Origin of the sequence: Niastella sp. OAS944, assembly GCA_024809215.1 — a bacterium.
In the GTDB taxonomy this organism is placed as follows: domain Bacteria; phylum Bacteroidota; class Bacteroidia; order Chitinophagales; family Chitinophagaceae; genus Niastella.
This window is the reverse complement of the sequence record JANUBW010000006.1, coordinates 936-116,278: the sequence shown is the minus strand read 5'-3', so window position 1 is coordinate 116,278 and position 115,343 is coordinate 936. Positions and strand designations below refer to the sequence as shown.

At 44.5% G+C, this 115,343-nt stretch carries 82 protein-coding genes (1 of these 82 only partly in view); 33 read left to right on the top strand and 49 right to left on the bottom strand.

Annotated elements, in window-relative coordinates:
- The 4 genes from GGD38_RS23170 to GGD38_RS23155 form a co-directional block, all read right to left on the bottom strand.
- Positions 1–922 carry the 5' portion of a DUF5017 domain-containing protein gene (locus GGD38_RS23170; protein ID WP_375301768.1) on the bottom strand. 32 nt of this gene lie to the left of the window's left edge, so the window shows 922 of its 954 coding nt (coding positions 1–922); it begins with the start codon at positions 920–922; its stop codon lies off the left edge, out of view.
- 22 nt (positions 923–944) lie between these two features.
- Complete coding sequence (locus GGD38_RS23165) at positions 945–2,957, bottom strand: RagB/SusD family nutrient uptake outer membrane protein (RefSeq protein ID WP_375301769.1); 2,013 nt, start codon at positions 2,955–2,957, stop codon at positions 945–947.
- A gap of 18 nt (positions 2,958–2,975) precedes the next feature.
- Positions 2,976–6,191, bottom strand: a complete 3,216-nt coding sequence (locus GGD38_RS23160; protein ID WP_375301770.1) for a SusC/RagA family TonB-linked outer membrane protein — start codon at positions 6,189–6,191, stop codon at positions 2,976–2,978.
- 135 nt (positions 6,192–6,326) lie between these two features.
- Positions 6,327–10,505, bottom strand: a complete 4,179-nt coding sequence (locus GGD38_RS23155) for a two-component regulator propeller domain-containing protein (protein WP_375301771.1) — start codon at positions 10,503–10,505, stop codon at positions 6,327–6,329.
- A 100-nt stretch (positions 10,506–10,605) separates the two neighbouring features.
- On the opposite strand from GGD38_RS23155, the gene GGD38_RS23150 reads away from it, so the two are divergent.
- The gene (locus tag GGD38_RS23150; protein ID WP_375301772.1) at positions 10,606–11,145 is read left to right on the top strand and encodes a hypothetical protein; all 540 of its coding nucleotides are present in this window, start codon (positions 10,606–10,608) and stop codon (positions 11,143–11,145) included.
- A gap of 1 nt (position 11,146) precedes the next feature.
- Here GGD38_RS23150 and GGD38_RS23145 read toward each other — a convergent pair whose 3' ends face one another.
- The gene (locus tag GGD38_RS23145; RefSeq protein ID WP_375301773.1) at positions 11,147–11,758 is read right to left on the bottom strand and encodes a hypothetical protein; all 612 of its coding nucleotides are present in this window, start codon (positions 11,756–11,758) and stop codon (positions 11,147–11,149) included.
- A 976-nt stretch (positions 11,759–12,734) separates the two neighbouring features.
- Here GGD38_RS23145 and GGD38_RS23140 point away from each other — a divergent pair.
- Positions 12,735–13,031 carry an ATP-dependent Clp protease adaptor ClpS gene (locus GGD38_RS23140; RefSeq protein ID WP_375301774.1) on the top strand — a complete coding sequence of 99 codons (297 nt, stop codon included), beginning with the start codon at positions 12,735–12,737 and terminating at the stop codon, positions 13,029–13,031.
- Positions 13,032–13,133: 102 nt separating this feature from the next.
- On the top strand, positions 13,134–13,781 hold the full coding sequence (gene aat / locus GGD38_RS23135; RefSeq protein WP_375301775.1) for a leucyl/phenylalanyl-tRNA--protein transferase: 648 nt from the start codon (positions 13,134–13,136) through the stop codon (positions 13,779–13,781).
- Positions 13,782–13,831: 50 nt separating this feature from the next.
- Here the strand turns inward: aat and GGD38_RS23130 are convergent, their stop codons facing one another.
- Both GGD38_RS23130 and GGD38_RS23125 read right to left on the bottom strand, forming a co-directional pair.
- A complete protein-coding gene (locus tag GGD38_RS23130) occupies positions 13,832–14,314 on the bottom strand; it encodes a hypothetical protein (protein ID WP_375301776.1) in 483 nt (160 codons plus the stop codon).
- Between the two features lie 249 nt (positions 14,315–14,563).
- Positions 14,564–15,931: an exonuclease domain-containing protein gene (locus GGD38_RS23125; RefSeq protein WP_375301777.1), complete on the bottom strand. Its 1,368-nt coding sequence runs from the start codon at positions 15,929–15,931 to the stop codon at positions 14,564–14,566.
- Between the two features lie 1,439 nt (positions 15,932–17,370).
- On the opposite strand from GGD38_RS23125, the gene GGD38_RS23120 reads away from it, so the two are divergent.
- Both GGD38_RS23120 and GGD38_RS23115 read left to right on the top strand, forming a co-directional pair.
- A complete protein-coding gene (locus GGD38_RS23120; RefSeq protein ID WP_375301778.1) occupies positions 17,371–20,031 on the top strand; it encodes a valine--tRNA ligase in 2,661 nt (886 codons plus the stop codon).
- 91 nt (positions 20,032–20,122) lie between these two features.
- Positions 20,123–20,674, top strand: coding sequence for a phosphatase PAP2 family protein (locus GGD38_RS23115; protein WP_375301779.1), 552 nt, complete (start codon positions 20,123–20,125; stop codon positions 20,672–20,674).
- 127 nt (positions 20,675–20,801) lie between these two features.
- On the opposite strand, the gene GGD38_RS23110 is transcribed toward GGD38_RS23115, so the two are convergent.
- Positions 20,802–23,630 carry a TolB family protein gene (locus GGD38_RS23110; protein ID WP_375301780.1) on the bottom strand — a complete coding sequence of 943 codons (2,829 nt, stop codon included), beginning with the start codon at positions 23,628–23,630 and terminating at the stop codon, positions 20,802–20,804.
- A 391-nt stretch (positions 23,631–24,021) separates the two neighbouring features.
- On the opposite strand from GGD38_RS23110, the gene GGD38_RS23105 reads away from it, so the two are divergent.
- Together GGD38_RS23105 and GGD38_RS23100 are read left to right on the top strand one after the other, a co-directional pair.
- On the top strand, positions 24,022–24,771 hold the full coding sequence (locus GGD38_RS23105; RefSeq protein ID WP_375301781.1) for a PrsW family intramembrane metalloprotease: 750 nt from the start codon (positions 24,022–24,024) through the stop codon (positions 24,769–24,771).
- 14 nt (positions 24,772–24,785) lie between these two features.
- Positions 24,786–25,286, top strand: a complete 501-nt coding sequence (locus tag GGD38_RS23100) for a GNAT family N-acetyltransferase (RefSeq protein WP_375301782.1) — start codon at positions 24,786–24,788, stop codon at positions 25,284–25,286.
- A gap of 138 nt (positions 25,287–25,424) precedes the next feature.
- Here GGD38_RS23100 and GGD38_RS23095 read toward each other — a convergent pair whose 3' ends face one another.
- The gene (locus tag GGD38_RS23095) at positions 25,425–26,201 is read right to left on the bottom strand and encodes a queuosine precursor transporter (RefSeq protein ID WP_375301783.1); all 777 of its coding nucleotides are present in this window, start codon (positions 26,199–26,201) and stop codon (positions 25,425–25,427) included.
- Positions 26,202–26,545: 344 nt separating this feature from the next.
- Between GGD38_RS23095 and GGD38_RS23090 the strand changes: the two genes are divergently transcribed.
- Both GGD38_RS23090 and GGD38_RS23085 read left to right on the top strand, forming a co-directional pair.
- Positions 26,546–29,176, top strand: coding sequence for a YfhO family protein (locus tag GGD38_RS23090; protein WP_375301784.1), 2,631 nt, complete (start codon positions 26,546–26,548; stop codon positions 29,174–29,176).
- Positions 29,177–29,248: 72 nt separating this feature from the next.
- Positions 29,249–30,187 (top strand): glycosyltransferase family 2 protein, encoded by a 939-nt coding sequence (locus GGD38_RS23085; protein WP_375301785.1) that lies wholly within the window; start codon positions 29,249–29,251, stop codon positions 30,185–30,187.
- A 195-nt stretch (positions 30,188–30,382) separates the two neighbouring features.
- On the opposite strand, the gene GGD38_RS23080 is transcribed toward GGD38_RS23085, so the two are convergent.
- Genes GGD38_RS23080 through GGD38_RS23040 form a run of 9 tightly spaced genes read right to left on the bottom strand, consistent with a single transcriptional unit; the run spans position 30,383 to position 44,108 of the window.
- Positions 30,383–31,132, bottom strand: a complete 750-nt coding sequence (locus GGD38_RS23080) for a LytR/AlgR family response regulator transcription factor (protein WP_375301786.1) — start codon at positions 31,130–31,132, stop codon at positions 30,383–30,385.
- Positions 31,133–31,154: 22 nt separating this feature from the next.
- On the bottom strand, positions 31,155–34,043 hold the full coding sequence (locus GGD38_RS23075; RefSeq protein WP_375301787.1) for a two-component regulator propeller domain-containing protein: 2,889 nt from the start codon (positions 34,041–34,043) through the stop codon (positions 31,155–31,157).
- A gap of 8 nt (positions 34,044–34,051) precedes the next feature.
- Positions 34,052–36,949: a two-component regulator propeller domain-containing protein gene (locus GGD38_RS23070; RefSeq protein WP_375301788.1), complete on the bottom strand. Its 2,898-nt coding sequence runs from the start codon at positions 36,947–36,949 to the stop codon at positions 34,052–34,054.
- 9 nt (positions 36,950–36,958) lie between these two features.
- Positions 36,959–39,847 (bottom strand): histidine kinase, encoded by a 2,889-nt coding sequence (locus GGD38_RS23065; RefSeq protein WP_375301789.1) that lies wholly within the window; start codon positions 39,845–39,847, stop codon positions 36,959–36,961.
- Positions 39,844–40,848, bottom strand: a complete 1,005-nt coding sequence (locus GGD38_RS23060; protein ID WP_375301790.1) for a glycosyltransferase family 2 protein — start codon at positions 40,846–40,848, stop codon at positions 39,844–39,846. Before GGD38_RS23060 ends, GGD38_RS23065 begins: the two co-directional genes overlap by 4 nt.
- Complete coding sequence (locus GGD38_RS23055) at positions 40,848–41,798, bottom strand: glycosyltransferase family 2 protein (RefSeq protein ID WP_375301791.1); 951 nt, start codon at positions 41,796–41,798, stop codon at positions 40,848–40,850. The genes GGD38_RS23060 and GGD38_RS23055 overlap by 1 nt, the downstream gene beginning before the upstream one ends.
- Positions 41,791–42,510 (bottom strand): class I SAM-dependent methyltransferase, encoded by a 720-nt coding sequence (locus tag GGD38_RS23050; protein ID WP_375301792.1) that lies wholly within the window; start codon positions 42,508–42,510, stop codon positions 41,791–41,793. The genes GGD38_RS23055 and GGD38_RS23050 overlap by 8 nt, the downstream gene beginning before the upstream one ends.
- A complete protein-coding gene (locus GGD38_RS23045; RefSeq protein WP_375303887.1) occupies positions 42,507–43,268 on the bottom strand; it encodes a methyltransferase domain-containing protein in 762 nt (253 codons plus the stop codon). Before GGD38_RS23045 ends, GGD38_RS23050 begins: the two co-directional genes overlap by 4 nt.
- Before the next feature lie 9 nt (positions 43,269–43,277).
- Entirely contained in the window at positions 43,278–44,108 is an 831-nt protein-coding gene (locus GGD38_RS23040) for a glycosyltransferase family 2 protein (protein ID WP_375301795.1), read from the bottom strand.
- Positions 44,109–44,347: 239 nt separating this feature from the next.
- Here GGD38_RS23040 and GGD38_RS23035 point away from each other — a divergent pair, with 239 nt between their 5' ends.
- The gene (locus GGD38_RS23035) at positions 44,348–45,403 is read left to right on the top strand and encodes a hypothetical protein (RefSeq protein ID WP_375301796.1); all 1,056 of its coding nucleotides are present in this window, start codon (positions 44,348–44,350) and stop codon (positions 45,401–45,403) included.
- Between the two features lie 15 nt (positions 45,404–45,418).
- On the opposite strand, the gene GGD38_RS23030 is transcribed toward GGD38_RS23035, so the two are convergent.
- Positions 45,419–46,198, bottom strand: a complete 780-nt coding sequence (locus GGD38_RS23030) for a menaquinone biosynthetic enzyme MqnA/MqnD family protein (protein WP_375301797.1) — start codon at positions 46,196–46,198, stop codon at positions 45,419–45,421.
- A 60-nt stretch (positions 46,199–46,258) separates the two neighbouring features.
- Here GGD38_RS23030 and purB point away from each other — a divergent pair, with 60 nt between their 5' ends.
- Positions 46,259–47,605: an adenylosuccinate lyase gene (gene purB, locus GGD38_RS23025; protein ID WP_375301798.1), complete on the top strand. Its 1,347-nt coding sequence runs from the start codon at positions 46,259–46,261 to the stop codon at positions 47,603–47,605.
- Positions 47,606–47,727: 122 nt separating this feature from the next.
- Here purB and GGD38_RS23020 read toward each other — a convergent pair whose 3' ends face one another.
- From GGD38_RS23020 to GGD38_RS23010, 3 genes are all read right to left on the bottom strand, one after another.
- Positions 47,728–48,750 (bottom strand): GNAT family N-acetyltransferase, encoded by a 1,023-nt coding sequence (locus GGD38_RS23020; RefSeq protein ID WP_375301799.1) that lies wholly within the window; start codon positions 48,748–48,750, stop codon positions 47,728–47,730.
- Between the two features lie 120 nt (positions 48,751–48,870).
- Positions 48,871–50,466 carry a peptide chain release factor 3 gene (locus GGD38_RS23015; RefSeq protein ID WP_375301800.1) on the bottom strand — a complete coding sequence of 532 codons (1,596 nt, stop codon included), beginning with the start codon at positions 50,464–50,466 and terminating at the stop codon, positions 48,871–48,873.
- 161 nt (positions 50,467–50,627) lie between these two features.
- Positions 50,628–51,497, bottom strand: coding sequence for an aldose 1-epimerase family protein (locus GGD38_RS23010; RefSeq protein WP_375301801.1), 870 nt, complete (start codon positions 51,495–51,497; stop codon positions 50,628–50,630).
- 25 nt (positions 51,498–51,522) lie between these two features.
- Between GGD38_RS23010 and GGD38_RS23005 the strand changes: the two genes are divergently transcribed.
- The gene (locus tag GGD38_RS23005; protein WP_375303886.1) at positions 51,523–52,155 is read left to right on the top strand and encodes an MgtC/SapB family protein; all 633 of its coding nucleotides are present in this window, start codon (positions 51,523–51,525) and stop codon (positions 52,153–52,155) included.
- Here GGD38_RS23005 and GGD38_RS23000 read toward each other — a convergent pair.
- Positions 52,130–53,491, bottom strand: coding sequence for a hypothetical protein (locus GGD38_RS23000; RefSeq protein ID WP_375301802.1), 1,362 nt, complete (start codon positions 53,489–53,491; stop codon positions 52,130–52,132). The genes GGD38_RS23005 and GGD38_RS23000 overlap by 26 nt on opposite strands.
- A gap of 132 nt (positions 53,492–53,623) precedes the next feature.
- Between GGD38_RS23000 and GGD38_RS22995 the strand changes: the two genes are divergently transcribed.
- The 5 genes from GGD38_RS22995 (at position 53,624) to GGD38_RS22975 (ending at position 61,194) form a co-directional block, all read left to right on the top strand.
- A complete protein-coding gene (locus GGD38_RS22995; protein ID WP_375301803.1) occupies positions 53,624–54,874 on the top strand; it encodes an ABC transporter permease in 1,251 nt (416 codons plus the stop codon).
- A gap of 170 nt (positions 54,875–55,044) precedes the next feature.
- Entirely contained in the window at positions 55,045–56,088 is a 1,044-nt protein-coding gene (tsaD, locus tag GGD38_RS22990) for a tRNA (adenosine(37)-N6)-threonylcarbamoyltransferase complex transferase subunit TsaD (protein ID WP_375301804.1), read from the top strand.
- A gap of 239 nt (positions 56,089–56,327) precedes the next feature.
- Entirely contained in the window at positions 56,328–57,041 is a 714-nt protein-coding gene (locus tag GGD38_RS22985; protein WP_375301805.1) for a tRNA1(Val) (adenine(37)-N6)-methyltransferase, read from the top strand.
- A 257-nt stretch (positions 57,042–57,298) separates the two neighbouring features.
- Complete coding sequence (locus GGD38_RS22980; RefSeq protein WP_375301806.1) at positions 57,299–58,210, top strand: hypothetical protein; 912 nt, start codon at positions 57,299–57,301, stop codon at positions 58,208–58,210.
- Between the two features lie 149 nt (positions 58,211–58,359).
- Entirely contained in the window at positions 58,360–61,194 is a 2,835-nt protein-coding gene (locus GGD38_RS22975; protein ID WP_375301807.1) for a CHAT domain-containing protein, read from the top strand.
- Positions 61,195–62,158: 964 nt separating this feature from the next.
- On the opposite strand, the gene GGD38_RS22970 is transcribed toward GGD38_RS22975, so the two are convergent.
- Both GGD38_RS22970 and GGD38_RS22965 read right to left on the bottom strand, forming a co-directional pair.
- On the bottom strand, positions 62,159–62,935 hold the full coding sequence (locus GGD38_RS22970; RefSeq protein ID WP_375301808.1) for a hypothetical protein: 777 nt from the start codon (positions 62,933–62,935) through the stop codon (positions 62,159–62,161).
- A 6-nt stretch (positions 62,936–62,941) separates the two neighbouring features.
- Positions 62,942–63,544, bottom strand: coding sequence for an RNA polymerase sigma factor (locus GGD38_RS22965; RefSeq protein WP_375301809.1), 603 nt, complete (start codon positions 63,542–63,544; stop codon positions 62,942–62,944).
- 741 nt (positions 63,545–64,285) lie between these two features.
- Here GGD38_RS22965 and GGD38_RS22960 point away from each other — a divergent pair.
- From GGD38_RS22960 to GGD38_RS22925, 8 genes are all read left to right on the top strand, one after another.
- Entirely contained in the window at positions 64,286–64,678 is a 393-nt protein-coding gene (locus tag GGD38_RS22960; RefSeq protein ID WP_375301810.1) for a helix-turn-helix domain-containing protein, read from the top strand.
- A 41-nt stretch (positions 64,679–64,719) separates the two neighbouring features.
- Complete coding sequence (locus GGD38_RS22955) at positions 64,720–65,175, top strand: hypothetical protein (protein ID WP_375301811.1); 456 nt, start codon at positions 64,720–64,722, stop codon at positions 65,173–65,175.
- A gap of 23 nt (positions 65,176–65,198) precedes the next feature.
- Positions 65,199–65,657, top strand: coding sequence for a hypothetical protein (locus tag GGD38_RS22950; RefSeq protein ID WP_375301812.1), 459 nt, complete (start codon positions 65,199–65,201; stop codon positions 65,655–65,657).
- Between the two features lie 38 nt (positions 65,658–65,695).
- On the top strand, positions 65,696–66,052 hold the full coding sequence (locus tag GGD38_RS22945; protein WP_375301813.1) for a helix-turn-helix domain-containing protein: 357 nt from the start codon (positions 65,696–65,698) through the stop codon (positions 66,050–66,052).
- Positions 66,053–67,242: 1,190 nt separating this feature from the next.
- Positions 67,243–67,857 (top strand): hypothetical protein, encoded by a 615-nt coding sequence (locus GGD38_RS22940; RefSeq protein ID WP_375301814.1) that lies wholly within the window; start codon positions 67,243–67,245, stop codon positions 67,855–67,857.
- Between the two features lie 149 nt (positions 67,858–68,006).
- Entirely contained in the window at positions 68,007–68,747 is a 741-nt protein-coding gene (locus GGD38_RS22935; RefSeq protein WP_375301815.1) for an N-acetylmuramoyl-L-alanine amidase, read from the top strand.
- A 149-nt stretch (positions 68,748–68,896) separates the two neighbouring features.
- Positions 68,897–69,838: a hypothetical protein gene (locus GGD38_RS22930; RefSeq protein WP_375301816.1), complete on the top strand. Its 942-nt coding sequence runs from the start codon at positions 68,897–68,899 to the stop codon at positions 69,836–69,838.
- A gap of 289 nt (positions 69,839–70,127) precedes the next feature.
- Positions 70,128–71,243 (top strand): type I restriction endonuclease, encoded by a 1,116-nt coding sequence (locus GGD38_RS22925; protein ID WP_375301817.1) that lies wholly within the window; start codon positions 70,128–70,130, stop codon positions 71,241–71,243.
- A gap of 40 nt (positions 71,244–71,283) precedes the next feature.
- On the opposite strand, the gene GGD38_RS22920 is transcribed toward GGD38_RS22925, so the two are convergent.
- From GGD38_RS22920 to GGD38_RS22850, 15 genes are all read right to left on the bottom strand, one after another.
- Positions 71,284–71,529: a hypothetical protein gene (locus GGD38_RS22920; protein ID WP_375301818.1), complete on the bottom strand. Its 246-nt coding sequence runs from the start codon at positions 71,527–71,529 to the stop codon at positions 71,284–71,286.
- 120 nt (positions 71,530–71,649) lie between these two features.
- Positions 71,650–72,624, bottom strand: coding sequence for a hypothetical protein (locus GGD38_RS22915; RefSeq protein ID WP_375301819.1), 975 nt, complete (start codon positions 72,622–72,624; stop codon positions 71,650–71,652).
- Between the two features lie 10 nt (positions 72,625–72,634).
- The gene (locus GGD38_RS22910) at positions 72,635–73,285 is read right to left on the bottom strand and encodes a hypothetical protein (RefSeq protein WP_375301820.1); all 651 of its coding nucleotides are present in this window, start codon (positions 73,283–73,285) and stop codon (positions 72,635–72,637) included.
- Between the two features lie 145 nt (positions 73,286–73,430).
- Positions 73,431–74,945, bottom strand: coding sequence for a RagB/SusD family nutrient uptake outer membrane protein (locus GGD38_RS22905; protein WP_375303885.1), 1,515 nt, complete (start codon positions 74,943–74,945; stop codon positions 73,431–73,433).
- 252 nt (positions 74,946–75,197) lie between these two features.
- The gene (locus GGD38_RS22900) at positions 75,198–78,398 is read right to left on the bottom strand and encodes a SusC/RagA family TonB-linked outer membrane protein (RefSeq protein ID WP_375301823.1); all 3,201 of its coding nucleotides are present in this window, start codon (positions 78,396–78,398) and stop codon (positions 75,198–75,200) included.
- A gap of 191 nt (positions 78,399–78,589) precedes the next feature.
- Positions 78,590–81,118, bottom strand: coding sequence for an alpha-L-arabinofuranosidase C-terminal domain-containing protein (locus GGD38_RS22895; protein ID WP_375301824.1), 2,529 nt, complete (start codon positions 81,116–81,118; stop codon positions 78,590–78,592).
- 139 nt (positions 81,119–81,257) lie between these two features.
- Positions 81,258–83,633 (bottom strand): glycoside hydrolase family 127 protein, encoded by a 2,376-nt coding sequence (locus GGD38_RS22890; protein WP_375301825.1) that lies wholly within the window; start codon positions 83,631–83,633, stop codon positions 81,258–81,260.
- 205 nt (positions 83,634–83,838) lie between these two features.
- On the bottom strand, positions 83,839–85,962 hold the full coding sequence (locus GGD38_RS22885; RefSeq protein ID WP_375301826.1) for a prolyl oligopeptidase family serine peptidase: 2,124 nt from the start codon (positions 85,960–85,962) through the stop codon (positions 83,839–83,841).
- Positions 85,963–86,064: 102 nt separating this feature from the next.
- Entirely contained in the window at positions 86,065–86,304 is a 240-nt protein-coding gene (locus GGD38_RS22880; RefSeq protein WP_375301827.1) for a hypothetical protein, read from the bottom strand.
- Between the two features lie 210 nt (positions 86,305–86,514).
- Positions 86,515–87,045: a hypothetical protein gene (locus GGD38_RS22875; protein ID WP_375301828.1), complete on the bottom strand. Its 531-nt coding sequence runs from the start codon at positions 87,043–87,045 to the stop codon at positions 86,515–86,517.
- A gap of 238 nt (positions 87,046–87,283) precedes the next feature.
- A complete protein-coding gene (locus GGD38_RS22870) occupies positions 87,284–87,352 on the bottom strand; it encodes a hypothetical protein (protein WP_375303736.1) in 69 nt (22 codons plus the stop codon).
- Between the two features lie 20 nt (positions 87,353–87,372).
- Positions 87,373–87,795 (bottom strand): tetratricopeptide repeat protein, encoded by a 423-nt coding sequence (locus tag GGD38_RS22865; RefSeq protein WP_375301829.1) that lies wholly within the window; start codon positions 87,793–87,795, stop codon positions 87,373–87,375.
- Between the two features lie 652 nt (positions 87,796–88,447).
- Positions 88,448–88,729: a hypothetical protein gene (locus tag GGD38_RS22860; RefSeq protein ID WP_375301830.1), complete on the bottom strand. Its 282-nt coding sequence runs from the start codon at positions 88,727–88,729 to the stop codon at positions 88,448–88,450.
- Between the two features lie 20 nt (positions 88,730–88,749).
- Positions 88,750–89,400, bottom strand: coding sequence for a response regulator transcription factor (locus GGD38_RS22855; RefSeq protein ID WP_375301831.1), 651 nt, complete (start codon positions 89,398–89,400; stop codon positions 88,750–88,752).
- Positions 89,390–91,402, bottom strand: a complete 2,013-nt coding sequence (locus GGD38_RS22850; RefSeq protein WP_375301832.1) for an ATP-binding protein — start codon at positions 91,400–91,402, stop codon at positions 89,390–89,392. Before GGD38_RS22850 ends, GGD38_RS22855 begins: the two co-directional genes overlap by 11 nt.
- A 175-nt stretch (positions 91,403–91,577) precedes the next feature.
- Between GGD38_RS22850 and GGD38_RS22845 the strand changes: the two genes are divergently transcribed.
- The 6 genes from GGD38_RS22845 to GGD38_RS22820 all read left to right on the top strand — a co-directional run bounded on the left by GGD38_RS22845 (position 91,578) and on the right by GGD38_RS22820 (position 97,874).
- On the top strand, positions 91,578–91,979 hold the full coding sequence (locus tag GGD38_RS22845; protein ID WP_375301833.1) for a hypothetical protein: 402 nt from the start codon (positions 91,578–91,580) through the stop codon (positions 91,977–91,979).
- A 48-nt stretch (positions 91,980–92,027) separates the two neighbouring features.
- A complete protein-coding gene (locus GGD38_RS22840; RefSeq protein ID WP_375301834.1) occupies positions 92,028–92,597 on the top strand; it encodes a hypothetical protein in 570 nt (189 codons plus the stop codon).
- Positions 92,598–92,713: 116 nt separating this feature from the next.
- Positions 92,714–94,426, top strand: a complete 1,713-nt coding sequence (locus tag GGD38_RS22835; protein ID WP_375303884.1) for an ATP-binding protein — start codon at positions 92,714–92,716, stop codon at positions 94,424–94,426.
- Positions 94,427–94,554: 128 nt separating this feature from the next.
- A complete protein-coding gene (locus GGD38_RS22830; protein WP_375301836.1) occupies positions 94,555–95,025 on the top strand; it encodes a (2Fe-2S)-binding protein in 471 nt (156 codons plus the stop codon).
- Positions 95,022–97,181 (top strand): molybdopterin cofactor-binding domain-containing protein, encoded by a 2,160-nt coding sequence (locus GGD38_RS22825; protein ID WP_375301837.1) that lies wholly within the window; start codon positions 95,022–95,024, stop codon positions 97,179–97,181. Before GGD38_RS22830 ends, GGD38_RS22825 begins: the two co-directional genes overlap by 4 nt.
- Positions 97,182–97,208: 27 nt before the next feature.
- Positions 97,209–97,874, top strand: coding sequence for a hypothetical protein (locus GGD38_RS22820; protein ID WP_375301838.1), 666 nt, complete (start codon positions 97,209–97,211; stop codon positions 97,872–97,874).
- 111 nt (positions 97,875–97,985) lie between these two features.
- Here GGD38_RS22820 and GGD38_RS22815 read toward each other — a convergent pair whose 3' ends face one another.
- From GGD38_RS22815 to GGD38_RS22785, 7 genes are all read right to left on the bottom strand, one after another.
- Positions 97,986–99,329: an IPT/TIG domain-containing protein gene (locus GGD38_RS22815; protein WP_375303883.1), complete on the bottom strand. Its 1,344-nt coding sequence runs from the start codon at positions 99,327–99,329 to the stop codon at positions 97,986–97,988.
- Between the two features lie 260 nt (positions 99,330–99,589).
- Entirely contained in the window at positions 99,590–101,026 is a 1,437-nt protein-coding gene (locus tag GGD38_RS22810; RefSeq protein WP_375301840.1) for a glycoside hydrolase family 28 protein, read from the bottom strand.
- A 153-nt stretch (positions 101,027–101,179) separates the two neighbouring features.
- Positions 101,180–103,510, bottom strand: coding sequence for a GH92 family glycosyl hydrolase (locus tag GGD38_RS22805; RefSeq protein ID WP_375301841.1), 2,331 nt, complete (start codon positions 103,508–103,510; stop codon positions 101,180–101,182).
- Positions 103,511–103,614: 104 nt separating this feature from the next.
- Positions 103,615–104,481 carry an ROK family protein gene (locus GGD38_RS22800; protein ID WP_375301842.1) on the bottom strand — a complete coding sequence of 289 codons (867 nt, stop codon included), beginning with the start codon at positions 104,479–104,481 and terminating at the stop codon, positions 103,615–103,617.
- Positions 104,482–104,492: 11 nt separating this feature from the next.
- Complete coding sequence (locus GGD38_RS22795) at positions 104,493–105,821, bottom strand: MFS transporter (RefSeq protein WP_375301843.1); 1,329 nt, start codon at positions 105,819–105,821, stop codon at positions 104,493–104,495.
- Positions 105,822–105,826: 5 nt separating this feature from the next.
- On the bottom strand, positions 105,827–108,148 hold the full coding sequence (locus tag GGD38_RS22790; protein ID WP_375301844.1) for a GH92 family glycosyl hydrolase: 2,322 nt from the start codon (positions 108,146–108,148) through the stop codon (positions 105,827–105,829).
- A 13-nt stretch (positions 108,149–108,161) separates the two neighbouring features.
- A complete protein-coding gene (locus tag GGD38_RS22785) occupies positions 108,162–109,997 on the bottom strand; it encodes a class I mannose-6-phosphate isomerase (RefSeq protein ID WP_375301845.1) in 1,836 nt (611 codons plus the stop codon).
- A gap of 92 nt (positions 109,998–110,089) precedes the next feature.
- Here GGD38_RS22785 and GGD38_RS22780 point away from each other — a divergent pair, with 92 nt between their 5' ends.
- Positions 110,090–110,821: a GntR family transcriptional regulator gene (locus tag GGD38_RS22780; protein ID WP_375301846.1), complete on the top strand. Its 732-nt coding sequence runs from the start codon at positions 110,090–110,092 to the stop codon at positions 110,819–110,821.
- Between the two features lie 99 nt (positions 110,822–110,920).
- On the opposite strand, the gene GGD38_RS22775 is transcribed toward GGD38_RS22780, so the two are convergent.
- Entirely contained in the window at positions 110,921–111,193 is a 273-nt protein-coding gene (locus tag GGD38_RS22775) for a hypothetical protein (protein ID WP_375301847.1), read from the bottom strand.
- A 117-nt stretch (positions 111,194–111,310) separates the two neighbouring features.
- Here GGD38_RS22775 and GGD38_RS22770 point away from each other — a divergent pair, with 117 nt between their 5' ends.
- On the top strand, positions 111,311–112,468 hold the full coding sequence (locus GGD38_RS22770) for a hypothetical protein (protein ID WP_375301848.1): 1,158 nt from the start codon (positions 111,311–111,313) through the stop codon (positions 112,466–112,468).
- A gap of 57 nt (positions 112,469–112,525) precedes the next feature.
- On the opposite strand, the gene GGD38_RS22765 is transcribed toward GGD38_RS22770, so the two are convergent.
- On the bottom strand, positions 112,526–115,343 hold a 2,818-nt coding region (locus GGD38_RS22765; protein WP_375303882.1), incomplete at its 5' end, for an MBG domain-containing protein.

Below are 115,343 nucleotides of genomic sequence, written 5' to 3'. Positions count from 1 at the left end.
CACTATTTTCAGCATCGGGCGTTGCATTGGCAGCAACAAACGTGGCCGTATACCTGCCTGCCTTACTGTATACATAGGTGTAGGATGGTAAACCTAATGTAATGCTTTTTATGGCTACGCCGGCATCGGGTGTTACCTTTTGAAGATCGAGCGGGCCCATGATGGTCCAGGCTTCTGCCGGGCTGGTAGCTGCGGCCGCAGTGGCGGCTCCGGTTATCACCAGCGAAGTGCCGGGCGTTACCACCCAGTTATAAGTATTGCTTATTGGGTAGGCTACCCAACCCGGACTGAACGTTGACACCCCGCCGTAATTGGTCGTAATTGGCGTATTATTCGCAGCCAGGCTGGCGATGGTATATGCGCTGCCATCTTTTAAAGTATTGGTAACCGTAAGCCCGGTAATGGTCCATTTGTTTTGAATGGCCTTATCTGCTGCCTCGTATTTAAATGCAATATATACCGGCGTACCATTCGACAGATCGCTTAAGTCTATAGCACCCGATGCCGTTGCGGTGGCATTGGTAGCCCAGGTAGCGCGAGATGTAATGTTGGTCCAGCTGGCGGCCTTAATATTCGCCTGTGTGGCAGCAGTATCGCCCACTACAACACCTTTAAAATCGGCTGATGCCATCAATGATAACGGTCCGTTTTGTGCGTTGGTGTTCAGCGCCGTTGAAAATTGCAGGGTTGGAATACCCGCGGCGGTTACCCGGTTGCGGTATTCGTACTGGCGGCCCTGTTCGCCTGAATAAAAAGTAATAGTGGTTGGGTCGCCTTCTACAGTAAATTTCACATTACTTCCGGCATGGTAAGCGGCGCTATCGGATGTTACGCTAAACGACAGCGCATCCACCTTCAGCTTCTTTTCACAGGCTACAAATACAGTGAGCCCGGGCAGTAGTAAAAAAAGTAATTTTCGCATGTGCGGTATTTTTACGGGCCGTTTACCAGCCCGGGTTATTTAATGTGATGGCTTTGTTTACACTCATTTCACCTGAGGGTATGGGAAACAACAGGTTTCTTTCCGAAACATTATTATAACCCAATGCAGCTTGTGTTTTTGTATTGGTTGTCACTATTGCCGCGTTGGCAATATCTGTTGCTATTGCTTTCATGGTTGGAACAAAAATACCCCAGCGTATAAGATCGGGCCGGCGTAACCCTTCAAAACACAACTCACGCGCCCGCTCATTTTGAATATCGGTAATGGTAAGTGAAGTAAGATCAACATCTGCCTTTGTAAGTAAGGTGGTAGTTGCGGTAGCGGCCACACCTGCATACGTAAATACTGCTCCGGTAACATTGGCATCGGAAGCGCCGCTTGCCTGTGTAGGGCCTGTTGTTGTTGAAATACCGGCCTTAGTTACCGTATATACATTACCATTATTGATCACCTGCACATTTAACGCATAGTTGTTTTTGGGTTGCCATGCATTGCCTATATATACAAGCGGCGCACTGGCAAAACCTGAACCACCGGCCGTTAAAGTAACACCGGTGATCTTTCCGCCGGAAACGGTGGCCGTATAAGCAAGCCCCGACCCTGTATTAGTTGAACCTACAACAGGCGCCGTTGTATAACCTGTACCTTGTGTTAGTAAGGTTATTGTTTTCACCGGGGCCGTGCCGCCGTTTACGCCATAACCGCGCTCCCGCACTTCATTGATAGCTTTTAAGGCGGTTGCTGTAGAACCATTTACATTCAACTCGGCTTCGGCCTGCATCAACAACACATCGGCATAACGCAGTATGGGAAAATTAACAGGTGTATAGTTCTTGTTCTTTGGATAAACCTTTTCGTACGATCTGCGCCATTTGGCCGGTGTACGGTTCCATGCAAAGGCGCCGGTAATAGGTGTTCTGGTTACCAATGGCGGCGATGTGCTTGTAGTAACCGTATAGTTAAAACACTGAATAGCCCAATCGCGGCGCGCATCAGTATACTCGTACAGGTTATACAACTTGCCGGTGGTCCATATAAAGCCATAGCAATAACCAGTATCGGTATAAATAAAATCCGATGCGCCTGAAGCATTACTATAGGTGGCGGTATTGGTAAACGGAATGCCATTGGCGCTGCCTACCCAGCCACCGGTTTGTTGGGTGGTAGTATTGTTACCGGAGAAATCGGCCTCCCACATTTGCTCGCGAATATCATAAATGTCCGATGCTTCATTAATGAACAACTGGCTATAGCTGCTGTTCAAACTGTGCAATCCCGTAGCCTGTACTTTGTTGGTCCAGGCCAGCGCATCGGCATATTTACTTTTATCCAGCAAAGGATAACCCGCCATATACAAACATACCCTGGCTAAAATACCCTGTACAGTTGTTTTTGAAATACGGCTGCCATGACCAATTTTATCGGCAGTATACACTTTGGCTTCTGCCTCCGTCATATCTTTTAATATTTGCGCGTACACCTGCGCGATGGGTGTACGGGGCACGCTCAAACTATCTAAACTATTGGTGGCGGTGGTCTTTAATGGAATATCGCCAAAATTGCTTACCAGCAGAAAATGATAGTAGGCACGCAGAAAAAGCGCTTCGCCATAAATAGCCTGTGTGGCAATAGAAGTGTCCGCAGGGTTTAAATGCACAATGAGCTCATTGGCTCTTTCTACCCCGGTATATAAACTGCTCCAAAAACTATTTACATCGGTATTGGTATAATCGAAACTATACACCTGCACGCCCGATGTTAACACCCGGCCTGCGCCGCCATAAAAACTTTCATCGGTACAGGCGCCCAGTTGGTAAAACATAGCACTTCCGTATACGGATGCCTGGAACAATGGGTTGTACACGCCAGCCAGCGCATTGGTTAAATTGGCGCCTGTATAATAGGCGGCAGGGGGTAAAAAGCTGGTTGGTTCTGTAGTAAGAAATTTCTTACAGCCCGCCAATGTACCCAACCCCGCCAATAACAAGATGTATATATAATTAAAACGTTTCATTGGTTGTAATTTTTTTAATTAGAAGGAAATGTTTGCACCAAATACAATAGTGCGGGCGCGTGGATAGGGTGAGTAATCGAAACCGGCCGTAAGCACTGAATTGTATGCATTCACCTCGGGGTCCTGACCGCTGTAGTTGCTTAACGTTAACAGGTTTTGTGCACTGGCATATAACCTGAAGCTGTTGATCTTTGCCTTCTTCATTAAAGTACGGGGAAAGGTATAACCCAGGGCCAGCGTTTTAAGGCGCAGGAATGATCCATCCTCCACCGTGCGTGATGAGTAACCACCGCCATAAAATCCATTGGTGCGAAACTGGTTTGTGTTAGTATTAGTGGGCGTCCAGCGATCGTTATAAGAAGCGAACTGGTTTAAATAAGTTTTGTTGAGTGCATTGCCACTGAACACCATGTTATTGGCATTTTGTATATCGTTGCCATAACTCCACTGTAAAAACACGTTCAGGTCAAATCCTTTATAGGTAACGTTGTTATTGAAGCCACCAATATGAACCGGCAGGCCGCGACCAATTACCGTATAGTCAAGCGCGTTCACCACTTTATCGCCGTTGATGTCTTTGTATTTGATATCTCCCGGCTGCACGCTGGCACGTGCATTACCATTTGTGGTTACATCATCTTTTAGCGTATAGCCACCTGCGGTGTTTTTATTAAAGTCTTCGTATTGATAAACGCCTTCCCATACATACCCATACATTTGTCCTAATGCCTTACCCACCTGTGCTATATATGCAGGCGCTGTTGCCCAGGCATTGTCCCACTTTATCATCGACTGCAATGTTTGCTGTCCCTGTGCAAGCCCTAACACTTTGCTTTGGTTGAATGAGATATTAAAGCTTGCATTCCAGGTAAGGTCTTTCTTCTTTACCGGACTAAAGTTCAGTACGAACTCCAGACCCTGGTTCTGTACACTACCCACGTTCATGAACACGGTTGAGTAGCCGGAAGAAGTGGGTACGGATGCATTCAGTAAAAGATTCTTTGTTTTCTTCCGGTAAACATCGGCGGTAAGGCTCACCCTGTCGCCCAGCAGGCTTACATCGATACCTGCATTCAACTGCGAAGTGGTTTCCCATTTCAGATCGGGATTGCCAATGGTTGCCGGCACCGCACCGGTAATGGGTACATTGTTAAAGGTGTACACCGATGTAAGTGCCGGGGTTTGGCTGTAAGTTGCCAAATACGCAAAATCCGACACGCGGTTATTACCCGTGTTCCCATACGATACACGCAATTTTCCGTCAGTGAGTATATGCTGGTCTTTCATGAAATTTTCGCTGGTGAACCGCCAGGCGATGGCGCCCGATGGAAAGTAGGCCCAATGATTTTCGGGTGAGAATTTCGAACTGCCATCGGCACGGAAACTGGCAGTAAACAAATACTTCGACTGATAACTGTAGTTCACCCTTCCAAGCATGGAAGAGGCTGTCCACAGCGAGCCGGTACTTGTTACCGCCAGCGGAGTGCCTTCTCTCAGGTCGTTTATGCCAAGCGATTCGTTTGGCACTTTTATGGCGCTTACGCCATAAGAGGATGTCTTATTGCCCTGTTCAGTAAAACCGGCCACTACGTTGATCGTGTGATCGGTGCCGATATTTTTATTATAGCTGAGCGTGTTCTCGTTCAGCCATGAATTGGTTTCATTATAAATAACCGAACCATTGGCGCCATTAGAGGTCATAAGCGCATTGCCATACGAAGTTTTTGAATTATTGAACACATCGTTGCGCAGCGTATTGCCTGTCAATCCACCGGTAACACGTAATATTAAATTAGGAATGATGGTATACTCGGCATAACCATTCACACTTAAGTTCTTTGTCCGGTTATCGCGTACCAGGTTCTGCAAATTCACAACCGGGTTAAAACGGTAATCTTGTGTTGATGGCACTGAGGCATCGGTAAAATCACTGGTGCTTAGGTCAACTACCCCAATAGCCAGCTGACTGGCCGCGCTGGGCGCAACCGGCCTGTAGCCCCATACACTATACATAAGATTTGAGGTGCCGCTGTTGTTTGTTTGGCTGGGCGCCAAACCATATTGTAACAGGTAGCTATAGTTGGCATTGATGCCCACCTTTAAACGTTTGCTTACCGTTTGATCGAGCACTACCCTGCCCTGGTATCGTTTGTAACCAGAGTTGATGATAACACCATCCTGGTTGAACAGCGAGGTTGACATCAGGTATTTTGTTTTATCATTTCCACCCGAAACCGATAAGGTATGGTTTTGAATGGGCGCGGTTTGCAGCACCATATCCTGCCAGTCGATAAACGCAGCTGTATCCTTATAATATTCAGGCGCGGTGCCGCCGCTATAATATAATTGGTAAGGCGTTGGCACAGTGCCGCTGCCGGGAACGTATGCAACAGTAGATGGATTGAACTCAAGCTGGTATTTTACAAATTCAGCCGGGCTCATCAACCTTACAATTTTATTGGCTTGCTGAAAACCATAACTGGTGCTGAAGTTGATGGTTGCCGTACTGCCTTTACCTTTTTTAGTGGTAATGAGAATTACGCCATTTGCGCCTCTTGCGCCATAAATGGCAGTGGAGGAAGCATCTTTCAATACTTCTATTGATTCAATATCCTGGGGGTTGATGGCATTGTTGTTGGGGTTTTCTATAGGGAAGCCATCAATTACATACAGGGGTGAATTATCCTGGGTAATGGAGTTTGCGCCACGGATAACGATATTGGTTTCGGCGCCCGGCTGGCCATCGGAAGAGGTAACCTGCACACCCGCCACGCGGCCGCCCAGGGCTTCTTCAAACGAACGTACCGGAGCTTTCATCAGGTCGCCCATTTGCACCTGGCTTACCGAGCCGGTGAGGTCTTTTCGTTTTACTTTTCCATAACCGATCACCACGGCGCTGTTCAACTCAGTTGAAACAGGCATAAGCCTTATATGTATGCCCTGCCGCACCTGGGTAACCATACTGCGGCCGGCAAAGCCAACATAATTAATGGTGATCCTTACTGAATCGGCCGTTTTCACCATAATAGAGAAAGTGCCGTCATCGGCCGAAAGACCGCGGCCTAATAATGCCCCCGCAGGAACACTATTAATACTTATGGAGGCGCCGCCAAGGGGTTCACCGGTTTGATCGTTGAAAAGTTGTCCGGCAATGCGGGAGGTAATATTCGACTGGCCATTAACTGTTGCCAGCCCTGCAATACACATGGCAAAAAGTAGAAGGGGTATACGCATAGCAATCTTTAAATGATAAAAGCACTCATTCATCATAGCAGTTCCGGGTTTTGGTAGAACTAATTTGCGTAAGAATTGAAATTATGGCGGGGCAAAAATTCGTTTTTAAGGGGGTAAAAATCAGTTTTTTCAATTCTACCCCTCATTATCAAGGTGTTCGTCCCCCTTGTTTATGAATTCGGTGGGCGATTGACCAAACTGTTTGCGGAATTCCTTACTAAAATATTTGCGGTCGCTAAAGCCAACCCGGTAAGCCACCTCGGCAATTGATATGTCGTTGCCGGGTTGCCGCAACAACTCAGCCGCTTTTTTCAGCCGTACCGATTTTATAAAGTCGGCGATAGACATATCGGTGAGCGCTTTTAGTTTACGGTAAAGAACGGTTTGGCTCATGCCGGCTTTCTTCAGCAACACCGGCACCCCAAATTCGGGGTCTTCCATATTTTCTTCTACCATAGCCACCAGCTTTTGTAAAAACAGGGTTTCGGCAGTTGGCGCTTCCGGCGGTTCTGTCGCAAATGCCAACTGTGCCGGGGGCTGTAAGGTTATTTGCCGGGTGAACTTTTCGCGGTTAATGTTCCGTAGCGAGAGGAGGTTGCGCACCTGCAGTTCCAACACCTGAATAAAGAAAGGTTTGGTAATGTAGGCATCGGCCCCGGTTTGCAAACCGGTAATTTGGGAAGAAGGCGCGGCCCGGGCAGTTAATAATATTACAGGTATGTGGTTAGTGCGTTCGTCGGTTTTTATGCGATCACATAAAGTAAAACCATCGTCCTCTCCTTCCATCATCACATCGCTGATCACCAGGTCGGGGATCAATTCGGTAACGGTTTGCCAGCCACTGGCCCCGTTCGAAGCTTCGGTAATATCGTATTGGGCAGAAAGAGCGTTGCGGATCATTTGCCTGATATCGTCATTATCTTCAACCAGCAACAACGATGGTTTGGCAGTAGTGGTGGCATTCTCTTCTTCAACCATAGGAGTTATTGCCACTTCAATGCCGGGCGCAGTTTGTTTTTCAACCATGGCATTTCGTATGCCAGTAGCGCCGGTCAATTGTTCTTTTGTAAAATGGGCTTTGCCCAGGGGTAAATAAATGGTAAAGCAGGTGGTTCCATTTTGATCATCATCGTTCACAGAAGCACTTTCTATCTCAATACGCCCGCCATGTGCTTCAATAATGCTTTTCGAAAGCGCCAGGCCAATACCCGTACCCAACCCTTTTGGCGTATTACCCATTTGATAGAACCGGTTGAACAATTTTTCCTGCTGTTCTTTGGGAACTACCGGTCCTGAATTACTGATAGCGATAAGCAGCTCTTTTTCATTATCTTCCCTTACCACTACAGTTATATCTCCTCCCTCACTTGTAAACTTAAATGCATTAGAAAGCAGGTTGAACAATACTTTTTCCAGTTGTACGGGATCAAACCAACAGGTTATATTATCAGCTATCTCTATAACATTCACTAAAGGCATGAACATATAAGTGATCGACCGGCTGTTGGCCAGGTCGCGGAACGATAAAAAGATGGTGCGGGTAAACGCCACAATATTTCCTTCACTTACGCTGAGCTGCATATTACCGCTTTCGGCTTTTCTAAAATCGAGCAATTCGCTAACAAGCCGTATGAGCCTGTCGGCATTCTTTTTTACCAATGCCAGCTGGCGGTTTACGGTTGAATCAACCGGTGTGTTCGCCAAAAGATTTTCAACCGGCCCCACTATCAGCGTTAATGGCGTTCGTATCTCGTGCGAAATATTGGTAAAGAAATCGATCTTCTGCTGATGCAGTTCTTCCTGCTGCATCTTTTGCTGATGCTCGTAATACAGATCTCTTTCCAGCCGGGCCTGGCGGCGAAAAAAGCGAATGGTAATATATAATAGCAGCACGGCAACAATGAAATAGATAAGGTAGGCCCACCAGGTTTTCCATAATGGCGGATGCACTACAATTTCCAAACGCGCCGGCTCATTGTTCCAAACACCATCGTTGTTACTGGCGCGAACCAAAAAAGTGTATCGTCCCGATGGCAGGTTGGTATAAGTTGCAGCAGGATTATCAACAATGTTCCAATCCTTTTCAAAACCATCTAACTTATACGCGTAGCGGTTCTTACCCGATTTTATATAATTAAGTGCGGCAAACTCAATAGTGAAGATGTTTTGTGCCGCTGCAAAATCAATGCGCCGGGTATACGACATAGCGCTTTGGAGCAAACCGCTTTCATCGCGTATACCTACGGGCTTATTGAACAACTTCAAACCAGTGAACACAACAGGCGGTATACTTTCGTTTACCCGCATTTGTTGCGGATAAAAACTTACCATACCGGTAAAGCCGCCAAAAAAGAATTGCCCGTTCGCATCGCGGTAATAACTGTTATAGTTAAACTCATTACCCGGCAGGCCATCGAAAATATTATAGTTCAATACCTGGCCCTTATTGCCATTGAAACGGCAAAGGCCATTCTCGGTGCTCAACCATAAGTATCCCTGCTCATCTTCGAGAATGCCGCGTACATTATTACCCGGCAATCCGTTTTGCATGGTGTAGGTAGAAAATGATTGTGTATTGGGATGGTATAAACTCAGTCCGCCATCATAGGTGCCGATCCATATTCTGCCCTTACTGTCTTCCAACATGCAGTTGATATAATCAGAGTTCAGACTATCCTTATTTCCCGGTTGTTTATAGAACCAGGTAAAACGTTGTTCGCCGGGCGGTAATACGTTTAGGCCATGGGCAGTACCTACCCAAAGATTTTTATGGCGGTCTTCATATACCAACCGCACCCAGTTGCTACTGATGCGAAAACGCGAAGCAGGATGGGTGGTAAAGTTTTCGCTGCGCCCTGTTTCGCGGTTAAATAAATTCAACCCTTTACCATAAGCGCCCACCCAAAAACGGCCCCGGCTATCTTCGCCCATGCAAATTATGTTATCGCCCGAAAGAGACGTGCTGTCATCGGCATTATGCCGGTAATGCGTAAAGGTTTTTGTGGCAGGGTTAAAACGGTTCAACCCGCCATCGTAGGTGCCAATCCACATTACATTTTGCTTATCCTTATAAATAGCTTTTATAAAATTGCGGCTAAGGCTGCGCGGGTCAGCAGGGTCGTTCTTATAATGAATGAAAGTATTTCGCTGGCAATCGAAGTAATTAAGCCCTTCTGCTTCGGTGCCTATCCATAAGTTTTGTTTTTCATCGGCGGTAATGGCGCTTACGACGTTACTGCTAATGCTGTTCACCAGCCTGCTTGTTTTGTATATGGTGAATGGGGTTGCAATAGCATGGGTTACATTTACACCGCCGAAAACTGTGCCTACCCATAATGAACCATATTTGTCGATATACAGGTCGCGAATAGAATTATTGCTCAAACTACCTGCGTCTTCAGGATCGTTACGATAAACCGTAAATGCTCTGTTGGCGGTTTCAAAATAGTTGAGTCCGTCGATGGTTGCAATCCACAAATTCTGCGACTCATCAACGATCATCTTTCGAATGATGTCGCTGCTGATGCTGCCGGGTGTATGATTGCTATGGGTAAAATGCTGAAAGTTGTTTGTATTACGATCGAGCAAATTGAGGCCGCCGCATTCGGTGCCAACCCAAAGCTCACCCCTGCATTCAACGATGGAAGAAACATTATTACAACTCAAACTGCCGGCTACATTCGGTTGATGCGTAAAGTAAGTATAATTTGCTTTTCCATTTTTATAGTTCATGCAAACCAGTCCGCCCGCCGTGCCCACCCATAATGCACCCTGCTTATCTTCACAAATGGCATGTATTTCATTCATACCAACACCGGGAAAAAAGTTTTGGAAGCGGCCGGGGTTTTCGCCGGTCAGCAGGTTAAGCCCATTATTAGTGCCTACCCAAATGCGACCTGAACGGTCTTCATAAATACAATTGATATAAATCTGACTGATGCTGCCGGGGCGGGTTGAATCGGCTAACATGCGTTCAAAGGCATCTTTTTGGGGCAGGTACAGGTTAAGACCGCGTTGTGTACCTACCCACAAACGATTGCGTCGATCGCGCAGCAAGGCAAAAACATAATCGTTTGAACTGATGGAGTTGGTATCGCCGGGAATATTCCGGTATACCTGAAACGAGCGGGTATTGTAGCGGTTAAGACAGTTGCGGGTACCGAACCACATAAAACCGGCGCTGTCCTGTACTATGGAGATCACGGAGCTTTGCGACAAACCATCCTCAACTGATAAATGAGTAAAGCGCCGCCCCTGGGCCAGGCCGTTCACTCCTGTACATAACCATGCGCAAAACAAGAGCACGGAAAACATGTACTGTTGCAGTAGTTTGGGATTATGTTGGTCGGTCATCAAAACTTACTCACGAAAATTATACGGGTTGTGGTTGCAAGGAACAGGTAAAAAGGGGAAAATGGTATTGGTAACAAATGTAACTAAAAAAGAGGCTTATATTAGCAGAAATAGCAAACCTGTTCGTATGAATACCGCTTTCTATATAAACAACCTCAATTTCGTTGAAACCTGGTCGTTTAACCGCGAGGATGACGGCACTTTGTCAATGTATGCTTTCGCAACAGAAGAAGGGCTGTTTCAACCTGGCAGTAAACGAACCGGCACGTTCAAAAAAGACCACCCGACTGCAGAGCGGATAAAACAAATACTGCAAACAGAGATTGAAATATCTATGAGCTATTTGTGTGCCCCGGTTTACCGCGACGCGTTGGTGTTTTACGACAAGAACGATAAAGTGATCTCTATCCTGAACATTTGCCTAACGTGTTTGCACATGACTGCGGAAAACATTCCTGATGTAAAGGGGGATTATAAAGCCTATGAATGGTTGAAAAGATTGTTTATTGAGCTTGGGCATGCGGTAGAGAACCCCGGGTATAGTATTATTGAGGATTTTGATAAGATGAAGGCGAAGGTGAGGAAAAAGAAGGAGCAGTAATTCAACTATCCGCTTCATGCAACGTTTCAAAAACCTTTTCTATAAGGTAAAATGCCGAAACTACGATCATTACATTGCTGGTATTGGTTTCAATAGTTCCACTGTGAAGATAATAATTCGTATTAAACCGTTGCCACCAGGTAAGCTGATCAACCTTTAGCGTGTACTCCGCATAGGTATCTCCATAAATACCGTACAGCATGAATTTAAAACACTCCCCGGATGGAATACCTGATGGAATTCGTCGAAAATTATAAACTGCTTTATCCAATGTAACGGTGCCATTAGGCTCTGTAGGTACATCCTGCCAGAAAAGACGCATTTCGCTGTCGATAAATGTATACTCCCCTAACTGGTTATTCGAAGGATCAATAAGCAGGTATTGCGGCTTTTTCCAGATCTTCTCGTTTACCGACACTGTAAGTTTTTTACCTTCAATTTCAATAAACTGTTCTTTAGCATAATAATAAAATTGCGCAGCCGTGATTCCATTATCATCAATTAGCTTATATAAACACAGTTGTTTTCGTGAGTTACCGGTTACAGGATCGTTGAGAATTTCCCTGGTGAAGGTGTATCGTTTTACGTCGGAAGAGTTGGGCTGAAGGGTCATGCATGCTAAAAATAATCATTTTACGGCCAATACAAAACTGGAAAGTATTCCAACGATCTTTAAACAAATTACTGACTTTACAACTATTTGTAAAATCTTTAGGGAATTCCCGTTTCCCTAAAGGAAATTGCAAAACCTTACAGGTATTTGCAAAACCATACAGGTAATCGCAAAACCTTCCAGGTATTTGCAAAATCATTCAGGAAAAGCGAAAAGCTTTCGGAAAATCGCAAAACCCGAAAGGAAAGCTCGTTTCCCTTCGGGAATCTGAAAAACCTTGCGGGAATTTGTAAAACCTTACGGGAAACCAGATAACCTTACAGGAATTTGCAAAACCTTACAGTAATTCGTAAAACCCGACGGGAATTTGAAATTCCCGTCGCGAAATTGTGATTTGATGGTTTTAATGGTTGATTTACAGTTAAAATATGGCCCGGTTTTAAAAATTGACCCTGTAAACAATCAATAAAGCCCCATTAATTGATCTGTTTAAAGGTTCAAAACATAAACAGGCATAACAACAACCCAACCCACCCGCTATTTAAAGTTGTTGGCCTTGCATTTCGTTCAACATGCTTTGAAAAATGATTGATGAGGCCTTTGAATTACTTAATCATTGCTAAAACAAACCTGTTTAGCAGCACAATTCAATAAACATCACCATCAACAACTTTACATGCATTCTTTTCAAACTTATTCCTACTGTTCAATTACTTACAAAACCAAACAAAAACTAGCCATTCCTGTTATATTCAACCAATTTTGCTGCAATGCCGCTTAACCGGCCCGGTGGTGAAACTACCCGATGGCAAACACCCGTGTAACAGGCCCATATTTACTCTTTTTTGTATTTACAACACTTTATTTACTCTTAATGAAGCATTTACGTGAAAAACACCCTTTCTTAAAAACCAATAAAAGAGCTTGCTATGCGCCAGGTATTTTTATAAATTTGTAACGGATTAAACCATAGTATATGGCTTTTGACGGATCAGTAAAACCACATTATGAAGAGGAAACCGATGTGCTCACTACAACGGAAGAGCCATACAGTTTGATTGTATGGAACGATGAGGTGAACACATTTGAATGGGTTATTGAAACCCTGGTTGAAGTGTGCGGCCATTCTACCGAACAGGCGGAACAATGCGCATACATCATCCATTTCCAGGGCAAATATGCCGTTAAACAAGGCTCTTATGATGAGCTAAAACCCCAATGCGATGCCATCACCGACCGTGGCATTGGCGCAACACTTGAAGTACTGGCCTAAGTTGCTGGTATATTCTTACTAACCTTTGCTTGCCTCCTTGCCTTAAGGCTTACACTTACATTTCTCTTTTTATTATTTTTACGGCAACCAACCACGCCCGGAATGCCTCTATTTGCTTTGGATAACGAGATAATTTTTCCTCCTGTTCACCTGGCCGAACCAGATGGATTGCTGGCTGTTGGCGGCGATCTTTCAACCGAACGTTTATTACTGGCCTATCGCCAGGGTATTTTTCCCTGGTACGAAGGTGAACATATACTTTGGTGGTGCCCCAATCCACGCTTCATTCTTACCCCTGCTACCCTGAAGGTGAGCAAAAGCATGAAACAATTACTTAAACGCGAAGTATTCACCTTTACCATCAATAAAGCATTTGCCGATGTAATTAATAATTGCAAAAGCATTGACCGGCCCGGACAAAACGGCACCTGGATCACCAATCAAATGAAGGACGCCTACATTCGTTTACACCGGCTGGGTTTTGCGCACAGCGCAGAAGTTTGGGAGAACGATGAACTGGTGGGCGGTTTGTATGGAATTCGTTTGGGAAAAGTTTTCTTTGGTGAAAGCATGTTCAGCAAAGTGAGTAACGCCAGCAAATATGCCTTCATTAGTTACGTGCAGCAATTACAACAGGAAGATGTTCAACTGATCGATTGCCAGGTTTATACCGAACATTTAGAAAGCCTGGGCGCTCAAATGATAGCGAGAGAAGATTTTGTTCAGCTATTGCAGAAGCTTATTGAATAGTTAATTTAGTTGACTGGTTAACGAGTTAACCAGTCAACTTTTGAGCAACTTTATTTTGAATAAGTAGCCACAGAATAATGTTTTAACGAAGTAACCTTTAACTGATCATTCTTTATATACACTTTCTTATACTCACGAAACTGATTGTTGTTGTCCATAAAACCAACAATACAGGAGTATTTTTCATCCCCTTTTTTAATTACGGGTTTTGGCTCCGTACCCATATCAGGCAGGTGCAATGTATCGTCGCCCTCCAACTCTTCATACTTACATTTCATTACGTAATCAAAAGTCTTTGGCGTTTCATACACTTTAACAGAGAAATACCAGTCGTTTAACGGGTTCTCGGTTTTTTCTTTGTGCTCCGCTACAGGCTCTTTGTTTACCGTTGTACGGTTGAGCGGAATTTTTACTGCAGGCGGCGCTTCAACAGCAGCAGGTTTTTCAGCCGCCGCTTTTGCTTCATTGTTGGGTGCTGTCTCACGACACCCTGCTGCAAGCAAACAGCATAATAACAGATTGCGTCTTTTCATAGTGTGGGTTATTTATTTACCGGCAAATATTTTACAAGTTTAGTACCAAAAAGCAAATTAGCAAATGTGATAATTCGATAATTTGATAATGTACGTTTCTTTTATAGTAATTACTGAATGGAAAGTTAAAAATGTTTACGAGTTGACGGGGAGTTGAAAAGTTGATAATGGTGATAGAGTTGACAAAGGAGTTGACAAGTTAACAGGTTAACAAGTTGACAAGGGTTTCTTTGCAGCAGCTGATTGCCGTCAGAAAGAAACTTTCTTACCAGGATGCCGCTCAGCATACTGATACACCAGCCCTCTGATATAATCATTTTCAGGATACTGTGTAAGATAGGTTTTCAATTCTTCCCTATTGGTAATTCCAACGCCTGCAGGAATATTTCCCATTCCATAAAACTTGCCTTTTTCCATTAAAATGCAACTATGTTCATCGCGCTCGTTACCTGTATCAACCACAGCAAAAGTGGGCAACCATTCTTCCAGCCATTGCAGCGACTGTTGTACTCTTTCGTTGTAAGTATCAACGGCCTCTTTATGTTCACATGCGCCTAAACAAACGGTTTCACCTGTACTGGTGCAAGGCCCCGGCGCCGTTTGCATAAAACACAATTTAGGACACAGGTTAAACCGTTCAATTAGTTTATTAACGAGCCGGTGACCCTCAACCAACAGGTTGAAGGTATACAACGGTACCATATGTTTCTTCTTTTTATCAATAGCCAGCCGCATATAACCACTGCTGTCTTCAAACATATACAATGCGAATGTATGCGCAAACCGTTTCTGGCTGTTATTGAATTGAGGCCATAACCGTTTAATCTCCACGCTTTCAAGAATAAAAGCCATCAATTCTGTACTGCAGGTTTGATAAGTTATACTGTAAATGTTCCGTAAAAAATCCTGCCGTTGTTTACCCGATCCGTTATGCGTAAAATGACTGCTTACACGGTACTTCAGGTTCTTGGCCTTGCCCACATAAATAACCTTACCGGTTTGATTATGGAAATAATAAACCCCGGGCGTATACGGTAATTTATCAACCTGCTCCTTAGGTAAATTCGGCGGCAGCGATTGTTCCTTTGCACCTCGTTTTATAAACTGCTGAATATGCGGTTCGGCATTGTTTTGCAGCAAATGCTCCAGCAACAGAACGGTAGCATCGGCATCGCCACCGGCCCGGTGCCGGTTTTGTATTGTGATACCGAAATAACGGCAAAGGTTACCCAAACTATAAGAAGGGATACCAGGAAAAACTTTTTTCGACAGGCGAACAGTACATAATTTATTGAGCGTAAGCTCAAATCCTGCCGCTGAAAAATGATGTTTCAGGAAGGAGTAGTCGAAATTTACATTGTGGGCCACAAAGATCTTTCCATTCAACAACTCAAATAATTGCGGCGCCAGCTCTTCAAACGAAGGCGCTTCGGCAACCATTTCATTCGAAATGCCCGTTAACACCTGAATATAATAAGGAATGGTACGCACAGGCCTTACCAGGCTTTCGAACCGGTTTACCACAGATTGTCCATCATGCAACACAATAGCGATCTCGGTTATGTCGTTATTGGCAGCGTACCCGCCGGTAGTTTCTATATCAACGATAGCGTACATAGATTAATCGTAAAGTTACAAAAGAACGAACGAACACCGGCCGAACAGTAAATGAGCCAATGTTAAGCCATAACTAACTGGTTATAAGCTGTTTTCTATAATCCTACCCCATGAGTGTTTAATCCGAACCCGCATTGTTAAACCTCAAAAAATCCGTTGCTATGCAAAAATTCAACTTGCATCAATCAGGAGAAAAACGCACCGTTGTAGCTGTAGTAGTATTGTTCTTCACTGCACTGGTACTGTTTTCTTACTGGTTCACACAGGCGTAATTTCTTTGTATTTCTGTAAGAGCGTTTCTTAAGTATGAAGTACAAATACCTGGATGCAACCTGCGATTGATAACCGCCACATGCAAACCAAACGACTGGCTTAGCCATCTGCCTCCTGATCCGCGGGCACAAGGTAAAGCCATAATCGTAAGTATATTTGTGCTTCATACTTTTTCACCTAACTCATTACTCACGTGAACAACTCCGGAACCGTTATAACATCTTTTTTCCTACCTTGTTTACCTGCCCTAACGTTAAAGTTATAACGTCATAGTTTTCAACCCTTAAATGTGTATTTTCCACCCCTTCTTACCCCCGTTTTTTTCACATTTTTAACGCCGGAATTTGCAGTATTAACAACTGTACACTATTTTTGTATTGGCTATCAACGAATGCCTGGCACTAAACTCTAATTGGTTTATATCCTTCCTGAATCACCACGGCTTTAGTTACTTTAGACACACCCTTTACTTCGTAAGCCTGTGAAGACCGATTGCATATGATCGTACTACGTATACTTAACAATTAAAACAAAAAACGTAGCGTATGAAAAAGTCATCGCATCATTTCCATCTAAGCGAAAACGGTAAAGTTGCATTAATGGCAATAGGTTTTCTGAGCTTTATTATGTTGCTCACATACCTGTATTGGTATGCATAATTGCTACTAACAACTACCTTACTGAAACACAAAAAGCTTTCCGGTATCTCCAAACGGTATGATATTGGAGTGAGATTCATTTTGTAGGCATTCTGCGGAAAGCGGGGTGCTTTTTTTATGGTTACAGGTTTCAAGTTGCAGGGACTTCGTGAATGTTTCTTCCTTGGTGATCCAAACAAGCTGTTTCCGGTTACCGGGCACCGGTTTCCGGGCTTTTCCCTCAGCCCTCCGGCTATTTCTCACCTGTATTTCCCAGGCAACTGGTAACCGGTATCCGGCACCTTTTCAATTGTACATACCACTCCCAGCCTATCTACAATCCTGAAACCTGAAACATGCAACCTGAAACATGCAACCTGTATTTCCCCGGCAACTGGTAACCGGCGACCGGTAACTGTTATCATGCCCCTTTTACAACGGTATTCCTTCTTCCATTAGCACATTGGCACATTAGCACATCAGCAAATTAACTACCTTTGCACTCCCTTAAAGCAGATTACAAAATCTATGGAATTAAGCAAGAATTATCAGCCCGAAGCGGTGGAGGACAAATGGAGTAAGCATTGGAAATCAAAAAGATATTTCAACAGCACCCCCGATGAGCGTAAACCGTTCACCGTGGTGATACCCCCACCCAACGTTACCGGGGTACTTCACATGGGCCATACCCTTAACGAAACGGTGCAGGACATTTTGGTGCGTAAAGCCCGCATGAGCGGCTTCAACGCCTGCTGGGTACCCGGCAGCGACCACGCCTCTATTGCCACCGAAAGCAAGGTGGTGCAAATGCTCGAAAAGGAAAAAGGCATCAAAAAAAGCGATCTCACCCGTGAGGAGTTCCTCAAACATGCTTTTGAGTGGAAAGAAAAATACGGCGGCATCATTTACCACCAAATTGAAAAACTGGGTTGTAGTGTTGACTGGGACCGGGTTTCCTTTACCATGGACCCCGACTACTACAAAGCCGTTATCAAGGTATTTGTTGACCTGTACAATAAAAAAATGATCTACCGCGGCGCCCGTATGATCAACTGGGACCCCGCCGCTAAAACCGCCCTCAGCGATGAGGAAGTGGAGTATAAAGAAGTTCAGGGTAAACTGTATTACGTAAAATATGCCGTACAAGGTGAAGATGGAAAACCATCGGCCGACTTTGTTACCATCGCTACCCAACGCCCCGAAACCATTATGGGCGACAGTGGCGTTTGCGTTAACCCTACCGACGAACGTTTTGCCCACCTCAAAGGCAAAAAAGTGATCGTTCCGCTGGTAAACCGCGCCGTTCCGGTAATATTCGACGAATATGTTGATCCCGCATTTGGTACCGGTGCGCTGAAAGTTACGCCTGCACACGATATTAACGACTACAACCTGGGGTTGAAACATAACCTGCAGGTAATTGATACCCTCAACGAAGACGGTACACTTAACGAAGCCGCACAGGTTTGCGTTGGTATGGACCGATTTGAGGCCCGCAAAAAAGTAGTGGAAATGCTGGCAGAACAAGGTCTGCTGGTAAAAGAAGAAGAATACACTACCCGCCTTGGCTTTTCGCAACGCAGCCTCGCCGTGGTAGAACCCCGTATTTCAACCCAATGGTTTGTGACCATGCGCTCCCTGGCCGATAAAGCCCTGGGCGCCGTAACCAGCGGTGAAGTAAAAATTCACCCCGGCGATAAATTCATGGCCACTTATAAGTATTGGTTAGAAAATGTAAAAGACTGGTGTATCAGCCGCCAGCTTTGGTGGGGCCAGCGTATACCTGCCTGGTACGATGATAACGGTAATTGTTATGTAGCAGAAACCGAAGAAGAAGCTGTTCGCCTGTGGGCCGAAAATACCGCTTCGCAGGTAGGCTCAACCGAAACTTCTCCCTACACAAAACACCCGCTTCGCCAGGACGATGACGTGCTCGACACCTGGTTCAGCAGCTGGTTATGGCCTATTGAAGTGTTCAAAGGCGTTACCCACCCCGGTAACCCCGATATAAATTATTACTACCCTGGTTCGGTACTGGTAACCGGTCAGGACATTATATTCTTTTGGGTAGCCCGCATGATCATGGCCGGCATGGAGTATATGGACGTAAAACCGTTCAGCGATGTGTACTTCACCGGTATGGTGCGCGATAAACTGGGCCGTAAAATGAGTAAGCAGCTGGGTAACTCACCCGACCTGCTGATGCTGATCGACAAATTTGGCGCCGATGCCGTTCGCTTCGGTATCATGATCTCATCACCCGCGGGTAACGACCTGTTATTTGATGAAACTTCCCCTGAACAGGGCAGCAAGTTCAATAACAAATTCTGGAACGCCCTGAAGCTGGTGAAAATGTTTGAAGCCAAGGTTAGCCCAACTGCAAGCGGCGTAACGCCATTTGCCGTAACCTGGTTCGAGAACAAACTGCAGGCAGCCAAAGCAGAAATTGAACAACATTATAAAGATTTCAAACTCAGCGAAGGATTAAAAACACTTTACTCTCTTATTTGGGACGACTTCTGTAGCTATTACCTTGAGTGGGTTAAACCGCCGATGGAGCAGCCTATTGACAAGGGTGTATACGACAAAACGGTTGAGTTCTTTTCCGAACTGATGCAAATGCTGCATCCTTACATGCCGTTTGTTACAGAAGAAATATACCATTTGCTGGCCCCCCGCACCGAAGACCTGTGCGTAAAACAATTTACGGCGCCGCAGCCATTTGATACAGTTGTATTGCACGAAGGTCAATTACTGATTGACGCCATTACAGGTTTACGCGATGTTCGGGTAAAGAACCAGATAAAAACAAAAGACCCAATAAAACTGTATATACAAGGCGAAAACAATGAGCTGTTCAAAGCCATTGAAGACGTATTGAAAAAACAGGTAAATATTGAGCAAATTTCTTTTGTGACAGAACCTGTAGTACAAACCATTACAGCGGTGATCGGTAAGGATAAATTCTATATTGAAACTGAACACCCTGTAGATAATAGTGCTCAAAAAGAACAGCTGTTAAAGGACCTGGACTACTACAAGAAGTTCCTTGAATCAGTTAACAAAAAGTTAAGTAACGAAAGGTTCGTACAATCTGCAAGGCCAGATGTCGTTCAATTAGAGCAAAAGAAAAAACTGGATGCTGAAGAAAAGATCAGAGCTATCGAAGATAGCCTCAAAAACCTCTAACAAGACATCAACGGTTTCATATATTTTCAAAAGCACGCTGCTGTTTGCGGTGTGCTTTTGTTATTTTAAACCGTCGTGCAAGGCCCAAAAAATGAATTTTGATCAGCGAATGCTGATGCGATTGATGGAGAGCCGTAACCCGGGCGCTACCAGGGTCATGCAGGGCATCTCAGACAACACACAGTTGATATCGGTGCTGGTACCCGCTACTGTAGCAGCAGTAGGTCTTATTGACAATAATAGAACTACTTTGCAGAAGAGCCTGTACCTGGCAGAATCGGCCCTGGCCTCCACTTTCATAACCTATGGCCTGAAGTATTCTGTTAAACGCACCCGGCCGTATATTACAAATCCCGCGCTTAATGCAAAGGGTAGCGGACGTGATCCATCTTTTCCCTCAGGACATACCTCAGTAGCATTTTCTACCGCCACTTCATTATACCTGGCATACCCCAAATGGTATGTAGCCGTTCCGGCATTTGCCTATGCCGCATCAGTTGGCTATAGCCGTATGTACCTGGGTGTTCACTACCCCACCGATGTACTGGCCGGCGCCGTTATTGGTGCGGGAAGTGCATGGTTAATGTATAAAGCTAATAAGTGGCTTTTTAAGAAGCATTCGAGTACAGTTCCGGCTTTTTAGAAATTAGCAATGAGCATAAAGCCTAAAGCTGAAAGCCGAAGGCAAATACAGGTGTGAGCATTTGTATTCGCTTTTAGCTTTAGGCCTTAGGCTTTGGGCTTAGTTCTATATTCAACCAGGCAAAACGCTATCTGCCAAGCAGGTTAATAGGTAATATAAACTCCCATTGATTAGGATCCAGCCTTATTCTGCGATCAACATCAATAAGCCGGCTATACCTGATGCCAAAGCTTACATGGTATTCGTTCCACCATTTGGTATCGAAGAATAACTCTGCGCCGGCAGATTTCAATTCCAGATCATTAATGCTTTGTTTTGGCCTTAAGTATTTCAGGTAGGTATAATCAAAAAATCCATTTACCCGAAGCCGCTGAAAGTAAACAATGTTACCAATGCCAAAATCGGGGTACACCAATGGCATATGATAATTCACACCTAACTTATACATTTCAGGAAACACAAAACTATTAATGCCAAAATACCCGCGCGATGTGGGGAAGCTGCTACCGAAGCTATAATCGGTAAGCGTATCACGTTTTTGATACGCGGCATTGAACACCAGGTTATGCGTCGGGAACACACCGGGCAGGTACAGATAGCCGTTCGTTAACCACTGGTAACCGCTGTAATTAGAAACGATAGTTCGAAACCTTGACAACAGGCTTACACCCAACCGCGGATAAATATGCTGCTTTGCTACCTGCGATTGCATGGTAAACGATACCGACCCGTCAACAAATTCAAATTGCTTATCGGCAAACCTGGTTTTTGAAGCAAGGGTATAATTAACCTGGTGATGGTTAATGCCACCCGAAATATTTAACCTACGGTAAAAACGGCCGCCATTAAAAGTAAAAGGCAATTGTAAACCGAAACGGCCATTGAGCTCGTTCCAGGTTTTAAAAGGAGAATCTAATTCTTTACGGTCGAATGTTTCTGCAACACCCAGTACCAGGTAGGGAAACCAGCCGCCATAAATGGCCGAAACGCCTACATCTTTATACTTTTCATCGGTATTGTAATTGAAATAGATCTCCGTTTGTAAGGTGTTCAGCACGTTCTCCCCTATTAGTGAAAATGTATAATCGGGGTCGGAAATATAAGGCCGCCAGCTGTGAAAATTAATGAGGTTAAACGCCTTGTGATACCTGCTAATAGGGTACGTGCGGCTGGTATCAACGGGCAATGGTTGTCCATTTTTTAAATCGCCCAATGAATACTCAAACAATGGAGCGGTGAAATCGTCAGTGCTTACCGGCTGCCAGCTTTTGTTTGAAACGGCTTGCTGCACCAGGTGATAACCAGCAGCTGTAAATGCCGAATAAATGGCTTTGTTATTAAAAGTACTTAATTGATAATTTCCCGTGCCCCTGTTATCTGTTGTAGGCAACAGCAACAATTGTTTATTTACCAGCGCAAACAATTCATCGCGCTGGTTCCAGGCCGCAGTAAAAGTAATAGTGTCGCCCTGTACAGCCGGAAACCCAATTACACGTGTTGAATAAGGTAACAATTCTTCAACCGATCCATCATTGATGTTTACCAGCCCCAGCGTATTGGTACCATCATTGGCCCTTACCGCCGCAACCACCTGTTGTTGGTTATAAAATTTTGGCTGGCTATAAAACAACTGTTTCGGGTTAGGCAGTTTTTTCAGCACAGCGCCAGATGTTGCATCAACAATATGCAGCGTAGCAACACCACCGGGCTGCACATCTACAGCCACAATGCTTTTGCCGTCGGCCGAAATATCGGGCGCAAAATAAGCCGAATGATGCGTGAGGGTTTGTTGCTGACCGGTTTTTACGTCAAGCACTTTCAGTACACTATAATCTTTCCAGTTCCATCGCAGGTCAGATTCGTAAGCGGCATATACAATTTTGCCATTACGGTAAGAAAAGTAATTATCGAGCGAAATATCTTTTGTACGCAGGCGGGTATCTTCGCCGCTGCTGATATTACGTAAATAGAACGCCGGTATTTTTTTATAACTGCTTTTAACCAGTACCACCGTATTATCGCTTATCCATTGCGGAAATTCCTCGTCTCCGGCAAAATGGTTTTGATTGCTGGCCCATTGGCTAACGGCATCGCCCCGGCTGGTATCAACATACGATTGAAAATATTTAAACGCATTCTGGCGAAAGGTGCGGTAATTTGTATTGCTGTACTTTTTAATAGCATGTTGCCAGGGGTAGAACAAACCCTTATACCGGGCTGCATCATCGGTGACCTTTTTCCAGAAATCGGCGCCATATTTTTCACGACCGTAAGCCACCTGCATAAAACCCATGCGGTAATGATCGGGTACAAAATCGCGCAGCGAGCCGTTGCGCAACTTCATCCATGAATAATTTTTATTGGCCAGCCATAACGAGCGGTAATCATTAAAAAAGAAGGGCATTCGTCCCCTGCCCTGGCGGCTTTTAAGCGTTTCCTGGTATACGGCATCGCCTTCCCAAAACCAGTTGGGTATGGCGGCGCTATTTACCATGGCCAACCCTTCCTGGCCAAACAAATAATAGGCTACCCGCGAAAGCCCCTTGCGGAAATTATTGTATTGCTGTACGTGCCGGTATTCGTGTAATGCCAGCGAATGCGAAAAGGGCAAGGTGCCCAGGTCGAAGGCGCTTTGCGGCGGCATTAGATAGAATTCGCTGCGCCAGGGCCCTAATGACACATAGCCATTGGAGATAGTGGTGCGTGGCTGCATCACAATACTGATCTTGCGCACCCGGTCGCCAATGGTGGAGGATGTTTGTACCCCCAGCTTTTGAACGGTGGTAACAACATCGGCGGCCTGTTTTTCCAAACCCAGTGCCGCCGGGAAAATAACCCGTATGGTATCGTTATTTATCTGGTTCCATTTTGTAGAAGGAGGATGACCACCAAATTGCTGCGCCTGCAAATTATTTATCACCGGCAAACAACAAGCTAATAGCAAAAGTTTTCTCATTAGAAAGTATTATAAAGTACGTACAGATACACCGGGCCTTGGTTATAAACCTGAAAATAAATCCTTTTTTCTATATGCAGATAATTTATTCGACAGTCACTTTACGTGAAACGGTCCGCCAGCTGGCGGATGAAACGTGAAAGGCTCAATTTCAAGACTCATAACTGTTTTCATCTTCACTATTTGGCAGCCTGCCTTTAGCCGTTCGTCGGCGGAGACGTAAAATTATTATGAGTCCCGGGTATAGGACTTTGCCGTTTCACGTTTCACGTTTGCCGATTGCCAACCAGCACCCCAAACATTCATTTATAGAAAAGTGTACCTGAAGTTGTATATTTAACCCGTACCACGTTCCGTTATCCCCTGAAAGGAAAAAACATATTAGAAACACATGCTTTCGTTATTAGCTCTGGCTGTAGCTCCCGGCGCTGCTATTACTTTGTATATTTATTCAAGGGATAAATATGACCGGGAACCGCTGAAGCCTTTATTGATCTCCTTTTTGTTAGGCGCGCTTGCCACAGTGCCGGCTATTTTTATACAAACAAAATTAAAGCATGAGCTAAACCAATATTTCCCCGGTTTCACCATCTTGTATTTCATTTTATTATCATTCATTGTTGTAGCTGGCAGTGAAGAAGGCTGCAAATACCTTATGCTGCGGTACTATGCCTATCGTAATAAAGCCTTTAACGAACCTTTCGACGGTATTATTTATTCCATAATGATCAGTATGGGGTTTGCCACCCTCGAAAATATAGGTTATGTGCTGGAATTTGGTTTTCAAACCGGCATTCTGCGTATGTTCTTATCAGTGCCCTCGCATGGCGCATTTGCCGTGCTGATGGGTTATCATGTAGGCCTTGCCAAATTCGACAAACTCCCGCGCAGGCGCGGCACCATCCAACATTTTATTAAAGGATTGCTGCTGGCCATCTTTTTTCATGGCGCCTTCGACTTCTTTTTATTGCTGCAGAATAATTACCAGGTTACAAAACATGTATCGAACGGGTTACTTATCAGCGGCGCGCTGGTAATGTGGTACATTGCCATCCGCATTTCCATACGATCGATAAGGCTGCATGAGGAGCTTTCGCGCCAGCACTATCATAAAAGCGATAGCTCAATCACCGAAGTATAGTACTTTTGCGGCTTATGGTAACAATTCGATTGGCAAATGCCGATGACCTTACAACAGTTGAAAAACTGGCCCGCGAAATATGGCCGGGCACCTATGGCGATATTCTTTCTTCAGAGCAGCTGGAGTATATGCTCGATCTTATTTACAACAATGCCGCACTGCGCAATCAAATGCAGCACCAGCAGCATACTTTTTTAATTGTAGAACAGGAAGATGGCGAGCCCGTGGCTTTTGCCGCTTATTCAACCGTTGAACCCGGCGTTAGTAAACTGCATAAAATATATGTGCATCAAAAAACACAAGGCCAGGGCATTGGCAAACAATTAATAGATCATATTGTAAGCCAACTGCGCACGCAAGGCATTCATACCCTCAGACTAAACGTAAACCGCCAGAACAAAGCCCGCTTCTTTTACGAGAAGTTAGGATTTGAAGTAACTAAAGAAGAAGATATTGATATTGGTAAAGGGTACTTTATGGTAGACTATGTTATGGAGCGAACACTTACTTTGTAACAAACTTAATTTGTACCCCGAAACTGTTACAGGTTTCAGGGTACAGGTTACAGGGCGCTATTGCAGAATGCTGATGATTCTCAGGCTTCGCGAAAATTTAACCCCTGCAACCTGCAACTTGTAACCTGCAACTCATTACTATTCATTTTCAACTCCCATTGCCGAAAGCTTCATCTTCTTGGTGAGTTCAGGCCCAAAATATTTCTCAATTCTGCGTTCAACCAAATAAATAACGGGGGTAAGTACAAGGGCCATTACAAATTTGTAGATATAGTTCATAATACCAATGGCCAATATCTGTTGCCAGGTAAAGATGCCCGAAAAAGCAATGAACAACACAATGTAACTATCAACCAGCTGTGATACTACGGTTGAACCGGTTGCCCGCAACCAGATATGTTTGTCGCCGGTACGTTTCTTTATTTTATGGAAAACGGTCACATCAACCAGCTGGCTTACCAAAAAGGCCGTTAAACTACCTACTATAATACGCATACCCTGGCCAAAGATGCCATCAAAAGCGCTTTGCATATTGGGAATGCCTCTTTCTTTTCCGCTATTGATCCAAAAATCGGCTGCCGGTACATGAATGGCGAGGTAATACATCAGGAAGGCATATGAAATAAGTATAACGGCAATTATACTTATGCGGCGTACTGCCTTGGGGCCATAATATTCATTAATAATATCGGTCATGATAAACTCCAATGGCCACAACAAAACCCCGCAGGTAAGGGTAAATGCCAGTCCGCTTTGGCCAAATAACGTAAAGTTGGCCGGGGCCACACCCATTAGTTTTTCCAGGGAAAACAGTTTGGTGCCTATGCTTTCGGCAATAAGGGCATTGGCTACAAAGAAAGCGCTGAAAAACACAAAGAGCCGGGTCGGTTTATCCTTAATTATAGCTTGGATCATCTTAAAATAAGTATTATCTGGGGCAATAAAATGAGAAAATTAGCAATAATAAGCCATCCCGGGAAATTCTTTAAAACCGGTTTGCGTTGCAATATAAACACCAGTATGAACAGGTTTACGGCTATATTCAGCACGGTAGCGAACAAAATCCCCAAAATTAAAACCAGCGAAACAGCGTCTGATGGCCGTCCTTCCTCCAATACAGGGTAATAACGCATTACCCACACCAACACGAAGCAAACATTACAAATAAAAGCCACCCGACAGAAAAATATTAAACTTTGCATATAGTCAACTTGCTGTAAAATTGCATTATTTTGCCCAACTATTAATTATTTGCAATAATGAAGAAAACACTCTGGCAACAGGTAATGCCACATCTGATATCCGTTGCTATCTTTCTGGTAGTAGCCCTTATCTTCTGTAAACCAGCGCTTGAAAGCGACTCTGTGATGAAGCAAGGTGATATTGTAAACTGGCAGGGCATGAGCCACCAGTCGTTCGAATATAAAGAAAAGCATGGCCGTTTTCCATTGTGGATAACCAATATGTATGGCGGTATGCCCGGTTACCAGGTAGCAATGGATGGCCCGCCCAATCCCCTGGGTTATGTAGATCGTGTGTTTCAATTGGGATTGCCCAAGCCTATCAATATTTTCTTCCTGGCCTGTATTTCGTTCTACTTCCTGTGCATGGTATTGCGTGTTCGGCCCTGGGTGGCTGTTATTGGCGGTTTGGCATTTGCTTATAGTTCAACCTTCCCGCAATTTATAACCGCAGGGCACGATACCCAAATGCTGGCGCTGGCTTATACGCCGGCCGTACTGGCAGGCGTGTTACTGCTGTTCGATAAAAAGTATATCAGTGGCTTCATTGTTACTGCCCTGTTCTCCAGTATTCAAATTACACAGGGTCACCAGCAGATCTCTTATTACATGTTCATGATCATCGGCATTATGTCGTTGTTCTTCCTTATACAAGGTATTCGCGCCGGAAAGGCCATATTGCCATTAAAAGCCATTGGTATTACCGCAGCGGCCGTTATTCTTGGTGTTGCTACCAATGCTGTTACCTTACTCACCGTGTACGATTATTCGAAAGAATCTAAACGCGCCGGCCAGCTGGTAATGCCCGACAATCAGAATAAACACGATGTTGTACAGGGCAATAAAACAAAAGGCCTTAGCAAAGAATACGCGTTTCAATGGAGCTATGGTTGGGATGAATCGCTGACGCTGATGTTCCCGGGTGTTAAAGGCTACGGCTCTCACTATGCAGAGCGCGATGGCGACTACGACATGTACCCAAAACTCGACGAGAACTCTAATTTCCATAAACAACTTACAGAAAAACTAGGTGTTCCTGAAGACCAGGCCGGCCAGTTAACGATGGGTACCAGCGGTTCTTTATATTGGGGCGATCAGCCATTCACCGTTGGCCCCATTTACCTGGGCGCCATCGTTTGTATGCTGTTCATTTTCTCAATGGTTTACCTCGATGGAAAACATAAGTGGTGGATATTCACAGCCGCCGTACTGGGTATTTTACTGGCCCTGGGTAAACACTTCCCTTCGTTCAACTATTTTCTGTTCGATTATCTTCCTTTCTACAATAAATTCCGCGTGCCTACCATGGCGCTTGAAATTACCGGCCTAATGCTGCCCATTGGCGCCGCATTAGGTTTGGAAAAACTGGTTTCAGATACCATCATCGATCTGAAAAAAGTTAAGCTGGCAGCCATGATCATCGGCGCCGTGTTCGTTCTCACCACTGCCTGGTATTTTACTTCCGATTACAGCAACGAGAATAAACAACGTACCACTGCATTCAACCAACTCATAAGTGGCGACCAAAAAAACCTTACACGGGAGGCCATCAATGAGTTCAACAATAAGTATCCCGGTCAGGTAGACAATGGCATTTATGAAGATTTTGTACAAAAGACCGGCAACAATACCGCCGCAGCTAAAGGTCTGGTGACCGCCCTGCGTCAAGACCGGCAGAGTGCTTTTGGCGCCACCATTGTACGTTCGCTGATCTTTGTACTACTGGCCATGGGACTTATTTTCCTGTTCATTCAGAAAAAAGTGAACGCGCTTGTTATGCTGGCCGGTGTTGGCCTGCTTACTGCCATCGACCTGCTTACGTTCGACAGTAACTACCTGAACAAATTCAATTTTGGCAGCAAAGAAAGTTATGAAGCTTCAGAGTTTCCGCTTTCACCTGCCGACCAAAAAATATTGCAGGATAAAGACCCCAATTTCAGGGTACTGAACAATACATCACGTAATCCGTATGCTGAAGACTCACGTACGTCGTACCACCATAAATCAATTGGTGGTTATCACCCTGCCCGTTTAGGTATTTATGACGACCTGATGGAGCACCAGCTGTATCGCTCTACCAATCCGGCTGTGCTGAACATGCTTAACGTTAAATACTTTATTGAGCGCGACCAGCAGGGAGCTGCAGCGGTACCAAACCCCAATGCATTAGGTAATGTTTGGTTTGTAAATAAAGTAAGATATGTGAACGGCCCTATTGAGGAAATGACGGCCCTGAACAATTTCAACCCGGCTGCTGAAGCAATCGTTGATAAAAAGTTCGAATCACTACTGACCGGCGCCGTTGCCGCCGATAGCAGTGCTACTATTAAACAAACGGCCTTCGATAATGAGAACGTTAAATACGAAAGCAACAGCAGTGCACCGCATGTGGCCGTGTTTAGCGAGATCTATTATAAAGACTGGCATGCATATATCGATGGCAAGGAAACGCCTATAGCCAAAGCAAACTATGTGTTGCGCGCCATGCTGATACCAGCCGGCAAACACAGTATAGAATTTAAGTTTGAACCTGCCGTATACCACACCGGCAGCACCATTACCGCCATCACCGCATGGCTGGTATTCCTGCTGTTGTTAGGTTATATTGGCTATGCGGTTCGCTCGCAACTGGCTAATGACAAAAAGTAATATTGAATATCAAATAATGAAAGTAAAATGTCGAAGGAATAACACTTCGACATTTTACTTTTGTACCAGATTATGACAGCACCCAATACAAATAACGGAATAGCTATAGTTATCATCACCTATAACCGGCCCGAAGATGCGCTGGAACTGGCGCAAAACATCAGCCAGCTGCAGGATGTTACCACCCTGTGCAGCGAGGTTATTTTTGTAAATAACAAAAGCACGGAATCGTATTCGGCACTGGAGTCGTTTATTCAACAACACCCACAAATTCCCTTCCGCTATTATATGGCAGATGAGAACCTGGGCGTTTCGCGAGGCCGCAATTTCGCCATTCAAAAAAGCACGGCCCAATACCTGGTATTTCTCGATGACGATGCGCTGTTCAAAAACCTCGATGCATTGCATTACATAAAGGAGATATTCAACCAGCCGCAGGTAGAAACCAACCGCCCCACTGGTATTATTTCCTTCAAGGTATATTACCATTCTACCGGTGAACTTCAAATAACCGCCTTCCCGCATAAACAATTCGAGCGGCGTAAAAACTGGCACCATTTTCAAACCGGGTATTTTGTAGGCTGCGCCCATGCCATTCACCGCGATATTTTTGAAAAGACCGGCTACTACCCTACCAACTTCTTTTATGGGATGGAAGAATACGATCTCAGCTATCGCGCCATCGATGCGGGGTTCGATATTGTGTATGACGACCGGGTGATCATTCTGCACAAGGAATCGCCATTGGGCCGGCAAACCAAAAAAGAAAAGCTGCGCGGCATGTGGGTGAATAAAAGCAAAGTGGCATACAAATATCTGCCCATGATCTATTTCTTTTCAACCGCCTTTATGTGGAGCTTTGAGTATTTGCGCAAAACCAACTATGACTTCGGCGGCTGGTTAAAAGGTTGGGGTGAAGTTTTTGGAATTCCCTTCTCTGAAAAAAGAAAGCCTGTTAATGAAACAGGCTTGAAGTATCTTAAAATGGTGGAGGCTAGATTGTGGTTCTAATACGGCAATCGTGAATCGGCAATCAGCAATGGTTTCCGGAATTTCAGGCCTCGCTATCGTGAAACGTGAAACGGCAAACGTGAAAGGTCTCGCGAAGTTCGCACACCTCGTCAACTCGTTAACTTTTTAACTCGTCAACTTGTATTTCCTCTATCAACTCTATCACCGCTATCAACTTTTCAACTCCTAGTCAACTCACTTATACCCAAATTTACCAAGGAATTCTTCTTTACGCCGCGTCGCCACCTCTATCAACGCATTATCACTCATCTCAATTAACCCGCCCCTGCCCTTGTGATATTTCTTTACAAAGTTGAGGTTAATGATATGCGAGTTATGAATGCGGAAAAAGATATCGGCAGGTAAAATTTCTTCATATTCTTTAATGATCCTTGAGGAAACATATTTCTGATTGTCGGTAGAATGTACATATGTATAACCGCCCTTGGCTTCAAACCTTATGATCTCGGCCAGCTGCACAAACACCAGCCCTTCATTATTAGGCAGGGCTATTTTTTGCAGCGAGGAGTTGGGTTTATTGATGTTGAACATCAGGTTCTGTAACTGTACATTTATATTTTTGAAACGAATGCGCTCTTTGGCTTTGTTCACCGCCGTTTTTAATTCGTCCATACTAACCGGTTTCAACAGGTAATCAAGCGCACTGTATTTGAACGCCTTTAGCGTATAAGCATCAAAGGCCGTTATGAAGATGATCTCAAATTCGATGGGCATTATTTTGTCGAGCAGGTCAAAAGCATTCCCATGCGGCATTTCAATATCAAGAAATACCAGGTCGGGCTTCTTTTCTGCAATAAGGGGCATGGCCGTTTCGGCACTTACGGCTTCCCCTACAATGTTTACATCCGGGCAACATTCGTTTAACAAACCATTCAAAATGCGAATATTCTTAGGTTCGTCGTCTACAATCAGAGCGTTTATCATACAACAAAGAAAAATAAATATATTATAAAACAGGAAAACTTATTGTCACTCTGGTCCCCAAGGAATTGTGAAATTTATCTTCCAGGTCCTCGATCACCATATAAATCTTTTCGGAATGTTCCTGATTAAACATCGAAATTCGGTCTGCCGTTAAGGACAAACCCTTAGACTGATAATTGATGGGTGAAATGCTTTTATACTCCATGGCCGCCTTTCGGCCTACCCCGTTATCTTCCAAAATACAGATCAGGTGTTCACCTTCCCGCTTCACCGTTATCGTTACAACGCCATTTTTATCGCGCCGGAACCGTAACCCATGCCGCACACTGTTCTCTACAAACGGCTGTAAGATCATGGGCGGAATATAATATTCGGCGGGGTCAACCGCCGGGTCAATGGAAACCACCCACGAAAAGGCGTTCTCCAACCTTGTTTTTTCCAGCTCCAGGTAATTCGTCAAATAATCCAGTTCCTCTTCCAGGCTGATCTCGGGTTTTGACGAAAAATCGAGCGTTTGCCTTATCAACCGCGAAAAGCCGGAAATAAATTTATTAGCGCCTGTTACATCGGCATCCATTACATACTGCTGAATGGAGTTAAGGCTGTTAAAAATGAAATGCGGGTTCATTTGCGCCTTGCGCGACAGCTGCTCCAAATCGGCAATTCGTTTAATAAAGGCTGTTTTCTCCTGCTCCCGTTTACGTACCCGGCGAATAATGACCCATACCAGCAAACCTGTTAACGCCAAAAACGACATTACCATCAATAGCCGGAACCAGGTTTTTTCGTACAACAGTTTTTCTATAACAAAAGGCGCAACCAGCAATTTACTGGGTACATCGAATTTATTAAAGGCCTGTAGCTGTAACTCATATTCGCCCGAGGGCAGCGTGGGGTAGCTTACAAATGTTGTACGCGTTTCGTGCCAGCCACTATCGAGCCCCAGCAACCGGTACCGGTAACGGATATCGCCGGTTGACCGGTAAGAAATACCCACAAAACCAAACCCGATACTATTTTTATTATGGGAAATTTTCGTAGGTGCCAGCCCGGGATAATACGTTGTATCGCCCACCGTAACATCGGTGAACTTTAAATTGCATTCCGACTGGTTACTCATTTTTTCTTCATCAAAAAAAGTGATGCCCTCAGGTGTACCTACAAAAACTTTATTACTATCAACGTAAATGGCATTTATAATATCGGCAATAAGCCCATCGCCGGTTGTGTATTTTATCACAGGGTGACGCAATTGCACCACATCAACCTTGCTCAGCCCTCTATCTGTACCAACCCACAAATGACGGCCGTTTAAAAACAAGGTGCGGCAAACATTGCTGGCAAGTCCCTGCGCCTGTTTTATATCGGCCACCAAACGCCCGTCTCTATAACCTAAAAGTCCGTCGCCATAGGTGCCTACCCATAATGTACCCCATGCATCCTGTTGAATATTGGTTATACGGGTACGCAATGCGGGCACTTTATCGCCCAGGCATTGCGAACTGCCATTGGGGTAACGGCAATACAAACCATTTAAGGTGCCAATATAAACGGTATCATGGCTTACAAAAACGGCTGTTGAGCGTTCGTTCCAAATGGTGTCTTTAATGCGCAGCGTTTGTGGGTCCATGGTAACCATATTGTCCTTGGTTGCTATATACAACAGATCGCCGTGTAAAAAAATTCCCTTTATAACAATGTCGTTGATCACAGGATTTTTATTATTACCGGGGTTCAGTTGTGAGATATAATTACTGGTTCCGTATATAACAAATTTGTTCTTGTAATTAGCAAGAAAACCAACCGGGTTAATGCCCAAATGCTGCAGCGAAAGCCGCTTCTCTTCCATTTCGCCGGTCTTGCGGTTCATTTGGTATATTTCAGTTACTTCACTTCCGGCCAAAATAGATTCTTTGAACCGGGTAAAGGAAAAAACTTCGGCCGGCATGTTATTCTTCCTGATCCTGATATTCAACACCGAGGGCGAACTTAACTGGTACACGCCATGGCCCAGTGTTGTAAACCAGAGATTACCTTCAGAATCCCTTAGCATATTGTTGACCGATAACCCCGGCAAAAAATGCAAGGGTTTTTCAGGACTTCTTTTATCGTATACATACGCACCATCGTGGGTGCCTAAACCTACATGTTCGTTATCTATGATGCACTGATTGATATAATTCACATTGAACGGAAAAGAAAAACATTTATCCGCATCGACTGTAAGCACTGCATTTAGTAAGCTGTCCCTTCGCCAGAAAATGGTTTGGCCATTCATGGCAAAAGTTGAATGATGATTTCTAAAGAAACCAATGGTCTTGTGCAACAGGAACCGTTCATTATCTACATCATACAACCGGTGGCCATCGCATACCAAAAACTTACCATCAACACCGGTGGCTATGCCATTGATATATTCAATGGGTTGCCCATTTATTTTATCTATAACAACAACTTCGTCATTGGCTTTCACCAAATACATAATACCGGTTTCATGCATCAGCACATTGCCTGCTTTATCTTCGGCAAAACCTATTACAAAATCTTTCACCGGTATCTTTTTCAGCATGGGATCGTTTGCCGATGTATAGATCTTCCCCTTATAATAATAGCAAACCGATTTTTTAAACGGCACTATCCAAACGCGTCCTTTTGAATCGGCAAACACCTGAATGATCTCGTTATCGGGTAAACCCTCCTGCCGGCTGAAGTTTTTAAAATGGGTACCATCAAAACGGCTCAAACCGCTTTCGGTGCCAAACCAAAGGAACCCATCTTTATCCTGCACCATACTATACACAGTAGAGCCGGCAAGCCCATCCTTGCTATTGTATTGCGTATAGCCATACTCCTGGCTAAAAACGGCCAATGGCAGCAGGCTTACAAACAATATGTATATGATCAACTTCATTTGTTACATTAGAATACGGGAAAACTTAAGGTTACTTTTGTGCCCAGTGCATTTTGCGCATCGTCAACCAGGTCATCGATGAACATTGATATTTTTTGTTCATGCTCTTTGTTGAACATTTCTATTCTATCGGCCGTTAGCGACAATCCTTTTGACTGATAATTGATTGGTGAAATACTTTTATACTGCATGGCCGCTTTACGGCCTACGCCATTATCTTCAAGCACGCAGATGAGGTAATCGCCTTCGCGGTGTACCGAAATGGTCACTATGCCGTTTTTATCGCGCCTGAAACGCAAGCCATGCCGTACGCTGTTCTCCACAAACGGTTGTAGTATCATGGGCGGTATATAATAGTCGGCCGGGTTTACGGTTTTATCAATATGCACCTGCCAGGCAAAAGAATCTTCCAGCCGTGTTTTTTCCAGCTCAAGGTAATTGGTGAGGTAATCCAACTCTTCTTCCAGACTTATTTCAGGCTTAGAAGAAAAATCGAGTGTTTGTCTTATGAGCCGGGAGAAACTTGAAATAAACTTATTGGCCCCCATAAGATCGGAGTTCAAGACATAATGCTGAATTGAGTTGAGGCTGTTAAAAATAAAGTGCGGGTTCATTTGCGCCTTGCGCGATAGCTGTTCCAACTCATTGATGCGTTTGCTGATGGCCGTTTTTTCCTGCTCACGCCGTCTTATACGCCTTATGATCAATGTTACGGCAATACCCGTGACCGCCAAAAACAACAACCCTAACAACAACCTGAACCAGGTGCGCTCGTATAACATTTTATCGATGGTAAACCCAGCCGTTAACATTTTGCTGTGTATATCGAACTTATTGAGCGCCTGTAATTGAAATTGATAGTCGCCCGAAGGAAGCGTGGGGTAACTCACAAAGGTTTCGCGGGTTTCGCGCCAGGTGCTATCGAGCCCCAGCAAGCGATAGCGGTACCGTACATCGCCACCCGATTTATAAGATATACCTACATAATCAAATCGTATGCTGTTCTTATTATGATCTATAAGGGCGGGTATGCTGTCAAAACTCCAGGTATTACCGCCAACCGAAATATCGGTGAACAACAGATCGCAGCGCGACTGGCTGATCAGTTTTTCTTCATCAAAAAAAGTAATGCCTTCGGGTGAACCTACAAACACTTTATTACTGTCTACGTACAATGCATTGGTAATATCCGAAACAAGGCCATCGCCGGTGGTATATTTTGTTATGGGGAAACCGGGCTGGGCCACATTTATTTTATTAATGCCTTTATCGGTGCCTACCCATAAACAATTTCCACTTAAATAAAAGGTACGGCATACATTACTTGTTAACCCGTTCCGGCGATTAAGCGTGGCTATAACGCGGTCATTTTTTACTGCAATGAGGCCATCGCCATATGTGCCCACCCATACAGTACCCGCGGAATCTTTTTGTATACAGGTGATACGGGTTTTTAATGCCGGTGCTTTATCGCCTAAACATTGTGTTGTGCCATTGGGTAAATGACGATATAAGCCATCCAGGGTGCCTATATAGGCTGTATCCTTATCGGCATATACCGAGGTTGACCGGCCGTGCCATACTGTGTCGGATATTATCCAGGTATCGGGATAAATTACAAATACATTGTCTTTAGTGGCCACGTATAATTTATCGCCGCTTAAACAAAAATCTTTAAAGGCCAACGGGTATACCTGTTTCTTTAATCTTATAAAATCAAGATCGGTGCAGTACACCGAATAATTTGATCCGTACACCGCAAACCGGTCTTTGTAAACGATCATCTTTGAAATAGGATTAAATCCTTTTTCCTGTAGCGCAACCGTTTCATTATGCAGCCGGCCGGTTTTCCGGTTCAATTTGTAAAGCAGGTTTAATTCGGTGGTGGCCATGATTGTTTCACCGTACGGGGCCAGGGCAAAAACCTGGTTGGGCAAATTGTTGTTGCGTAGTTTTAAATTCAGCACATAGGGCGACCCTAACCTGTACAGGCCATGCCCGGCCGTACCAAACCATATGTTACCCTCCGTATCCTTTAGCATATTGTTTACAGGTACACCGGGCAGAAAATGACGTACGCTGTCTTTTCCGCTTATATCATAAACGATTGCCCCTTCGTGGGTACAATTGCCAAAATGATCATCATCGAGCAAATTGTAATTGATATGTGTTTCGGCCAAAGGGAAAGTTACGCTGCCTGGCCGGTTAAAATAACCGGCTTCAGTAACAAACCTGTCTCTGCGCCACACCAACACCCGGCTGTTAAATGCAAAATAGCTGAAGTGCCCGCCGGAGTATACATTTACTTCTTTTTTTAAACTAAAATGCCCGTTTACAAAATCATATGCCCTGCCCTGATCTATAACAATAAACCCACCACCGGGGTGGGCGCAGATATTGGCTATTTGTATAAAGGGTTTGCCGTTTACTGAATCAACAACCTGCACCTGCCCTTGCGCACTTACCAAATACATTTTATTATACTCCTGCAACAGCATGTTACCGGCTTCGTCCTCTGCAAAATGAATAATGTAGTCAACAACGGGGATACGCTTAAGCATGGGGTCATTTTCGGCCGTATGTATTTTCCCTTTGTAGTAGTAACACACCGTTTTTTTGAACGGCGCTATCCATATACGGCCTTTTGAATCGGCAAACAATTGCACCACTTCATTATCGGGCAAACCATCTTCGCGGGTAAAGCTTTTAAAATGGGTGCCATCGAACCGGCTGAGGCCACCTTCTGTGCCCAGCCATATAAACCCATCTTTATCCTGCACCATACAATAAATGGTGCCTCCTGCAAGGCCATCCCTGCTATTGTATTGGGTATAGCCATACTCCTGGCCACAAACGGCCAATGGCACCACAAACGTTAGCAACACTATATATACAAACCTTTTCATTATTCAGTTTTAAAGCACCGGAAAACGTATGGTTACCCGGGTACCCAATGCGTTTTGCTCATCATCTTCCAGATCATCTATCTGCATGCTGATCTTCTGCGCATGTTCCTTATTGAACATATCTATACGATCGGCCGTCAGCGACATACCTTTCGACTGGTAATTGATGGGTGAAATACTTTTATACTTCATAGCCGCTTTGCGCCCTACCCCGTTATCTTCCAAAATACAAACGAGGTAATCGCCTTCGCGTTTTACCGAAATGGTTACCTTACCCGCTTTATCCTTGCGAAAGCGCAGCCCATGGCGCACACTGTTCTCTACAAACGGCTGTAAGATCATAGGAGGAATATAATAATCTGCCGTATGTACTTCATTATCGATGTTCACCGCCCAGGAGAACGCATCTTCCAACCGCGTTCTTTCAATATCCAAATAGTTGGTGAGGTAATCCAGCTCTTCTTCGAGGCTTATTTCGGGTTTACTTGAAAAATCGAGTGTTTGCCTTATGAGCCTCGAGAACCCCGAAATGAATTTATTGGCGCCGGCCACATCGGCATCCATTACATATTGTTGTATAGAGTTAAGGCTATTAAAAATGAAATGCGGGTTCATTTGCGCCTTGCGCGATAATTGTTCCAGCTCGCTTATACGTTTGGTGGTGGCTGTTTTTTCCTGCTCACGTTTACGTATGCGGCGAATAATAAGCCAGGCAAAGAAACCAACTACCGCCACAAATAATGCATCAACCAATATCTGGAACCAAAGCTTTTCGTACAGCAGTTTTTCAATAGTAAAGCGTGCAACGAGCGGGCGGCTGCGTACATCGAATTTATTAATGGCCTGTATTTGCAGCGTATAATCGCCCGATGGCAGCGTGGGAAAATTAAGTTGTGTTTCGCGGGTCTCTATCCAATTGCTATCGAGGCCCAGTAACCGGTAACGATAGCGGATATCGCCCGATGATCTATAGGAAATACCTACATAATTAAATTGCAGACTGTTCTTTGCATGTGGCACCATTACCGGCGCCTCATCGGGATAGTATAGTTGTCCGCCAATGGTTATATCAATAAACCGCATATCGCAGCGGCTCTGGCTGGCTACTTTTTCTTCATCAAAAAAAGTAACGCCTTCGGGCGTACCTACAAACACTTTGCTTTTATCTACATACAATACGTTGATGATATCTGAGACCAGGCCATCGCCCGTTGTATATTTTTTTACCGGGTAGGTAGTATCATCGATGCGTATTTTATTAAGCCCTCTGTTTGTGCCTACCCATAATGAGTTGCCGTGCAAAAAAAGGGTACGGCAAATATTACTTGTTAAGCCGCACTCCTGTTTTAATAAAGTAAGTATGGTCTCATTTTTAAAAGCGATCATGCCGCCTCCTAAAGTGGCAATCCATAATACGTTGTTGGTATCGCGCGTAATGGCCGCAATGCGGTTCCTTAGCGGCGTAAACCTTTCGCCCAGGTTTTGCTTTACGCCATTGGGAAGCAAACGAAACAACCCATTGATGGTCCCAATATAAAAAGTATCGTTTACAACATGCACTGCCGTGGCACGTTCGTGCCAAATGGTATCACGTATGGCCAGGTTAAGGGGGTTGATCCTGAAAATACTTCTGTCGGTTAATACCAGCAGATCATCCCTATAAGGATAAAAGCCTTTTACACAGATATAATGATGATCTTTTAAAAAATTGAATTGGGGCGAAAGCAGCGACAAACACATGGATGTGCCCGAAACAATATTCTTTTCTTTATTTACAAACAGCGCCACCGTTGACTCGGGCCGCCCCTTTGTACGCAGTAACGCCTTGCTTTCTTCTTTACCGGTTTGCACATTCAACTTGTGAACAACATTACGGTCGCTGCCTGCGATTATTGAATTGCCATACGCCGCAAAAGAAAATACCTGGTGACTTGTATTGTTATCCCTGAATTTGGTATTTAAAACCGAAGCAGAATTTAACCGGTAAACGCCCTGCCCCAGCGTGGTGAACCATAAATTACCTTCATTATCTTTTTGCACCCAGCTAACCCCCACCCCCGGCAAAAAATGTTGTATACTATCGGGGTAATTGATATTGTAAATGGTGGCCCCATCGGTTGTATTAACAGCCACATGTTCATCATCAACCACACAATTGTTGAGCTGAAAAGTATCGGAGGGTAAATAAATAACTTTATTGGTAACAAACGAGCGAATGGAACTGCGTTTTATATTATCCCGCAACGCAATAAGTTTATCGTTCAACGAAACAAAACCAACATAAAAATCTAACAGTTCATAAGTTCTGTCCAGGTTAAACAAGCGGTTATTATATTCATACAGATTGTTCGACTCCAGCACCCAAAAACCACCGGCCGGGTTACGGGCCACCGCCGACAGATAATGAACAGGGCGGCCATGTATTTCCTTAACGGTATAAACTTCATTTTTGTTGGTGACCTGGTGAAACTGGTTTGTTTCCATCAACAATACATTTCCCCTGTCGTCTTCTGCAAACCGCATTACATTACCGCCTATCTGTATCTTCTTTAATAAAGGATCGTTATCCTGGTTATAGATCTTTCCCTTATAATAATAGCAGATCGTTTTTTTAAACGGCGATATCCAAACGCGGCCTTTTGAGTCGGCAAACAATTGAATGATCTCGTTATCGGGTAAACCATCTTCCTGGGTAAAAGTTTTAAAATGGGTGCCATCAAAGCGGTTCAACCCGGTTTCGGTACCAAACCACATAAAACCTTCTACATCCTGCGTTGTGCAGTATACCGTGGAGCTGGCCAGGCCATCCTTACTATCATAACGGGTATAACCGTATTCCTGGCTGAATATGTATAGGGGGGAAAATAGTAAAAATAAAACTGCGGCTAACCATCTCATAAGACCTTATAAAAATAAGGCTTATTTGCTAAAATGGTAGGGGTAAATCGCCATATACGGCCAACATTGGCGGCAAACCGCGTAGCCATGCCAAAATGGGCAAACGGGTTGCGCAACCTGAAAATATTCTCTATAAAACCGGCAATATAAAACACGGGAATAGTGAAGGTGTAAAACGCCAGCTGTACCAGGTACCAGGCGGCACCAAATTGTTTGCGAATGCGTACAAAATTCGACAGCATGATCTGTAACCCCTTGCGGTCGTACAGGTTATAATAACCTTTACCCGAAGAACCAAAGGCCTCATTGGCCGATTCGCCCTGCAGGTGAATTACTTTGTACTGGCCGTAAATACTAAGCTGGCCTGTTTTTCGTAAACGGCTGCACCATTCTGCCTCTTCGGCATACAGGAAGAAATCCTCATCGAGTAAACCGGCTTTTTCAATAGCCGTCTTTTTTACCATTAAAAAAGCGCCATTGATCCAGTCAACTTCAACCAACGCATCGGAGTCGGGCACATTGGGTTTTTCAACCTTTACCTGGTTGCCCAGCCATTTAATAAAATTGCCGAGGTAAGGTAATGGCAGCAGGTAGTTCAACCCGCCTTTCATAAAGAAATTGCCCGAGATCTGGGGTGTGCGGTCGGCATTGAGCAATTGTACACCGCAGGCCACATAAGGCGAAGCAATAAACTTACGGTAACAATTTTCAATGGCGTTGTCTTCGTTCAGCGTATCGCTGTTCAGCAACAACACCACATCGCCGCTCGATTGCCGTATGCCTTCGTTGTTGGCGCGGGCAAAACCTGCATTATAGGAAAGCGGTATCCATTTTACCTGGGGAAAAGCGGTAGTAACGATCTCACGGCTGTTATCACCCGATGCATTGTCAACAACGATCACCTCCTGCGTAATGGTTTCGCGGCCGGTGAAAACCGTTCGTAAACAATCAACCAGCAGGCCAGGTGTTTTATAGTTAACAATGATGATGGATAAAGCCATTATGGGCGCAATTGGTTTCTATGTAAAAGAAAATGCAAACTCATACAAAACTTTGAAGCAAGGCCATTGTTCAACACAACGCGGGGTAATTTCCTTTGCCAGCCTATCATGGAGCTAATTACCGGGTGTATGGGGCCGCTGTAACCTGCAATACGGATCTCTTCTTCTTTCGTTATTTCGAGGTTACGTATCATGCGCCACCAGCCATCGTATGCCAGCATATTTTTCAATGCACCAATACCCACTTTACCCAACAGGTAAAAATTCTCGGGCACTTCCACTTCGCGTTTGCGAAAACAATCCTGTGTTACCTGGTGCTCGCCCATGCCCACATTCATCAGCACTTCGGGTATATGCACCGGTTGGGTAGTTTTAAAATACCTGATATAAAAATCTATATCTACCACCCATTTCACTTTGTTATCGTAAAAGAATTGTTTGTCGTTGGGGTGCAGCACCACGCTTGGCGGTCCTACCACATTGCTTGAGAACAATACGGCCGGTTGTTTTAATAATTGCTTATAGCGAAAATCGTTGATGTGCATGTCTTCGGTGCGGCCGGTTTGGAACCAGTTATTGCGGTAAGCGCAAAAGAAGAAACGGGCATGGGGATTGTTCTTAATAGCATCGGCAAACTTTTGCAGGCTGTGCTCATTGGCCAGCCAGTCGTCGTCGTGTATTAGTTTAATCCACTGGCCTTTTGCCTGGCGAATACCTTCATTCCAGTTCTCGGGTGTGCCTTTTACCGGCACGTTCCTGAAATACTGTAATGGGAATTGACCCAGGTATTGGTTACACAGTTCTTTTACACTATTATCCGGACTATCATCAGTTACCACTACTTCAAAATCACGGAAGGTTTGTATTGCAACAGATTGCAATAACCGCTGCAGGAAATCAATCCGTTTATAAGCAGGGATACAAATTGAAATTAATATTGGATCAGACATTTTTTATTTTCCTGGCAATGATAACATAGTTTAAAGTCAATAGCTCATCGTGGTATCTTTTATCAACCCAAATAGCTATTCTATTTAACAATGCAGTGAAGTGAAGGTTTATGAACAGGCCTTTGAGCAGTTTCACCAAAAGCCGTTTCTTTTTAAAGGTAGAATATACCATATTGATATTCATTTGGAAAATGGCTGCCCATTTACCACCGTTGGCCTTTATTTCAAGCACCTCAAAGCCTTTTTGCTCAAACATGGCCTTCAGTCCGTATTTCGAATACCGGTAAAAATCGTAGGGTTCTTCATGTAGTTCCCAGGTGAACGGCGCCGAAACGATCACCAGTCCGTCCTGTTTCAACACCCGGTTGGCTTCCTGCATCATTTTGAACGGATCGTTCACATGTTCAATAACCTGGGTACTGAAAACCGTATCGAATTGCGCGTCGGGAAAGTTCAGTTTAGTGGCTTCACAAATAACATCTACCTTATTCTTATCGCTTTGCACCACATCGCAGCCAACATACCCTGTTGCCTTGTTGGCGAACAATTGCTCATAGGGTTTGTTGCCACATCCAATATCGAGCACCTGGCCGTTAGCATATTTGCCGATGGCCGTTTTCAGGTCTTCGATCAAATAATACATTACAATATAGTCTGACCTGTTCTTCTTTAAATGAACAGAGCTAAGCCGGGCCAGTCCCTCCTGCCTCATACGCCTTTCTTTTTTTGCAATTTTCTCTTTACCAGGTACATCCGCCAGCGGGTATAACCTATCCAGGTTTTCATTTTATTTAACCGGCGTTCCTTTTCGAGGTACAACGATGGGTGAATGCGAACCAGATACTGCGGATTGGTATTTTCAAACGCAGGTTTCAATTGCGCATATTGTTGTATGCTGTCTTTATGAATGAACAATAAAATGTTTTGTTTGTACCAATAGTCAACATTGTCCATATTCCAAATAAGGGGACGAATATAATCAACCGGTACAAAGCCAAATTTCTGAAACAGGTTGCTCCAGTATTCGGGCATTTGTTCATTGATGTGATAGGTGCCCTCCTGCCCTATTACGGCAGCCGAGAACAATACCACATTACTTAATGAGGTAAGCGATTGCACAAACTGTTCGGCATGGCTGGCGGGCAAATGCTCTGCAACTTCCAGCGACATGGCCAGGTCGAACTTGCGGTCCAGTTTTACCGGTTCTTTCAGGTCCTGGAACTGTACAAAGGCCGGGTCCACCTTTAACATGGCAGGGGTTACATAGGGACCTTCAATACCCTTTACTTCTTTTACCTGCGTTTCTTCTTTCCAAACTTTCAACCAGTAGCCTACACCGCACCCCACATCAACCACCGAGGCTGGTTTGAAAACAGCATTTACAATTGGTAATACCCGTTGTGCAGAGAGGTAAGAACCATTCTGCTGATCGGCATAAAAGTCGGCGTTATAATGTTTTGATTCTATCATAGGTATCGCTTACAATCCGTTTCGAACCTTATTTTTATTTAATAATTTACTATAATAAGACGGAAAATACGTCATAATGATCAGCTTGGTCACAAATAGTACGGGCGATTGTTTGAACCGTTTTACCCAATGCGCCGTAATATACTGGTGCCCCATGCGGGCTGCGTGTTTTTGATGAACGTAATTTTCGATGCTGTTGGGTTTTGCATAATTGTTATACAGGGTCTTCGACATAGAGGTGTTCATTACCCGGTAATCGAACAACACTTCATCAACATACCTGAACAAATAGCCGGCAAACGAAATACGCAACCACATTTCCCAGTCTTCCCAGCCCAGCTTCATGTTGGTATCGTAGGGCCCAACTTTATCCAACGCTTCCTTTCTGATCACCGCACAGGCATCGATATAATTGGCGATCATGAGCTTTTGCATATTGTACCCGCCCGTTTTCCAAATACCCGTTTTCTCTCCAAAATATTCGGCATTGCCATACACTACGGCCACCGAGGGGTCGGCATCCATTATTCCAATGGCCCGGGTCAAATACGCCGGCCGAACCTTATTATCGGCATCCAGGGGCAAAATGTATTTTCCGGTGGCCAGGGCAATTCCGGTGTTCCTGGCACCCGACAGGCCTTTGTTCTCCTGAAAAATTACCCGGTATCCCTGGGTTTTCAGGCTGTTCAGCTCATCAATGGTACGTTGGTCGGTTGAACCATCATTCACAATGATTAACTCATACAATTCTGAATTACAGGCGCTTATACTCTCCAGCACCTCTTTTAAATAATGGCCCTGGTTATAACACGGAATTATGATCGAGACTTTAACAGCCATATTACAAAAACCCAAAAATATTGATTTATAATTAAGTAGTGTGTAAAATGAGTATCAATTAAATACAACGCACTTATCGCCCAAAACTGCACAACTATTGCCAAAAATGCGCACTTATTTGTTTATAGGGGTTACGTAAACGGGATGTACTATATTGGCCTGTTAACCGGTTATATTACCCGCTTAATGCTTAACATCTGAAAGCAACGGAAATAATAATACTATCTGCCCAATGCCTGTTGTTAACAACAGGCGTTTGGGCGCAGCATAAAAAAGGTGCAAGCCAAAACCTTGTAGTGAATGGCGATTTCTCCAAAGGGAACAGCCAGTTTACCTCACAGTATGATTATACCATTTTTAACTATGGTGAGGGCGAATACACCGTAACTGGTCAGCCGCTTACATGGAATAAATTACTGGCCGATTGCCGCGATCGTACCAGCGGCAATGGCAATATGTTGCTGGTAAACGGGGCTACTGCTGCAAACAGGGTCATATGGCAGCAAACAATAGACATACAACCCAATACCGCATATGATTTGGCGGCCTGGTTACAAAATGCCAATGTTCATAAAAAGGGAAGCAATCCACCCAAACTACAGTTTGTTATAAATGGTATTAAAATGGGCAATGGTGTACAGGTGGGTTACAATAGTTTTGAGTGGGCGCAAATGGAAAGTGTGTGGAACTCAGGCAAAGCAAACAAAGCCACCATAGGCATCATCAACTTAAATACCATTGCACCGGGTAATGATTTTGCCATTGACGATATTTCATTTACGCCCCTGAAGGCTTATAATGATCTTATTGTAAAGAGAAAAGTAAAGAAACAGGTTCAGCAGGCTACAATAGAAACAAAAACCAACATAGAAACAGTAAAGCCTGAAACAGCAAAAGCGGAACAGGTTACATGGCCGCAACAGGCCGTTATTGCAGCCCCTTTCGTTTTGGCCAACCGCGTAAATGAACTGGCAAGCACAATAGCCACCAGCGAAAACGAAATTGAGATCAATATTTACGACAATGGTACCATTGACAATGATACCATTTCTGTATACCTCGATAAAATGCTGGTATTGTCGAAACAACGGTTAACCGCAAAAGCGCTCACCCTAAAAATAAACCTCAATGAAACTGCCAACTATCATGAACTGGTAATGGTGGCAGAAAACCTTGGCGAAATTCCACCCAATACCTCGCTTATGGTAGTAAAAGCAGGTAAAAAACAATACGAGGTTCGCATTACCTCTACCGAACAGAAGAATGCCGTTGTGGTATTCACGTATGCGAAGTGAAGGGTAAAGCCCTTTTTATTTTCCCTCAAACAACGAGGGGTTCACCGGCTTTTCGCGTTCAGCTTCCAGGTACGAAAGGAACTTATCTAACCCATTTCTTTTCTCATCGGTAAGCTCATAGCTGATGTTCTCGCGGTAATACTTTTGCAGATCGTAGATCTGGTAAGGATTTTCAGCCACAGCAGTATCTATGTTCTGGAGCCCCAGTTTATTGGCCTCGTTAAAGGCGGCAATAAAATCGGCCGGCAGGGGTTTGTTGCTTACCCAGGCGGCAAACACAAAGGGAAGACCGGTATGATCTATCCAGGCTGTGCCCAGGTCGTACAGATAGTTTGATTTTAAACGTTGCTCCAGCGCCCGGTCACCAATGACCACGCCGGCAGTGGTACCTTTTATTTGAGCGCGGTAATCGGCTTTGGTATCAACCAGTTTGGGCTCTATATTCCAGTATTTTTTCAGTAATACTTTTGCCAGCGCCACCGAGGTGCGGCTTTGGTAATCTAGTAGTACTTTTTCTACCTTTTCAATAGGAACTTCACTAAAAATAGCTACTGAAGCCACCGGACCGGTACAACCAATACAATAATCGGTAATAATGTGATGCTCTTGCAGGTGCGGGATCACCGCCACAGGAACCAGGCCCACATCAATTGTTCCCTCTACCAGCATACGGGCCACATTGGCCGGGTAATCTTCAATCAACAACAGGTCATTGGCCACCGGTGCATGCTGAATTCCAAATATTAAAGGCTTCGTATTGAGATAATTAACAATTCCAACCTTAATCTTATTCAATTGATTTAATTTTGCGGGCACAAAGGTACTCTGACGTGCCTCAATAAACAACAATTGTTCATGGAACTAAACGCTCTTACGGCCATTTCACCTGTTGACGGACGCTATCGCCACCAGGTTCAACATTTAGACGACTATTTTTCTGAATTCGCTCTTATTAAATACCGCGTGCTAATAGAAGTAGAGTATGTGCGGTTCCTGGCCGATAAAAAATTCTTCTCCCTTACGGCCGCCCAAAAGAAAGGCCTGCAGGAAATTTGTGAGAACTTCTCAGTTGAGAACGCTCAAAAGATAAAAGACACCGAAAAGATCACCAACCACGACGTTAAGGCCGTGGAGTACTTCCTGAAAGAAAAACTAGCTTCCCTCGACGCCGAAAACATCCAGGAATGGGTGCACTTCGGACTTACCTCACAGGATATTAATAATACCGCCATTCCGCTTTCGTGGAAACATGCCATCGAAAACGAATACCTGCCAGCCCTGCTGAACTTCAACCGTCAGCTGGAGTTGTTGGCAACCGAATGGAAAGACATACCCATGCTGGCCCATACCCATGGCCAACCAGCCAGCCCTACCCGTTTAGGTAAGGAGATAATGGTGTTTGTTGAACGCATCGGCAACCAGGTTGAACAGGTGATCAATGTGCCTGTTACCGCTAAATTCGGCGGCGCCACAGGTAACTTCAACGCCCATGCGGTAGCCTTTCCCGAAAAGGATTGGGTAACGTTTGGTAATGAATTCGTGGAGGGCGTACTGGGTTTACAACGCCAGCAGTTCACAACGCAAATTGAACACTACGATAACCTGGCCGCACATTTTGATGCCATGAAACGCATCAACAACATCCTCATCGATCTTTGCCGCGACATTTGGACTTATATATCCATGGAGTACTTTAAGCAAAAGACCGTTAAGGGTGAAATAGGCTCCAGCGCCATGCCGCATAAGGTAAACCCTATTGATTTTGAAAATGCCGAAGGCAACCTGGGTATAGCCAACGCATTGCTTGAGCACCTGGCCGGCAAATTACCGGTTAGCCGCCTGCAACGCGACCTTACCGATTCAACCGTTTTGCGTAACATCGGCGTTCCGTTCGCACACATTATTCTCGCTATAAAATCTATTGAAAAAGGCTTGGGTAAACTGGTGTTGAATTCGAATGCCCTGAATGCTGACCTGGAAAAGAACTGGGCCGTAGTAGCCGAAGCCATTCAAACTATTTTACGCCGCGAAAACTACCCGCAGCCATACGAAGCGCTGAAAGAATTAACGCGTGGTAAAAACGGCATTACCCAGGAAAGCATGCATGAGTTTATTGATGGACTGAAGGTGACGGCGGCGGTTAAGAAGGAGTTGAAGAAGATAACGCCGCACAATTACACGGGGGTGAATCCGGAGTATTAAAATAGTCAATTAGCTAATGTGATAATGCGATAATGTGATAATGCCTCTGCGCGGCATTCCGAATATACGCGAGTCTGTATTTCATTATCATATTATCACATTAGCTAATTATCAAATTGGCTTTACACAAGCTTCTTCCAATACAGGTTATCGGCTTGTTTTGTCATCATCTCAAACCCATTCTTCTCCACCACTCTTATAGAAGCCTTATTATCGGCATTTGTTTCCACCAGCACCACACTAACATCTTTGCGGGCGGCTGCCCATTGTAAAATGCCATTTACAGCTTCGGTCATATACCCCTTGCCCTGCATGGGCGGCATGGTGCCATAACCTATCTCAACACGGCCACCATCCATGGGCGGACCTTTAAAACCTAATTCAGCCACAATGGTTTTGTTGGTTTTATCAACCACCAGCCAAAAAGTATGAAAAAGATAATCATCATCCCGGGCTTCGCGCATCTTTGGCAAAGTGATATTGGTAACCCGGTCCCTTACCTGTGGTGCAACGGTGCGGCCAAATGGCGTTAGTCCCAACAGCTGTTCCAGGCCGTCTCTGCCATTCAGGTATAATTCTAATTGCGATATGGTAAGTGGAAATAAATGAAGCCGTTCTGTTTCTATTACGTTGGGATTTTTGCTTTTAAAATAACACAACGGCCGGTTGGCTTCCATAATATCGGGCTGTTGTTCAAAGCCGCTTCGCAGCAGTACTTTTTGCGAGGCAATGTTGGCAGTATCTGTTATGGCCACTATCACCGGCAGTTTCAAAATATCAAAAGCATACTGCATGCCGCCTACAGTTGATTCGGTGGCATAGCCCTTACCCCAGTGGTCTTTCAACAAAGCATAGCCTAATTGTATTTCAGAATGCCGGTTGGCGTCAGCCGTTTCAACAGGAATAACGGCAAAGGAGCCACAAAATTCGTTGCTTGCCTTTTCAATCATGGCCCAGCGGCCCAACAGCGGTTGCTGCTCGTAATAAGCCAGGTTGCGTTTTAAGAATATACTACACTCCTGGCGGCTCTTAGGTTCCCGAATGTATTTCATTACCTCGGGATCGCCGTTCAGATTGAAGAAGTTTTCTTCATCGTCAAGTGTGTATCTGCGAATTACAAGCCGATCCGTTTCAAATATGACCATCCAATAGTTTTTAGTTTTAAGTTCTTAGTTCATCTTAAACCAGCAACTGAACCATTCAACTATTAATCAGACTGCCGCACAGAAGCACCTTGTCAACTCGTCAACTTGACTCGTCAACTCTTAAACTGCTTCCTTATGAATCTCACTCGTAAAGTGAAACTCAATATCCGGATTGTTGGTGCGTTCGGTGTTCAGGAACCATTCGCTTTGAGCCAGGTAAACCAGGTGGCCGTCTTTATCGGTAGCAATGTTGTTCGATTTAAAGCGGGTGAACTCATCCAGCTTTTTAGGGTCGGCACTGGTGATCCAGCAGGCTTTGTAATAAGGTAATGCCCTAAACTCGCACGAAGCGCCATACTCCTGCAAAAGGCGGTATTGAATTACCTCAAACTGCAGGTCGCCCACACAACCAATGATCTTTTTATTACCGCCAAACTGGGTAAACAACTGGGCCACCCCTTCGTCGGTCAATTGTAAAAGCCCCTTTTCCAATTGCTTGGTTTTCATTGGGTCTTTATTGATCACCTCTTTAAATATTTCAGGGGAGAACGAAGGAATACCGGTAAAGAAGAAGTTTTCACCTTCGGTAAGCGTATCACCAATTTTAAAGTTACCGGTATCGAACAAACCCACTACATCGCCGGCAAATGCTTCTTCAATAACATCTTTATCGCGGGCCATGAATGTATAAGGGTTGCTAAAGCGTACATCTTTATCGAGACGTACGTGATGGAAATATTTATTACGCTCAAACTTGCCACTGCACACCCGCAAAAACGCAATCCGGTCGCGGTGTTTGGGATCGAGGTTGGCGTGGATCTTGAAAATAAAACCAGAGAATTTGTCTTCGGTTGGCGGCACATCCCGAACCGAAGTATGTCTTGGACGGGGAACAGGTGCAATGCGAATAAAAGTATCGAGCATTTCCCTCACGCCAAAGTTATTGATGGCGCTGCCAAAGAACACAGGCGCTACTTTGCCCGACAAATAATCATTCACGGGTAATTCGCCATAAACGCCTTCGATCAGCTCGGCATCTTCACGCAAAATAGAAGCATCTTTCTCCCCTACTTTTTCATCCAGTACCGGCAAACTGAGGTCACTGATTGCTACAGTATCATCATCATTAGCCTTTGTATTGGCGGTGAAAAGCAGCAGGTTCTTATCGTGCAGGTTGTATACGCCCTTGAAATCTTTACCGCTGTTAATGGGCCAGGTCATGGGGTGCAGCGAGATCTTGAGCTCATTCTCTATTTCTTCCAACAGGTCGAAGCGGTTCTTACCATCACGGTCCATTTTGTTAATGAACACGATCACCGGGGTGTCGCGCATGCGGCACACCTCCATCAGGCGACGGGTTTGGTCCTCCACCCCGTTCACGCTGTCAACCACCAGAATAACGCTGTCAACGGCCGTTAGGGTTCGGTAAGTATCTTCCGCAAAGTCCTTGTGACCAGGGGTATCGAGCAGGTTAATTAAAATATTTTTGTATTCGAAGCTCATCACCGACGTAGCCACCGAGATACCACGCTGACGCTCAATTTCCATAAAGTCACTGGTAGCGTGTTTTTTGATCTTATTGCTTTTTACCGCTCCGGCCGTTTGAATGGCGCCCCCAAACAGCAGGAATTTTTCGGTAAGGGTAGTTTTACCGGCATCGGGGTGCGAGATAATAGCAAAAGTGCGTCGTTTATGAATTTCGTTGTTGTATTTCATTGTCTTATATCGAGTTGTACCTTGCGGCTTGTAGCCTTTTAGGTTCGCAAAGGTAACACAAATGGACGAAAGGCCGAAGGGAATACAAGCAGTATGCTGCAAGCCGTAAGCTGGCCGCGCTGTATTTCATTATCTCATTAGCACATTAGCAAATTATCACATTAGTACACCGTAACCGTCCACGTACGGGTAAACGTCTCGCCTCCAACCAACTTATTCACCCCTTCTTTTTCGGGCAGTTGTTGCGTGCTGCCCACACTGTCGGCAATGCCGCACCAGGGTTCTATACAAACAAAATCGGCGTTCTTGGCCGCCCAAATACCCATAAATGGAAATCCGGGGTAATCGAAACGGAAGCCATGTTCTGTTTTATCGGAACCCAGGGTAACTATTGATGAGGCCATACCTTTCAACACCAGCGCATCTTTCTGAAACAGGTCTTTCGACAGGTTCAACCGGTTGGTGTTTTGTAAAAGTGGCAAGGGAGTTTGTTCAATAAGTCCGTCGGGTGAAATAGGCCAGCGGTGCGCCGTCTCAACCTGGTTGAACTGTAAATAATAGTCGGTGTAGCTGGTACCCGCTACCAGCGGAATTTTAAATGCCGGGTGGGCGCCTACCGAAAAATACATCAGTTCTTTGGCGGGGTTCACCACTTCATAGGCAACGGCCAGTGAGTTTTCGAACAGGGTATACCTTATTCTGAACTCAAAGGCAAACGGGTATACCGTAAGCGTTTCGGCGTCGCTACGCAGCAAAAAGGTAATGCTATCGCCGTTATGTTCCTCCACGGCAAATTGTTTGTCGCGGGCAAAACCATGGCGTGGCAACTGGTACGCTGCACCATTATAGAAGTAGGTATTATTTTTTAATGTACCCACTATAGGAAACAGCACCGGCGAATGTTTGCCCCAAACGGCGGGATCGCCCTGCCACATATAATCGAGTTGATGTTCTTTATGCACCAGGCTGGTTAATTCAGCCCCTTTGGCATTGATAACAGCTTTTATCTTTGTATTTTCTATTGTAACCATGGAGCTAAGATAAAATAATTAAAGAATGGAAACTATCGATGTAGTAGTAAAGCTTTTGATAGCAGTTCTTATAGGCGGCATAATTGGCGCCGAAAGGGAATATCATAACAAATCGGCCGGGTTACGCACCCTTATGCTGATCTGTATTGGCTCTACCCTGTTCACTATATTTTCTATGGAAATTGGCGAACATACATCGCCCGATCGTATTGCCAGCAATATTGTAACGGGTATTGGTTTTGTTGGCGCCGGGGTTATTTTTATGGGCGGAACCGGCATAAACGGCGTTACCACTGCGGCCACCATTTGGGTAACGGCAGCACTGGGCGTTGGCGTTGGGGCGGGTCACCAATATGCAGCACTTACGGGCTGTATTGTGTTGGTTGGCATCTTGTATACCTTTACCAAAATTGAAACCTGGATAGATCGTATTAACCGGGTACACACGTATAAGATCACCTGCCCCTACCGCGAAAATGTATTTGAGCATTTTGAAGAAATGATGAAACAACACAAACTCTCCTTTAAAAGAGGCGCCCAATGCCGCGATAAACAAACCGTTACCGGTATCTGGGAAGCCGAAGGCCATAAAAATGAGCACGATGAGTTCATTCATAAAATGCTCAACGATGTTACCATTGAGCGATTTGAATTTTAACAGGCAGGTTACTACCTGGTCCTATACATGGAAGTATACACGCGTTGCAATTCCTTTTTGGTAAGCACATCCCTGATGCGGGCCGCCTGATCGTATATACAGCCATGCTTGTCTCAAAACTATCAAGCTCATCTTCATACAGATCTTTCCAGTCAAGGTTCATTTCATGCTTTTTATTATACGGCTGCAGTAAACGATTGGCATAAGCAGAGTCAACATACTTCATCAGTTCGCGGGTCTCAAAAAGCCCGGTATTATCAATGTTATAATGTTCTACCATTTGCACATACCCGAGTTTTTCTCCTTTATAAACTGCCTTTACAAATACTTCGGTATAAATGATCGAATCCCGCGCCCAATCGCGCCGGCTATAGAGTAACCGTTGCAAAATTCTTGTATGCCCCATAAGCCCGGCGCTTTCATCAAAGCTTCCCCGGAAACCGTTGCTATTTTTTTCAGCAGTGCGGGTTTTAAGTTCTTTTAGAAAAGCGGTAGTAGAACCGAGCTTCGATTGTAAAGCAGAGACAAGATCGGCAGGCGTTTGCAGTTCTTCGCAGGTGGGATCCAAATATTCCCGGCACAAAAAAGAACTCAGCCTTATATTATCGTAAGCTAAACATCCCCCAAGCAGTCCCGTTGTTTCATTTGAATGGCTGATCTTTTCAAACAGTTCGTTCTCTTCCCGGCTAAGCAACACCCCTTCATTTTTGAGTATATACAGGCAATAGGCGCCGTATGCTTTGCGGGCAGGGTTAAACGATTTGCAATGTTTAATAATAGTAGCATGATCGCGTTTAACGAGTAAGGGTTCATACTCATCAGTGATTTTCGAAGGCCACTCCCATATAATCCCCTTCTCAGCCTCTTCAGGAGTTGCTACTCTACGCGTTTCATATAAACCGGGCAGGCCTTCAAAATACATGAGATCATCTTCATACAGGTTGCGCCAGGTAAAATCAGTATTATTGGCAGCATTATAATCTTTCAGCACCTGCGCAGTATAGTCGTGATTCACATATCTGAATAAAGTATCCCCTCCGTAAGTCGACACTAAAACATAACCCAACTGCTCACCCCTGTAAACGGCATGTACAGCTATTACCGATGAATTGTATCGATAATCTTTTTTATACAAAGTATGTCCCAGCAAGGCGGCTGAATTGTACCAACCGTTATGAGCCGAATCAAGTTGTTGGGCATGTTTTTGTAAGGTATTCATGAGCCGGGTGGTTGAAGCCGTGTTTTCCCGTAGATCCCGTACCAGGTCTTCCGGGGTTTGCCCCCACGATAAATTGGCTGCAACAATCAATATGGCAAGAACTAAAATGCGGGTCATGGAAAGGGTTTGAAGTAAAACTACTAACTGTACCGGAGAAATGAAAGCTGCATTTCACCATTCACCATTGACCATTGACCATTTAACACTACAGATACTTAATAATCAACACCTGAATATTATATTTGATCCATGCGCCGTGTTCTGGAAATATTAGGCAGTAGCCTCAACTTAACGTGGCAGGAGTTCAAAAGCCACAAAATTCGCACCTTGTTGTCGCTGACCGGGGTTGCCTTTGGCATTTTTTGTATCATAAGTGTGCTGGCAACAGTAGACAGTCTCGAATACCAGGTACAAAAAGACATTAAATCCCTTGGCACCAATACCGTGTATATCGACAAATGGGTATACGCCGGCGGACCCGATTATCCCTGGTGGCGCTATGTAAAACGCCCTTCCCCAACATATGAAGAAATGCAGCTGGTAAAACTAAAAGTACCGGCCGCTTCCAGTGTAGCCTTTAACATCAGCAGCAACAGTTACGTGGGGTACGAAGATGATGTTATAAACAACGTAAACTACTACGGCATTACCGATGAGTTTGTAAATATTCAACCGATAGAAATTGAACTGGGCCGCTACCTGCAGCCCGTTGATTACGACTTTGCCGCCAATGTGGTAGTAATGGGCTACACCATTGCCGAAACCCTGTTTGGCAAAGCCGAAAAAGCACTGGGCAAACCCATTGTTTTAAAGTCGGGCAAACGCGCCCAGGTAGTGGGCATTATTAAAAAACAGGGCAAAAGCTTTGTAAACGCCTGGGAATACGATAACAGCCTCATTATGCCGTTGGGTTTTATGAAGGAAATGATGCGCGAAAAGAACAGCAACCCCGTCATCATGGTGCAGGGTAAGGAAACGGTTCCTATGGAACAACTGCGCGATGATCTTACCGGCGCCATGCGTTCTATTCGCAAACTAAAACCCACCCAGGAAGATGATTTTGCCCTCAACGATATAGATGCCTTTAGCAGTTTCGCCAGCGAAATCTTTGGCGGCATCAACAAAGGCGGCTGGGCTATTGCCATTTTATCGCTGGTGGTAGGTATGTTTGGCGTGGCTAATATTATGTTCGTTACAGTTCGTGAACGTACGCCACAAATAGGGCTCAAAAAAGCCATCGGGGCCAAACGCTCTGTAATACTTACCGAATTTTTGCTCGAAAGCGCCTTCCTGTGTATCATGGGCGGACTAATGGGGCTTACCATAGTATTTCTGCTTACCCTTGCATCCAAAGCCATCTTTGGCTTTGCGGTATTTATAGCACCCAATATTTTAATACTTGCCATTTCCATTTGTATTATCGTTGGAGTAATGGCCGGCATTATTCCGGCCTCTATTGCAGCCAGAATGGACCCGGTGGTAGCAATAAGAAGTAAATAGCATAATTAGCTAATTTGCTAATGTGATAATGTGATAATTCGATAATGAAATACAACATTGTGAGTGCTGCGTGAGCATACGGTCACGGAAAATAAGCCGGCAGCACATGAAGCATTATCACATTAGCTGATTATCACATTATCACATTCCGCTTTTCTTATATTTGCAAAGTGAGTATTACAATCCTAGCAATCGAATCATCGTGCGACGAAACATCCGCCGCTGTTATTCGCGACGGCGAAATTCTTTCAAATTTTATTGCCAATCAAACCGTGCATGAACAATATGGCGGCGTAGTGCCCGAGCTGGCTTCCCGCGCCCATATGCAAAATATAGTGCCGGTAGTGCATGCCGCTTTGCAAAAGGCAGCACAGTCTGCCGGCGAATACGTGAACGAAGCCTCAGTAAACAACCTGCTGCAATCGGTGAATGCCGTGGCCTTTACCCAGGCGCCGGGCCTTATTGGCTCGCTGCTGGTAGGCGCTCAGTTTGCCAAATCGCTGGCGCTGGCACTCAATGTGCCGCTCATTGGTGTGCACCATATGCAGGCCCATGTGCTGGCCAACCTTATTGAAGATCCCAAACCTGAGTTCCCCTTCCTTTGCCTTACCGTAAGTGGCGGACATACCCAGATAGTTCTTTGCGAATCGCCCCTTTCACTAAAAGTAATTGGTGAAACCATGGACGATGCCGCTGGTGAAGCCTTTGATAAATCGGCCAAATTACTAGGCCTGCCCTACCCCGGCGGCCCGCTCATTGATAAATATGCCAAAACCGGCGATCCCAACAGGTTCAAATTTCCTGAACCACAAATACCCGGACTGAACTTCAGCTTTAGTGGATTGAAAACCGCCATCCTGTATTTTCTACAGGAGAATACGGCCGCCAATCCCAATTTTGTGGAGGAGAACCTGGCCGATATTTGCGCTTCTATACAACACCGCATCGTTAGTATTTTGCTGAACAAGGTAAAGGCAGCTGCCCGCACCACGGGTATCGATCAAATATGTATTGCCGGCGGCGTGTCGGCCAATAGCGGCTTACGCAAAGGCATTACCGAAATGGGCGAAAAACACAAATGGCAAACCTTTATTCCCGCCTTTCAATATTGTACCGACAATGCCGCTATGATCGCAATGACAGCTTATTATAAGTTCCTTAATGAAGAGTTTGCTGATTTGAGTGTGGGGCCCACGGCTAGAGCAGAGTTCTAAGTTCATAGTTTTTAGTTTTAAGTTCTTAGTTCCTGAATATTTAAGCTCTTCGCTTATATGGATGTTTGTTGGTTTCAAGTTTCAGCGTGACAATTGGCGAGCCTCGCGAATTTCCAAAAAACTTAAAATTCAAATAGCCACGGAAAATAGCGAGCACCGAATAAAAAACTAAAAACTTAGAACTAAAAACTTGAGACTCGAAACTTGAGACTTGAAACCAGAAACTGAAAAACTAAAAAGTGGCCAATACTTACTTTAAGTTCAAACAATTCACAATACATCAGGATCGGGTAGCCATGAAAGTATGCACCGATGCATGCATTTTGGGCGCCTGGTTCCCGGCTAAAATGGCACAGCATGCAACAGTGTTAGATATAGGCAGCGGCACCGGCCTGTTGATGATGATGCTTGCACAACGCACTCAGGCCGAAATACACGGCATCGAGATCGACATGGACGCTTATGAGCAACTAAAGGAAAACACCAGCCAAAACGACTGGAAGGAGCGCCTGAAGGTATTTCATGGCGACGCCCGCAGCTTTCAATTTCCGGTAAAGTATGATTTCATTATTTCGAACCCGCCTTTTTTCGAGAACGACCTGTTAAGCACCGACGACCGCGAACAGGTGGCCAAACACAGCAAACACCTAACCCTTCACGCGCTTATTGAAGTAATTGCCGCCAACTTGCAACCCCAGGGCGCCTTTGGTATCCTGCTGCCCTATCACCGCTGGGAACAATTCAATAAACTGGCAACACAGCAAAACTTCTCTCTCACCGAAAAACTCATTGTTCGGCATACGCCCAACCATGCACCCTTCCGCGCCATTTTACATTACACCCGCAACCACCAAAACGTTGCAACAGATCTTCAACTCACCATTCAACAGGAAAAAGGCGTTTATACGCCCGAGTTTGTAGCCTTATTGAAAGATTACTACTTGTATCTGTAACAGATACATTGTATTTTACCGGCGTTTAGGAAGTTGGCATTCCTACCCTGTAGTGGGTAGGTAAATGAAAACCATTATTTTTTTAACCATTGAAAATCAGCACTGTAAATAAATCACTAATAAATATTCGTGTATTATAATCCAAAAATCGAATATTTGTTTATCCATATCCGTTGAAATACGGTATTTCTACGCTGGTAGTGGTTCCATAACCTTGTCTGAACATTGGATTCCCGCGTTAAAAACCGAAAACTTACATGAAAAGCAAACTGTGTACAAGTTTAACCTTGCTAACGTTCGTATTGCTATTTGTATTTGTTGCCTGCAACAAAGCCGGCAAGCAAAATGACAATGAAGCCAAGACTGAAGAAGGTGAAGTTATCAATTCGAACCCCTTATTAGCAAACACACCCATTTCTTGTCCCAATGCCCCTAACTACGGGGACACTATTCTTTTCACAAAACCTAAAAGTGGCGGTGATTTTTTTGCCGACCCCATAAACAACCAGGGGGTACAGGGTACCTATTTGAGCTGGCCCGAAGGGCTTAAGCTTAACCGTAATACCGGTAGCATTAACCTTTCGCAAAGTGAGACCGGCGTTCGGTACAAAGTAGCCTTCGTTAAACAAGGTACTACCGATACCTGTGTAGCTCAGTTGATCATTGGCGGTATGACCTACCTCGATAAGATCTATGCCATAGATCAAAACGACACCCTGGCAAAACCCATTTTCAATGCCGATCCGTTTGGCCCTTCTATTTGTGATGCCAGTGATGACAGCGATTATCCCGATAACGGGAATAGCGGCAACAACAGATGTGAATTTGACGATGCTGCTCCCGGCTCAAAAGCCAATGACCAAAAGCTGCGCGTACGTACCCGAAGCGGTATCATTAACCTGAAGAAATCACTGGCCGATGGTATATTTGGACCCAATGTTAAGAACGGCGATTTTAAACTCATTCCCATTCAGTACCAGCTTAACGATGGCAGCAGTAAGGCCGTACAATCTGTAACTGTAAAGGTGATGTACTACGACAAAGTATCAAACATTCCAACAATACTGCAACAGGAAATAAGCGGTAAAAATCTCAGCATGTTCAGCTACCAGATAGTGAATGGCAGACCTCGTCCGCCATTGATCATCATTGCCGGACTATCCCGCTAACAATAGGCAATAAGCAATAAACAACAGGGTTTAGGAACTTCCGAACGTTCGATTACAGGCAACCTGATGCCGTTTAAGGTTAATTTGCCCATTGCCCATTGCCTATTGCTCATTGGTTCTTATACCCAATCACCCTTATCTTCGCCGCCATGGTAAAAATGGGTAGTGGTTTTTTACGGTGTATTTTGTGGAAAGGCTGGTTACCGCTGGTCGCGTGGTTGTTTTGTTCGTACAACTACGACAAACGGGTTAAATCTGACACCCTGCAATCGCTGTACAACAAAGCCAACAGGTTGTTCAAAATGGCCACCGATGCCACCGACAGCCTGGCCCTTACAGCCTATCAACAGGTGCTGGCGCTGGCTGCCCAGCAGGGCAATGCCCCCGACTCCATACTGTTCTTCTCTAATGTAAACTGTGGCAAATTACTGGAAGATCGTGCCGGCTATACGCAGGCCATCGAGGCGTATTTGAAGGCTTTTCGAATAAAACAACGCAATACCAACTGGAGCGATTCGCTTTTATACGAATTGAACGTACATACGGGAACCACCTATTACCACCTCAACAATTTCGACTCGGCCAATCATTTTTTGTTAGAAGCCGAAATGCTGGCGCAACGGTACCCCGGCGTACATGAAAAAGAACGGATGTACAACGATCTTGGTGCTATGTATTATGAGAGCGGCAATTATTTACAAAGCCGCAATTACTTTACCCATGCGCTGGAGATCATTAAAAAGCAACCACAGGTAGACGTAGCCTGGGTAGTTAACATCGAGAACAACATCGCCGTGGCTAACTATAAGCTGGGCAAATACGAAGAAGCGATTGCTATTTACCAGTCCATTTGCTCGCGCAACATATTTACCAACCAGATCTTCTTAAATATGGGTTTGGCCTATAAGGCCATGGGAAATTATAAAAAAGCCCTTCAATGGTTTCGTAAGGTAAATGCCCCCACCCTGCCCCGCGTGTACAACGAAATTGCACATGCCCACCTGCTGATGGACCATACCGATTCGGCGGAGTACTTTCTCAACCTGTTTCATAAGGCGCCTGCAGAAGGCAAAGCCAAACCTAACACCATTTACTATGGCATGCATCATTTGTACGATGGTGAGGTATGCATAAAACGGAAACAATATGAGGCGGCGCTGCCCAATTTACAACAGGCCATAATGGTATTGGGCGGGCGGTTCAACAACCCCGATCCGTTTAGCAATCCCGAGAATTTCACCGGTTCTTTTCTATCCTTTCGTTTGTACGATGCGTTGTATAGAAAAGCCAATGTTTTTGAAACGCTGTACATAGTTCAGAAAAAAGAAAAGTATTTACAGGCGGCGCTGGCCACCTATAAAAGCGCTATTGCTTTGTTACGCTATATTGAAAAAAGCTATGATACCGATGATGCCAAATTGTTCCTGAAAAGCAACAACCAGCAGGTATACCAGCAGGCAGTGCAGGTTTGTTTTCAATTGCACGCCCTTTACCCCAATGCCGGGTATGCGCAAGAGGCTTTTGTAATGGCCGAGCGCAACAAAGCCTCAATAATGTACAGCGGGGTGGCCGAAAAAAGTTTTCGCAAAATACCCGGGCTCGACCCCATTCTTTTACAACAGGAAAGAAATATAAAATACAATATTGCGCGGGTAAGCATAAAGGGCGACCGGTCGCTCGACAGCGGTACGGCGGCACAGCTTACCAATGAAAAAGCCAATTTTGAAATTCAACTGGCGCAGGTGCAACGCGCTATTGAGCAAAACAGCCATTATTATAAACTGAAGTATAGCGAAACCTACCCGCGGCCCGACTCAATACAACAATTCCTCACAACAGAGCAGGCCGTTATTAGTTTTTATGCTACCGGTAATGCACTGCAGGTATTTGTTATAACCAAAAATGATTTTAAACAAACCCGTATCGATTCGTTAACAGCATTAAAACAAGCCATAACGCAATGGCTAACTGCTTTGCAAAATACCGAAAGCGGCCGCCGCTTTAAAGGCCAGCCCTGGGGCGAACGCATTTACAAGCTATTGGTAAAACCAGTACAGGCATTGGCGGGTAATAAATTCGAGTGGACCATCATCCCCGACAATATATTGTACTATCTGCCATTTGAATCGTTACCGGCAGAAGATAAACCCGATGCCAAAACGCTGCTCGAAACGAATGAGATCAGTTATCAGTTTGGCGCCCGTTTTTTTGTAATGCAGGCCTCACGTGCACCATCGGCGGCATCTTCGTACAATACACTGGCCATGGCGCCCTTTGCACAAAACAGTTTGCCATTTCCGCATCCCGTATATAACAATATGCAACAACTGCCGGCATCGGCAAAAGAAATTGCCGGTTTACCGGGTTTATATATTACCGGCAACCAGGCAACGAAGACGCAGTTCTTACAAAACTTCAATAAATACCCGGTAGTGCATTTGGCTACCCATGCCATTGCCGATACAGGCAATAGCGATATTTCGTTCATTGCGTTTTATCCAAAAACAAAACAGCCCACCCAGGATGCCCTGTACCTCGAAGAATTGTATGGATTGAATATGGAGAACACACGACTGATGATCATAAGCGCCTGTGAAACCGGTAATGGACAGTTGGTGAACAGCGAAGGTGTATTAAGTATTACACGTGGGTTTGCGTATGCAGGTTGTGCCAGTATGGTAAACAGTTTATGGAAGGCCGATGATGAGGCTACAGCTGCTATATTACATCAATTCCATATATACTTACAAAAGGGTTACTCTAAACCCAAAGCATTGCGTCAGGCGAAGCTCGATTACCTGCATAGTAATACGGTGAACAAATCGCCTGTGTATTGGGCGCATTTGCTATTGACCGGCGATACCCAACCGCTGGTACAATCAACGGCGGCATATAAATGGTTGCTTGTTGGTAGTGTATTGTTAACAGCCTTGTTAACCGGAGGAGTATTAAACAAAAAGAGAAAAAAAAGTCGACGTAGCTAACACAAGTATACGGATTAAAATTTGCTCTGATGTGTGTACTCCGGACTACAGCATATTCTGCGTTATCCTTTGATCAAACGTCGACTTTTATATTTTGAGCGTGTTGCTTTCATAGCTAAAAACGGTAACCGGGCTACGCCCGATTACCGAAAACTAAATCTTTAATTCAAATCAGGTCCTGTTTCCAGGGGTGTGTGCTATCAACAACCAGAGTTTAGGGACTAAACTGAAGGCAATAGGCATAATGTAACACAGCATTAAACATGCGTATTTTACCTTTTGCTTTCAGCTTGGGGCTGTAAGCCTTTCTTTAAATATGTGACTGCATCGCCCGATCTTGATCGGCGCGAACGTGATTGTAAAAAATTCGTGAAGAAGAGACCATCCAGGCTTCTCTGTTGTAATCCGCCAGCTGGCGGACTACCCAGGTTTCCGATATCATGATCTGGTCCTCACGAATGCGAAGCTAATATTCGAGAAGATGGAATCACACAGGTTTCTCTGTCAATCTCCGCCAGCCGGCGGAGGAAGCAGGCTTCCATATTATTGATTCAGATCTCCGCGAACGCGTAGATTTATCCGTGAAGAAGGAACCACACAGGTTTCTCTGTCGCTACATCCGGTGTAACGCAGGCTTCCATATTATTGATTCAAATCTCCACGGATGTGTAGATTATTTCGTGAAGAAGGAACCACACAGGCTTCTCTGTCAATCCCGACTTGTCGGGAAGCAGGTTTCCATATTATTGATTCAGATCTCCACGAATGTGTAGATTAAATCCGTAAGGATGGAATCATCCAGGTTTCTCTGTTGTCCGCCGTAGGCGACCCAGGTTTCCGATGTTATGATTCAGATCCTCACGAACGTGTAAGGGACTTATTTAAAAGAGCTGCTATTAATTAGTAAAAGCTGCTGAATTCGATGTAACCGCGAAATGCGATTTTTTTAAAAAAATTATTTCAATTAACGGCTCGCCTTGATCTTCAGGATCTGCAGATCGAAATATCCGATCTTGCTGGCTTGCTGATGATACTTATGGCTTTTATCGGCCTGTATCTGTTGAAATAATTGAATGGCCCCACTGGTATTATTACCAGCCAGTTCGCTTAGCGCCAGGTAAAACTGCGCTTCATCGCGATACAGGTCATCGTTTGTTTGAGCATTATTTGCTAATACTTTTTCAAACAATAAACTTGCTGCTGCATATTGTTTTAATTGCAGATGGGCGAAGCCGGAAAGGAATAAGGCTTTATTATCATGTAAGGAAAGTCGGTTAACGGTGGCAACAACGCCGATCCAGTTTTGAGCCCGGTACACCTGTTCTATATCGGTGATGGTTGCCTGACCTCTGGTAGTTGGTAGTGTATACTCTATGAACGCTTGTTCATACACGCGTGTTGCGTTAACGGTAAAAAATTTATACGAACCCACACCAACCAATAATAACAACACGGCGGCGGCCATACGAACAGCTTTGCTCAAACGAAAAACACGTGTTGTTTTTTTATTAGATGTTTGTAACACCTCAACCGGTTGTATAACCCTGAAATTTTCTTTTATCAATGCCACCTGGTCATAGATAGCAGAATATTCTACTGCATCAACAGCCAGTTGTAAAAACCGGAGTTGCTTGCGGGTCTCATCATCGCTATTGATCAGCGCTTCCATTTCCCGCATCTCCTTTTCTTCAAGTGTGCGGTCGAGGTAATTGATTAATAATTGGTCGTTGCGGTCCTCCATAAAAAATTAGTCTGACTGTTGATTCACCAGCTTTGCGATCACAGGATTTTGTTTTACCATTTCTGTTAACGCTTGCAGGCACTTGTATTTTTTGTTGCGCACCACCTGTTCATTTTCGTAAGGCAGGTGATGTAAAATATCTTTCATTGTAAGGTTTTCGTAATAAAACAGGGTAAGTAATTTTTTACAGGGCTCCCCCAGTTTGCCCAGTACGGTAACAAACTGTTGTTTTACTTCGCGGTCGGCTATGTACTGGCTTACGTCCATTTCAGTAACCTCCCGCCCATGTTCAAAAACCTTTTCCCGGGCATCGCTTCGTTGGCGTTTTTTCAGTTCATTCAACCATAGGTTGCGGGCAATGGCAGTTAAAAATGTTTTTATACTGGCTTCGCCCCTGAACTTTTCTTTTTTTACCAGGTCAATAAAAGTGACCACCGTTTCCTGAAATATATCCTCAGCATCGGGCGGCGTACCGCTGTTGGCCAGAATATACGACTGGATGGTAGAAGAATACTGCTCGTAAATGAAAAATATGGCGTTATTCAGCTGATCACTTCTTCCAATAGCGGCAATCAATTCCGCATCGGAGTACATATTGCCCTTTATCATACCTCGGTTATAATAGTAAACACCGGTAATTATTTTGTAACCGGACTAGTCAGTTTTTATGAAAAATTATAATCGCTGGCCTGGAATGGCGCAAAAGTAGTACAGGAAGTGTTATATTCAGGAGGAATTTGGGGAATAACCCAGCAAATTGATAATTATCAATAAAACCGGACTGTTTCCTAATAAGAAATACTTACCGTTCTACCCACACACCCTAAACACCCGCCCATATGCCCCACATAATGCTTCCAGAAGCCCCAAAAACATATTAAAGTGCGAATTTAAAAAAATAAAGTTTTGAAGCATAAAGGTGAACATAAACATCCTATCAACATATATAAACTGATTGTTCTCAAAGTGTCCCCAAATACAAGTCTGTTAATTTGGTAGAATATACAAAATGGTGCCGGGCCGAATTTTGCCAAAACGTCGAAACCAAGCTCAAAGAGGGCAAAACATGAAGTGATTGATCGAAAAAATATTAACAAGCTAAGTAACTTGCACTCAGAAGAATAAAGCAAAAGGGTCCCTGGTGGCCGGCTTAAATTTGTAGCGCCCTATCCATGCTCATGCGATTGTAACGCTTGGTATGCCCTGGCTTTATCTGAGGCACACTGAATGTATACAATGATGTATTGTAGTTGACTGTTAAAGACTAATTAGGCAACGCAATGTTTAATGAATGTGGTACAAAGACGCGCATAATAACATTTATTATTTACTATTCATTAAACAGGCTGTATGCCCAAAAAAGAAGTCAACCGGTCTGTGCAGGTTGCAGCTATGCAGATCAAGAAGTATCTTGACGGGCATCCTTATACCCACTTAAGCACGGCCGCATTGGCAAGGCAATATCACATCAGCAGGAATGCACTACAGGATTTTTTTAAAGAGAAGTACAAACAACCATTGGGGGCATACAAATTAAAATTACGATTGGGCGAAGCCAAACGATTATTACGCATGGGCAAATCGGTAAAGGAAATAAGTATTATTCTTCGTTATTCTTCGCCCAGTTCATTTAGTAATGCTTTTAAAAATTATTACAACATCAGTGCAAAGGAATGGATAAACAAAATAGAGAGCAGAAAAACACGAAAGATGAAGAACAACGCCCGCACAACAGATCAATAGCATAACCTTGTACCAGTGGCCATTAATAAACCTGATTGCACATGAAATCGACCAGAAATGCAATAGAGAAGTATTTAAAAGATAACATGGGACATTATATCAATCCATTCAGGGTAGAAAGCACCCTCGATGAGGAAGGAGCTTTTGATATGAGCGCCCGGTGGCCCGATGTTTTTGCCGAACCCGATTATAACCTAGAGATCAGTATAACCAATACTACGGTAGCAGAATTTAGTAAGTTGAGTGGAATAAATACGGTAGAACAGCTGCATTTTGTTAGTCCGCACATGTTGATAGAGCTGTTTCACAAGGGCATAGCCCGGTTATGCTGTATGATAGACAATCCCGATTATTATTACGAGCTGCGCTTTTACAAAAAGAATGGCAAGCTGTATATGTTAGATGAGGAAGAAGATATTAATAAGGTAATTAAGGAAAAGCTGGAAACGCCCGGTGATTTTTTTGAGTTCACCAGGAACTATGTTTCAAATTTGTAAGCGTGGCACTAAACCGCTCCGCCATGAACCGTGCAGAAAGAAATATATACACGTTCCTCGACGACCATCTGGGGTTGTACGACAATCCCCATGGCGTGGAGTTTTGTATGAATATCGATGATTCAGTTTTTGTGATCCATCCCCTTAACCCACCACCCGAACCCTGGGTTGATTATGGTTTATTATACAACAGCACCCCTTTTTTTACATTCATGCAGGATTTTAAGTTCCGTCATTCGCAGGAGCTTGTATCCCTTACGCCCGCCCATCTCTGGTCTATGTATTACAATGGCAAGGCCGAGATATATTGTTCAATTGTAGTAAAGATCATTTTTCATGCATTGTATTTTCGCCTTACAAAAAACAACACGATGATCGTTCGCGACGATCATGATAATGAGCATGAAGTAGGCGAAGTATTTCACAATCCGCACCAGTTTTTAACGTATACCCAAAGTCATTTCGTACACACCGAAGGCTAACCAGGAACGACCATTCTATTACCATTAACCTACCGACCATGGGGAATGAAAAACGGTTCACGCTGCATGTACTGCAGGCAGTAGGTGCATATAAAAAAAACCTCGACGATCATCGCGGCGCCATTGGCGATAGCGCGCAAAAGCTATCGGAGAAATATGGCATTACCCGCAATACCTTGCAACAGGCGTTTAAAATACAATACGGCCTAACCATTCGCGATTACAAGCTGAAGAAAAGAATGGAACGCAGCAAAAGAATGTTAAAGGCGGGAAAAGACATCAAAGAAATTACTTATCAATTACATTATACCACGGTGCGGGCATTTTTATATGCGTTCAAAAGGCATTATGGTATAACGCCAAGCCAATATACGGGAGCGAAGCCTTTATCGTAACAAAACAGTTATCTCACTTGATCACCGCCAATTTTATTTGCGCAACAACAATAAAAAATCAACTTCTATCCAAACATCTTCTTAAATTAAATCATCAACCCATTCCTTCTGGCTTTCCTTATAACTAATTGCCATTGCCTGTTACACAGGTGGCATCTTATGGTTGCAATGATTAATAGCAGGCTTATAATGACGCATTGCCAAACAGGCCGAAGATATAACTGTCCTGTTCCCTCGCATTGCAGCGCAGCGCCGACACGTTGCTGCGTTGCAACAATGCGTATCTGGCTTGTTTGCTCACGTTGCAGGCTATATGGAACGCGACTGCGCGACGGGGATGAGACGGATCAGCACTGATAGGTGTCGCTGCAGCACTGCTATGAGTTCCAAATGCGCAGTTACGTCACGCTGCAGGCCCGATGTGATGTTATGCTGCGCTGCAATGAGGCATTACAGCGCAACTCCGCCGCATCGCAGTTACGCTACTTCTCATTGCTGCGCAACTATGCCGCATTGCTGTGCAGCAATGACTCATTGCAGTAACGTTCTATGAGTTAACAGACGTGCTACATAGGTAAAGTCAACCTGCAACCTGAAGAAACGTCGCGGAGCGTGCTCATTTCAATGCGTTTGCTCCTCATAGCGTAACTGCAAGCTCAGCAAACGCGCTGATACGATCACCCGGCAAGCCTGCGGCCTCACCCAACATGCAGACTACGTGAGGTTACGGATCGACAAGGCCACGGAGCAACACAGCAACAACCAGAAAACATCCGACTATTACATCACCATAGGGCTTTGGCAAGATATTCCTGCTGGAAAATCTTACCAAAGCTTTTTTATTTTCTAAACTCCCTTCCAGCCGAGGTATTATAACTCACCGTAAGCTATGACCGCGGTTGTTTTTTCGCGACAAAAGACGACATTATACGACAAAAGACGACACTTTTTGGGGTACCTATTCTTTGATTCAAAAATTCCATCTACGTTTGTCATGCGTTGTTGCTAACAACACACATCCTGAACCGATAGCTAACAGTTCAGGGAAAACGAATCCGAAAACGCCATACGCGCAGTACTCACAACGGCCTCTGCGCGGCTTCAATGAGTAGTATGGCTCCCCTATTAAAGCGTAACAGGTACAGATTAGTAGCAGGCAACTTAATTTTTTCACAACTAAATTTTTACATATGGAACCGATCATATTAAAATCATACAAACGGGATGGCGACAGCGAATTAGCCACAAGCGCCACCCGTGTAGCAGAGGGAATGGACAACAATCCCAAATTCCCCGATCCACCGCCAGCATATGTTTCATTAAAAACATTGCTGCCGGATTACAGAACAGCTGTTGCAAATGCCAAAGGGCGCGACTCAGTAGCCGTATCACTTAAAAAAGACCTGAAGGTTAAAGTGATTGGCTATATGATCGAGCTCGATGCGTGGGTAACAGAAAAATGTAAAGGCGACCGCACTATGCTGTTGGAAAGCGGTTTTTATATTTCAGGCGAAAAAGGTAAAACTGTAGAAGAACCAGTTATTACCGCCCTGGAAGTTGAACTGGGCCGTCCGGGTGTACTAACAACCAGAATTAAAAGGATAGCACGCACCCGGCTGTACTTTCACCAGTATACAACCGAATCGCCAACATCGGCCACCAACTGGCATAGTGAATCAAGTTTGCAACCAGCGTATACCTTCAACGGCCTAACATCCGGCGGAACATACTGGCTGCGGGTAGCGGTCGTTAGCAAAACCGGTCAATGGATCTATTCACCGGTTGAGACACGGATCGTTCAATAATCACTAGTAAACATTTATCTATCAAAAAAAACCAAGACCCTTTCCGGTTCACGCCGTGAGGGTCTTTTACTTTTTATAAAAGGGGTGTTTTCACGGGTATAGGGGTTTTCTTTATTGATTAAATTAGTTGTCTCATAATTCTTCATCATATGCCTAGTCCAAAAGATTTTCAATTCGATCTGCCTGCCACCGATAGGCCTTCCCCAATCACACTGCCTGAAGAATGGTTTCCCGGTGTTCAAAATTATTGGGCGCGTTGTACTTCTGAACGATCTGTAGGCGACCATATTAATGGCATTGTGGCTGTTGTGATCCATGCTACCGCCGGCGCCAGCTCTTCCGGCGCGGTTTCGGTAATGAACCCCGCCCCCGGTAAACCATCGGCGAGTTTTCACTGGCTGGTACCCGATGAAGATGAACCGCAACATGGCCGCCTTATTTGGGCTTGCGCCCGCGAAAAAGATGCGGCCTGGCATGTACAAAATTCAAAATCTCATCCTGCAGTAAATAATGGTAAAACGCATGTAAACCACTGGTCGCTGGGTATTGAGATCGTTAACCGGCAAAGCGGTGGCGACTCATTCTCCGACTGGCAGGTAGCTGCTACTGCACAGATCGTGCGCTATTGTTACGCCAAGTATCCCAATTTGAAACATGTTATCTCGCACGCCCGGCTCGATCCCCAACGCCGCAACGACCCCGGGCCTAATTTCCCCTGGGATAAGTTTACACAACTTGTGATGGGCGCTCAGGCTCCTTTATCAATGCTGACCAAACCCAAAGCCGTAAACGGATCGGCGCTCGATCAATTCAAAACCGCTTCGCTTGCAGATGAAGAAGCTAATTTTAAAATAAGAGAGAATTTACACATCAAGAGCCTTCATAAATAAACATGCAGTAGTATCTATCCATAAAAAAGGTCTCCCAACATCCCGGGAGGCCTTTTGGGTTTTTGATTGTTTCTAAAATAAAACTGGGTGTTTTTCACGTTTGAGGGGAATGAGAGTTTGGTTATGTTAGTGGGACAAAAAGGGAAAGTATGACACACTATAATGATACAAGAGTAGAAAAAACACAATCAGAGATAATAGTTCACCTTATAAGTACTAAGGATATATCTAAAACCCTTTCTTTTACAATAAATTTCAAAGAAAACGACCCTGCCTATATTCAACACCTGACAAATTCTCTTTTCGGCGAATTTTTTATTGTATCAAATTTTCAAGGCACCATTACACTAGTACGAATCACAACATTAGAACACGCATATGTTACTCATCAGCTTTTATCAAAACTCGTCAAAAATATTTCAATTATTGCCTGGCGAAATAAAGATGTTACATTCATACAATGTGCAACTAAATGGGAAAATGATATTACAGCTCTTGAAAAGGGAATATATTTTTCAAAATCGTCTATTGAAACAAAAGGGAAACCCCAATCCGAGGTAACCATATACATTGTCAAGAAGCCTTCTTTGCATGAACAAGAAAATATTGTTAATGCCTGCGGCGAATTTATGGAAGCCTTGGGCTTTGAAATGAAAACACAAAATGAACCCATTTACAATTCCTTTTGGCAAAAAATAAGGTTTGTATTCAAAAAGAATGTTACAGAGCAAGATGTTCAGAATATATTTGACAAGGCAAAGAAAGCGCTTGAGCTAAAACATATTGATCTCCCAACCGCCGAACAAACGGAAAAGCTGGCCAATGCTGTTGACAAAATATTGAATAGCGTAAATAGGTTCGACAACTGTACTATTCGTTTAGGCTCGCTGTTGATAGTCAAAAGAATGATTGAAGGGGAACCAATGCTTAAAGTGCACCAATTGACACCGGATGAGATCAAATACTTAGAAGCAAACGATTCGCTATTAAAAGAGGCCGACCCTTTGGCTCCGCCAATTAAAATAAACCCTGTCATAAATACAATCCCGGAAGATACAACAGGTGGTTTACCGGAGCAGGCAAAGATTTAAGATCAGGACAGGTGCGCATATTGTATTTGCTTCAACGCCTTTAGTTAATTATTAATTCTGCAGCAGGATCATTCCCAAGACGACGCCTCCAACACCTCATCGGAAATTGTGACTGCGTAAGTTTTTTTTGCATTTTTGTGCGGATGATGAAAGAATTCCGGTAAAGACTGATAAGGATCAACCATTCCAAACACAAATACGTGAAAAACACCCATTTTTTGTAAAGAATTATTCTGTAATCTCGGAAACAGTTTTACTAATATTATCATAACCTCTTAATCAAATTCCAATGGACTTTAAAGATGAAATAAAACTGTTTGGCGACAGGGTCGAAAAACTTAAAGATCAAATCCAAACAGAAGAAGCTACTAAGAATGCGTTTATAATGCCTTTTATAAAAGCATTGGGCTATGACGTATTCAACCCCTTTGAAGTAATGCCCGAATTTATTGCCGATATCGGCATCAAAAAAGGGGAAAAGGTAGACTATGCAATCATGAGAGAAGGAAATCCCTGCATTTTAATTGAATGTAAACACTGGCGCGAAAGTCTTGACCCGCACAACTCTCAGCTATTTCGATATTTTCATACTACAAGCGCCAAATTCGGCCTCTTATCAAATGGCATTGTTTATAGGTTCTACACTGATTTAGTGGAACCCAACAAAATGGACGAAAAGCCATTCTTCGAATTTAATGTTACAGATATAAAAGACAATCAGATTGAGGAATTAAAGAAATTCCATAAATCATACTTCGATGTAGAAAGCATACAAAACACTGCCAGTGAGCTTAAATACATGAACGAACTGAAGGTGCTTATCAATTCTGAATTCCATAACCCTTCAGACGGTTTTGTGCGTCATTTTGCGAAACAAATTTACAATGGTGTTCTTACGTCCAGATTAATGGAACAGTTTTGCGGACTAACAAAAAAGTCAATCCAGCAATATATCAACGATCTCATAACAGAAAGATTAAAATCCGCACTAAAGAAGGAGAATGACGAACAGAAAACGGTAGAAGCAGAACCACCAGCCAGCCAGCCTGATGCAAAGGATGTTAAAATTGAAACAACAGAAGAAGAACTGGAAAGCTTTATGATTGTGAAAACAATCATGCGCCAAAAAATAAAAGCAACCAGAATAGTATATCGGGACGCACAATCCTACTTTGCCATTCTGTTAGATGACAACAACAGAAAAACTATTTGCAGACTGTATTTAAATAGTTCAAAAAAATACATTGGCACATTCGATGAAACTAAGAAAGAGACAAAATATGAGATATCGGCCCTAGACGACATATTCAACTACTCAGAACATTTGCTAAAAACCATTTCGTTCTACGATGGCGAAAAAGAAAAGCAGCAATCGGGGAAGATGAATGATGTGACTAATGTCTAACAATTAAGAAGCCCCGTGAGGGGCTTTTTAATTGTTCGTATTATTTACTAATTATATAATTCGCAATATAAGCAAGACAAACAAGCCCTGTTATATACTGACCAATAAGAATGGTCATATACAATGGCTTTTTAATTTCCAACTCTTTTAGATCGAGATTGAGCCCCCCAGAATACAAATGCGGTATATAGAAAGCATCTTCAAATCTAAACTCCAACTCCTGCCCTATTACCCCGATCGTATACAGCACACCCCCAAAAAGAAAAACCATTCTCTTATAAAACATCAAATCTTTTGCTCAAGTGTACCAAACTTTGATCACCAATAAAAAGGTATTTTAACGGTATTTAGCTCGTTCTTAATTCTGTATTCACTTCTTCATTTCTTATTCAACATTTTTAACCCCTCATCTCCTATGCGCCCCCACCGTCTTAATAGTCACATTATACGTTCCCACCGCATTTGGCAATTTAAATGCAAAGGCCAATCGATACTCTTGTCCGGGTTCGGCAATATTGGCCGCGGGAATGCGATAATAACACCAATAATCGGCCTGTACGCCGCCACCGATCGCCGCGGGGTTGAACACCGGGAACACCGGCACCTTATCTGGATACGGAAATACAAACGCAGTATCGGTTAGCTTTACATCATAGTATGGGTCCCAGTTTGTAAAACTTGCCAGGCCAGCGCGGGCCTGCACTTCGCCTTTGGCCGGACTGAACACATTTCCATTTTCATCAACCCATTTAATGGTGATCACTGGTGGGCCACTTGCATCGCGCTTTGCCGTTAGCTCCGGGGTAAAATAAACACGCGCCTGTGAAATAGTATCGTTCAGGTAACTATATGATGTACCTGTTTGTACAAAAAATTCCGTGGGCAGGATATTGATATCACAAGCTTCGGTGATCTTTTTCATACCACGCACATTACTAACCTCAACATCCATAGTATATGATCCCTGCGGTACAAATGTAGTGGTACCTGTAAACTGCAACCGCCCTCCTATGGGGTTCAAACTAAATGGCGCTACCATACTATCCTTCAGCTTTGCTTTGAGCGTTTCGGGCGTACTATCGTTATACGTTACATTACCGCTGAACACGGTCAATTGTTGTGGTTTTAGAAATACGCTATCGGCGCTTTTGCCGTTTTTCTTATCGCGCACACTCAACAATGACACTTTCAATGGCGCTGTACTGCCATCGGCCACCATACTGGCCGACACCGTTGTTACACCCTGCGCTACCGCAAACGGATTCTCCAGGTAATATAAATTATCGCTTAAAAAACCAGTTTCCTGTTTTTCACAACCGCCATTTACGCCAATTACGATAATAACCGCCAATAGCCGTAATAGTATTTTATTGCTTTTCATTTTTTACGGGTTATAGTTTATTCAATGTAGCCGTATTTGCCAGTACATGAAGCGTAGTAGCGCCGTTGCTGGTCTTTACGCCTGTGGTTTGACAAGGTATACTTACATCCACCACATCACCGGGCGGCATATTGGGCGAATCGTCCAACACGCCGTTGATCTTTACATACTGCAAGGTATAATAACTATATGCCGGCGCCGAATTAACCAGGTTGATAGTATAAGTATTCTCTATTTTCTTTACCGCCGATAATGCAGAGTCAGCCGCGGCCCAGTTGGCGTACTGTTTGGCGGCTTCGCTGGCATTGTCAAGCGTTATACCGGCATCGCTGAATAAATATTGCGTAACCAGTTTGGAGGTAACCTTACTGAATAGATCATTCAGCGTAGTTACCTGCAGGGAATTCATTAAGGCGGTCACCGAAAAGTCGGTAAACGCAAAAAATGTCCCCGCCTTGTTCACCGAATCCTTTAAATTAAAATGGTCGATGATCAACACCACCGTATCGAAATAATGATAACGATGATTGGCCAGATAATCGTAATTGCTCAACGGTGTTACAGCCTTTGCCAGCCCGCCGTCGGTAAGATAATCATCCTTCTTACACCCGACCGAGGCTATTACTAATATTATTGCTACAAACTTTATATATCGGTTCATTGAATGAATATTTATGTTAGGATTAATTTGTTACCGGTTACCAGTTTTCGGTTACCGGGGCCTCTTGTTCAGCATGCCGGTTATTAATCAGGCTGTCCGCACTTTCAGCCCGGCAACGGGTACCCGTCAACTGGCAACCTGCGTCCTATTTCACTTTTCCAACCCAGAATGCAGTTTGTTTCAAATTAACATTGGTAAGGAACAACGTTGGATCAACCGGCCAGTAATACTTTCCTGCAGTAAAATCGGCATGGGTAATAAATGGAAATTGTTGCTCGCCGGTCAATCGCTCCAGACGTATTAAGTCGAATGTGCGATGCCCCTCCAAAAACAATTCACGCCCCCGCTCATCGGCAATGGCATATAACAGGTCATTACCCGTTACACCAGTTATTGGAGTAGTAACGCCACGCATTGTGCGCAACTGGTTCACGATGGCCAATGCGCCCGCGGCATCCGGCGCCGGCTTCGCGGCCAGCGCTTCGGCTTTCAGTAGTGCAATATCCGCCAGCCTGAACACCAGGATATTATTCAACGCTATCTGGTATGCGGTGCTGTTGTTCACATTTTGAATATTTGCCCACTTAATGCACTCATACGCCGTTACGCTTCCGCTATTGATAAGCACCATCGTTTTTTTGAAACGTACATCGTCGTGGTCCTGGTACAAATAATTTACCAGTCCGATATTTAATTGCCACAAGGGCTGCACCGCACCGTTGCTGAGATACGGTGGCGTTAATGTAACACCGGTGATGGTATAATTTTCTTTAGCATTTACGCTTTCGATAAGCGCGTTTTGCGAGATCTCGAAAATGCTTTCACTGCTTTGTCCTTTGAACAGGTCGGTATAATTCGATTCCGGCACCAGTGTATACCGGCCCGAACCTATTACCTGATCACAGGCTTTATTGCAATTATCATAATCCCCCTGCCAGGCGTAAATATGCGCCAATAACGCATAAGCCGCCCCTTTATCGCCCCGCACAGCTGCGTCGTGAAAGCCATTGTCTTTCCAGTTGAGGTATTCAATTGCTTTGTTCACATCGGCAATAGCTTGTTGTAATACCTGTTGTTGGGTTGAACGCGGCACCTGTGGTTCCGTACTGGCATCTGCGCTATAGCTGGTCACCAGCGGCACATCACCCCATACCCGCGCCAGATAGAAGTAATTAAATGCCCGGGTGAAATAAGCTTCGCCGAGGTATTTGTTTCGGGTGGCTTCTTTATCTTTTTGCGTATTACCCGCAAATACATTCACCGGCATATTGTTTATGAAATACAAACAGCGGTTGCTTTGTGTAATAGCTGCATAAAAGTTGGTATACAAACGCAGCTTTAATCGCGGATCGTAGGTATTGGCCGACGGAATACTTATACCCCAGTTCACATTCAACACATCATTATAAGCGCCATCACCGCCCATAATACCGGTGAATTCATCACTCACCAGATCGCCATAAGTATAATAAGTAATGGCCGCATTGAATGCCGACCTGATCAACGAGTAACAGGCCGCCACCGAAGCATTGGCATCGGCTTCCGTTTTCCAGGTGGTTTCATCCGTTGCCTGACTGTATGGGTCCTGGTCAAGAAATTTCTTGCAGGACGAAGCTCCCAGCAAGAGTATGAGTGACCAGAAGATATGCTTGGGTTTCATAAAAAATTAATTTGAAATAAAATATGTTTTCGTAAAACGGCAAACGTGAAACGTGAAAGCTTAACACACCAGACCTCAAAATCGGCAATCGGCAATCGTGAATCGGCAATAGTTCTCGAAACTCAAAACCTCACTATCGTAAAACATAATTCAAAGCTCATCAATCCGACAACTATTACACAGCCTGCTGAACAGAAGTCCTCTATCAACGCCATCACCTTTATCAACTTTTCAACTTATTACTCACCATTATCACAATTCAACATTCAATCCTAAAGTAAACTTTAGAGCAGTTGGATACACTACATTCGCCGATCCGGTAGTGGGATCAACCAGTTCAGGATCGGGGATCGCTTTTGTTTTTTTGAACGTATACACATTGTCAACCATACCGTACACATTCAACCGCTTTAATCCCATTCCCTTTACCACTCCCTCGGGCAGGGTATAGCCAAGCGTTACATTCCGCACGCGCACAAAACTGCCATCCTCCACGAAATACGAACTGGCAATATTCCAGGGGTCCAGCGCCGGGCCATTTGGATACACCATACGTGGGTATTTAGTGCGGTCGCCGGGGTTTGTCCAGAACTGATCGAGCATATTGGTGATAGCGGCCGGTCCGCTCACACTGCCCCACCATTGGTACATTTTACTTCCATTGAGATAATCACTGAGATAGCCGTTGAAGATCTTTCGTCCGCCCACAAACGAGCAAAACACGTTCAGGTTAAACCCCTTCCAGGAAAAACTATTCCCAAACCCGCCGGTGACTTTAGGCATGGGATTGCCGGCAATCACTTTATCGTCGAAATTGATATTGTAATCGCCATTGTTATCAACATATGCCGGGTCGCCCGCTGTAAGCGCTCCGCCCTGAAAACTGAGCCTTCTACCGGTAATAGGATCTACCGGCACTTCCTTCTCGGTTGCATAAACGCCATCTATCTGATATACTTTGTAATTGAAAAGCGGTTCGCCATAAGTCAATGTTTGCTGAAACCACGATGGGCCGAACAGAAAATCGCGATTACCGTTCGGCAGTTTGGTGACGTAATTGTCGTTAAAACTGATATTGAAATTGGTATTCCACTGGAATTTCGACTGGCTGGGCATGTTCCGTGTATTAAGGCCTATCTCCAAACCGCGGTTGCGCACATTCACGTAGTTACCGCTGTAATAAGCATAGCCCGAAGTAACCTGGGCAGGAATGTTCCAGAAATATTTATCGTTCGCATCTTTCTGGTACCAGTCTACCACTAAACCCACGCGATTATTAAAAAGCTCTATATCGGCGCCTATATCTAATTGCGGGAATTTCTCCCACCGCACGTTATCACTACTACTTACGCCATCATTGAAAATATAACTGTCATACGGGAAGGGCGATACCACCGGCGAACCATTATAGGTTGATGGTGTTCCGGCCAAATACACATAACTACCCGAGCTACCCAGTGTACCGGTTGTACTTAACAGATAGCTGGCATCGGTATACAATGCCTGGTATTTTGCGTACCAGCTGCCGGGGTCGTTTCCCGTTACGCCATAGCTGGCGCGCACCTTCATAAAGTTGATATACTTTTTAAGCGGGTCGAAAAAATTTTCATCAGAAGCGATCCAGCCTACCGATACCGAAGGAAAAGTACCCCAACGATACGATGGACTGTAAATACTGCTGGCATCGCGCCGGAAAGAAGCAGTGAGCAGGTATTTGCCGGCATAATCGTACAACAGGCGACCATAATACGATACCGTGGTTTTACGGCTTGTAGTGGAGCTTGCATACAGGTTAGCGCCAGAAGGCACCGTTTGCAAAGTGGTTATTCCGGTTACATTGATGCCTTTCGCATACGCATAGGTATAATACTGTTTATTGTTATAAGAGCTGGTACCCGCCGCTATGGCAAAATGATGGTCTTTGATGCGGTTCTCATAGGTAAGATAATTTTCGAAACTCCAGCCAGGGTTAGTGGTATTTATATCATAGGCCGTATTCTGCAACCCGTTCAGTTCAAGTGGTGAGAAATAGGCGTATTTGTCGTTATAGTTCGTTGCGCTGAAATAGCTATTGAAAGTAAGATTGCGCACAAGGGTATCAACCAGGTTTACCGAGCCTACAATGGTAAAGATGCGGTTGTCGTCGTAATAACTTTTATCTCCTTTGAAAACCGATTCCTGCTCAGGTGTTAACTGCACAAAGGAGGAAGGGAAGCTCCAGGAGTTGAACAAAGCGCCGGTAGAACCTCCTACCCCATGTTGGCGTTTTTCAGAACTGATCATAATGTCGGTAGCCACGCTCATGCCCTTTATGGGTTTGATGTTCACATGCAGGTGCGGCGCCAGCCTTCGCAGTCCAAACCCATTGATAACGCCCTGTTCGTTATAATGATTGATTGATAAACGATAAGAATTATTATTTCCGAAGTACCCGGCAATGGCCACATCCTGACTGTTCACCACAGCATTGTCGCGCACCATCATACCCTGCCAGTCTACATTGTTATTAAAAGCGGGGTTCAGGCTATCGGTGACCTGTACGGGTAATTGTCCCTGTTGCAGATTGTTATAAGGCAATTGATCGTGCACCAATTGAAGCTTTAACGCCCGTTCGGCATTGCCTATGTACACATCCCGGAACGCAGGCTTCAGCGTAACGCCCGCATACGCACTGGCGCTGATCTGCGTTTTGCCCGGCCGGGCGCTTTTTGTTTTTATAATGATGACACCATTACCCGCACGGGCGCCATAAATGGCAGAAGCCGATGCATCTTTCAGCACATCGATACTTTCAATATCATTTGGATTGATCAAACTGAGCGGATTACTATTGCTGTAAGAACTGCCGATGGCGTTTACGTCGTAAATGACGCCATCGATCACATAGAGCGGACCGGTATTACCGCCATTGCCATTACCGTAATCGATATTGGTAGCGCCACGGATCACAATACTGGGTTTGGCACCCAGCTCACCGGTGCTGCTAAGTACGCTTACTCCGGTGAGACGCCCCTGCAGGGTTTGATCAAAACTCGATTGCGGAATATTGGCAATATCCTTCCCGCTCACCGTGGCTACGGCAGCCGTTACATTACGCCGTTTCTGGCTTTGGTAACCTATAACCACCACATCGGTCATGGCGCGGTCGTCGGGTTTGAGTTTAATTATCATTACGGAGGAACCGGTACGCACCTCTTGTTTTTCATAACCAATAAAGCTGATAAGAAGGCGGCCTGCAGTACCGCGGAGTGTAAGTGTAAATTTGCCTTCCTCATTGGTAGAGGCGCCGTTGGAGGTTTGTCCTTTTTCGGTGATGGAGGCGCCCATTACGGGATGTCCTTTTTCATCAATGACCGTTCCCGTTATAGTTTGCCCGGTTTGTGCAAACATAGGTGGCAGCCAGCAAAGGAATAGCCATGCCAACAACCCCAACGGCCTTGTCAATCGTTTCATAGCAGATAGTTTGGTGAATGATACGTGTTGTTAGTACAATTAAAGCTACCTTCTGTTGCTGAAATGTTGTTAATGGGAATTGGTGGAGTGTTTACGGATATTAGCTTTTTAGTTGACAAGTTAATCCCGATGCAATCGGGAACGAGTTGACAAGGGGTTCTGTGCGGCAGTTTTATTAATAGCTAACAGTATCAATCACTTGCCTTTAGCCTAATAACATTTATCGACCAGGGCTTGAAAGTTAAGCTATTGATATTAGTTATGTTACTCACCACCGGCTTATAAATTTCCTTACCGAACGTATTCTCGGCTTCGCCATTGGGAGCTGAGAGGGTAATTAATTTGGCTTTGGAATGAACCTTTAAATTATCGAGATCGAGATGTGTAGTAATAGGCTCTGAACCGGCATTAACAGTTTTGATGATGATGTCGCCTGTGGCGGAGTCCTTACCAGCTATGGCAAAAAATACGGGCGGCGGCGTATAGGTCATCAGCAGTTTTCCATCGAGATAGCAATCCACTTTATCTACCCCTACCTCAAGCCTGATCTCATACCAGCGGCCTGTCTCTACGGGTGCAGCTAACCGCTGCTGATTGGTAACATCAGCCACCTCATCGCCATGGGTAACACTTTCAAACACGCAATGACTGTTCACCCAACTACCGATATGAGCGCGCAATAAGGTGCTGTCGCTTTTGACCGCAAATGGCACTATAAACGCATTGGTGCCGCCGATCTTGCGGGCCTTTAGGGTAAGTGTATACGTATTGAACGACCTGTTTTTTAACCTGGCAAACAACTGCGGCCCATTGTTGTTTTGCTGTAAGCTGCTGTCAGAAGCCGTCCAGGTACCACGTACCTGTTTCCATTCGGTGCCGGGAAAATTCTTACTCTCATACACCAGCTTTCCATTTTCAACCAGTTTTATATCGGCATATTCGGTTTGGGTATCCCAGGTGGCCACACCAATACTCCCTTTGAATTGCGGCTTTTTAATTACAGCAGGTATAATGGAGGTAGTCACAGGCAGGTTCACCGTAGCGCGGTTTTCGGTCATCATTTTTATAGCATAATAACTGATGCGGGCAAAACTCTTTGCCGAATTGAAATGAATAAGATTCACCGGCCAGTCAACATCATGCTCGTTTACCAACAGGGGCGCATAACTGCTCATGGTCACCAGGTCGCCATTGCGTTCCATACTCATTATATACACAGCGTCTGACAAGGCTGCCGTCATGTTACCGGCGCCTACCCCGCTGTTGGTAGCGTATTCGCCTACATACATTTTCCAATCGCCCCGTTTGTATTTATCGAAATGATTGGTATTACGCATAGCCCAATACGCCGGTTTGTAAGCATGTTCATCGGCAATGTCTACCTGTTTCATACTATCGAGCGTATGCCGGTTCACATCACCAATACCCATGCTGGCTATCAATTGCAGTTGCGGGTATTTTTCTTTTATAACTTTATAGAATGTATTATACCGGGCGGCATACCGTGGCCCGTGCTGTTCATTTCCTAACTCAACATATTTTAAAGGAAAAGGCTCAGGATGTCCGTTGAAACTTCGCTGCATACCCCATTTACTGTTCACTGGACCAATTGCATACTCAATAGCATCGAGCACATCGGTAAGAACGGAATCTATTTCACTATCCGGCACATAATTGCCACTGCGGAATTCACAGCTTACGCCAATGTTCATCACATACAAAGCTGCAGCATTAATATCTTCACAAAACTGCAGGTATTCGTGAAAACCAAACCCATTGGTGCTCCAATAACCCCACGGACTAAACGTTGCCCGCCGATGTTCTATTTCCCCAATACTGTGCTTCCAATTGGGCGAGTTGGCTACGCTTATTCCTTCAACAAAACAACCACCGGGCCAGCGTACAAAAGCAGGATGCAGTGCGGCAATATATTGAGCGAGATCATTACGCAGTCCGTTCCGGCGGTCCTTAAATGTTTTGGCGGGAAAAAGCGACACTACATCGAGCCATACACTACCGGTGCTACCAAAAGACAAAACGAATTGCGCTTTCGGATCTGATTGCGTAGCGGTTAAATCACACACATATTTCTTCCACTCTTTGTTAGTGCAATCAGCAAATGTATAACTGGCGAGTATTGCGCCTTTTTCTGATCGTAATGAAGCAGTAACCGGTCCTTTATAATGATCACTCACCCGAATAAAAAAGCTCAGCGTATAGTGGGCCCCTTTTTCTACATTAATGCCCCAGAAACCTTCATTCACCAGTGCATTTACATTGGGCGTTTTTACATCTACCTGCATAGAATGCGGCGTAGCGGCAGTCAATGGTTTATCTGTAGATAATGCCAGCGCCACACTACTATCATTATTCAACAAACGCCAGGTGGGCCACTGGCTTTTATAGGGCCATTCCATTTTCCAATCGCTTGCTTCATTATTTCTCAAATTAAAATGCGGCGACCGGTCCGGCACAATAAAACCATTCTCCAGCTTCGTACCGTGGGGCAGTGTGCTTTCTTCAAATCCCCGGTTCTGGATCAGCTCAGCGTACAATCCACCCTCACCGCCATGACTGATCTCTTCGAAGAATACACCGTGTAATGTTTTAGAAACGGGTGCAGCAACTTTAGATGCATCTATTTTGATAGAAACTTTATGTTGACCAGAAACGGTAACGATGCTATGGAAAAGTATGAAGAATAAGAGCAATTGTTTCATGCAAATTAGCTTTAGCTTGGTTACCGGTTACCAGATACCAGTTTCCGGGCATAAATTTTAGAGTCTCCGATTATTTGCAGGAAGTCTTAAACTTTAGACCTGGTACCAGGGAACCGGCAACCGGCAACAGTGCCACAGTTTATTCCACTATCCACTCATGCACTCCGGAAGCATAATCAACCGGCAATTGTACTTCCAGTTTAAGCGCAGTAGTTTTAACCGGCTCAAAACTCACCGTATTGTATTTATCCTTTGCGATCTCATAAGCGGTTGCATTTTTTACGGGCAGCCATTGTCCATCCTTCATATAATAGATGGTCCATTTGGCAGGAATGCGGCAACCGCCCCAGGGCCCATCATCGAACCAATATACTTTGCAGGAAGAAACGGTATGTTCACTATCAAAATCATACTGCACCCATTCGGTGGAATTCTTTTTTGGCCACCAATGAAAATAGGGCACCGAGTTATCTTTTGAATCAGCCGGCTCTAACTGATCGTGTACCGACATAATACTTCTCGATCTGATACTGGCTGTTACCTTACTGGTGTACGCAATGGTTGGCGCAGGCTGTGGCCGCGCTGCCGCTTGTGAATAGGGTATCCAAACCTCCATCTCGCCGGGCCCGCGGTTATCCCAGGCATAGTAAGGAATAGCGGTCACCGTTTGCTCACTGGTGATCAGATCCGTTGTATTCAACTGTCGTTTAGCGCCCGTACCCGGCATGGTGATGCGATTGATACCATTCAACACATTGCCGGCATAACTCACCTGCATAGGTGCATTTTTATCTACAATAATATTTTGTACAAGACTGTCTTTATTATCCCAACCTTCAAGACAATATACAACCGGGCCATATTGAATGGCAAAACGGCCTTCATCGGCTTTTACCTGCTCACTGGCATATACATGCTGCGGCTGCATGGGTAACTCCACGGTAATATTATCTCCTTTTTGCCAGGTACGCTGAAACACCGCATAACCTTTTTCTACTTTTACGGTTGCCGGTTTTCCATTAATAGCTATAGTTACTTTTTGCGGTTGCTCGTCAATGCTATACAGTTCACCCGGCACAGGTTTTCCTTCGGCCCAGCCGGGAATACGAATATGTAAGGCAAAGGTGGTGGGCTTTGCAACGTCTACCTGAAGCGCGATATGTCCATCCCACGGGTAATTAGTGGTTTGCATGAGTTGCACTTTACCAGCAGGCAATTTAATGGTGCTGCTGTTGCTCATAAACAGGTTTACGTACAGGTTATTTTTATTCTGTGCATACACATAACCCGGTACCGATGGCAGAAAGCGGGTCATATTAGAAATACAACAGGCACAGGAAAACCAGGGACTGCGATCATGCTGTCCCACCGAAGCAAGTGGATTTGGATAAAAGAATTTTGTGCCGTTTAACGACATTCCCGACAACAAGCCATTGTACAACGTACGTTCCAGCACATCGATATATTTTGCATCGCCATGCAACAGGAACATACGGCTGTTCCAATATACGTTGGCAATGGCGGCACAGGTTTCGGCATAGGCGCTCATATTGGGAAGATAAAACGCATCGCCAAACGCTTCGCCATTATTGGTAGCGCCAATACCGCCGGTTATGTACAGCTTCTTCATCACCACATCGTTCCAAATGGCATCGATGGCTTTCAGGTAGGCCGTATCACCGGTAAGCGCGGCAATATCGGCCATGCCGCTGTACATATAGGCGGCTCGTACAGCGTGTCCAACTGCTTCAGTTTGATCGACCACGCGTTTGTTTGCCTGGTTGTATGCATCCCCATGAGGGCCGCGCACATCGAGAAAGAATTTTGCCAGATCGAGGTACTTCTTATTGCCGGTAATGCGATACAATTTAGCCAGCCCGATCTCTACGATCTGGTGACCGGGATAGATCTCCAGCTTGCCCCAGCCAAAATCTTTACACAACAGGTCGGCATTTTTTAAAGCAATATTGAGCAGGTTCTTTTTACCGGTGGCATTAAAATGCGCATACGCGGCTTCGTACATATGACCCGAGTTATACAATTCATGACTTAAGATAGAATCTTTAATCCAACGTTTATCGCCGATCCAGTCGTGCGGTTTTGCCGCTTTTATCGTTCGAAAGGTAAAGAGATAGCCATCGGGCTCCTGCGCCTGGGTAATAATGTCGATCAATGAATCGAGATATTTCGACAAAGTCGCATTTGGCGCCACCTGCAGCGCATAAGATGCACCTTCGATCCATTTATAAACATCAGTATCGTCGAAAGTAAATTCGGAACAAACCTTATTCTCACGTTTACCCGCCGCCGCCAGAAAGTTATCGATGCGGCCATGCTTTTTGCACATCTCTAAAATGTAGGGAATGGTAATAGTAGCATTCACATTCATTTTCGGTTGCCAAAAATTATCGGTCACTTTTACCTGGGTGAAGGATACAGGTTGGATGGGGTAATCTTTTACCTGGGATTTGCAGATGAGGGGTAACAGTGTTACTAATAAGGTTTTTATATGCATGATTGGTTGTTATTACTTTTAAATTTCAGTTACAGGTTACAAGGTGCAGGTTGCAGGGAATACACAGTTACCAGTTTCCGGTTTCCTGTTACCGGATCTCAACTTCAGGGCTTCCCGACAATTAGCAGCAGGCTGCAATAAAGGTCCTGGCAACCGGGCCCAGGTAACCGGCAACACGCTCCTATAATCGCTACACAATCCTTTATCACTTCATATTATTTCTATCCGGCGGTTCCACATTAAGTAAATGCTTCACAAAAAAATCTCTCTTCTTCAACCTGCCATACGGCCCGCCATCGCTATGGCCCATACCGGGGATCACCAACAGATCGAACACCTTACCGGTTTTGATAAGCGCACTGGCAAAACGTAAAGTAGATTCCGGCGGCACATTGGTATCGGCTTCGCCAACGATCAATAGCAGGTTACCTTGTAGCTTAGCCGCATTGGTGATATTGCTTTGCGCACCATAATGCGGCCCTACGGGGTAGCCCATCCATTGTTCATTCCACCATTGTTTATCGATGCGGTTATCATGACAGCCGCAACTCGACACAGCCGCTTTATAAAATTCAGGATGGAACAGTAAGGCGCCGGCGGAGTTTTGTCCACCCGCCGATGTACCATACAACCCAACGCGTGATGTATCAATATAAGAATATTTCTTTGCGAGGGCCTTTATCCAAAGGATTCGATCTGGCAAACCGGCATCGGCCAGGTTTTTCCAGCACACATCATGAAAAGCTTTGGAGCGATTGGCGGTGCCCATACCATCGCATTGAACAACTATAAAACCAAGCGCGGCCATGGATTGCATTTCGCCATAGTTCATAAAACGCTTTGGCACAAACGCATCCTGTGGACCGGCATATATATTCTCAATAACGGGATACATTTTAGTGCTGTCGAAATTAGGTGGGCGGCATACTATTCCCCAGATATCGGTGAGGCCATCACGGCCTTTGGCCACAAACACTTCAGGTATGCGGATGCCCAGTTTAAGATAAGCGCTTATATCGGCCTGTTCTATTTCAGCAATAAGTTTTCCATCAGCAGTGCGCCGGAGCTCGGTAACAGCCGGCAGATCGGGGCGGGAATAGTTATCGATAAAGTATTGTCGATCGGGAGAGAAGGTGCAATAATGACTGGCATTGGCCGGCGTGAGCGATACCAGGTTCCTGCCATCAAAACCGATTCGGTAATAATGAATGTTGTAAGGATCTTCGCCGAGGTTCATACCGCTGGCCTGAAACCAGATCTCGCGTTTGGTCTCGTCTATGCTATCCACTTTACGCACCACCCAGTTGCTCCCGCGCGGGATAATGGCGTTTTTGACGCCGCCCTTAACGGCATCTACCAGGTAAAGATGATTGTAACCGTCCTTTTCACTGCTCCAGATGACCTCATTTGTTTTGGCAGTGTACCAGGAGAAGATGCGGCTTTCGAAAATAAAGGTTTTCGTTTGCTCTTCGATGAGGTTACGGGTAGAACCTGTATTTGCATTCACCTCAATTATACGGAAACGCTGGTGTCCACGGTCGGCCTTTTCAAAAGTAAAGAAGTTATTATCGTTCGTGCGCCAGTGCACCCAGGGATAATCGAGAAAGTTGTATAGTTCCGTTTCTACCTTTACCAGCTTTTTATCAGTTACATTAATGGTAAACATTTCATAACCAGTGAAGGGGTCGCCCGGCTGGGCATATTCATGCGATTTCAACACACCGCGAAAAGAAGTATCAGTTGAAGACAACACATAATACACCGGTTTTTCTTCAACCGGAAAAACATGAAACACTACCAGGTGTTTGCTATCGGGCGACCATTGAATATGTCCGTAAGAGTTAGTGGTATCGCCATTGGTAGTGCATTGTACCGCTTCTCCGCCCTGCGCAGCCCGCAGAAATACATTACCGGCTTTTACGGAGGCTATCCATTGTTTATCGGGCGAGAGGCTATCGGAGGGGCGCTGCCGTTCCCAGCGGCTTTTAATACCGCCATAGATGATGCCATTATCTTTGGTGGGTAGCAGCTTTGTTGTATCTGTGATCTTTGTTTTTGTTCCCGTCTTTGCATCCACCAGCCAATACTCCCGCGAACTATCGGCCAGCACATTTCGGTACCAGAAGCTTTTATTACCGGGTTGCCAGTGTGCCCTGATGTTTCCTTTCAGGATGGCATTCTTCGCCAGGGAATCGAGCAGCGAAGCAGATTTATAGGCATTGAGCACTTCGTCCCTGGTTGGCTGAAATAGTGGTAATGACTGGGCGTTTGCATCCTGTAGCCCGGCAACAAGAAAAGATATTATTAGGGGAACCCGCCAAAAAAGCATTGCGTTAATTTAAGCTGGTGAAAGCTAAAATTAACGCAATGTATGTGGTGAATGGTAGCGTGTGCTAACAGGTTGTTTACCGATATTGACAAAAAAAGCTCCTTATTCGAACCTGCCTTTTGACTTTAGCTCATTTATACGAAAGACCCTGGTCTCAACTACCTGTCTTGCACTGGAAGTATCAATATCTGCGAACTTCCGAATCAATAAACTATCGCCTGAACACGAGTAGCGATAGAGCTCATGTTCATTATCCAATTTGCCAACATACAATCTAAAACTTACAGAATCGGTGATATAATCTGCATCAACACCTGCCGGGTTTACATTAAAGGTTTCCACGTATAATGTATGCTCGCAAACTTCTGTGGTGAACTTGTGCTTTTTTATGCAACTTGAAAACATTACACATCCCAACAAAATATAAATGACTTTCAATTTCATCCTGGTTTATTGAAGGGGAGAATTTTAATTCACCACCAATATCATTCCTTGCCTTGTCCTAAATATGCTGCCCTTTTAAGCAACTTAAAATTGATAAACAAATGGCACTTAATCAACATACAAATTATTGTAAACAATGCGAACAAGCCTGTTGTTGCTAAATATAAAAATCAACTCGTTGGCCGATTCAAGTTCAGTGATCTTTATTACATCGCCAGGTTCTTTCCCTAACTTAAACCGCTCTGCAAATTTCGCCTTGTCTAACCCTATTTTAATTGTTCCATTATCCAATGCCATGCGCTCAGACTGGATACTCAGATACAATGGGAAACAATTTTGCTTTGCTGATAAATAAGATACCGTATCACAACCTGCCTTATAGGTAACCACCGTATCAAACACTCCTTCGGCAAACTTATTCTTTGAGGTTTTATACGCCCGTTGAACGTCTTTAAACATATTATCAATATGCTTACAGGTCAATTCATTTTCAAGGGCCCCAGCAATGAAATTATCATCCTGAACAGAAAATGCAGTTTCCGGTAGTCTAGATGAATCGCATGTTTCCAATCCGCCATTTGATGCACAACTTAGAAGCAATAAAAATGAACAACTGATTAGGATAACTCTAAATAACATATTAGTATATTGATTAACCTTTCTATCCATCACATACAACCCAAACCTGCAACCCAACAATACCACTACCCCACCTATACACCGCATCCCCAATACCATGTATGTTCTATTTGGCACATTGTGAACACTACCAAGCGCAAGTAAAAGAATACCCAGGTTGAATACAAAAAACAAGAATGCAACAATTTGCAGAATGCCAAGTGACCTGCCCAAAATTTTGACCATAGAACGAATATACTCACATTAACCAATTCTCCATAGCCACCTTAACAGCCGCGGTCATACTTTTAACATTGAACTTTTGCATCAGGTTGGGGCGGTGAATCTCTACCGCATTTGGCCTTTCATGATTTTATAATTTTTCTCACCAAGAGGATCACCCAAATCGGCTGACTTCTTATATAATGCTAAAGCTTTTTCTACATCTTTTTCACAACCTTCTCCCGATTCATAAAACGATGCAAGATTATTACAAGCCGCAGCATGATCTTGTGCACTGGCCTTTGTATACCAATAAATACATTTCGCTGGATTATAATTTGGGTTTTCTAAACTTAAATAGTTCATTGTTTCATACTGTTGTCCCAAATCATATTGAGCGTCAGCATGACCTAAATATGCTGCCCTTTTAAGCAACTTAAAATATTCATTATAAATATTTCTCCCGTCCTCTTCTTTAATTTGACCAGGCGATATATACATTTTTTCATGTACCGCCCTTGCCTTTAAATAAACCCTATCCCCCTTCATTATTCATATTCTTTAATTTTATCCACTTTACCACACAGAAAAGTGGCAGTTTTCTTTAGATTGCCTTTTTCGTCCCAAATATACCAATGTGTGCAAACAGTTTTTTTACAGATAGATGAAATTATCACCTGCTACAACAAGGATAATCAAACTTCGTTGTTACCTTTTCACGGAAAACTTCTACAACCAACGAGCCTGATGATTTATATATACTATCCCCGGGAGCTACATACTTCCATAGCCCCTGCGATTCAGGCACACAATAACATATATCTTTTAATGTGTCGGTTTTATTATGATTCTTTAATATAATTATCCCAAAACAACCGGTTTCGGCTTTCTTTTTACTAACAACCACACCACTAATAACCAATGGCTCTATATTCGTTTTCAAATAGGATTCACAATTAAACGTACAGCCATTTAAAAGGCCAGCCGTTATAAATAGAAACAAAAAACTGAGCTTCATTTTTATTTTCTTAATCTTTTGATTTTATCATTTACTTCTGTAATGTTTGCCTGAACCGACTGCAATAAAGCCTCAACTGCTTTAATCAGCGCGGTTGAATTTTGTTCTTTGGAAGACCTGCTTTTTTCGGTGGTGCCAAAAAGATATTTATACCCGTCTGCAGTAGTGATCGTCCAACGCTGATCAACAATAAATATCGGGCTCCGCATCTTTGTACCCGCCACAAACCTGCCTGAAATAAAGCTCGTCGGGGTGACCGGCCGGCGGCACATACTCACCCATTGCATCAATGCTTGTAGGTAACGGCGTTTCAGGATATCCGAATGCACTTAAATCACTTACCAGGTCATCAACTCCCCTTGCCGACCGGGTTATTATACCGCCGGCGCTAACCAAAAATGCATAGAAAATAACGGGCAATAGCGATTGCAGAAAACCGCATAAGGGAAGGTGGTACAATATCATGAATGATCAATCGCTGAACATTAAGACATCAACCCATTCTCCATAGCCACCTTGACAGCCGCGGTCATACTTTTAACATTGAACTTTTGCATCAGGTTGCGGCGGTGGGTCTCCACCGTGAGCGGACTAACATGTAACTGCCCCGCAATGGCGGCGCTGGTTTGCCCATCGGCTATCAGTTTTAAAATTTCTTTTTCGCGTTTAGTGAGCGCCGGCAGTACCTGCAGGTCGCGGGCACTGGGTTTGGCCATAATTTCTTTTGCTTCACGGCTCAAGGCAATTTGACCGTCGAGCGCTTCATTGATACAGGCTACCACTTCATCGGCGCCGGCATTTTTTAACAAATAACCACTGGCGCCATTATGCAACATCTTCATAATAGTGCTGCGCTCGTTGTGATTACTGAACGCCAGCACACAGGTAGCCGGCGAAAGCGTCTTTACTTCCCTGCACAGATCTATTCCATTTATATCGGGCAGGGTAATATCGAGCATCACAATATCTGACCCACTGCCGGCCTTTTTAATATAGTTAAGGAACTCACCACCCGTGCTGAAACAGATGGTACTCACATAATCGTATGCCTGCATCAATACCTTTTGCAACCCTTCGAGCACAATGGGGTGATCATCTACAATGGCAATGGTTATCTTTTTTTTATCAGCTAACATGAAATTCAATATTTATGGTTGTACCAATACCGGGTGCCGATTCAATATCAAGCGTTCCTTTCAGGTAATCGACCCGGTTCTTTACATTCGTCAACCCTATTCCTTTTCCTACGTTGATCTCACTTGCATTAAAGCCTTTTCCATTATCCTCCACAGTTATATAAAACGCATTTTCATTCTGGCTGCATTGCACCAATATCGAAGATGCGGCCGCATGACGCACTGCGTTTGCCAGCAGTTCCTGTACAATGCGAAAAATAGTCACCTGCATATCCTGCGTTATGTCTTTTTCTACATTATACGCCTGAAAATCTACCTTCAATGCCGGCGTTACAAACGACTCGCAGGTTTCTTTCAGGGCCGTTTCCAAACCCGAATTCAGCAACGATTCCGGCATCATATTACGGGCTATACGCCGTAATTCATTAACCGACCTGTCGAGCTGATTAATGATCACCGGCAGGTCTTTTGTAAACACTTCTGTTTGCGACATGGGCGACAAACGCGACAAATTGATCTTTACCCCGGCCAGCATACCGCCCAGCCCATCGTGCAGGTCGCCGGCCAGGCGTTTGCGTTCGCGTTCCTCCCCCTGCAGCAAGGCCGCAGCCAGTTTCAATTGCTGTTGCTGACTAATATCTTTCAACTGTTGTTGGTGGCCTAATTCTTTCTGCACAACCAGCTTGCGCGAATTGCGGTAATACAGCCATCCTAAGATCGCCAATGCCAGCATTAAGATACTAAACCCGGCCAATGACCAGGCAAGCAACTGGTGGTTGCGCGATGTAAGCGCCGCCTTTTCATTGGCAGCCTGCAGCAATGAGATCTTTTTCTGGTTCTCGGCATTATTGTATTTCTTCTCCAGTTCTATGATATCGTTCTGAAATTTTGCATCGTTTAAGCTATCGCTTAACCGAATGTATTTAGCGGCCCAGGTATATGCGTCGCTTTTATTACCAGCCGCAGCATACGTTTCAGACATATCTTTATAAAAGATCCTTTTATCGGTTGTGAACACCACAGGACTGGCCAACAAATCGTGCAAAACTGCCAGCGCACCCTGGTAATCCTTCTTACCGATCAGTGATTTGTATTTGGCGCCCTTTAACCGGTTAATGGAATAAACAGCCCGCGGATCGTTCTTTCCTAATTCTATGGCCTTATCAAAACTATTCACCGCTTCGTTGTAACGTTTATTGCGATCGAACCAAATACCTTCGGCATAATAATACGTGAGGTACAGGTTTGAATTGGGTTTCGACGCCAGAATGCGACTGGCTTTATCGAGATTGGGTTTTGCTGAATCGGGCTGATGATTGTAAACGTAATTTTCAGCTGCGTAAACATACACTTCTACAAGCGTTTCAATACGCACCGGGTTACTTACATCGGATTGTTCAATATGACCAATAGCCTTTGTTAAATAGGCTGCCGCATCGGTGCGCTGGTCGGCATTCATAAAAACGGTAGCAATTGCCTTCTCTATATTCCCTATTAAAAATGCATCGCCCGATTGTTTGGCCAGCGGCAATGCCCTGTTCACAAAAACAACCATGGCATCTTTTTCACTTCCTTTCATTTGTTGTAAAGTGCCATAGGCATGCATAATATATCCCCGCACCTTATACGCTTCTTTATGCGTAAAAGGCTGCAGGGCTGAATCGCCTTTCAACAAACACGCTTCTATTGCAGGAATATTACGACTGGCATATAGTGTTTGCGCTTTGTAGAACCAGCTGGCAGCGTCGGTAAATGAACCGGGCTTGCTCAACGCAATACCTTTATTGAGATAATCCCTGATCTTATTGGTATCACCTATAAGCCGGCAAACAGATGATAACTTAAGATACGCATACGCCTTTGCGCTATCGGTAATAGTGGCCGCAGCCTCTTTCTCCATACGTGCCACATGCCCTGCATCATCATCGAGTGAATAAACAAGCTGTGCGTTACAAATGGGTACGATAAAAAAGAACAGGATTGAATAAAACGCTTTTTTCATTGCTATTGGTCCGTTTGCACGATGTTTAAGTTTCAAAAATAACAGCATTTGCCAACCTTTCTGTATACCCGGTAAAAATACCGGAAAACCAGTAGTTCAAATTACCTGTTGCCCGGTATATGGCACACCTGCATACGATTTTAATTTTGCCCTCAGTTTATCAAAATCATTAAACATGAAAACACTGAAGCAATTCTCCCTTTCCATTCTGGCATTAGCCCTGGTACTTGTTTTACAATCGGGTTGTAAAAAAGACAAGGACAACAACAACAATTCGAACAGAAACGTGAAATACGAACTTACCGGTACGTTCACGGGAAAATTTTCTATCATTATTACCGACAACTCAAGCGGCAGTCAGACATTTGACAACGTAAGCATTCCCTGGTCAAAAGAAATTTCTTACCCAAGCAATGTTATTGCCGTTGGTATTGGCACCGCTATTACTACGGAGGGCGGAGCCGGACAAACCGCTTTCCTGAAGATCTATGCCGGTGGGAATATGGTGAAGTCAACCAATGCTACTTCTGACGCCAATGGCGCGCTTTCATTGCCTACGCTCGGGCATAACTTCTAGCCTAAAACAAAGGATCCAGAACAGATTAACTCAATAACTTAAAACGGAATGAAAAAATTAGCTCTTGTATTATTTGCCGCAACTCTCTTCGCTACAAAATCAAACGCACAATTTTTTGAAAATGGGACCAATGTGATCAGCGCCGGCGTTGGCCTTGGCGGCCACTACGGCAGCTATACCTATGGTTCGCAAACCCCTGCCATAAGCTTACAATACGAAAAAGGCATGTGGGACATTGGCGGTCCCGGCGTTATCAGTCTTGGTGGTTATGCAGGTATAAAAGGTTATAAAAACTCCGGCACCTCCGGTTCATACCATTACAGCGAAAAATGGAATTATACCGTAATTGGCGTACGCAGTGCTTATCACTACAATGGTATCGAAAACGAAAAGTTTGATGTATATGGCGGTTTAATGCTGTCGTACAACATCCTTAGCTATAAATTCACAGACAACAGCGGCGGCTCATCTACCTACCGGGGCGGCAGCTATGGCAGCAACCTCGGCCTTTCACTGTATGCCGGCGGTCGCTACCTGTTCACCGACAACATTGGCGCTTTTGCCGAGCTTGGTTATGGTGTGTCGTACCTGACCCTTGGTGTGGCTTACAAATTCTAAACATAGTAGCTCCAAAAGCTTTCAAAGGGAGCCCAACGCGCGTTGGGCTCCCTTTTTTACATAACCCTGGTCAATTTATGATCAAATGACAATAAATACGGCAAAACTGCATTATTATGCAGGCCATTCCTGATAAATTCAGGGCTGAAATTAAACCCATGAGGCCAAACTTGAAGCGTAACATTGTTATACATCGAAAAATAACATGGCTATTACTGTTCTCAGTTTTCTCACTTTTGGTAGCATACTGGTTTGTGTATACCAGTAAAAAAAGCATTGAATCAACCAATATACACATTAACAATACCCACGAGCTTATAGTTACCGTTCAAACCTGTATTACATCGGTTGTTGAAACGGGCATTGTTCCTTCATCCCTCCTCGATTCGCTCAACCAGCTTTCACACGCCAATAACGATTTCACCGCCGCCCTGCCCATTCTACACCAGCTTATATTGGCCCACAAGCCTGCTGCCGAAATAAAGGACCAGCTGTACAAAATGCTGCGGGAAGAAAAAGCTTTACTTACGCAAAGAAAATACGCAAACGGCAAGGTTGTTAAACGCGTAACCAATGGCATGTACATTGGAAGAACAGGCGCGTTCCTCTTAGTGGCCATCATTTTACTGATGGTGAACAAAGACATTACGCGCCATAAAGAAACCCAGCAGAAACTGATAGAAGCTATTGAAGAAGCAAGAAAGGCAAAGAAAATGCAGGAACAGTTCCTGGCCAACATGAGCCATGAAATAAGAACGCCCATGAATGGCATCAAGGGCATGACCGACCTTATGCTGGAAACGCCGCTTACTGAAAAGCAAAAAGACATGGCTGGGATGATAAAACGCTCCATCAATACCCTGCTGGTGGTGATCAACGACATTCTCGATTTCTCAAAAATAAAAGCCGGCAAACTGCATATAGAAAAGATCGACCTCTCCATTAAAGAGGTAATGAAAAATACGGTGTCGCTTTTTGCGCACCCGCTGCAGTCAAAAGCATTGCCATTACAAGTGAGCATTGACCCCAATATTCCCGAACACCTAACCGGCGACCCACATCGGTTGAACCAGATACTGAACAACCTGCTTAGCAATGCCATTAAATTCACCAACGAAGGCCATATAAAGATCTCGGTAGCTATACAAGAACAAACGCCCGACACCATAACGCTTCTTTTTACGGTAACCGATACCGGCGTGGGCATACCGGCAGAAAGCATCGCTTATATTTTCGACAGCTTTTCTCAGGCTTCACAGGATATTTCGCGGCGCTTTGGCGGAACAGGCCTGGGTCTTACCATTTGCAAACAATTGCTGCAATTACAGGGCGGCGACATCTCCGTAAAAAGCACCGTGGGCAAAGGCACCAGCTTTCAATTTTATTTACCATTTGGGATAAACCTCAATTTCATGCCAGACAATTCAGCTAATACAAACAAACCTGAGTACGAATACCCATTGGCAGGCAAACAGGTGCTTGTTGCAGAAGACAATGAAATAAACCAGAAACTGATTGAATTTGTACTACGCAAAGCCGGCGGCACGGTAACCATTGCCAATAACGGCGAAGAGGCCATTCAGCATTTACAACAGAACAACCTGTACGACCTCATCATTATGGACCTGCAAATGCCAAAGATGGATGGCTATGCAACCACCTATTATATCCGCAATAACCTTCGTTTAAAAACACCCATCATTGCCATGACGGCCACCGCTATGAAAGACGAACAATGGCAATGCCTGCATGCCGGCATGAATGAATACATGACCAAACCATTTGAGTTTGGTGAACTGTATAAAAGGATCGCTAGTTTAGTAGACTAACTGTTTGAATTTTGCAATAGTTTGTTTGAATAACATAATGATCGGTGGTACCAACCGGCGTAATTTAGTAGAGTGATGGCATAGCTTTTTCATGCTATTCCTTTTGCTCTTTCAAAACGTTAATCATTATGATCAAATTAACTGTCAACGGTCAGCCTTTTTCGGTTGATGTGGAGCCCGGCATGCCCTTACTTTGGGTGATACGTGATGTATTACATTTAACAGGTACTAAATATGGCTGTGGTATGGCCCAATGCGGCGCCTGCACAGTACATTTAAACGGCGATGCAGTTCGCTCCTGCGTAACACCGGTAAAACGGGCAGAGAATCAAACCGTGACCACTATCGAAGGTCTTTCTCCCAATTCTACACACCCCCTGCAACAAGCCTGGATCGCTGAAGATGTACCGCAATGCGGTTATTGCCAAAGCGGACAAATTATGGCAGCAGCTGTATTGTTAAAAGAAAATCCCAACCCAACCGACCAGGATATAGATGATGCCATGAGTGGTAACATTTGCCGGTGCGGCACTTACCAACGGGTTCGCAAAGCCATTCATCATGCTGCAGAATTACAAAAACAGGGAGGTGCACAATGAGCAACAATACAATAAGCCGACGCAACTTTTTGCAAACCAGCGGCACCCTTACCGGCGGATTACTGATCTCATTTTTTATTCCGGCTGCTGCAAAAAAACTGGGCGAAATGCCAACAGGCAATACCATGTTCGCCCCCAATGCTTATTTAAATGTTTTACCCGACAATAACATAAAGATCGTTCTGTCGCACGTTGAAATGGGCCAGGGTGTTTGGACTACCCTGCCAATGTTGATAGCGGAAGAACTGGATTGCGACTGGAACAAAGTGATCGTTGAACATGCACCACCGGGGCAACCATTCGTACACACCGTTTATGGTCTGCAAATAACCGGCGGCTCCAGTTCAACCTGGTCGGAGTTTGAGCGCTATCGCAATGCAGGGGCAACAGCAAGAGCCCTGCTGGTTCAGGCCGCTGCACAAAAACTCAATGTAGACCCAGCATCGTGCAAAACCGAAAACGGCTTTGTAATAGCCGGCGATAAACGCATCAGTTATGGTGAGCTTACAGAAGCCGCCAGTAAACTACCTCCGCCTGCCAATGTACAATTGAAGGATAAAAAAGACTGGAATTATTTAGGCAAACCCACCAAACGGCTCGATGCAAAAGCAAAGGTGAACGGGCAGGCTTCTTTTGGTATGGATGTTCACTTTCCCGGTATGCTCACTGCTGTAGTGGCGCATTCACCCGTTTTTGGCGGAACCGTAAAATCATTTGACGCCACCGCTGCCAAAGCAATTAAGGGTGTGCGTGAGGTAGTAAAGATACCCACCGGCGTTGCAGTGATCGCCGATCATTTTTGGGCAGCCAAACAAGGAAGGGATGCGTTAAAGATAGAATGGAACAATGGCGCCGGAGAAAGCTTCGGCACTATCAGTCAGTTTGATTCATACAAAAAGCTCGCCACCCAAAGAGGCACATCTGCAGGTAAGGCGGGCGATGTTGAAACAGCGTTGCCTAAAACAAAAAAACAGATAAACGCCACTTATGAGTTTCCCTACCTGGCGCATGCGCCTATGGAACCTTTGAACTGCACCGTTAAACTAAGCGGTAATTCCTGTGAAATATGGACCGGCACTCAAATGCCCGGGGTTGACCAGACTGCCGCCGCTACCATCCTTGGCTTTAAACCCGAGCAGGTGAAAATGAATATCCAGTTCCTTGGCGGAGGGTTTGGCCGAAGGGCAACGCCTGCTTCAGACTTTGTTTCAGAAGCGGTACAGGTAGCAAAAGCAAGCAGCGGTAAATTCACAAAACTTGTATGGTCGCGCGAAGATGATATTCGCGGCGGTTATTACCGCCCCGCATTCCTGCACCAGGTAAACATTGGCATTGGTGATGATGGCATGCCTGCAGCATGGAAACATACCCTTGTGGGCCAGTCGATCGTTGCCGGCACACCTTTTCAGGGTTTGATAAAAGACGGGGTTGACGGCACTTCGGTTGAAGGCGTAAATGATTCGCCGTACCTGGAATCGATCCCCAACTATAATATTGAACTGCACTCACCCAACACTCCCGTATCGGTACTGTGGTGGCGTTCCGTTGGGCATACCCATACGGCATTTGTAATGGAAACGCTTATTGATGAACTGGCACATTCCGCAGGCAAAGACCCTGTTGAGTACCGCCGGAGTTTACTAAAAAGTAAACGGCACCTGAATGTACTTAACCTGGTTGCAGAGAAAGCCGGCTGGAACAATCCATTGCCTGCCGGCCGCTACCGCGGTGTTGCAGTGCATGAATCGTTTGCCAGTTATGTTGCCCAGGTGGCTGAGATCTCTATAGAAAAGGGACAATTAAAAGTACATCGCGTAGTATGTGCTATTGATTGCGGCCTGGCCGTGAATCCCGAAGGCGTACGTGCCCAAATGGAAAGCGGCATCATCTTTGGCTTGACAGCCGTATTGTATGGCGAGATCTTCCTTGACAAGGGCCGCGTGAAACAACGGAATTTCCACGACTATAAAATACTGCGTATGAACGAAACGCCCGTAATAGAGGTGCACATTGCCGATAGTAATGAAAAAATGGGCGGCGCCGGCGAACCGGGCACACCACCTATAGCACCGGCTATTGCCAATGCCATATTTGCTGCTACCGGTAAACGGGTTAGAAAATTACCCTTACAGGCAGCCGATCTTACCAAAGCATAATGCAGTCAACAAACAAAACAACTTATTATGAAAACCGGTTGGTACAATCATATAAGACCAGGCAATATTACTTTATGTGCAACAGCTATTACACTTGCATTGACATTAGCGGCAACGCTGGGTTTTAAAAACGATGACGACAAATACAAAAGCTGGGATAATATAAAAGCAGTAACGGCGCGCGACAGCCTCCTGTCTGCAAACGCTTTTATGCAGGTGTATAAAGTGCTGATGTCGCCCCGTTGTATGAACTGTCATCCTTCGGGTGATATACCCTTAAACGGCGACGACAATCATTTACATCCACAAGGTGTAAAACGCGGCCCCGATGGTAAAGGCGTATATGCTTTGAAATGCACTAATTGTCATCAAAAACAAAATACGCCGGGGCTTAACATGCCTCCGGGCACAACCGAAGAATGGCATTTGCCACCTTCAAATATGAAGATGGTATTTCAGGGTAAAACGGCGCATGAGCTGGCCGAGCAGTTAAAAGATACAAAACAAAATGGTGGTAAATCGCCGCACGACATGCTGGAACATGTGAAAACCGACCTCGTTAAATGGGGCTGGAATCCGGGCGAAGGCAGAAGCACGCCACCACTCCCCTATGCTGAATTTGTTAAACAATGGAACCAGTGGATCAATAGCGGCGCTGTTGCGCCGGCATCGGGTGAAAAGTTAGCGCGGTGATAAATGAAGTAAGAGGTATGAAGTAGGAAGCTCGCGAAATTCGGGTTCTTCCTACTTCTTACCTCCTACTTCTTACTCTTACTTTCATACCTCTTACCATACACGCCATCATTACTCTTTTACTATCTTTTTTATCTTCTTATTAAACGCATCCGAAACATAAAACACCGTTTTCCCATTCTCCTTTGTGATCACAATGCCTTCAGGTCTTGTAATAAAAACAGTTTGTGCCGGCCCTTCTTCTTCACCCGTTCCCGTATTATTGCCTGCAAAATTCGACTCTACGCCGGCCGGCGTATACTTCTTGATCTTTCCCATTCCACTATAAGTAACATACAGGTTTTTATCTTCGTCGAGCACTGCATGCGTAGGCATAAAATTCACACTTAACGAACCGCCAATGGTGGTTACCGTGCCATCAGGCGCCATTTTGCGCACTTTACCACCGCCCTTTTCGGTAATAAACAAATTGCCATCTTTATCAAACACCATACTACCGGGGCCCACAATACCCGCCTGCAGGCCTTTGCCATCGGAACTGGTTTGCTGCCCATTACCGGCAATGGTAGTTACATTGTTTGTAGCCAGTTCAATTTGCCTTATCACATGATTGTTATGATCGCCCACCAATAGATGGGTGCCTGTATTATTAATAGCTAAGCCATAAGGCATACTGAAACGGGCATTTGCGCCAATTCCGTCTTTATTGTCAAATTCACCCGCTTTACCGGCAATGGTAGTTACATCGCCATTGGGTGTTATTTTACGAATGGTGAAGTTCATTTGATCTGCCACATACAAATTACCGTTAGCATCCAGCACAATACTGGTCACCGAATTAAAACGTGCATTTTCGCCATTTGCATCAACACTGCCTCTGCCAGCAGCGCCCGCCACGGTTGATACAACGCCCTGTGGTGTTATCTTCCTGATCTTATTGAGGTCGGTCACATAAATATTTCCATTATTGTCAAGTACCATACCAGCGGGCCATTGAAAGGTAGCTGTTGAGCCAGGGCCATTGAGGCCTCCCGTTCCTCCCGTGCCGGCAAAAGTGCTCACGCGCCAACTTATAAAATGAAAAGCTTTTGCTTTAGTAACAAATTTATTATTGGCAAATACGGTGATATCATGATCGCCCTGAGGTAAGTCGGCCGGCAAATTAACCACCAACTGCGTTGTTGAAGCCGATGTTATAGGCGCTGTAAACGTTCCAAACCGCACCTCGTTTAAACTGGCCGTATTATTAAAGCCTGCACCAGTAATGGTAACCGTACCACTTTCAGCCTTATCTGGCGAAACAGTGGTAATGCTCAAAGTAATATTACCTGGGTTATTTGGGTTTCCCGGATTGCCCGGATTACCAGGATCAGGGTCTGGTGAATTATTACCGCCGGATTTACTACAAGCAAGTGCAACGAGCATACAACTGATTAAGCCTGCCTTTCTTATCATGACTACGCTGTTTTTTTATACCTGTCAAAGGTATTTGAAAGAGCTGTCCGGCAAGGTGAATTCAGATGAACTGCGCATATTGCTGACTGAAGTGTAGATTATTTAGCCAGGCAGACCTGTAAGGTCCGCCTTTTGAGTTCGAACATTCAGCTGGTATAGCGATCCTGACAGGTCGAATATTAAGTAATAAGACCTGTCAGGTACAATTCAACGGTCTGTTTATGCCAGACCCAATGATGCACCTTACAGGTCTTATTTTATTAATTCATCAATACTCCTTCTGCACGCTCAACCTTGCTGCCATTGATGGTCACTTCATCCATCTTTACATCTTTGGCGTGGTCGATCTTTACAGGGGTTTTTACGCCTCTTATATTACAGTTAACCATTCGTAAGTGCTGCACCGGTGATTCTTTATAGGCATGAACATATACGCCATATTCGCCACCGTCAACCACATCCAGGTTTTCTACCCATATATTACGAATGGTAGGCATGTAGTTACCGGGCGCTTCATAAAACATATTGCAATGAACGGCCGCATCGCGGTAGGTGCCCACTTTTATATCTTTCATAAACACATTCTCAATAACGCCGCCTCTCGATGAACTGGTTTTAATACGCAATACCCGGTCGAGCTCAGGGCTGTCCATGGTACAATTAATAGCATAAATATTACGGGCGCCGCCTGCAATTTCACTACCTATTACCACGCCACCATGGCCATCTTTCATTTCACAATTTTCGATGAGGTGGTTTTCTGCCGGCCGGCCATATTTTCTACCATCTTCATCGCGACCCGATTTAATAGCTATACAATCATCGCCGGTATCAAAATAACAATCTTTAATGAGCACGTTCTTACAAGCTTCGGGATCGCAGCCATCGGTATTGGGGCCTTTTGCCTGCACGTTCACTTTTTCAATGGTTACGTTTTCGCATAATACCGGGTTCATGAACCACATGGGCGAGCTTATCATTTTCACCCCGGAAATGAGAATATTTTTACAGTTGTAAGGCTGTAACATATTCGGGCGCAGGTAATGGCCATCGCCAAACACTCTTTTGCGCGGGTCAACTTTTTGGTGCATCAGCACATGTAATGAGTCCCTTGCTTTTGTTTGTTTGGGCATACCTTCCTTCCAGCCATATGCTTTTTTACCATTCCAGTTCCACCAGGCTTCGTTATTGGCATTACCATCTAACGTACCAGTACCAGTGACGGCAATATTCTGCTCACCATAAGCATAGATCTGGGCCGAGTAGTTCATACACTCCATACCTTCCCAACGGGTAAATACAATGGGATAATCTTTGGGGTCCTGGCTAAAAAGGATCACTGCATTATCTTGTAAATGCAGGTTCACATTACTTTTAAGATACAATGGCCCCGTAAGCCATTTACCTGCAGGCACCACTACCCTGCCCCCGCCATTGGCGTTGCAGGTTTCTATCGCTTTTTTAAATGCTTCTGAATTTTTTGTAGAACCGTCGCCTTTGGCGCCAAAGTCGGCAATGTTATAATCCTTGTTCTTAAATACAGGCGCTTTTATTTGTTTGCGCAATTGTTCTATTTCCTGTAAGGGTTGTTTTGATGAGGTCCACACTTTTGATTGTCCTTTAGCATTGATTGTAAATAGTACGAATAGGGCAAAGGCAATCTTTGGCAGACTGGCCCGGTATTTTCGTGAATTCATATCTTCTTTTAAGTATGAGCAATCTATTCGGGGCGTAAAAGTAGGCTATTTTGGGTATGAACTGTCCTGATCAAGGCTTTCTGATAGCCAATAAAAAGCAAAAATGCCGGTAAACCAGCACTTTATGTCACATTTACACTTATTTACATTTTTTCAATATCTATCAACGGCCCCGTCACCCATACTTAACAGTAACTTCCCGCCTTTTGTAATATCGGCAAATGAAATAAATGGCTGATGAAGCGTTTTCCCATTGTATTGCATTGTATTAATATAGCCATTCTGCACGCTGTTGTTCTTAGCTTCAATTACAAACTGTTTACCAGCATAATACTTTTGGTTGAGCTGTATGGTTATTTTATTAAACAATGGCGCGGTTATGCCCATTTGCGGCTGGGCGTCTGCAAGCCCTTTAACATCAAACAAACCCAGTGCAGCCATAACATACCAGGCCCCCAGTTGTCCCTGGTCTTCATCCTGCCCAAACCCATATCCATGCACCGCTTCGGTACCATAAAATTTATTACAGATATCCCGCACCCATTTTTGTGTTAATGAAGGTTTGCCCGAAAAATTGAATAACCAGGAAATATGCAAACCGGGCTGGTTGCCATGATTGTATACGCCGCCAATGCCGGCAAAAGCGTCAATATTGGCGCCACCACCAAACAGGGCTTTTTCAGAAATGGTAAAAGTGCTGTCGAGCCTGGCGTTAAAAGTGTTAACGCCTACTTTGGCGATCAGTGCCTGCGGGTTATGCGGAACAAAATAAGTGTATTGCCAGGCATTGCCTTCCTGAAACCCGCGCCAGGGCTGCGAGGGGTCGAAGTTATCGACAAAGGAGCCATCTGCTTTTTTAGGCCGTACCAGTTTTAATGCCGGATCGAACAATTGTTCCCAGCCCTTCGACAAACGCATAAAGGTTTTATAATCGGCTTCTTTACCCAATTGTTTGGCCCATTGCGCCATAGCATATGCGCTAAAGGCATACTCAAGCGTGTGTGAAGCAGAGAACTTCCATGCTTCTTCCCAACTGCTGCCTTTGTCTAAATGATTTACATAACCGTATTTCACAAAGCTGTCAACATCCATTTTGCCCGCACCACGAGGCCGGTCTTTTCCATCCAGTTCATTCTTACGTGCAGCTGCATATGCCTGTTGAATATCAAAATCTTGTATGCCGGCCATATAGGCGCCGCTAAAAACAATACTTACCATATTGGTGCCAACACCCGATACAAAACGGCTATTGGCAATACCATCTGCCAGCCAGCCGGCATCTTTATAGATCAGTAACTGGCTTTTTATAAAATCAGCATAATATTCAGGATAAGCCAGTGCCCACAACTGAGTGAGGTTCCAGTAAGCGCCCCAAACCGCATCGGTATTATAATGATTGTGTACAGGTACTCCTTTTTTATTTAATGGGATCCGCCCTACCGTACCATCATTTTTGGGATACGCGCCATTTACGTCACTGGCCAGGCCGCGCCCCAGTAATGCATGATACAATCCTGTATAGAATTTGGTAGCGCTGCTTTTGTCGGCAGTTTCTATTTGTATGCGGCCCAGGTATTGCTCCCAGGTAGCTTGCGCGTGTTGCTTTGCAGCATCGAATGATAAAGCGGCAGCTTCCTGTTGCAGGTTCAGTTTTGCATTTTCAATGGAGGTATATGATAAGCCGGCTTTTATAGTGATGGCTTCCTGTTCATTAGTAGAGAACGTAAGGTACAAACCGGCGCCTTTGCCGCTTATTTCTTTGTTACCGGCAGAAACGTCATTTCCGTTAAATACGCCCCACCCTGTTGGCTTTTTATCAATGATGGCAGAAAAATACATTGTTACTTCACCGCCCGGCTGGTACTTCTGTACGTATACCGGTAAAGTAGTTACATAACCTTCTATACGGCCATCGGCATTCAGGTATACTTTGGCATCTTTAACAGCACCGCTTTCGCCTTGTTTATTACCAATATCAAAAAGAATATGTGCTTCCCTGCTTTGCGGAAAAGTATAACGATGAAATGCCACTCTTTTGGTGGCAGTCAATTCCGCCTTAATATTATAATCTTTCAACAAAACAGCATAATATCCTGCTGTTGCGATCTCATCTTTTTTATCGAAACGGGAACGGTAACCATTATCTACATCTTCCAGTTTACCCGGTGTTGTTTGTAATTTACCGGTAATGGGTGCGAACACGATGCCCCCTACCTGAAATTCATGAAAGTTGGGAAAGCCTTCTATAGACTGATGCCGGGTATCGTAGCCAGTAGCCTCCCAGCCATTTTCATTACCGTATGAACCGTTTGTTGACGGCGCAGGTTTGGCCATACCAAATGGCACAGCACCCGGGGTATAATGAAACCACCGGCAATGCGCTGTACCGATGTTGGGATCTACATATTGACAGAGGCTGGTAGCAGTTTGAGCTTCGCATTGGACTGTTACAAAAGCGATCAATGCTAATAGTATTTTTTTCAATGTATTTACTTTTGGGATCATTGATAATTGACGTCGTGAATCGGCAATCGGTAATAGTTTCCGACGGTGCAGATTGCGAATTAGTCTCAAAGTTCGCGAGCCACTCACCATTCACCATTCACCATGGCCACCGCTCCTACAAGCGCCGCTTCTTCGCCCAATACAGAAGTAGTAATGAGCACCTTCGGAAAACGCGCGCTAATACCAGTTAACAGCACCTCTTTAAACAACGGAAATGATTGCGCTATATTCCCGCCAATAACAACGGCCTCTGCCCCTGAGCTTTCAATAAACCGGTTTAAAAAGATGGATAAGTTATTACCGAACTCATTGAATAAAGTCCTTACCAGTTCATTGTGCATAGCAAGACCGGCCAACTCTTTTACACCGGATATCTGGCTACCGCTTATAGCAGCATAGCGACACACAAACCAGCGGGTGCTTAGGTATTCTTCTGCTATACCATCGTGCAAGGGCATATTCCACAGGTCGGCGCTGGCCGACCGGCCATTTTTATAAATAGCGGTCCCAAGCCCGGTGCCTAAGGTAACACTAATAGCCACTTGCCCATCGTTTACGCTGCCGTAAAACACCTCGCCCTGTAAAAAACAGGCGGCATCGTTGTTTATATAGATAGCTGCAGGATCTATCTCCAATGCATCGGCCAGCATTTTTTTTACATTTAAACCATACAGCTGCGGATATTTATTTTGATCACTGATAAAACAAATACCTTCTTCATAATTGAACGGACCGGGCATAGCCAAACAAACCTTTGAGATCTCCTGCTGCTGCGTGGCCTGTTTAATGCAACCTGCCCATACGTTGATGATCTCCTGTGCAGAAGCAAGCGAATCAACATGTAAACGAACCAGCGAAGTATCGATCAACTGTTTGCCGGTTACATCTATTTGTGCTGCGGTAATATGCGACCCGCCAATATCGGCCCCTATAACTATTGAATGCGACATGCTTTTTATTGTTAATGACCTGCAGGTTTAACATAAAGGTCAGGATCTTTTGATTGTTCTTTCCAGTCGTTTTCAATTTGCTCCAGTGATTTACCTTTTGTTTCAGGCAACAGTTTTAATACCGTAATAAACGCGATCAAACAAAACAGGGCGAATAACCAGAAGGTATAGGCAGTACCAATGCGTTTTAAAAGTATAGGTGTTAACCAGCCAACAATGGTATCGGCTACCCACATTACCATAATACTAATAGCCATGGCGCGACCGCGAATATTACCCGGGAATATTTCCGAAGCCACTACAAACTTCAGGGGGCCGATTGAAAAAGCAAAGGAAGCCAGGAATGCCAGTACACAGATCAACAGGGCCCAGCCGGTTGTTGCACCTGCATAAAAGCAAATGCCTGTTGCCAGCAGGCTTACCGTAGCGCCTATCGTTCCCGCCAGGTATAAGGGCCGCCGGCCCAAACTATCTACTTTCCAAATGGCGATCAACGTGAACAACATATTGGCCCCGCCGAAAATGATCTGGCTTAATAATGAATTGGTGAGTGAAATACCAGCACTGCTCAATATACTTGGCCCATAATAGATGATGGCGTTAATACCGCTGAATTGCGAAAATAACGGCAACAATATTCCAATGATAAGCGCCTTGCGCCATTTAGGCTGCAGCAAAGTACGATATGAAATAGGTTCCGCTTTTTGTGCCAGCTTCCAATGCGGACTTTCGGGCACCATCAATAAACCAAGCGCAAACAATACTGCCGGTATTACACCTATACCAAACATGCCCCGCCAAACTTCTGTTACCATTACGGTGTGTAATACACCTGTAGTATCGTTGGTATGTGCCAAAGCGTAGTTTAACAAGGCTGAATTGGTTAAGTAAGCTACCAGTATACCCAGCGTTACCGCAAACTGGTAATAAGTAACCAGTCGCCCACGGATACGCGCCGGCGCAATTTCCGAAATATACAAAGGAACAACGTTAGAGGCCAGGCCAATACCAATACCACCCATTACACGGGCTGCAATTATTCCTGGTAAGGTTGGCAATAGTGAACAACCCAGGGCAGACAATAAGAATAACAATGCGGCCAATATCATTGGTTTCTTTCTGCCAAACTTATCGCTCAACTCACCCGACATGGCAACACCAACAATGCAGCCTACCAGGGCAGAAGATACAAACCAACCCTCTTGTATATCTGTTAGCGAGAATTGTTTATTCAACAACGGTAAGATACCCGACACCACCGCCATATCGAACCCAAACAGGAAACCACCCAGCGAAGCTACCAGCGTTATAATAAAAAGATGAGTGCTTTTTGATGTCATAGCGATTAGTGTTTGGCGTTCTGTATTTTCGACATGGATGGCGGCGCATCACCCCGTTTACTTCCCCAGGCCGTATTGGGCTCAGGGCCCATTTCCAATACCAGAGAACCACCGTCAACCAGGTCGGCGTGATAGAACCAGGGTTTCGTCAATGGTTTTCCATCGAGGGTAGCCGACTGAATATACCTGTTCTTATCACTTACATTATGCGCTTCAATGGTAAAGGTTTTACCAGGGTAATAAGTGGGATCGAGCGTTATTGTCGTTTTTTCGAACAAAGGGCTGCCGATCTCATAAAATGGTTTTACCGAAGCGCCTCCATCTGTTTGAAACAATCCCATCGCCGCCATTACATACCAGGCGCCCATTTGCCCTTCATCTTCATCACCCAGCCAGCCATGCAATGGTGTAGAACCATAATAACGGTCCATGATCTCCCGCGTGTAGTTTTGCGTAAGCCATGGTTTGCCCGAGTAATTGAATAACCAGGCGGCCTGCATATTGGGCTGGTTGCCATGATTGATAGGAATACGATCGTACAGATCGCCTTCGGCATTGAAATTATACCGGGCCGATTTTTTAAACCCTTCTTCCAGGCGATTGTTAAATTCATCTTTACCCATCAGGTTCAGGATCCCCTGCACATCGTGCGGATTAAAGAAACTATACTGCCAGGCATTGCCTTCCAAATACCCCGTACCGTTGAATGAAGTACAACAATACGGATTCCATTCTTTTACCCAGGTACCATCCTTATGCTTCATACGAATGTATTTTGTAGCTGTGTCAAATACATTTTTATAGTTGCCTGCGCGCTTTATGAATTGTTCATATTCTTTCTTTTTACCCAACGCCTTTGCCATTTGCGATACACACCAGTCGTCGTACGCATATTCAAGCGTATTTGACACCTGACCTTCTTCTGTTGGCACATAACCCAGCTTCATATACGATTCAAAGAACTTATTGCCGGCATAACCACCTTCGGGCGTTACCACACCGGGTGTGGTTTGCTGGTGAAGCATAGCCTGAAAGGCGTTTTCTGCGTCAAAGTCGCGAATGCCTTTTTGATAAGCGCCAACGATCAATGCAATTTCATGCGAGGCTTCCATAATACCGGAGTATTCAATACCGGCCGGCCCCTTTGGCAACCAGCCGCCGGTGTTATAGATAGATAAAAATGAACGCACCCATTTACTGGTAAGATCAGGATTTACCAGCGCCCACAACTGGTTAAGGTTCCAGAAAGTATTCCATAATGCATCGCAACCATATACAGGCGAATCGGCTTTGCCCTCCTGTACTTTCTCATTTACATCAACATACTTTCCATTTACATCGCTCCAGGTAGTACGGGCTACATATGAACGATACATATTGGTATAGAACTTCTTTCTTTGCTCTTCCGTTCCGCCCTGCACCTGTATCTTGCTCAACATGCCATTCCAAACCTTCTTTGCATTGTTACGCACCGCGTCGAAGTCCCAGTTAAAAGCATTCATTTCTGTTTCAAGGTTCAGGCGGGCCTGCTCAATGCTTACCAGTGAAATAGCAGTTTGCATCAACAGCACTTCACCCTTTTTTGTATTGAAGTCGGCAAATGCCCCCATGCGCCCTTTGCCTGCTACTTCTTTAACATCTTTAATGTGCTGGTCACCTTTCCAACCGCCAAAATGTTCAATGGGTTTATTAAACCTTACTACAAAATGAACAGTGTATTCATTCCAGCCCGATTTCTGTTTCGAATAACCGTCAATTTCGCGATCGGTCAATTTGGTGATCTTTGCATCCAGTATTTCAGCAGTGTTCTCGAAGGGAATGTCCAGATCGAGCAAAATGTGAAGTTCCTCTTCTTCCGGTGTTGTAAAACGAAAGAAACCGGCGCGGGTGGTGCTGGTAAGCTCTGTATGAATATTGCCATTCATAAGTGTTACTGCATAATAACCCGGACTGGCCTTTTCTGTTTCTTTATAGATGCGGGAACGGTAACCGGTTGTCCAACCCGTGGTAGGGCCATCGGCCGGACCGCGCCGTGTGTTCAAAGCCCCAACGGTAGGCATAACCGATAGGCCGGCCATCGTCCAGGAATGAATATGACTGAACCCGCCAATATTGTTTAAGGTATATTCATATCCCGATTTCCAAACACCGCCCTGATTATCGGGCGCCAGTTGCACCATACCGAATGGCATGGTAGCGCCGGGATTCAGCATCCAACGTGATTCGGAAGTTCCGAGTAACGGATCAGCATAATCAACCGGTTCTTTTTGCTGAGCAAAAACCGGCAATATGCAGCAACTCATGAAGGCAAACAACCATGTTTTCATATGCTTAAGGTAATTATTTTAGTTCTGTAATATTTTCTTTACAAAACGCCTTTACTACTTTAGCAACACCCGCTCCCTTATTAATGAGTGTATAACTTTTGGCGGCGGCGGGCATTACAAAGGTTTCTGCATAACTGAATGTTTCCACTACGCCATCACCAGCTTCTACCGTTACTGCGCTACCTTCAACCAACATCAGAATATGACAGGTATTATTGGTTTGTACCGTAATACGGGTTTCAAATTCAAGCCGGTGCACATCGTAAAAATGGGCTGCATGCGTGGGGCAATGCACCAGCGCCCAGTCATTACCTTTTTCAATCACCTGCTGTTTCGAAATTAATTCTTCTGTTACCCTGGCGCCTTTTCTTTCAAAATTCAGGTTATTGAAAGCATGTTCTATATTAATGGCCCTGGGCTCACCATTAAGATCGAGCCGCAGCCAGTCGTACATTTTAAAAGTAAAGATATAAGGCGTGGCGCTGATCTCGAGTACCAGGTTATTTATACCTGCGCTGTGTACAGTGCCATTTGGAATTAAGAACAGATCGTGTTTTGATGCAGTATGCGACTGCACATATTCCTCAATAGGAACTACCAGTTTATTGGCCTTGCTGTTTTCCAACGTTTGTCTGAAACCCACGGGATCGATCCCTTCCTGAAAACCCAGGTATACCTGGGCGCCTTCCCTGCAATCGAGAATATAATAGGTTTCATCCTGCGTAATGGTCTCCCCAAAATTTTCGCGGATATACTTTAAGGTAGGATGGCACTGGATAGACAGGTTGCCGCCCGCCCAGGTATCGAGAAAGTCAAAACGGATAGGAAATTCATACCCAAACAAACCGGCATGTTTGCCCAATACATTGTTGTTTTCCTGGAACATCAAACAGTCGAATGATACCTCCAGCAAATTACCATCGCTTTCAAACACCAGTCCGTTCTCGGGAACGATGAGTTCAAACGACCATGCATAGTTCACTTCATCTTTATTCAGTTCTTTGATCTTTTCTTTCATCCATTGTCCGCCCCAGGCCCCAGCCTCAAACCAGGGCCGCACGCGGAACACCTGCCGGCTAATAGATGACAATGCTGTTTTTAAAACATCAGCAAACATCCAGTTCAATGATCCTTCCCATTGGCCATCGGCCATCACCGCTATTTTGTTCAGCAGGTTTTGCTTATGTTCATTCAGCACTACCCAGTCGATAAAATAAAAGCGTTTATACATCTCTGCGGAGCGGCTTACTTTTTTACTTCCCAGGTTGGTGATGCTGCCGGCCCGCATACGGTACTGTATTTCGTTCTTGGGTACATCGAGATATACAACCGGTGCATTTAATGAAACAAGCGCAGCACCCGTTCCATATATTATGGTACAATTGGCGTTTTTGTCGGCCTGCAATGCCGCCATTTCATTCATATTGAAGAAGTCGGCCAGCTTGCCATTGAACCTGGTGCCCCAAACTGATTCCGGGGTTCCCATAAAAGGAACCACCATTTCATTGATAGCCTCTTCTGTTTTCATACAGGCGCTTACATCGATCCAGTGCACCTTTGTGCCTTTTAATGTAAACTCCGCCTGCAGGCATTGTTTTACTTCTTTCCAGAATATACCGCCATATCCGTCAATAATAACCACCGGGTGCTGCAGCATCCATTGCACAAGCGATGCATATCCGCCAAAGATCTTACCGGCGCCCAGTGAATGGCAGGGATACATATTATATTCACTATCAGTAAATTCACCCGTTTTGATCTGTTGCGGCAATAATGGCTGCGAACTTACCCGCCGTTTGCTACCGGCACCTTTGCTTTTACCTGCAATATTCTCCGATGTTTCGTACATAGCCCAAATGTATGTACATACATATAAACATACAAACATTTCTCGCCCATTTCTCTATTTTTGTGCTTCACCAGCTTGAAAAATCAACCAGTATGAAGCTTCGCATCGACCATAAAAGCCACGTTCCGCTTCACTTACAGGCCGAAGAGTTATTACGTAACCTCATTAGCGACCCACAGTACGCCGGAGGTAAATTCCTGCCCAATGAGGTAGACCTGGCAAAAGAGCTGGCTATTTCACGAACTACTTTACGGCAGGCATTGAACAAACTTGTATATGAAGGTTTGTTGATACGTAAAAAGGGCATTGGCACCAAGGTGGCGGAGTCGTCGGTAAGTTCCAAATCGAAGAACTGGTTAAGCTTTTCTCAGGAGATGAAGGCCCGGGGTATTCCCATCAAGAATTTTGAATTGCATGTGAGCTGGGTATATCCTGATGAAGCGGTTGCTAATTTTTTTGAGATCACCACCCAGAAGAAAATATTGAAGCTGGAAAGGCTGCGAGGCAGGCCTGAAGGGCCTTTCGTGTATTTTGTTTCCTTCTTTCATCCCCGGGTAGGGCTCACTGGCGAAGAGGATTTCAAACGTCCCCTGTATGAAATACTGGAAACGGAACACCTGGTTGTTGCCAATTTATCGAAGGAAGAAATAAGCGCCAAAGCCGCCGGAAAGTTCATTGCCGGTAAACTTGAAATTGAACCCGGCTCCCCCATCCTGTTCAGAAAAAGATTCGTGTACGACCAGGGAGAACGGCCTATTGAATATAATTTGGGTTATTATAAGGCAGATAGCTTTGTATATACAATTGAGTCTCGACGGGAATGATTTCTTAAAATGAGGTTACTTAGTACAATGTTGCATGTTTAAGGATACTAAGTAGCAGGTTGACGAGTTAACTGTGAACAATGAACTGTGAACTTAAAACTACGAACCCGAAACCGGAAGCTGGGGGCTTTTCTTCCGGGAGTTGATCTCCGCAACAAGCGCATCAATGGTGGCTCTGTGTATGGCAGTCACCTGTTGATTACCGGAGATAAATGCCCTGGTATACTTTTGCGTTTCTTCTGCCAGCAGATCAATTAGTACTTGTAATTCGAGTGGACTGAAATCGGGTTGCATCACTTTTAGATCACAAACTCTACGCCATTTTAATGAAAAGAACGTTACATAGAGGTAAACACTTAACTTTGTAAACACATTCCTCCGCGGTCTTTACCTTATCGCAAGCACCTGGCTTGTAGCTTCGTAACCCTGCATAACTTTCTCTCCGTATTCAGAAAGCCCAAATTCTATTCTTTTGTTAAACTATACTTCATGGCAACGAAACCTAAAGCGACCGCAGATAAGCAATTCATGCAGGCAGTGATCGACAGCGCGCTCGACATTATACAGGTGTTCAAGGCAGAAAGGGACGACTCGGGAAAGATCATAGATTTCACCTGGTATGCCAATAATATAAATGCCCAGGCCCAAAATGGCAACGTAATAGGTAAAAGTCTGCTACAGCAGAACCCCGGCATAATTCGCGCCGGCATTTATGATCGTATGGTACAGGTAACAGAAACCGGCGTTTCCCAGCGGTACGAACAAAGCTATTCTTTTGAACAGTTCAGGACCCAGTGGTTTTATCAATCCCTTGTAAAATTTGACGATGGCATTATAATGACCACCAGGGATATTACAGCCCATAAAATGGCCGAGCAGCAGATCATTAAAGGCAACAGCCTGTTGCAGTCCCTCTTCAATTCCTCGCTCAATACAATAACAGTAGTTGAAGCCGTTCGGGACAACAATTCAGAAGTGATCGATTTCAAATATGTACTAACCAATACGCTTGCCCGCCAAACCGAAGGCGGCGATCCTTCAGGTGAGTTATTCCTGCAACGACACCCTGGCATGGCAAATACAGAACATTTTCAATACCTGAAAGCGGTAGTAGAAACCGGTCAGCCCCGCGAATGGGAGATCTATTATGGCTCTAAAGGTTACGATAACTGGTACCGTGTAAAAGCCGTTAAAATTGGCGATGGCGTTGCAGTAACATCCGATGATATTACGGAACATAAGAAAGCCGCAGAAGAAATGCTGCGCATAAAAGATGAACTGGCAAAACGGGTAACCGACAAATATCACCGCATCATCAACTTCCTTGATGAAGGTTTTTGCATTGTGGAAGTCATGTTCGATAAAAAAATGAAAGCATTGGATTATCGCTTTCTGGAAACAAATCCGGTTTTTGAACAACAAACCGGGTTAATGAATGTGGTTGGAAAAATGATGCGTGAACTGGCGCCTGATACGGAAGAACACTGGTTTGAAATATTCGGGCATGTAGCAGCCACCGGTAAGCCCAGGCGTTTTCAACACGAAGCCAGACATTTGAAACGGTATTACGATGTATATGCGTTCCGCATCGACGAACCGCACGAGCATCATGTAGCTATTTTGTTTAATAAAATTGCCGACAGATAAAAACAAAAAGAGCTGTTCATAACAGATATGAACAGCTCTTTTGCAGCTACATCTCCGCTACAACTTAACCAGTTTTATCTGTTTGATGTTATTCCCTTGTTTAACCTCAAGATAATAGAATCCTGAGCGATACGAACTTCCCAACTGCAATGTACCTTCCGGAACATTCTGCCGGGTTTCCACTATCCTGCCCTGTATGTCAACCACCCGCAAACTGATCTTTCCTTCCGAGCCTTTTATATTGATAGTAAAATGGTCCTGCGCCGGATTACCATATACCTTCACTGTAAATGGATTTACAAACACCGGCATTTGTATCTCTTCTGCCTTTTCTTCGCGGGCCGACGTAATTGTCGTATTTGACGGTGTGCTGCGTACTGATACATTTCCGCCGCCCAGGTTTTGCAATACTGTTTGTGCGCCATTCCAGTTGCTGCTGAATATTACCTGCGTGGTATTGGGATCCATTATTAAGATGCTCACCTGGTCGCCCTGGCCACCGGTTGATACATCATTCATCTTAACGGTGAGGTCCAGGTTTCCGCCTAATGCTATTGGGTTTGAAGGGTCCGTAATATCCTTATAATTCGCTTTGGTGTTAAAATAAGCCGGCACACTTGTACTACCCTGAGGAGGAGGCGATACCGCCAGCATATTTACCGCATTGCTTTTCACCTGATAAATTCTACCATTGCTGCGGATGATAATATTACACTGACCTTTCAGGTTTGAACCGGATTTCGTGTACTGCATATTGAATCCGAAATTGGTCTTCAGGTCTTTTGATCCGGCAATTGCACCTGCACATGAACTGTTTTTCAAATAGCCTCCGCCTGTTACAAAATCAGCACCCGGACGGGCTATAGTAATGTTAGTAGGCATATCAGATATACTAATGTTATAATAATTATCAACTACTGCATATATCTGGAAATTGGCGCCGCCTGATTGTTGTTCGGTTTGGCTTAGCGTGTAGGGAAACGAAGTCGTAACAAGCCCTGTTGTTGAATCGGTCATCAGGACAGGAATTAAATTTTGGGTTCCCATAATTGTTCCATCGTCCCTTTTAAAAGTCACCCTGGCATTTTTAATATTGCCCCGGTCTCCGTCAGCAGACGGGAACAGGTCGCGAATGGTAGCGCTCAGGGTTACAGTCAACGAAATGGCCGAGGTTGTTGGCAGCGATAGATAGGTTTGCCCGGTATAGGTTACTTCAGCATTTTCCTGTGTAATAGTGAGCGAACAGGTACCGGTGCAGTTACTACTGTTTAAGCCATAGTTTACATTTGGTGTATTATATATGGCGGTCACGGTTTTTGCGCCAGGGGCCATTTGTCCGTCAAGGCCTTCAACCAGTTGCTTATTTGTGAGAACACCAACCAGGTTATTACCCGATACAGTAAATGGAACGGTACCCATAATTTGATTACCTACCTTAAAGGTCACTGAAACGGCCGCGCCATTTGCGCCGGTTACGACAGGTGCACCATTATTAATGGTTGCGGTAAAGGTTACCGCATCGCTGTATTGTTGCGTTGCAACATTTGTACTAACATAGGTAGTAACGGGCACCGCTGCAATAGTGAGGGTAGCCGGTGTATTAGTAATTGTATAATTAAATAAACGGCCATTGGGATCATTCAGGGTTGCCGCAATAGGATACATACCAATTGGAGAAGCGCTTGTAGCCGTTGTGCTATAACTTACTGTAATATTATCACTTGCTACTATACCTGTTTCAATGCCATTGAGTGTTGGAATTGGCGCGCCATACAATTTACTCTTATTATTTACAGTAATCGTAAGCGCACGTTTTCCAATGGTGAGGTTAGCACCTACATAAGTAAGTATATAGTTCGTACTTAGTGCCAATGTCCCTTGTTGAATAGCATACGCACCTACATCCTCTCCTGCTGCCCTTGTTAAAGCGCCACTAAACGCATCACTAAAGGCCAGGCTACCGGTTGTGATTTGATAGGTCAATGCCGGATCAGCGTCACCATAGGTTTTGCTCCTGGCTTGGGCTGTAATAGTTACAGCGCGCTCAGTTATTGTGAAATTGGCGCCCGCATAAGAAAGTATATAATTTGAACTCAATGCCAGATTTCCTTGCTGAATAGCATATACGCCAACGTTTATACCTGCTACTCTTGTTAAAGCGCCGGAGAAGTTATCGCCATAAACCAATGCACCAGAAGTAATTTTGTAAGTTAATGCGGGATCAGCATCACCGTAGATCTTACTCTTCGCATCGGCAGTGACTGTGACAGCACGTGTACCAATGGTGAGATTAGCTCCCACATAACTAAGCACATAATTCGCATTTAAAGCAAGTGTGTTTTGGGTAATTGCACGTGTACCAATATTCTCTCCTGCATCCCGCGTAAGCTCACCACTAAATACATCACTAAAGGCCAGGCTACCTGCGGTAATCTTATAAGTCAGTTCAGGATCGGGATCGCCATAGGTCTTACTTTGTGCATCGGCGGTTACTGTAACACCGCGTGTACCAATGGTGAGGTTAGCCCCCACATAACTAAGTACATAGTTCGCATTTAAAGCAAGTGTGTTTTGGGTAATTGCACGTGTACCAATATTCTCTCCTGCATCCCGCGTAAGCTCACCACTAAATACATCACTAAAGGCCAGGCTACCTGTTGTAATTTTATAAGTCAATTCAGGATCAGGATCGCCATAGGTCTTACTTTGCGCATCGGCGGTTACTGTAACAGCGCGTGTACCAATGGTAAGATTAGCTCCCACATAACTAAGCACATAGTTCGCATTTAAAGCAAGTGTGTTTTGGGTAATTGCACGTGTACCAATATTCTCTCCTGCATCCCGCGTAAGCTCACCACTAAATACATCACTAAAG

Excerpts from the sequence above, each read along its gene's own strand:
- GGD38_RS22980 (WP_375301806.1), top strand. The coding sequence starts at position 57,299 with ATGAAAAGCAAACTGTGTACAAGTTTAACCTTGCTAACGTTCGTATTG.
- GGD38_RS22975 (WP_375301807.1), top strand. The coding sequence starts at position 58,360 with ATGGTAAAAATGGGTAGTGGTTTTTTACGGTGTATTTTGTGGAAAGGC.
- GGD38_RS23105 (WP_375301781.1), top strand. The coding sequence starts at position 24,022 with ATGCTTTCGTTATTAGCTCTGGCTGTAGCTCCCGGCGCTGCTATTACT.
- GGD38_RS22940 (WP_375301814.1), top strand. The coding sequence starts at position 67,243 with ATGGAACCGATCATATTAAAATCATACAAACGGGATGGCGACAGCGAA.
- GGD38_RS22925 (WP_375301817.1), top strand. The coding sequence starts at position 70,128 with ATGGACTTTAAAGATGAAATAAAACTGTTTGGCGACAGGGTCGAAAAA.
- GGD38_RS22965 (WP_375301809.1), bottom strand. The coding sequence starts at position 63,544 with ATGATAAAGGGCAATATGTACTCCGATGCGGAATTGATTGCCGCTATT.
- GGD38_RS23145 (WP_375301773.1), bottom strand. The coding sequence starts at position 11,758 with ATGACCCTTCAGCCCAACTCTTCCGACGTAAAACGATACACCTTCACC.
- GGD38_RS22835 (WP_375303884.1), top strand. The coding sequence starts at position 92,714 with ATGCAGGCCATTCCTGATAAATTCAGGGCTGAAATTAAACCCATGAGG.
- GGD38_RS23055 (WP_375301791.1), bottom strand. The coding sequence starts at position 41,798 with ATGTCTGATCCAATATTAATTTCAATTTGTATCCCTGCTTATAAACGG.
- GGD38_RS23080 (WP_375301786.1), bottom strand. The coding sequence starts at position 31,132 with ATGATAAACGCTCTGATTGTAGACGACGAACCTAAGAATATTCGCATT.
- GGD38_RS22855 (WP_375301831.1), bottom strand. The coding sequence starts at position 89,400 with ATGTTAGCTGATAAAAAAAAGATAACCATTGCCATTGTAGATGATCAC.
- GGD38_RS23020 (WP_375301799.1), bottom strand. The coding sequence starts at position 48,750 with ATGGTCATATTTGAAACGGATCGGCTTGTAATTCGCAGATACACACTT.
- GGD38_RS22865 (WP_375301829.1), bottom strand. The coding sequence starts at position 87,795 with ATGAAGGGGGATAGGGTTTATTTAAAGGCAAGGGCGGTACATGAAAAA.
- GGD38_RS22845 (WP_375301833.1), top strand. The coding sequence starts at position 91,578 with ATGAAAACACTGAAGCAATTCTCCCTTTCCATTCTGGCATTAGCCCTG.
- GGD38_RS22820 (WP_375301838.1), top strand. The coding sequence starts at position 97,209 with ATGAAAACCGGTTGGTACAATCATATAAGACCAGGCAATATTACTTTA.
- GGD38_RS22930 (WP_375301816.1), top strand. The coding sequence starts at position 68,897 with ATGACACACTATAATGATACAAGAGTAGAAAAAACACAATCAGAGATA.
- GGD38_RS22785 (WP_375301845.1), bottom strand. The coding sequence starts at position 109,997 with ATGTACGAAACATCGGAGAATATTGCAGGTAAAAGCAAAGGTGCCGGT.
- GGD38_RS22955 (WP_375301811.1), top strand. The coding sequence starts at position 64,720 with ATGAAATCGACCAGAAATGCAATAGAGAAGTATTTAAAAGATAACATG.
- GGD38_RS23075 (WP_375301787.1), bottom strand. The coding sequence starts at position 34,043 with ATGAAGTTGATCATATACATATTGTTTGTAAGCCTGCTGCCATTGGCC.
- GGD38_RS23160 (WP_375301770.1), bottom strand. The coding sequence starts at position 6,191 with ATGCGTATACCCCTTCTACTTTTTGCCATGTGTATTGCAGGGCTGGCA.
- aat (WP_375301775.1), top strand. The coding sequence starts at position 13,134 with ATGCCTCTATTTGCTTTGGATAACGAGATAATTTTTCCTCCTGTTCAC.
- GGD38_RS22890 (WP_375301825.1), bottom strand. The coding sequence starts at position 83,633 with ATGCATATAAAAACCTTATTAGTAACACTGTTACCCCTCATCTGCAAA.
- GGD38_RS22950 (WP_375301812.1), top strand. The coding sequence starts at position 65,199 with ATGAACCGTGCAGAAAGAAATATATACACGTTCCTCGACGACCATCTG.
- GGD38_RS22815 (WP_375303883.1), bottom strand. The coding sequence starts at position 99,329 with ATGATAAGAAAGGCAGGCTTAATCAGTTGTATGCTCGTTGCACTTGCT.
- GGD38_RS22800 (WP_375301842.1), bottom strand. The coding sequence starts at position 104,481 with ATGTCGCATTCAATAGTTATAGGGGCCGATATTGGCGGGTCGCATATT.
- GGD38_RS22920 (WP_375301818.1), bottom strand. The coding sequence starts at position 71,529 with ATGTTTTATAAGAGAATGGTTTTTCTTTTTGGGGGTGTGCTGTATACG.
- GGD38_RS22795 (WP_375301843.1), bottom strand. The coding sequence starts at position 105,821 with ATGACATCAAAAAGCACTCATCTTTTTATTATAACGCTGGTAGCTTCG.
- GGD38_RS23045 (WP_375303887.1), bottom strand. The coding sequence starts at position 43,268 with ATGATAGAATCAAAACATTATAACGCCGACTTTTATGCCGATCAGCAG.
- GGD38_RS23120 (WP_375301778.1), top strand. The coding sequence starts at position 17,371 with ATGGAATTAAGCAAGAATTATCAGCCCGAAGCGGTGGAGGACAAATGG.
- GGD38_RS22915 (WP_375301819.1), bottom strand. The coding sequence starts at position 72,624 with ATGAAAAGCAATAAAATACTATTACGGCTATTGGCGGTTATTATCGTA.
- GGD38_RS22780 (WP_375301846.1), top strand. The coding sequence starts at position 110,090 with ATGAAGCTTCGCATCGACCATAAAAGCCACGTTCCGCTTCACTTACAG.
- GGD38_RS23065 (WP_375301789.1), bottom strand. The coding sequence starts at position 39,847 with ATGAGATGGTTAGCCGCAGTTTTATTTTTACTATTTTCCCCCCTATAC.
- GGD38_RS23100 (WP_375301782.1), top strand. The coding sequence starts at position 24,786 with ATGGTAACAATTCGATTGGCAAATGCCGATGACCTTACAACAGTTGAA.
- GGD38_RS23010 (WP_375301801.1), bottom strand. The coding sequence starts at position 51,497 with ATGGTTACAATAGAAAATACAAAGATAAAAGCTGTTATCAATGCCAAA.
- GGD38_RS23140 (WP_375301774.1), top strand. The coding sequence starts at position 12,735 with ATGGCTTTTGACGGATCAGTAAAACCACATTATGAAGAGGAAACCGAT.
- GGD38_RS22850 (WP_375301832.1), bottom strand. The coding sequence starts at position 91,402 with ATGAAAAAAGCGTTTTATTCAATCCTGTTCTTTTTTATCGTACCCATT.
- GGD38_RS23095 (WP_375301783.1), bottom strand. The coding sequence starts at position 26,201 with ATGATCCAAGCTATAATTAAGGATAAACCGACCCGGCTCTTTGTGTTT.
- GGD38_RS22945 (WP_375301813.1), top strand. The coding sequence starts at position 65,696 with ATGGGGAATGAAAAACGGTTCACGCTGCATGTACTGCAGGCAGTAGGT.
- GGD38_RS22910 (WP_375301820.1), bottom strand. The coding sequence starts at position 73,285 with ATGAACCGATATATAAAGTTTGTAGCAATAATATTAGTAATAGCCTCG.
- GGD38_RS23090 (WP_375301784.1), top strand. The coding sequence starts at position 26,546 with ATGAAGAAAACACTCTGGCAACAGGTAATGCCACATCTGATATCCGTT.
- GGD38_RS22900 (WP_375301823.1), bottom strand. The coding sequence starts at position 78,398 with ATGAAACGATTGACAAGGCCGTTGGGGTTGTTGGCATGGCTATTCCTT.
- GGD38_RS22830 (WP_375301836.1), top strand. The coding sequence starts at position 94,555 with ATGATCAAATTAACTGTCAACGGTCAGCCTTTTTCGGTTGATGTGGAG.
- GGD38_RS23150 (WP_375301772.1), top strand. The coding sequence starts at position 10,606 with ATGGTATTGGTAACAAATGTAACTAAAAAAGAGGCTTATATTAGCAGA.
- GGD38_RS22840 (WP_375301834.1), top strand. The coding sequence starts at position 92,028 with ATGAAAAAATTAGCTCTTGTATTATTTGCCGCAACTCTCTTCGCTACA.
- GGD38_RS22995 (WP_375301803.1), top strand. The coding sequence starts at position 53,624 with ATGCGCCGTGTTCTGGAAATATTAGGCAGTAGCCTCAACTTAACGTGG.
- GGD38_RS23165 (WP_375301769.1), bottom strand. The coding sequence starts at position 2,957 with ATGAAACGTTTTAATTATATATACATCTTGTTATTGGCGGGGTTGGGT.
- GGD38_RS22770 (WP_375301848.1), top strand. The coding sequence starts at position 111,311 with ATGGCAACGAAACCTAAAGCGACCGCAGATAAGCAATTCATGCAGGCA.
- GGD38_RS23070 (WP_375301788.1), bottom strand. The coding sequence starts at position 36,949 with ATGAAAAGGTTTGTATATATAGTGTTGCTAACGTTTGTGGTGCCATTG.
- GGD38_RS23040 (WP_375301795.1), bottom strand. The coding sequence starts at position 44,108 with ATGGCTGTTAAAGTCTCGATCATAATTCCGTGTTATAACCAGGGCCAT.
- GGD38_RS22825 (WP_375301837.1), top strand. The coding sequence starts at position 95,022 with ATGAGCAACAATACAATAAGCCGACGCAACTTTTTGCAAACCAGCGGC.
- GGD38_RS23110 (WP_375301780.1), bottom strand. The coding sequence starts at position 23,630 with ATGAGAAAACTTTTGCTATTAGCTTGTTGTTTGCCGGTGATAAATAAT.
- GGD38_RS22895 (WP_375301824.1), bottom strand. The coding sequence starts at position 81,118 with ATGAAACAATTGCTCTTATTCTTCATACTTTTCCATAGCATCGTTACC.
- GGD38_RS23125 (WP_375301777.1), bottom strand. The coding sequence starts at position 15,931 with ATGTACGCTATCGTTGATATAGAAACTACCGGCGGGTACGCTGCCAAT.
- GGD38_RS22935 (WP_375301815.1), top strand. The coding sequence starts at position 68,007 with ATGCCTAGTCCAAAAGATTTTCAATTCGATCTGCCTGCCACCGATAGG.
- GGD38_RS22860 (WP_375301830.1), bottom strand. The coding sequence starts at position 88,729 with ATGATATTGTACCACCTTCCCTTATGCGGTTTTCTGCAATCGCTATTG.
- GGD38_RS22905 (WP_375303885.1), bottom strand. The coding sequence starts at position 74,945 with ATGAAACCCAAGCATATCTTCTGGTCACTCATACTCTTGCTGGGAGCT.
- GGD38_RS22790 (WP_375301844.1), bottom strand. The coding sequence starts at position 108,148 with ATGAAAACATGGTTGTTTGCCTTCATGAGTTGCTGCATATTGCCGGTT.
- GGD38_RS22810 (WP_375301840.1), bottom strand. The coding sequence starts at position 101,026 with ATGAATTCACGAAAATACCGGGCCAGTCTGCCAAAGATTGCCTTTGCC.
- GGD38_RS22885 (WP_375301826.1), bottom strand. The coding sequence starts at position 85,962 with ATGCTTTTTTGGCGGGTTCCCCTAATAATATCTTTTCTTGTTGCCGGG.
- GGD38_RS23085 (WP_375301785.1), top strand. The coding sequence starts at position 29,249 with ATGACAGCACCCAATACAAATAACGGAATAGCTATAGTTATCATCACC.
- GGD38_RS23000 (WP_375301802.1), bottom strand. The coding sequence starts at position 53,491 with ATGACCCGCATTTTAGTTCTTGCCATATTGATTGTTGCAGCCAATTTA.
- GGD38_RS23115 (WP_375301779.1), top strand. The coding sequence starts at position 20,123 with ATGAATTTTGATCAGCGAATGCTGATGCGATTGATGGAGAGCCGTAAC.
- GGD38_RS23005 (WP_375303886.1), top strand. The coding sequence starts at position 51,523 with ATGGAAACTATCGATGTAGTAGTAAAGCTTTTGATAGCAGTTCTTATA.
- GGD38_RS22960 (WP_375301810.1), top strand. The coding sequence starts at position 64,286 with ATGCCCAAAAAAGAAGTCAACCGGTCTGTGCAGGTTGCAGCTATGCAG.
- GGD38_RS23060 (WP_375301790.1), bottom strand. The coding sequence starts at position 40,848 with ATGGCTTTATCCATCATCATTGTTAACTATAAAACACCTGGCCTGCTG.
- GGD38_RS23155 (WP_375301771.1), bottom strand. The coding sequence starts at position 10,505 with ATGTTTTCCGTGCTCTTGTTTTGCGCATGGTTATGTACAGGAGTGAAC.
- GGD38_RS23130 (WP_375301776.1), bottom strand. The coding sequence starts at position 14,314 with ATGAAAAGACGCAATCTGTTATTATGCTGTTTGCTTGCAGCAGGGTGT.
- GGD38_RS22875 (WP_375301828.1), bottom strand. The coding sequence starts at position 87,045 with ATGTTATTTAGAGTTATCCTAATCAGTTGTTCATTTTTATTGCTTCTA.
- GGD38_RS23050 (WP_375301792.1), bottom strand. The coding sequence starts at position 42,510 with ATGAGGCAGGAGGGACTGGCCCGGCTTAGCTCTGTTCATTTAAAGAAG.
- GGD38_RS23015 (WP_375301800.1), bottom strand. The coding sequence starts at position 50,466 with ATGAAATACAACAACGAAATTCATAAACGACGCACTTTTGCTATTATC.
- purB (WP_375301798.1), top strand. The coding sequence starts at position 46,259 with ATGGAACTAAACGCTCTTACGGCCATTTCACCTGTTGACGGACGCTAT.
- GGD38_RS22970 (WP_375301808.1), bottom strand. The coding sequence starts at position 62,935 with ATGGAGGACCGCAACGACCAATTATTAATCAATTACCTCGACCGCACA.